This is a genomic window from Oceanobacillus sp. M60 (assembly GCF_053839645.1).
The window spans coordinates 461,142-576,484 of sequence record NZ_JBSSNH010000002.1 but is presented as its reverse complement, the minus strand read 5'-3'; the positions used below and the strand labels follow the sequence as shown (position 1 = coordinate 576,484).

Sequence of the window (115,343 nt, the reverse complement as noted above, 5' to 3'; positions counted from 1 at the left end):
ACGGTAGACTTGATGTTTTTGTTCATTCTATCGTAATATATTAGAAGGTAATGAAACAGCCAGCATGAAATTATAAAAAGATAACAATCGAAATGAGGAGTGCCAATATGTTACAAGTAGATGAAATTAGAGAAATTATTCAAATGGTCGATAAATCATCATTAACCGAATTTTCTTATGAGGCGAACGGTGCAGTCATAGCTATGAAAAAAAATACAGGGTCTGTTACTACTACCGTTCAATCACAGTCTCAAGCCGCAGCAGAACCTCAAGCTCCGGCAGTTCAAGAACCAGAGCCTGAAGTAAACACACAGCCAAATATAAAAGCAGAGGAAATGCCGCAGGCTTCAGCGGATTATGATTATGAGATTGTTTCCCCGATGGTCGGGACATTTTATACTTCTTCTTCTCCAGACAGCGATCCTTTTGTGACAAAAGGAAGCACAGTAGATACAAATACAGTCGTATGTATTGTGGAAGCGATGAAATTATTTAATGAGATTGAAGCGGAAACCAATGGAGAGATTGTGGAAGTTTTAGCTGAAAATGGCGAGCTTGTAGAATATGGTCAGCCATTATTTAGAGTAAAGAAGAAGTAAGGGGATGGAATAATTGATTAAAAAGCTATTAGTTGCCAATCGTGGAGAAATAGCTGTCCGAATTATCCGTGCCTGCAAGGAGATGGGCATAGAGACAGTTGCAATATATTCTGAAGCGGATGAAGAGTCATTACATGTGGAGCTGGCGGATGAAGCATATTGCGTTGGACCAAAACTGAGTAAAGACAGTTATTTAAACATAACTAATATTATGAGTGTTGCATTGTCGACAGAGGCTGATGCGATACACCCGGGGTATGGATTTTTAGCAGAGAATGCTGACTTTGCAGAGATTTGCAGAGCATGCAATGTAATCTTCGTCGGTCCGACACCAGAAGCCATTCAAAAAATGGGAATTAAGGATGTCGCCAAGGAAACAATGAAATCTGCTGATGTACCGGTTGTACCTGGTTCAGAAGGAATTGTTGAAGGGGTAGAGCATGCAAAAGAAATTGCTTTGGAAATAGGCTATCCTGTTATCATTAAAGCAACTGCCGGGGGCGGCGGAAAAGGAATCCGCGTGGCCCGCTCCGAAGAAGAGCTAATAAAAGGAATGGAATTAACACAAAAGGAAGCGGAAACCGCCTTTGGAAATCCAGGTGTCTATATTGAAAAATATATCGAAGACTTTAGACATGTAGAAATTCAAATACTGGCTGATACGCATGGAAATGTTGTTCATCTTGGAGAAAGAGATTGCTCCATCCAGCGCCGTCTGCAGAAATTAGTGGAGGAATCACCTTCCCCTGCAATCAATGAAACACTGAGAGAACGGATGGGAGATGCTTCTGTAAAAGCTGCTCAAGCCGTGGATTATGTCGGTGCAGGAACGATTGAATACATTTTTGACAGACAATCGGAAGCATTTTACTTTATGGAGATGAATACCCGTATTCAAGTAGAGCATCCTGTAACAGAAATGGTTACCGGAGTGGATCTGATTAAAGAACAAATTCGAATTGCAGACGGTCAGGAGCTTGCGTTTACCCAAGAAGATATTACATTTGAGGGACATGCAATCGAATGCCGTATTAATGCGGAAAATCCATATAAGAATTTTATGCCTTCCGCAGGGGAGATTGAAATGTATCTGCCGCCTGGTGGACTTGGAGTTCGTGTGGACTCCGGCGCCTACAGCGGATATAGAATTCCACCATATTACGATTCCATGATCGCGAAGCTTATCGTTTATGCTTCCACCAGAAATGAAGCCGTAGAACGTATGAAGCGTGCTTTGGAAGAGTTTGTTGTTGAAGGAGTGCATACAACCATTCCATTCCAATATCAAATCATGAGCCATCCTGTGTTTAAAGAGGGAGACTTCAATACGAATTTCTTAACTGAATATCCAATCATCGAAGAAAAGGAAGATGAGGATAGCAAATAAGGAGTGAAGGCAATGAGTGATCAACTATTATTAGAGATACTTGAAGATGATAGCTTAGGCAGTGTACAGATTGTACCGGAAGTCCTTGAAGTTATCGCAGGACTTGCTGCAACGGAAGTAGATGGGGTAAAATCAATGCACGGCAGCTTTGCAACGGGTGTTGCGGAGAAATTTGGCAAAAAATCCCACGGTAAAGGGGTCCGCGTAGAATTAACGGATAATGGTGCTATTATTGATATTTATGTAATCCTTAAATTTGGAAAATCGATTCCAAAGGTTGCTGCCAAGCTGCAGACGAATATTAAGCATAATATTCAAACCATGACTTCTATCCAGGTGGAAGAAGTTAATGTTCATGTAGCAGGTATTCAAATGGATAATCAGGAAATTGTATAAATACAAGTACAATAAATGTTCAAATGAGAAGCGGAAAGATTTAGTTATTTTTTGAACATACCTTATGACTCATGCCTCAAAAAATAAAAATAAAGACAGATGTATGAATATACGTTTTAAAACAAAGAGAAGCACAGGCAAATGACCTGTGTTTTTCTTTTTGATAAATTGGCAAAAAAGGCTTCAGCTTTGTAAATTCTTTTTTATTTTTCTTAAAAAAGCGGGCATACGGTATCCTAGCCAAAAATAAGGGAAACGTGTTATGATTTTAACAGTAAATGAAAGAATGTAGAAGGAGACGTGTGATGAATCGACATAAAGCTAGAGAAAAAGCGTTTCAGACGCTTTTTCAGTTAGATATGAATGAAGATGAGGTAAGTTTAGCAATGGAATCATTGAAGGAAGAAGAGCGGAAAGACGTATTTCTGTCTATGTTGATTGAAGGCGTAATTACGTATAAAGAAACAATTGATTTAAAAATATCGGAGAACCTGGAAAAATGGTCGCTCGAGCGAGTTGCATCTGTAGAACGCACTATTTTAAGACTTGCTGTTTATGAATTATTATACATGGAGGATATCCCCCAAAATGTAACTATCAATGAAGCGGTAGAGCTGGCGCATACATTTGGAGATGAACAATCCGGTAAATTCATTAATGGTGTCTTATCAAAGGTTATTTCATAAGGAGGGAATTGATCATGACTGCAGAGTTATTAAACGGAAGAGAGCTGTCAGATGAGTTAAAAGAAGAAATGAAACATGAAGTAGAGATTTTAAAGCAACAGAATATCCACCCGCATTTAACGGTTATTCTGGTAGGAGATAATCCTGCGTCTAAATCTTATGTGAAAGGGAAAGAAAAAGCATGTGATTTCACGGGGATCTCGTCCAACTTAATTGAGCTGCCGGAATCGGTTTCCGAGCAGGAGCTGTTACAAGTGATTGAAGGGCAGAATAATGATAAGGATGTACATGGTATTCTTGTTCAATTGCCATTGCCTGATCATATTGACGAACAAAAGGTCATCCACGCTATTTCTCCTTTAAAAGACGTAGATGGTTTTCACCCGGTCAACATTGGAAAGCTTGTAAATGGAGAAGAAACCTTTTTGCCTTGTACTCCTTATGGGATTCTGACGATGCTTGAATCTAAAAATATTGAAATAGAAGGGAAGCGCGCTGTGATTATCGGACGCAGCAATATTGTCGGAAAACCGATGGGATTATTGCTGTTAGAGAGAAATGCGACAGTTACATATTGTCATTCCCGTACGCAGAACCTTCGTGAACTTGCGTTGGAAGCAGATATTTTAGTAGTTGCCATGGGCAGAGAGCATGCTGTTGACGGAAGCTATGTGAAAGAAGGAGCAGTAGTTATCGATGTTGGTATTAACCGCATGGACAATGGCAAGCTGACTGGTGACGTGGAATTTGAAAGTGCGAAGGAAAAAGCATCTTATATTACACCAGTTCCCCGCGGTGTCGGTCCGATGACGATTACAATGCTTTTAAAAAATACCATCAAGGCTGCTAAAGGACTGTCTGAAAAGTGAAAGATAATTATCTGACGGTTACTGCACTAACCAGGTATGTGAAGCGTAAGATAGATACAGACCCCCATCTGCGACAGGTTTGGCTGCGAGGGGAAATATCTAACTTTAAACACCATAGCCGCGGACACATGTATATGACCATTAAGGATGATAATGCCCGTATCCAGGCAGTGATGTTCTCTTCGAATAACAGCAGGCTTGTTTTTCGTCCGGAAAATGGCATGAGTGTGCTTATTCGGGGAGAGGTAAGTGTCTATGAAGCAAGCGGGCAATATCAGCTTTATATCCGTGACATGGAGCCAGACGGCATCGGGGCGTTGTATCAGGCTTTTGAGCAATTGAAAGAAAAATTGCAAACAGAAGGCTTATTTCTTGATGACCAGAAAAAAAAGATTCCTGCTTACCCGAATCATGTCGGCGTCATTACATCTCCAACCGGGGCAGCTGTCCGTGATATTGTGACAACGATTGAAAGAAGAGCACCTTCTGTGAAGATTACAGTGCTGCCGGTATCTGTGCAGGGTCCGCAGGCGACCAGTTCCATTGTGAAAAAGATTCAATATGCGAATGCTTTTCCAGAGGAGTATGACGTTTTGATTGTCGGCCGCGGTGGCGGGTCGATTGAGGAGTTGTGGAGCTTTAACGAAGAAGCAGTGGCACGAGCGATTTATGCATCGGAGATTCCTGTTATTTCTGCTGTGGGGCATGAAACAGATACAACAATTGCTGATTTTGTATCTGATTTACGTGCGCCGACGCCGACAGGAGCAGCTGAGTTAGCTGTCCCTTCGCAAAAGGAACAGCTTGATAAAGTATCGTATTTAGCGCAGCGTCTGTCACAGGTGATGCGTACAGATATACAAATGCATCGTAAACGATTGGAATCATTAAGCCAAACCTATGCATTTAAATACCCGAAACAGCTGATTGCCCAAAAAGAACAAGAACTGGATTCGATGCTGGATTCATTAAACAAGTCGTTAAAAGCAAGAATGGAACAGAAGCAGCTTCGTTACACGCATCTTAAACAGAGGCTGGATACACAGCATCCGGAGCAGGAAATAAAAACAGCAGCAGATAAAAATAGTAAATTGCTGGCGGAGTTAAACCGATCCATGAAACAGCTGTTTGCAAAATCAGAAAGCGACTTACAGACTTCTATCAACAAATTAACACTGGTTAACCCGCTTGCTGTTATGGCACGAGGTTATGGGATCAGCTATAGTCAAGATGGTGATGTGATTAAATCCATCAAGGATGTGAACGAAGGAGATCCAATCGATGTACGGCTGCAGGACGGATATCTGCATGCAAACGTACAAAAGATAAAGGAGGTAGATCAGAGTGGCGGAAGAAAAGAAATATGATGAATTAACCTTTGAGCAAGCGATGGAAAAGCTCGAAGTTATTGTCAATAAACTGGAGGAAGGCGATGTTCCTCTTGAAAAAGCGATTGAGTATTATCATGATGGGATGAAGCTCTCTAAGCTATGCAATAAAAAATTAACCAATGTACAGGAAAAAATGGTTCATATTTTAAATGAGCAGGGTGAACTGGAGCCGTTTGAAGTAGAGGAGGACAAATAAGATGGCGCATAAACGATTACAGGCATATTTAACGTATTATCAGGAGGAGCTCGAAAAAGCGTATACAAGCTGTTTTAACAAGCTGGAAATACCGGGTAATTTAAAACAGTCCATGCTTTATTCCTTAGATGCCGGAGGAAAGAGATTGCGTCCTATTTTATTATTTGCCAGCTATGAAGCATACGGCCAGGATGTTCAAAAAGCGATGTCATCGGCGATTGCTCTTGAGATGATACATACCTATTCACTCATTCATGATGATTTGCCGGCCATGGATGATGATGATTACCGGCGCGGTATGTTAACGAATCATAAAAAATTTGATGAAGCTACAGCCATTCTTGCGGGCGATGCCTTGTTGACCTACAGCTTTGAATTAATTCTAAATGATCCATTGCTTACTGCAGATGAAAAGGTGACGCTCACCAGAGAATTAACTGCCTGCAGCGGTCCGAAAGGGATGGTCGGCGGACAGATTCTTGATATGGAAGCAGAGAAACAATCTGTTTCGTTAGAAGCCATGGAAGAAATTCATGCCTTGAAAACAGGAGAACTGATTCGTTTCGCTATTTTTGCAGGAGCGTATTTAGCAAATGCAACAGAAGAGCAGGTACGTTATTTAGAGAAATATGCTTATTATTTAGGGCTTATTTTTCAGGTGCAGGATGATATCCTGGATGTTTCCGGCGAGGAAGAAAAGCTGGGAAAACGGGTAGGCAGCGATGAATTAAACGAAAAAAGCACGTACCCTAAATTATTAGGCCTGGAAGGTGCAATTGCGCAAAAAGAAAAATACGTTCAACAAGCATATGAGAACTTGAAATTAGCCGGCGCAGAAGATTCTCTTTTAAAAGCGTTGACGGATTACTTTAGTGAAAGAGACCACTAAAAGCGTGTGTTGACACATTATATTATGTAAAGGAAACGGGTTATGAAAAAAAAGAAAAAAATTGCTGAGCTATTAGTAGAAAGAGAATTGGCGGAAGATATGGAAAAAGCGAAACGTGCGGTGATGGCGGGACTGGTTTATTCAGGAGAAGAGCGTGTGGATAAGCCGGGAAGCCTTGTTCCTGTCAATAAGCCGCTCCGAATCAAAGATAAACGTTTAAAATATGTAGGCCGCGGCGGCTATAAGCTTGAAAAAGCTCTTCAATTATTTTCAGTGTCTATTTCAGATAAAATTTTTATGGACATCGGCTCGTCGACAGGTGGTTTTACAGATTGTGCTTTAAAAAATGGCGCTAAAAAATGCTATGCCATTGATGTCGGCTATAATCAATTAGATTGGAAGCTCCGGAACGACCCTCGTGTGATTGAGATGGAACGGACAAACTTCAGACATGTTACACCAGAGACGCTCGAGTATGGTTTGCCTGAAGTTGCTTCTATTGATGTTTCTTTTATTTCGCTGAAGCATATATTCCCTGTTCTGGCGACATTACTGCATGAAAAGAATGATGTTATTGCGTTAATAAAGCCGCAATTTGAGGCTTTAAGAGACCAGGTTGGTGAAAAAGGGATTGTCAGAGATCCGGCAATTCATCTGGAGGTTCTCGAAAAAGTGGTAAATTATGCAGCGATGGCTTCATTTACTTTAGTAGATATAACATACTCTCCTATTAAAGGAACAGAAGGCAATATTGAATTTCTGGCACATTTCAAATGGAGAAATGAAGAAACGCCAAAAGAAATCGGATTAGAAGAAGTTGTCAGGGAAGCACAGCAGGCATTGACTCAATAATTCTGGAACACATGACATATCACATTATAAGAAGATGTATGCACTATAAGGAGGGTTTATACGTGAGTAAAATACAACGCCATATTAAAATTCGTGAACTGATCACAGAAAACATTATTGAAACACAAGATGAGCTTGTCGATTCATTAAAAAATCTTGGCTATAACGTCACACAGGCTACCGTATCACGGGATATTAAAGAACTGCAATTGGTAAAGGTACCGACGAATACAGGTCAATATAAGTATAGCCTGCCTGCAGATCAGCGTTTTAATCCGCTGCAAAAACTGCAGCGGTTGATTGTGGATACGTTTGTCAAAATAGAGAATGCAAGTCATTTTATTATTTTAAAAACACTCCCTGGAAATGCCCACGCAGTCGGCGTCTTGATCGACAATTTGGATTGGGAAGAAATCATGGGAACCATCTGCGGGGACGATACTTGTTTAATTATATGCAGGACACCTGAACATGCGGAGGATATCAAAAATCGATTAATTGGAATGCTTTAAAATTATTTAGTCGGGGTGAGGCAGCATGTTAACTGAATTATCTATAAAAAACTTTGCGATTATTGAAGAATTATCCTTAAACTTTCAAGAAGGCCTTACTGTTTTGACGGGGGAGACTGGTGCAGGAAAATCGATTATCATTGATGCTATCCAATTATTAGCCGGAGCAAGAGGTTCTGTAGACTTTGTTCGACATGAATCGAATAAAGCGGAGATTGAAGGATTATTTTTCATCGATCACGAAAAGCACCCTATTTACCAAGTAGGAAAAGCATATGGGATTGAAATCAGTGATGAACAAATTGTACTTCAGCGGACCATAACCTCCTCTGGAAAAAGCATCTGCCGTGTAAATAGTAAATTAGTGACACTGGCTATTCTCCGGGAATTTGGAAAAACATTGATTGATATCCATAGTCAGCACGAGACGCAATCGCTGATGGATAATGAGCAGCATATTGATTTTTTAGATCTCTATCTTGGAGATGACATGAAGGAAGCAAAAAAGGATTATCAGGATATTTATAACCGTCTGGAAAATCTGAAGAAAAAGTACCGCAGCCTGAATGACAATGAGCAGGAGATGGCACAGCGCCTGGATCTGCTCCAATTCCAACAGCAGGAATTAACAGAAGCACAGCTTATCCCGAATGAGGATACGGCGCTTGAAGAAGAGCGCAATCAGCTTGCAAATTATGAAAGGATACATCAATCTCTTTCGGATGCTTATTTTTCTTTATATGGAGAGCAGCATGGATTAGAATTAGTCAGCCACGCACAATCAGCTTTACAGGACGGAGCAGATTTAGATCCTTTTATTGCTGAAAAATTGGACAGTATATCTAATCATTATTATATGCTGGAAGAACTCACGTATGATATTCGCAATTATCTTGACCAGCTGCAATTTAATCCGGAGCGCCTGAATGAGATTGAACAGCGGATGGATGAATTGAACAGATTAAAGCGTAAATACGGTCCAACGGTGGAAGAAATGTTAGACTACTTAGGACGCGTTGAAGAAGAAATCGAACAGATTACAAATCGGGAAACGCATTTAAATACACTTGTAACAGAAATTGATGAGGTTGAAAAGGATGCTTTATTAGAAGCAGATCAGCTTCATCACTTACGAAAACAAGCCGCGGAAACATTAACGAACGATATCCACCGGGAATTAAAAGACCTCTATTTAGAAAAGACGACCTTTTCCATTGATTTTGAGGATTCAACGCAGCGGAAGCTGAAATCAAACGGCTATGATAAAATACTTTTCCGCATTTCCACCAATGTCGGCGAGCCTTTAAAAGACCTCACAAAAATAGCTTCAGGAGGAGAATTATCAAGAATCATGCTTGCTTTGAAGAAGATTTTCTCAAAGCATCAGGGCATTACGAGTGTTATTTTTGATGAAGTGGACACCGGAGTCAGCGGAAGAGTCGCACAGGCAATTGCTGAAAAAATCCATGAAATATCGCTGGAATCACAGGTTCTGTGTATTACACATCTTCCGCAGGTCGCTGCTATGGCAGATACGCATAAATTTATTCAGAAAAAGGAAAAGGAAAATCGCACTTTTACTTCTGTTATTGAATTAAATAATACGGAACTGATTGAGGAATTAAGCCGGATGATTACTGGAACAAAATTAACAGATACAGCAAAAGAACATGCGAAAGAAATGTTAACATTGGCAGATCGTTTTAAAAAATCAAATTAAAGGGATAAAAACGTTAAAAAAATCGGACAATAACTGTACCGGTTTTTTCTTTTTCCTGTACTTACAAATTTCGTTAATCACATGTCCTTTTGCATCTTAAGAATAACAACACTATACGTCCGTTTATCTATATTTTTAGAGGAAAAGATACACATATCACATAGGTTGTTCCAGTTTAAACTGCCCTCCAACTGCAAAAAGTATATGTACAGAAAGATAATATTTTTTGTATGAGGAGGAGACGATTTATGAGCAAAACAAACAAAATCAGATGGACATATAAAATCAGCTCGCTATTATCGCTTGCTTTTATATTGTTTTTTATTTCCCCTTCCTTTATCCACGCAGATACTTCCATGCAAGGGTATAAAGAGGTTTTTCAAGACTATCCTATCCTTCCTTTTTTCAATAATGAAGAGCATACGAATAAAGAGGATAATCAGGGGCAGCATCAACGTCTGGAGGATGTAAGAGTAGTACCGGGAGGACAATCCATTGGAGTGCAGTTAGAAACGAAAGGTGTACTGGTTGTCGGTCATCATCAAGTGAAAATGTCTGAAGGAGTAAAGTCTCCGGGAGAAGCCGCTAAAATAAATATTGGTGATACAATTGTTGAAATAAATGGTCAAAAGATCAATCATATGACAGACATTAAACCGATTGTTGATCACAGCGGTAAGGAAAATAAAAAAATGCAAATCAAGCTGAAACGCGGAGATAAGTATATTGAAACAAACCTGCAGCCGATTTTCGACAAAAAAGAAAATGCTTACAAAATTGGTTTATATATCAGAGATACAGCAGCAGGTATTGGAACAATGACATTTTACGAGCCGGAAACAGGGAAATATGGCGCGTTAGGACATGTTATTTCGGATATGGATACGAAGAAACCGATTGACATCAAGCAGGGATCCATTATCCATTCTTCTGTAACTGCAATTGAAAAGGGTGATAATGGTTTACCGGGAGAAAAACAAGCTTCCTTTCAAACGCAAGAAAAAAGAATTGGTAATATCACGAAAAATACGGATTATGGAATATTTGGGGTATTAGAAAAGGAGGTAAATCATGAAAAATATGATGAAACCTTTCCTGTCGCACTATCCCATGAAGTCAAAGAAGGGCCTGCAAAAATTCTTACTGTAGTGGATGGAGAGAAGATTGAAGAATTTGACATTGAAATTATCAGCAGTGTTCCTCAAAAATCAGCATCTACAAAGGGAATGGTTATTCAAATTACCGATCCGCGATTATTAGAATTAACTGGCGGAATTGTTCAGGGAATGAGCGGAAGCCCTATTATTCAAAATGACAAGGTTATCGGTGCAGTAACACATGTGTTTGTAAATGATCCTACCTCGGGATACGGTGTTCATATCGAATGGATGCTTGAAGATGCAGATATTATTCAATCTGATTTGAATGAAGCTGCAGCGTAGCAGCTGCTGTCATTCCGGTTAAGCTTTCTTTTCCCTAACAGAATAAAATAATAAATCAATAATTAAAAATGTCTGTAGTAGCGTTTGCTATTATAGACATTTTTTAGTTTTTAAATAATCATTAAAATATAGTATGTTTATTGGAAATATGCATTTTATTTCCAACTACTATCTGATATAATGAAAACGGATACAATAATACGTTGAAAATTGTGTCGAAAGTTGGTGAAAAAAAGAGAAAAACGAAGAATACTTGAGAAAATCGAAATAAATCAAAAGTTTTTTGATTTTAAAGAGGATATTTATGTTTTTTGTAGAATATGATATAGGTGCATAAAAAGCAAAAGGAGGATTTTTTAGTGAGTAAAATATCTGTGTGTTTTGTTGATGATAATCGTGAGTTAATACAATTAATGGAGGACTTTTTTGGGGAACAGGAAGAAATTGAAATTGTCGGAACAGCATTAAACGGAAGGGACTGCCTCCCGTTGATTGAAGAGAAAACACCGGATGTGCTGGTATTAGATATTATTATGCCGCATATGGATGGAATAGCTGTTTTAAATGAAATTAAAAAAATGGAATTAACTAAAAAACCACATATTATTATGTTGACTGCATTTGGTCAGGAAGAAGTGATGAAGAAGGCAGTTGATTTAGGAGCTTCTTATTTTATCCTGAAGCCGTTTGACATACAGAATCTGGCTGATCAAATTCTGCAGGTTCAGGGAAGTGCGGTTTCCAGAGTATCAAATGTGACGAAAACAAATATTGAAAGTAAGAAAAAGCAGGACCTGGAAGCGAATATAACCAATATTATTCATGAAATAGGCGTGCCTGCGCATATTAAAGGATATATGTACTTAAGAGAAGCAATTACTATGGTTTATAATGATATTGACCTTTTGGGGTCCATCACAAAAGTGCTTTATCCGGATATCGCCAAAAAATTCAATACAACTGCTTCCCGTGTAGAAAGAGCAATTCGCCATGCAATAGAGGTAGCTTGGAGCAGAGGGAATATTGATTCCATTTCAGCATTATTTGGTTACACCATCAATATTTCTAAAGCAAAACCGACGAATTCTGAATTTATTGCGATGGTAGCTGACCGATTACGATTGGAGCATAAGGTATCGTAATATGGCCTGCAAGTATTGACAAAAAGCTTTAAATAACTAGCAACCCGTATTGTCACAGAAGGAAATTATATAAAACCTGCCGATGCATCCAATAAACAGGAAGCAGTACAGCCATTTATGAAGAAAAGAGTTGTACAATTTTATTTGTTATAAGTAAATTGCAAAATTTGTGTTTTTAATAAATATTCTAAAAAGTTGGGACATTACTTATTTTTTGATTAGAACGGTTTTCTTTTTATAAAATGAAAGGCTGTGTATATGCTTTATTCACTTATCCAAGAATAAAAACAGCAACCTGGTACCAAAGTGCAAGAGCAATAATCACAAGAGCAGAAATGATTTTTATCAAATTCTTTTTGGAAAAATAGTTCTTGTCCGGGTAAACTTCTAAAAAAGTGACAATGATGAGAAGAGCTGATAAAAATGGCAGTGTTAAATAATCTGCAACCTTTGTTAAATAGATAATTCCCAGAATAAAGCTGATAATGGTGATTGGAAGATAAAGCCAGCGTTTCTTTTTTAACGTTTCAGTCAATTTTATACACTCCTTATACTTGTACTTTATATTAAGCATATTATGAATGGATTAATTTTATACTAGAAAAAAGGTTAACAGGCACATCTGACAAATGTGCCCGTTAACCTTTTTTGACTGGCCGATAAAATCACCTATAGAGGATGTTCTAACGTTTCTGCTATGTGCAGCTTATACTGCCCGCATGCTCCTGCTCTAAAGCACATTCCTTTTAGTGGATATGACGGTATAAGCCGATTACCTTGCCGAGAATAGATACGTTTTCGTAATAGAGAGGTTCCATCGTTGCATTTTCGGGCTGGAGGCGGAAACGGGTCTTTTCTTTAAAAAAACGTTTGACAGTCGCTTCATTTTCATCCGTCATTGCTACAACGATATCTCCATTATCCGCAGAGCTTTGCTGTTTTACGATAACCATATCTTTGTCGAGGATGCCTGCTTCAATCATACTGTCTCCATCAATGACAAGTACAAACAGATTATCCTCCGGTCCGGCAGAAGAGCTGGGAACGGGAATAAACTCTTCCACATTTTCAATCGCAGTAATCGGGATTCCGGCTGTTACCTTCCCTATTACAGGTACATAAATGGCCTTATCCTTAGGCGCATCATTCTCATTATTATATATGATCTCGATGGCACGAGGTTTGGTCGGGTCTCTCCGAATATATCCTTTGTTTTCTAATCTTTCTAAATGACCGTGAACAGTAGAGCTTGAAGCTAACCCGACAGCTACTGCAATTTCACGTACGGAAGGCGGATAGCCCTTCTGCTCTACTTGATCTTTAATAAAGTCAAAAATCATCTGCTGTCTTTTTGATAGTTTTGTCATGACTTACTCCCCTCTAGCATAGGTATTTGTTATTCATAGTATAGCATTGAATGAATCAATTTACAAACAAATGTTCTAAAAAAGTATTGACAGGAACAGTTGTTCTGAATATACTATAGTAAGAACAACTGTTCCGGAACCAGATAAAATATCGAAGGGGAGTTTTAATATGTTTGAAAAACTGATGAAGTCTGATGCTTTTTATATTGTAGCTTTTATTATTGCGTTAATATTTTTATATACGATGATGGTTACAATTTAAGTGATTGACCAGACGACTGATTTCCTTGCTTATTTTGTAGAGAGCAAATATGCTGGTAAGACAGATTCTGTAAAGAATTGTCACCGAAAAGTTGAAAAAGAGCGGTTTATTATTGGAGGATAAAACATTGAGAACGATTATTTATTGTCGGGTAAGTACAGAAAAAGAAACACAAGAAACATCACTTCAAAGACAATATGAAGAGTTATCTGCGCTGGCCGATAAATTAAATTTTACGGTTGTGGATTGTATTCAGGAGAAGGCCAGCGGCTATGACATTGATAGAGATGGCATATTTAAGCTTCTTGCTTATTTTTCTCATCAAGAAGCTGATTGTCTTTGTATTCAAGATGAAACAAGGCTTGGAAGAGGAAATACAAAAATTGCTTTATTTCATCAGCTCCGGAAAATTAATATCCCCATTTACACGGTTACCCATGAAGGAGAACTTGAGCTGAATGAAGCGGATTCGATGGTGTTGAACATCGTCGGTATAGTGGAAGAATATCAGCGTAAACTACATAATATGAAAATAAAAAGGGGAATGCGACGTGCTGTATCAAATGGGTATAACCCTCAAGAAAATTTACATCATATCAATCAATCCCCGGGAAGAGAACGCGCTGAAATTCCGATGGAAGAGATTGTGCGGCTGCGGCAGAATAAATTAACGTTTCAAGAAATCACAACAGTTTTAAAAGGACTTGGATTTCATGCATCAAAGGCAACCATCCATCGCCGCTACCAGGAATATATCAATTCCTTGAATGAAAGTGAATCGTGACGTAAGATAAAGAAACAGGAAGGTTATTTTAACTCCTGTTTTTTTAATCGAAGGAGGGACAAGCTATGTTGTCTAAAGATAAATTAAATAGAATAAATATGTTAGCTAATAAAGCGAAAAGTGAAGGCTTAACAGAAGAAGAAAAAACAGAACAGCAAAATCTTCGAAAAGAATACCTGGCAAATGTACGGGGTTCTTTTAAAAATCATCTAAAAGGGATGACAGTCATTGACCCGGCCGGGAATGATGTGACCCCGCAAAAGCTTCGTGATTACCAGGAACGTAATAAGAAACACTGATACATCATATTAACTTAGCTTGTATCGTATCGGATTTCATTATAAAATAGAGGAAGAAACAGAATATGTTTTGAAGTGGAAGGAGAAAAACAATGACACAACAAGTTGAGGAACTATCCATCAATACCATTCGCACGCTCTCCATCGATGCAATTGAAAAAGCAAACTCCGGGCATCCGGGATTACCGATGGGTGCGGCACCGATGGCGTATACACTCTGGACAGATTTTATGAATCACAATCCAAAGCATTCCAAATGGTTCAATCGTGACCGTTTTGTATTGTCTGCAGGTCATGGTTCCATGCTGCTGTACAGTCTGTTACACTTATCAGGCTATAATGTATCTATCGATGATTTAAAAGGATTCCGCCAATGGGATTCGAAAACACCGGGACATCCGGAAGTGCATCATACGGATGGTGTAGAAGCAACAACGGGTCCATTGGGACAAGGCATTGCGATGTCAGTAGGAATGGCAATGGCGGAAGCACACTTAGGTGCTGTGTATAATAAAGAAAAGTATAATGTGGTCGATCATTATACATACGCGATTGTCAGTGACGGAGACTTAATGGAAGGAATCTCGCATGAAGCTGCATCGTTAGCCGGCCATATGGGCTTAGGTAAACTGATTGCTTTGTATGATTCCAATGATATTTCATTAGACGGCGATTTAGACCGTTCTTTCTCTGAGAATACGGAACAACGCTTTAAAGCATATGGCTGGCAGGTATTGCGGGTGGAAGACGGCAATGATGTCAACGCCATTCGCCAGGCAATCAAAGAAGCACAGCAAAACCAGGACCAGCCGACATTGATTGAAGTAAAAACAGTTATCGGTTATGGTTCTCCAAATAAATCTGCTTCCAGTGCTTCCCATGGCGCACCGCTTGGGGCAGATGAAGTGAAACTGACTAAAGAAGCCTATAAATGGACGCATGAAGATTTCTATGTGCCGGAGGAAGTATATGCTGACTTTAAAGAAAAAATCGTGAATGACGGTTCCGAAAAAGAAGCAGCATGGGACGAGCTGGTTGCTGCTTATCAAGAAGCCTATCCGGAATTAGGAAAACAGTTCGAGCTTGCTTTAAAAGGAGAGCTTCCTGAAAACTGGCATGAAAATCTTCCTGTATTTGAAGAAGGATCTAAATTTGCTACACGTGCGTCCTCCGGGGAAGTATTAAACGCTGTAGCTAAATCCGTTCCGAATTTCTTTGGCGGAAGTGCCGACCTTGCCGGTTCGAACAAAACAACAATCAATGACGAAGCGGACTTTACCAAGGCAGATTATGCCGGACGTAATATCTGGTTTGGTGTACGTGAACATGCAATGGGTGCTGCTTTAAATGGAATGGCGCTTCACGGAGGACTTCATGTCTTCGGTGGAACCTTCTTTGTCTTCAGTGACTATTTACGTCCATCCATTCGTCTGGCGTCGATTATGAATATGCCGGTAACGTATGTGTTTACGCATGATTCGATTGCAGTCGGGGAAGACGGTCCGACCCATGAGCCTGTGGAGCAATTAGCTGCTTTACGTGCGATGCCTCATCTTTCATTAATCCGTCCAGCGGATGCGAATGAGGTACAGGCAGCATGGCGCTTAGCTTTGGAATCAACAGATCAGCCGACAGCGCTTGTATTGACACGTCAAAACCTGCCTACCTTAGCAAATACCGCAGAATTAGCCTATGAAGGGGTTAAAAAAGGTGCGTACATTGTAAGTAAATCCGAAAAAGAAACACCGGATGCGCTTCTTTTAGCTACCGGTTCCGAGGTTCAACTGGCAGTTGCAGCACAGGAAGCATTGAAGGAAAAAGGTGTCGATGCACAGGTAGTAAGTATGCCTTCATGGGATCGCTTTGAAGCGCAGGATGAAGCATATAAAAACGAAGTACTTCCAAAAGAAGTCACAGCCAGAGTCGGGATTGAAATGGCTGCGTCATTCGGATGGGACCGTTATGTAGGCTTTGAAGGAAAAACACTCACAATTGACCGTTTTGGTGCTTCTGCGAATGGCGATTTATTGATTGAGAAATTTGGTTTTACAGTAGATAACGTTGTTCAATTAGTAGAAGAAGTGACGAAATAAGGAATATTTAAATATTTTATGTCATGAGGAAGAGAGATGCTAGCATCTCTCTTCTTTCGTATCTATTATAATTGTTGCTCGATAAAATGGATGATTTCTTTCCGTTCTTGTTCGGTGCAGGAAAACTGTTGCTCTATAGTTTCCAAATATTTTCCAGCCTTTTTCAGCTCTGCAACGCTTTTTTTCATATAGGATTTATAATGGTTATTTATTTTGTTAATTTCACCAGCATATTTCTCATCTGTTCCAGGCGTGACGGTTTCTTCGTATAAATCAATAACTACTTCCCCTTCTCTAGTTGGGAAAAATTCATGGGGATCAGTACTGTCAAATATACAAAAATCCAAATCTGGAACTAATACCATATCAATACTATTTGGATCAAAACTACAATGATAAATTTCAGTATCATAACCATATTCAATACAAGCACTCGCTACTTTTTTCATAAATGTTGACTTGCCTGTTCCAGCTCTCCCTTTTACATAAAAAACGCAGGATAGTTTTTCTGTAATATGAGGGACGACATTGACCGGACCATCTACAGTTGTGGTACCAAAAAGGCGGTGATACTCGTGGCCATCTTGATCCTTCCTCGATTGTCCTTCTAAGACTTCTTGAATAAACGTATCGGCAATTTCATTCGCCCGCTTAAAGTTCATTTCTTTAATATAGATCTCTTCCAGATCATCATGTATGCGTAACCCTGTTTCCAAATGTTTATATGCTTTTTCTGTGTAGTGAATGAATTTTTCTTCTAGTTTCTCTTTTCTTACCGAAATGTCTTGTGTAAATCGATTTAAATCCAGTTCGATTCCTTCACGCATATCATCTGGTATAATGGAATCATTTAAAAAAGCGAGTCTCTTTTCAGGTATAACCACACCATCCAAATAATGTTCACCCAACGCACTTTTTAACACTTCTACTTCATAGGTAGCTTCATATTTTGTGATTATATCTTTTAAAATTTTTGCTTTCACCGTTTGAGAAGAGTGTTTTAAACGAAAGATTTGCTGTATACGTTCTAAATTGGAAGGCAGTAAATTCACAAATCCCACCGCTGTATTTGCCGTAACATAATAATAATTTCTCAAGAAGACACTTCCTTTTTGATTTGAAATTTTGGGCTTTTGTTTAATTAATTTATGCTGCTTCCCATTTTTGGTGAATGTAATTGGTTGTTTGATAGTGGATCAATACCAAAATCAATGGTTGACAGACAGTAGTTAAATTGATAGTGGTAACCGCTACGGAAAAATACTGCGCTAATTAGTCTCTTTACTGATATCTATTCATTAATATCAACCATTGATTTTGGTGAAGAGCCTTGATAGTATAACATAATTATTTGATATGATAATTGTATCAATGATGATATGGAAAAAATGTTTCAAAAGAAATTCAAGTAGGGGAAAGCAGAAATCAAAAATCAGCAGATTGACAGACTTCTCTTAAATTCCTGAAAGAGAAAAGTAGACGCCAAGTTTTCTTTATTGTTTCGACAAAAGAAGTTGTTCTTTGCACACTATTATGACAACTTTCGGAAATAGATTCCTCTATAATGATAGTCAAAGGGGGAATACGTGATGAATGAATACGCAATTTATTGGATAGAAGAAAATGTAGCAAAAAATTATTATCATAAAAGTGATTTATTACATCGTTTCTTTTTAGAATGTGCTGAAAAAGAGGACGAAGTAATAATTAGAAAGCAATTTCGATTTATCACTCGAAAAATCCATTTTTACAAGTTTGCTATGCATTTAAAGACGTTTTCTTCGCCGGATATTTATGTGAAACGAATTGGAAATAGAGTGCTTGTAAAAAAAGGAGAAGAATCACTCTGCTTATATATTGAAAATGGGGAATTGATTTTAAGGTGTCGCCATTTAGCCGTTGCGGTATCACTGCTTTTTCCTATATTAGAAGATATTCATCCTTATTTCTTTGTCCAAGGAAAAGATACACCACAATATGGATGGATTTCTCCTAAATCTATAAAAGAGCTCAATGATGAAAGTCAAGTGTTGTATAATTTCCTCTAATCTAATATACTGTATTAGAGACAACACGAAGGAGGAAATTTTGTAACATGAGTACGATATGGGTAGTATTAATTGCAATTGCAGCTTTAATTGCTGGTGTTGCTCTTGGATTTTTCATTGCTAGAAAATATATGATGAACTACTTGAAAAAGAATCCGCCAATAAATGAGCAAATGCTTCGTACATTGATGATGCAAATGGGCCAGAAGCCGTCACAGAAGAAAATTAATCAAATGATGCGGGCGATGAATAATCAGAATCAGTCTGGGAAATAATTGATAATTATTTTATGGACAAGCACTAAAACCACTTTTTAGAAGGTGGTTTTTCTTATTGGTCAAAATTTTTTTCAGCATAGTAAAAATTTAAATTGTGCAGGATCAAAGTGCTCGGGTTTAGAAGCGCTTTGTCAGTATACATAGGATGTGCGGACACGTTGGAATCAGTATATGGTCATCCAGGTAAAGCTTAACGAAGGGGAGTTTTTCAAAAAAAATAGTCATTCGCCTTCCCAATTTGAATGAAGCTGCATAAGTTAAAGTAGTTCGAATAGAGGAGGTTATATACACATGGGTAGAGAAGAATGTTGTGATAATCGTCAAAGCTTTGGCTCAGCGGGCTTTGCGTTATTAGTTGTGTTATTTATTTTGTTGATTATTATTGGAACAGCATACTCCGGCGGCAACCAGTGCTACACGGGTGGCTACTACTGTTAATGATTAAAAAACCTGGTATTCGTGAAAGGGATTTCGATAAGCGGGCTTCTGCTTTCAAAAATCTCTTATGCACTGGCGCCCAAGCCTTTGCTCGAATGCCCTATTTGCTGAAAAACAAGAAGACGTCCTGGCGGATGAATTGCCAGGGCGTCTTTTTTCAATTAGTTTCCCAGGTTTTGCAATGTTTTTAACGATACTTTTTTACGTAAATAAATGTGTGCTATATCGGTAACAATGAACGTGGAAAGCAGTAAAATAAGCATAATCAGATAAACATTCGTTATATTCATATTCCAAAGAATAATCGTTATCATCCCGAAAAGAGCAATTTGTCCAAGCGAAATAAAGAAAGGGATGAATCTCCCTTTAAATAATTCCTGTTCGTCTGTCCAGTGAAGCTTTGGATGATAGACATCAATAAAGAAGTTAATCACGACGGCTAACCAATTATACAGCAAGGTAATTCCTATCCAGCCAATGAATATATGAATTGGAATGTTTACATAAATGCCGACACCAATAAGCAATAAAAACGGCAGCATAGACATAAGATAGGCAACATATAATTTTGCGTTTATCAAATGCTGAAATGGTATTGGCAAAAATAAATTTAATTTTATGCTTGCTCCTTCTCTGGAAATAGCAGTGGAGGCTGTAACATTGGTACTTAATAAAAAAATCGATATCATAAATAAGGTCAGAAAAAGATTTTTTTCTGGTGCAGCAGAGACAAGTGCTGCCAGATCATTTCCCATATCCAAAAATAGAATCACCGTTATAAATACCGGGAAAAATAATGCCTGAATGACACACTGCATTAGAAAAGCAGGGGTGCGAAAAATCATTTTAAATTCCTTCAGCAGATATGTTTTTAAAATTGAACGCTGCTGTGTTAATTTTTGAGATGCTTTAGCTGATAAATTTCCTTTGCTTCCCGAACTCATTCCCCGGACACCCTTCAAATAAAATCGCTGTCCAGCCCAAATAAATAAGAGAACACAAAGGATAAACACAGCCAGAAGTGCAAGCAGGAAAAGAAGACCGGACCAATCAGCCGCAAAATGGAGACTGCCTGCTCCGAAATAAGCCGGTGGAAAGATCATGGTTATCATTCGCAGTAAACCTTCTTGCTCCTGCATATAGGTCGTAAACGTATCAAGCATTGCCGCATCGTCCATGTTGAGACGAACAAGTACGTTAACGAGAATAACAAATAGTAAGGAACCGATACCCATAAAGATTTTGGAGCGATCCTTGTTTTTGGCGATATTGACATAACGCATGATAAACATCAGGATAACCGCTACAAGACTAAATGGAATAATTGGAAAAATGATAAACAAAATGAAGCCATAGACATAAAATAGAATAGGCGCACTGCTGATACTTCCATACATAAATAAAAATGGCAGAAATAAAAGTGCTGCAATGCCATAATTATAAATTAGCGGATTTGCTGCTTTGCCAACCAATAATTGATAAGGATGTACCGGCAGTGGAATATAAGCTGTAATATCATCAGAAAAATAAAAAGCAGATAAAATCATAATAAATGAAAGAAAAAACAGGATAGCTGCAATAAAAAGCAATGCCAAACCGAGTAGCATACTTTCCTGGTTTACTTCAGCCAGCATGTGATAAGCATGTGTAACCATAGAATGTATTCCTTGCATAAGCATAATAAAAAATGGAATAAGAATCAGGGAAACAATAATATAAATCCATGTATTACTTTGTTTGCCTGCTGAAGAATACTGCATTCTTAACATTATTTTTGTAATTGTCCATGTATTACGCATCATTGGTTAGCTCCAAAAATACATTTTCCAGAGATTGGTCGGTTTGATATTCTGCCTGCAGTTCATCAATTGTTCCATAAAATAAAAGCTCTCCGTGATTAATAATTGCCACTTCATCACAGAGCTGTTCTACGACCTCCAGGCCATGGCTGGAGAAGAAAACCGTATTTCCTTTATCAGCGTGCTCCCGCATCATTTGTTTTAAAGCATAGGACGATTTTGGATCCAGACCAGTTAATGGTTCGTCTAAAATCCAAATATCCGGATCGTGCAGCAGTACAGAAGTAACCATTATTTTTTGCCGCATTCCATGAGAGTAACTCTGAATATAATTTCCCAAGGCATGGTCGATTGAAAATTGTTTTGTATAATAGGCTATCTTTTCCTGCCGCACGTCCTCAGGAACCTGATAAATATCAGCAATAAAATTAAGGTATTCCAAGCCTTTTAGCCTCAGAAAAATATCAGAACGGTCTGGAACAAATCCAAAAATCTCTTTTGCCTTTAAGGGCTCTTTATCAATATCAATGCCATTTAAAGTAATTGTTCCTTTATCGATGGGTAAGATACCGGTCATCATATTGATTGTGGTAGATTTCCCAGCGCCATTTGGTCCAAGAAAGCCGACGATTTTTCCATCTGGGATGGTCAATGATAAATCTTGGATAATATGATGATGTCCATCAAAGCTTTTATTGATTCGAGAAATTTCTATCATCCAAAAACCTCCATTTCTACACTTATATTAGAAATTGTATTGTCAGGTAAATATAAACTTATCGTAACATGCGGCTGCATTTTCACAAAATTAATTTCCCATCTTTAAGAAATAAAAGGCATTTTCTTTTCGAAGGTGATTGGATTTATCACCTTGCAAATAATAGCCAGCAGTATGGTTTCTTTTTAAAAAATGAGCAATGCTCATACAAGCAAAGGTAAGATACTGTTCGTTTCAGAAAGGTTGTGTTAGAATTTACAATGGACTCTGGGTATGAAACCTCATTTAATATTTAATGGATTTCTTATAAAGTATCGTGTATATAGAAGACAGAAAGGAAGAAGAATGAATGATAACAAGAAAAAGTAAGCGGGAAGTTCAGCAAATGCAGGAAGCAGCTGATTTGCTGGTAGCCACACATAAAGAAATCGCAAAACGGATTAAACCGGGCGTAACAACACTCGAATTGGACGCATTTGTAGAAAGATTTTTAGAAGAGCATGGAGCAACGCCGGAGCAAAAAGGCTATAATGGCTATCCTTATGCGATTTGCGCTTCTTTAAATGATGAAATTTGTCATGGCTTTCCAACAGATAGACCCTTAGAAGACGGAGATATTGTAACTATTGATATGGTTGTTAATTTAAATGGAGGCTTGGCTGATTCTGCGTGGACATATGCTGTCGGCAATGTAGACGAAAAAGGACAGAAGCTGATTGAAGTAACGAAGGAAGCATTGTACAAAGGTCTTGCTCAGGCAAAGCACGGCAATCGTTTGGGTGACATAGGCCACGCGATTCAATCGTATGCGGAGGCGGAAGGTTTTTCTGTTGTGCGAGATTTTACCGGCCATGGAATCGGACCGACGATTCATGAAGATCCGCATGTACCACATTACGGACTGCCAAATAAAGGCATTCGTTTAAAAGAGGGAATGGTTATTACGATTGAGCCAATGATCAATGAAGGCGACTGGCGCAGCAAGATGGATGATAATGGCTGGACTGCAAGAACGGTTGATAAAGGACGCTCCGCCCAGTTTGAGCATCAAATCGTTGTTACAAAGGAAGAGCCGATTATTTTAACAGAGCAGGATAAATAATAAAAATACTCCCTAATGTGTGAGCATGAAATTTCGCATTAGGGAGTATTTTTTCGATTATTTTTTCGCTGTTCGGGCTCCAAATAAAATAGTAATCACGGGACTTAACAGGCAGAAAAATGCAAACGGCAGGTAGGTCAGTACAGGAATGCCTAAGACATCTGCGATAAACACTCCGCATACGCTCCAGGGAACAAGCGGATTAATTACTGTTCCTGCATCTTCCAACGTACGGGATAATGCTTTTTTCGTTAGCCCGGCTCTTTCATAAATTTGCTGAAATGTTTCGCCGGTTAACAGAATTGATAAATACTGCTCCCCGATAAAAACATTCACCCCAATTGCCGTCCCTGCAGTGGAAGCGATGATGGACCTTGTTCTTTTAAGTCGTTTTTGCAGTGCTTCTAAAATGGCCGGCAAAATACCAGTAACAAACAATAATCCGCCAAAGCTTAAAGCGAGAAGTACAAGGGCGATCGTGAAGAACATGCTTTCCAGACCGCCTCTTGTAATTAATTCATTAACAGGATCAAAATCAGAATTTCCAGTATAGCCGCCAAACCAGATAGCAGGAATAGCGCTTAAAGGAAATTTATTAACAGCAATCGCAATGATACTGGCAACGACACTGCTTATAGATAAAGATAAGAAAGCAGACAATTTAAAAATTGTACAGCCAATCAATACTATCAATGGGATCCAGGAACTCCAATGTATCAATCCTGTTCCTTGTAATGCCTCCTGATACTGTGCAATATTATTGCTGGCATGGGAGCCACTTGGTGATAGTATTGCAAAAGCAATAAACGAAATAATAAATGCAGGAATCGTTGTTAAACTAATATGTTTAATATGTTCAAATAAATCGACACCGACGATCGTTGAAGCAAGGTTGGTTGTATCAGATAATGGAGACATTTTATCACCAAAGAAAGCTCCGGAAACAATTGCTCCTGCTGTAATCGCCAAAGAAGCGTCCATCGCCCCGGCCATTCCTATCAGAGCAACGCCGACAGTTGCAGTAGTAGTCAGGGAGCTTCCTAAAGAGATACCAATAATACCGGTAATAGCAAAAACAACCGCATAAAACCATGTAGTTGAGATAAGAGATAAACCAGTTGTCATCAAGACAGGAATGGTTCCGCTTATCATCCAGCTGCTGATTAGAATACCAATTACAAAGAATAAGAATACCGCTCCCATTGCAGAACCGGCTCCTAAGCCCATCGCCTTTTGCAGAGATTGGTAAGTGATTTTATTCCATAATCCATAACCAACCAAAATAAATATAGCGATAAGGATAGGTATATGCGGCGCGGCTTCCAGTCCAATCATAAAAAAGCTGATAATCCCCACAAGCAGGATGAGGAAAACGACGGAAACAAGTAATGAAGGGTGATGTTTTGCTTTAATTGAATTCATTTTTAATTACCTCCTTGGCTTTGCATATGTATAAGATATGCCTATTTTTCTATAAGAAATGTAAAAAGCTGCAGCATGATCGTTTTAAACCAATAAAAAAACTCCGCCCCTATAGAAAGGGACGAAGTAAATCTCCGCGTTACCACCCTAGTTGATGCACATTAAGTACATCCGCTTGATTTCAGTGACAGGTTTTAAAATAAAGCCTGTAATTCAACTATTATATACCAAGGTTTGCACCAGCCACCTTGTCTCTAAATAACTGTCATATAATAATCTACTGCGGACTTTTACTGTCAAAACGATTGAATTGTTAATAATGACTATACAATTAATTTACTTGAATTGTCAATAAGAGATTCAAATAATTGCTATTTACGTATCTATTTTTTGAGAACAATAAGTGTACATAATGCCTTTTTCAAAAGTTGACTTAGCTTTCTCTTTTCGCAGACAAATTCACAAGAATTCCGGCACAAACCATCATTATAATAATGGAAGAGCCTCCATAGCTGACGAATGGTAATGTTACTCCCGTTATCGGTAACATACCAGAAATCGCTCCTAAATTAATCACTGCCTGAATCATAATCAGAAAAGTGATTCCTATTGCCAGTAATTGATAAAAGGAATTGGACAGCTGTTTGGCGATGAAGATACCTCTAAACAGGATAATCATATAGCAGGCAAGAACTATCAGTAAGCCTGCTGCTCCGAGCTCTTCTATCGTAATTGCCATAATAAAATCGGTATGTGCTTCTGGGAGATAGCCGAGCTTTTGTGTACTGTTACCTATTCCGTTTCCCATTAATCCGCCGCTATTGATTGCAAGCAAAGAATTTGCAAGCTGGTAGCCATTCTCTGAAAACTCCTCAAACGGCTGCCTGAAGGAAGTCAAACGATTCAAACGATAGGCTGAGCTTAGGGCGAAGTAAACCGTACCTACAGCAGCAACACTTCCCAATAAAAAAATATGCCGTTTTTTTACACCACTGCATGTAACAATAATTCCGCAAGCGGCCAAAATAATTCCGGCTGCTCCTAAATCAGGCTGTGATAAAATGAATAAAAAAACAAGCAGCAAGATGATGACCGGAGGCAGGACGCCATGTACGAAATGGTTGATATACGACTGTTTTTTTGCATAAATCGAGGCAAAGTAAATGACCATGGATATCTTCACCACTTCTGACGGCTGAAATAAAAATCCGCCAATCGCAATCCAGCGCTGGGAGAAGTTGCGTTCTACTCCTATATTTGGTATTAAAACAGCTATTAGCAGAATTAACGAGAGCATTACAAGCGCGGGACTCCATCTGGCATATAGTGCAGGGTTTATTAACGCAGCCAAGGTAAAGAAGGCTATGCCGATTAAGAGCCATTGCAGCTGTTTTACAAAAAAGTAATTTCCGCTATCATAGTACATTTGTCCAATTGGAAAGCTTGCACTGTATACCATCAACAGTCCAAAAATTGATAAAATACCTACCGCAGCAATTAACAAAAAGTCCATTTTCTTCACTTTTGCCCAAAGCATATTCTCATCCTAACTATATAAAAATCATGCATGAATGCTCTTTTTTGAGAACAGTTCATGTTTGCCTCCCATAATTGAATATTGCCGGCCAGGCTGATTATTATTGAAATACTTAAAAATCATGGTTTTCGGTAATTCCTATTAAATATACTAGGGGTGTTGACAATTCGTCAAATTACGCAGCGTTTTTCTCCTGGATTGTAATAAATAGAGTACGTGAAAGGAGGTTGAAAATACTTGTTCGTGATATGAGGACTTTACTTGAACTAGAAGGAGGATTCATAATTAGTTAGTATTCACTGTCAGGGGTAGAAGGGGGAAGAAGAGGTAAAAAACGAATGATAACTTTGACGACAGGAACAACAGAGAAATTTTCCTGCTATCGACATTGGACGAAATTATTTTGACAGAGGAGCAAATGTAGCTTCATTTTATAAAAAAGGAAAATACAAATATTAAAATGAACCATTCTCTAAGGATATAGAAAATGGTTCATCTTGTTTCTGAAGTTTACTTTTTATTTTCTTCATAAGGTTCAATATGAATCAATGCGTGATTTATTCCGTATTCTTTGTAAAGATACTCCTCAATATGCTCTGTGATAGCATGGCTGTCAACAACATTTAAGGTGGGATCCACTAAAATAGTTATATCTAAAAGCTCTTGATTGCCGTGAATACGGCCTTTAATATCAACAACCTCCCGTACATTTTTAAAGGTGCGGATAGCTTCCTTCATTTCATCTAATTTCTTATAATCAAATCCATCTGTCAGCGTAACCGTAGAATCTTTAAAAATATCCCATGCTGTTTTGCAGATGATTAATCCGACCAATATCGCTACAATCGGATCTAACCAAAATAGTCCGAATTGGGCTCCGATAATGCCGATAAATACGCCAATACTTACAAAAGCGTCTGAACGATTATCCATTGCTGCGGCATAAAGTGCACTGCTTCCGATTTTTTTGGACAGTTTTAAATTATAACGGAAGACACCCAGCATAACGAATGCAGCGAATATAGCTACCCAGGCTGTCAGCATATCAGGCTGTTCATAATCGGATGCATAAAGTGTCCGGCCTGCAGTAAATATGACTTGAAGGCCGATAAACATCATAATAAAAGCGGCAAATAGAGAAGCGATACTTTCTGCACGGTAATGGCCGTAGCGGTGGACGGAATCTGCAGGTTTGACCGCTATTTTTAATCCGACTAATACAGCAACGGAAGCAATAATATCGGTAAAGTTATTTAAACCGTCAGCGCGCAGCCCTTCTGAATTTCCGATGGAGGCAATATAAAGCTTCAAAATGGCTAAAAAGATATAAGCGATGATGCTGAGCCAAGCTCCTTTTTCCCCGGTTTTTAAGTTTTCATTATGATTATTCATCTTTAATCCCACCATATTCTAAAATTAACTAGATATCTCCATACCATATTCAAGTTAGCTTATATAGTCTATCAAATCACTTACTGGTGGGTCTAGAGAAAAATAACAGACCACAGGAAGAGTTATTGAGAATTGTAAGCATATTTTCCTTTGGGAAACAATCATTGCTATGGCAGTATTTATTGTTTCTTTTTATATATAAAATGATTCAGAAAATAAGGCGCTTGCATAGATGAAAATAAATAAGAAAAAAATGGATAATATTTATAAGTTGAAATTTATTGAAAGTTTGTGCATAATGGGTAAAAGGCTTTAAGGGGGAAACTTCCATGAAACAAGAAAAAGTCGTATACCGTTTTTTTCAGTATGTAGGAGAACCGTTAACAGCACGAAAAGAAATGGCATTTGAAGAGAAGCTTGCTGCTCAATTATTATTGGACGAACTTGTATTTAAATGGAACAAATCTCATTTAGAAGAAGAAATAAATCAAGCCATTGAAACAAATAATTATGTAGATTTTAAAAAATATAGTGAAGCTTATAAACAATATGTGTGGGAAGATTAACTATAAAGGTATAGGTGCCTGAGACCAAGTGCGCCTATACCTTTTTTTAGGAATAAGAAACCTTATAAAAGTTGAAGGCAGTCGATTCAATGGGTTTCATGGGGTGAGTAATCTTAGGCCCCGAGAGTAAAAAAAGAAGTTTGCTTTTTTCTGCGAGGTCTTCCCGCTGGGACTGGGACTGCGATTACTCGTCCCACCGAAAACCATTGCGATTGCTCGCCCCATCAAAATCGTCGCTAGAATTAGCTTTATTTCTTTATAAGAAAGCTAATGAAACATATTTATTCTTAGATGGGAGCGGAGGGAAGTTGACTACTGCGGGAAAAGCAACAGGTGAAGACCCCGGAGGAAGCGGTTTTGTTCCGAGGAGGCTGAGCCGTTGCCCACGGAAAGCGACTTCCCGTAGCGGACATCTCTTCGACAAGGACACCGATGTTTTAAAGACCAAGCGGTATTCTTGTTTTTTTATTTGGAGTATGGCAGTTATCTTTTGCACGCTCCAAGTAAATAGCAGTTGTGAGAACATTCATGTCAGCATATACTGCATGCAGAAAAGACGGAATATAGGTTTTTTTAAGAAATAATATTAAATTAAAAAAATAGATAGGATTAACCAAATAAATCCATTATAATGCAAGTAAAGGAGGGGGATAAAGTGGACGCAAAATCGAGAAAGAAAATACAGCGCAGCTGGATGATGTACGATTTCGGGAATTCAGCTTTTGCAACAACGATGATGGCTGCAGTACTACCCGTTTATTATTCAACAGTTGCTGCATCTGGTCTGGATGATCATTTAGCAACAAGCTATTGGGGATATTCACAATCTATCTCTGTGCTGATTGTAGCTATTCTTGCACCGATACTTGGTGCCATCAGTGATTTTTCAGCAGCAAAGAAAAAATTTCTTCGTTTTTTCGCATTTATGGGGATTATTGCAAGTATTTTAATGATCTTCATCAGTGAGGGAGATTATTTATTGGCCTCTTTATTATTCATTATTGGTTCGATTGGATTTTCGGGCGGTAATATTTTTTATGATGGATTTTTACCGGAGATTGTTGAAAAAGAAGAGATGGACAAAGTATCATCAGGCGGTTTTGCCTATGGATATATTGGAGGCGGTATTTTATTAGCTGTTAATGTGATGATGATATTAAACCCATCCTGGTTCGGGATTCCTGATACAGAATGGGCAACCAGAATTTCGCTTGCTTCTGTAGGTATCTGGTGGCTGATTTTTACGATTCCGCTCCTGAAAAATATAAAAGAAGAGAAAAAAGAGAAAGTAAAGCGGGAAAAATCATATATAGCCATTGGTTTTTCCAGAGTCGGAAACACCTTCCGGGAGATAAAGCAATTTAAACAGCTGGCTATTTTTCTGATTGCATTTTGGCTTTATAATGATGGAATTTCTACCATCATCCGAATGGCAACTGTTTATGGAAGTGAGATTGGGATTGGTCAGAATGATTTGATTATTGCGTTATTGATTACCCAATTTGTCGGCATACCATTTACCTTCTTTTTCGGTTGGCTGGCAACAAAGATTACAGCAAAGAAAGCATTATTTATCACATTGTACATCTATTTAGGAATAGTCATTATTGGTTATTTTATGAGCACTGCTCTTCATTTTTATATGCTGGCAATTATTGTAGGAATGGTTCAAGGAGGAGCACAATCATTGAGCCGCTCCATTTTTGGACGTATGATACCAACTGGAAAGCATGCGGAGTTTTTTGGATTTTATGGTATTTCATCCAAGTTCGCGGCAGTAGTCGGCCCATTTATATTTGCGCTTATTGGACAATTGACGGGAAACAGCCGCTTAGGCATTTTATCGCTTATTTTCTTCTTTATTATCGGAATCATTCTCTTGAAATTCGTGGATATTGATAAAGGAATAGAAGAGGCAAGGAGAGCTTCGAATAAAAAAGAGGAAGTCAACGTACGCCCGCAATAAAGATAAGCACATGCTGAGAGGAGTCTTGAACCAAAGAGCATGTGCTTCTTTTTCTTATATAATTGGTACACTAAAGCGGTTTATATCATGATTCGCTACAGGTGTGCCGGTATCATATGAAATATTGCCGATACGGCGGATAAGCTGCGCTTTTACTGATTCTCCGCCTTCATTCCAATAATCCGTAACCAAAGGAAGCAGGCTGACAGCATCATTTAATGCATCCGTATATAACTCTGCAAAGCTTTCCTCCCGTTTTTCTCCAGTAGCTGCATGCACCCACAGCTTATTTTCTTCATTAAGATAATCGATATTTTCATGGATGGGCTGATGAGAATAAGAACTGATAAAAGCTTTTAAGATTTTATTTTTCCAGCCGCCCGAGTCTGCAAAAAGTTTTTGAGCAGTAATCATATCCTGGTAAGCAATCTGAATATCCTTCGTCTGAAAAGATAATTCGGGGTGAAACCTGCGGATAGCATCATCTAATATGTATAAAATGGATACAGGCAATGTGTCACCAACATTGATTTCTGCATATGCCGCATGCTTCCACAGTTCCATTTTACGTGTGTCTAAAGCCATTTTCGTATCAATAAGGGTTTCCAGCTTTTGGTGTTTACTGCCCTGATACCCGGCCCGGTAATGGATATAAGGGTGTGTATGACGGTCCAGCAGATGGTGGGTGATAAAACCTGCCACATAGGCTTTTACTTCATCAGACCCTTCCTGAGCCTGTTCAATCAGGTATATTAGAAAAGGGCCGCATTCTTTTGTGTGCAATGTGTTGCCGATTTCCTGTCCGGTCTTTTGACTGGAAAGCCATGGCCAGAATCGGTAATAAAAGAAAGGGTCAGGTCCTTGAGCGCCTAGAAAGAGAGCATGTCTGGAAGGGGAATGGTGGATATCCCAGGATAATGCATTGCAAGCATCTTCTGCGAAAAAAATATGTGTCCAGATATTCGGCATGATTTATTCTTCCTTTCTTCAATTCAATTGGTATACGTAAAAATAGCTGATATTCTCTGGAAATATGCTTATTCTTATCATATCATGAAAAAGAAATCGAAAAAAATCAAAAAATTTGATACACTAGATATGATTCGAGGAAAAGTTCAAGGAGGAATTAGGATGGATTATCGTGTTGAAAAAGATACTATCGGGGAAATTAAGGTGCCGGCCGACAAATATTGGGGAGCGCAGACACAACGCAGTAAACAGAATTTCCCGATTGGTCAGGAAACTATGCCTGTCGAAATCATTAAAGCGTTTGCAATTTTAAAAAGAAGTACAGCTGTTGCCAACTTTGAACTGGGGTTAATGGAGGAAGAAAAAGCGGAAGCAATAAAATATGCTGCAGACCAAGTATTAGCAGATAAATTAAATGACCATTTTCCATTAGTAGTATGGCAAACAGGAAGCGGAACACAGTCAAATATGAATGTAAATGAAGTATTGGCGTATGTTGGTAATCAATGGCTTCAAGAGCAGGGGAGCGAGTTAAAACTTCATCCGAATGATGATGTAAATAAATCACAAAGTTCAAATGATACATACCCTACAGCGATGCATGTAGCAGCTGTATTGAAATTGGAAGATACCGTACTTCCTGCCGTGAAGCAACTCAAGGACACACTGGAAGAAAAACAAAATAAATTTACGGACATTGTAAAAATAGGGCGGACCCACTTGCAGGATGCAACACCATTGACGTTAGGCCAGGAAATCAGCGGCTGGCACCGGATGTTAGAAAAATCATACACCATGATTAAAGAGAGTAATGAACATCTGCGGGAGCTGGCTATCGGTGGAACAGCTGTCGGAACGGGTTTAAATGCACATCCGGATTTTTCAGAAAAGGTTTGTAAAGCTATTTCAGCATATACTGATAAAACATTTATTTCTGCTAAAAACAAATTCCATGCATTAACGAGCCATGATGAGACGGTTTATGCGCATGGGGCGTTAAAAGGTCTTGCTGCAGATATGATGAAAATTGCCAATGATGTACGCTGGTTAGCGAGCGGACCGCGTTGTGGTATTGGAGAAATTACGATACCGGCAAATGAGCCTGGAAGCTCGATCATGCCAGGAAAAGTAAATCCGACACAAAGTGAAGCCGTAACGATGGTAGCGACACAGGTGATGGGAAATGATGCGGCAATCGGATTTGCTGCCAGTCAAGGGAATTTTGAACTAAACGTCTTTAAACCGGTGATTGCCTATAACTTCCTGCAATCCAGCCAATTGCTGGCAGATAGCATTCTTTCCTTTGATGAGCGCTGTGCGGTCGGAATTGAAGCGGACCTGGAGCAAATTGAGAAAAACCTGCATGGATCATTAATGCTGGTAACTGCTTTAAACCCGCATATCGGTTATGAAAATGCTGCAAAAATCGCCAAAACAGCATTTGCAGATAATGCAACATTAAAAGAGACAGCAGTTAGGCTTGGTTTATTGACTGCTGAACAATTTGATGAGTATGTAAGACCAGAGGAAATGACACATCCCAAATAAGCTTAGAAAGCAGTACTTTTGAATACGAACATGAAGCAATCAAAAAGCTGAATCCATGCATAGGGTTCAGCTTTTTTAATTTCCAAAAATTAGCTATCATAAGTTGGACGAAACTGCAGAAGATACTTGTACAGGAGGTGATAATCATGGCAAACAACAATTCAAACCAATTAGTAGTGCCTGGAGTACAACAAGCTCTTGATCAAATGAAATATGAAATCGCTCAAGAATTTGGTGTAAACCTTGGTGCAGATTCAACTTCTCGTGCAAACGGTTCTGTAGGTGGAGAAATCACAAAACGCCTAGTGCAGACTGCTCAACAACAAATGCATGGTAAATAATTTTATTAAATAAAATATTACTGGCTAAAAAGGGGAACTTATAATGAGTTCCCCTTTACCAATATCTTCTGTCTTAACGTATCCGCTGTTCACTCTCATTATCAAAGAAGTGGACCTTATTCATATCAAAGGAAAGCTCTAATTCATCCCCGCCTTGAATATCTGCACGAGAATCGACGCGCGCAACAAATTCTTGATTATCGATACTGGAATAAAGAATAGATTCTGCTCCCATCAATTCCGCAACCTCAATTTTGGCTGTCAATTTAGACTCAGGAGAGGATTCTAAGAAGACTAATTCATCATGAATATCTTCCGGACGAACACCGATAGTCAGCTCTTTTCCTTCATAGCCCTGTTCTTTCAGCGGTGCAAGCTTTGGCTGCGGAATTAGGAAGGAATGGTCACCGATTTGGAACTTGTCTCCCTGCAATGTGCCAGTAAAGAAATTCATAGATGGAGATCCGATAAACCCGCCTACAAAAATGTTTTCCGGTAAGTCATACACATCCTTAGGAGCACCAACCTGCTGAATAACACCATCTTTCATTACAACGAGTCTTGTTGCCATTGTCATTGCTTCGGTCTGGTCGTGAGTCACATAGATAGTTGTGGTTTGCAGTCGCTGGTGCAGCTTTTGGATCTCTGCACGCATTTGCACACGCAATTTTGCATCCAGGTTAGATAAAGGTTCGTCCATCAGGAATACCTTGGCATCCCGGACAATCGCACGTCCTAAAGCAACACGCTGTCTTTGTCCGCCGGATAATGCTTTTGGTTTTCTGTCTAAGTATGCTTCTAATCCTAAAATTTTAGCCGCTTGATCAACACGTTTTTTGATTTCTTCTTTTTTAAATTTGCGAAGCTTAAGTCCGAATGCCATATTATCATATACATTCATATGAGGGTATAAGGCATAGTTTTGGAATACCATTGCGATATCGCGATCTTTTGGTGAAACATCATTCATTAATTTCTCATCAATATACAGTTCCCCGTCAGATATTTCTTCCAAGCCGGCAATCATGCGCAATGTAGTTGATTTCCCGCACCCGGATGGCCCGACAAATACAATAAATTCCTTATCTTGAATATGTAAGTTGAAATCTTTTACCGCTAATACATCCTTATCGTATTTCTTTTGAATATGATTTAATTTTAATTCTGCCATGATGACATCTCCTTAAAATGATTTAGTGTTAAAATAAAATGAAAGCGTTTTTCTTATGTTTTTAATTTTACTGAAAAAGCTGTAAAAACAATATGGAGATGTTGCACAAAATTATGACTGGATATTGTGCATATTTGCTAAAATGGCTAAATAAACGGTAAATGCATTATCAAACTGCTTGATATCAATGCCTGTACTTTCATAAAATTTATCGAGTCGATACTGCAGGCTGTTCCTGTGGATATATAAATTCTTTGCTGTTTCAGATACATTTAAATTACATTGAATAAACATTCGAATCGTTTCTAAAGCCTCCGGGTCTGTTAAAAACTCTTTCAAAACCCATTCACTTAATTGCTGCCGTTGCTTATGGGAAAGAATTTCAATAAGAAACGAAGGGTATACCTCGGTATAATCAATCACAGCTGTGTCCATTTTTCGAAAGCTTCTCTCTGCCATGGTGGTAATTTGCTCTATGCAGTCTGCCAAGTCTTTATCATTTTCTAAGTAGGGGCCGATGAAAAACATGATTTTCACATATAATTCACCTGTTAATGTATCGGCGATCTGGTGATAAGTGATGCCCTCCTCTAAAAAACTGGCCGGTTCCTCGATAATAAACCCTTCATTTGTATGATTCCATAATATAGATAAATCTCCTGAAAAAAATTCCTGTAACGTTTTTCTGAATACATTTGTATCAATCTGTCCTTGTTCGATTCGAAAAAAAATAAAACGGTAGCGCCCGGCTTTACCAAGGTTTGCGTCTTTTTGCCGGTGAATCCGTGCTTCCCACTGTTTTTCTTTAGGTGTTTGAATGGGAAACTGAACATGGTAAGAAGTAAGAAAAGTGCCCAGAAGGATTTTATCTCTGTCTGTTAATTCTTTATTATCAATACCGATAACGGTATTTTCCAGTTGGTACCACTTAAAATCAGGGTTTACTTCTTTCTGGTTTTTGGGAAGCTCTGTCAAACTGGGGTAAAGCTTCTTCAATCGTTGTAAATGCAATCGTATTCCTCCTTTTAAACTGAGATAGCAGTTCTATTGCATGCTGCTTTTATTATACTATGAAAATGCAGGATTTATTTTTTAATCCATTAAATAGATATGGCTATACATACGTTAACAGCTTTGTTATAGTAGCAAGAGACGATGAAGGAGGAGTTATATTAATGTCAAATTTACAAGAACAAGCAAATCAATTAGAACAAGCACTTCGTGAAAGCAAAGAATTTCAGGATTTAAAACAAGCTTATGAAGCAGTAATGTCTGACGAAATTGCAAAGCAAATGTTTGAAAACTTCCGTGAAACACAATTAAACCTGCAGGAAAAGCATATGCAAGGTCAAGATATTTCTGAAGAAGAAATTGAAAAAGCAAGACAAATCGTTGAGACGGTTCAACAGCATGATGCCATCTCAAAATTAATGGAAGAAGAGCAGAAACTAAACAATGTGATTAATGAAATCTCTCAAACCATTACAAAACCATTAGAAGAACTTTATGGTGCAGCTGAATAAAAAATGAACGGATACATCCCTGCCGCTGCTTTACCTTTTGCAGCAGCAGGGATTTTAACTTTTTAACGATGAAAGAGCACCAGCTTAGCATTTGGGCTGACACATCGATGTGTATGTTCAGCGTACCCCTCTTTATCCAGCTTTTCCTTTCCAATTTCCTTTGCTTCTGCATGCGTGGAAGCATCAAATTGTGTATCAAGCAGTTTTTCTCCTGATTGTGAAAATACCGTTAAATAATATGTCCCCATCGAATGACCCCCTCCAAAATGTAATCGCTTTACTCTAAATTATAAAACAGATGAAATACTTCTTGCAATAGTTATGAATTGGTATTCATTTTTTCTTGAAGAATAAGAAGTATATAAAAAATGCTGAATATAGCCGCTCCAACGGGTTTCATGGGGTGAGTAATCTTAGGCCCCAGAAATAAACTCCACTTTCCATGGGCCCGAGCTCATCTCCTCTAAAGAAGACTTAGCAATTGGCAAGCCGACAGGCGCAGACAGAGCTAAAGTCGCACTTATGCCCCGAGGGTGAAAAGAAGACTTAGCAATTGGCAAGCCGACAGGCGCAGACAGAGCTAAAGTCGCACTTATGCTCTGAGGGTAGAAAAAAAGAAATTCACTTTTTTCCTGCGGGGTCTTCACCCTGCGCATTCCCACAGGAGTCTCCGTGTATTTCTTCTGGGACTGCGATTACTCGTCCCATCAAAAAGCGTCGCTAGAATTAGCTTCATTTCTTTGAAAGAAAGCAAATAAAACATAATTCTTCTTAGATGGGAGCGGAGGGAAGCCGACTCCTGCGGGAAAAGCAACAGGTGAAGACCCCGCAGGAAGTGATTTTCTTCCGAGGAGGCTGATCCGTTGCCCGCGGAAAGCGACTTCCCGCAGCGGACATCGCTTCGGCGAGGACACTGGTGATTTAAAGACCAAGTGGTGCTCTTGGTTTTCTAATCATAATGATTTAGATAGAAGCGCCGGGGAGGTAATGATAGTAAACAGGATAGATATAATAAAAAAATGAAACGAATGGATATGTTTGTACGTATAACAAGTGGATGAATAAAAATTTGAAAAGTTATATGAACCTTTTGATTCGTTCAATTGTATAGTCAACAGAAGGGAGAGAAGTATGTGCTAAAGCTATCAAATGTCACAAAACGGTTTGGAAATCATACTGCAGTAAACAATTTATCTCTGGAAATTCCTGAAAGAGAAATGTTTGGGTTTTTAGGCGGAAACGGGGCAGGCAAAACAACAACATTTCGTATGATTCTCGGCCTGCTGGATAAAACATCCGGCGATATTACCTGGGACGGCGGCCCGATTTCTTATAATGAGAGTCATTTAATTGGGTATTTGCCGGAAGAAAGAGGGCTGTATCCGAAATTAACGGTGAAAGAGCAAATTATTTATTTAGGACGGCTGCGGGGAATGAAAAAACAAGAGGTTCTTAAAAAGCTGGATGAATGGCTGGAACGGTTTAAAGTACCGGAGTACTTAGATAAAAAAGTGCAGGAGCTGTCTAAAGGGAATCAACAGAAAATACAGTTTATTTCTGCCGTGATTCATGAGCCTAAACTGTTAATATTAGATGAGCCATTTTCTGGATTAGATCCAGTCAATGTAGAAATGCTGAAAAATGCTGTCAAAGATTTAAAAAATCAGGGGACGTCGATTGTTTTCTCTTCTCACCAGATGGAGCATGTCGAGGAAATGTGCCAGCATATCTGTATTCTGCAAAAAGGAACGCCAGTTGTTCATGGCTCCTTACGCGAAATCAAACACAGCTTTGGAAAGAAAAATCTTGATATCCGCGGTGATTTTTCAACAGAATTTTTAAAGAATTATCAAGGTGTGGCTTCTTATAAAGAACTGCCGGATGGATGTGCATTGCAGATTGAGGATGAACAAATTGCACAAGATATATTTTCAGAGCTGCAAGGGAAAGGCTTTGTCCGGAAATTTGAAATTGAAGAGCCTTCTTTAAATGATATCTTTATTGAAAAGGTAGGTGCTTCCTATGAATAAATTCTGGACGATTGTTGGTCATACGTATCTTTCGCGGGTAAAATCGAAATCATTTATTATTACCACGGCAATTACATTAGCTATCATTATTGGTTTTGCAAATATATCCTCTATTATTGATATGTTTTCAGGTGATGAAGAATCGGATCAAGTGCTTGTCATCGATGAATCCGGAATATACGGTGATTATTTGCAGGGGGAAGGGATAAGTGAAGGCGCCGGAATTGCCTTTGAGAATTTTGAAGGAACAGAGGAAGAAGCGAAGGATGCAGTCTCTGCTGAAGAATATGATGGCTTGCTTGTCATTGCTGCCGATGAAAATAATCTGCCCGAAGGAGACTATTATGCGAACCGTATTTCGGAAACGGGCGAACAGGTAGAAATTGAGCAGATTTTGCAGCAGCTGAAGGTGGTTGTTGGAACGCAGGAGGCGGGAATTGACCAGCAAACGTTAGATATGATTTATGCCCCGGTGAGCCTGCAGACAGAGCAGCTGGATGACAGTGCCAGAACAGCAGAAGAAATGAATCAATCTCGAGGTCTGGTATATGTCATGCTGTTTGTTCTGTATATGACCGTTCTTCTATACGGTCAGATGATTGCTACAGATGTTGCAACAGAAAAATCATCCCGCGTCATGGAGCTTCTTATCTCCAGTGCTCCGCCTATGATGCATATGTTTGGAAAGATTGTCGGGATTGCTTTGTTAGGATTGACACAAATGATTATCCTGCTGGGCGGAGGTTACTTTGCCATTCAAGCAAATCAAGATTCTGCAGCAGGGGAATTTTTTGAAGTAATGGGAATTATGGATAATGATCCGGTTATTTACATTTATGCAATTGTCTTTTTCCTATTAGGCTATTTCCTCTATGCAACTCTGGCGGCCATGCTCGGATCGTTAGTCAGCCGGATTGAGGATGTTAATCAATTGATTATGCCGATGACGATGCTGATTGTCATTGCCTTTGTCATTGCAATGACAGGTCTGGGTATGCCTGAATCAACATTGATTACGGTGACATCCTATATCCCATTCTTTACGCCGATGATAATGTTTTTACGTATCGGTATGCTCAATATCCCATTTTGGGAAATTGGTTTGTCTATCGGGATTATGATTGTAACGATTGCTTTGTTTGCTGCATTGGCAGCCCGCGTATACAAAGGCGGGGTACTGATGTATGGCAAATCAGGATCGTTAAAAGATTTTAAACGTGCCATCAATTTATCAAAAAAAGAATAGCTGTATGATTGATTTTAAAATAACCGCTTTGCCTGTGTGGCATATGAAGCGGTTATTTTAAAGGAGTAACGGGAAAGATAATGATGGTTGAACCGGAAGAAATTATCAGCAGGATGATTTATACAAACCTATAGAAACAGACTCTAAAAATAACTCCTGTTCAGGATACGTTTTATTTTGATTAATGATATAATGGACTTTTAAGCAGAAGTCTTCTGCATTGACATATATACGGTAGGGTGGTATATTAAAAGAGAAGATTAAAGGAGGGATACGATGGATTCCTTACATGAGCATACATTGAAACCAAGAACAGATGCCGAGAAAAAAGCAGTGACAAATCGTTTAAAACGAATTGAAGGTCAGGTCCGCGGTATTCAAAAGATGATTGATGAAGATAGATACTGTGTAGATATTCTTGTTCAAATCAGTGCGATTAATTCCGCGTTAAAGCGTGTTGGATTTGAAGTTGCTGAACGTCACATCAAGCATTGTGTCAGCGATGCTGTGAAATCTGGAGAAGGCGATGAAGCAATTGACGAACTGATGGATGTGCTGAATCAGTTTACAAAATAATAAATAAATCATGATAAAAGTCTACACGTACGGTAGGCTTTTTTTATTGTGCTGGAGAATAATCAGCGGATAGAACGTGCATTCTGTTATTGCCTCTGTTAAAATAAGGATATCATAAAACTGGGAGTGGAGACAGTGAATGCAGCAGTTACTTTTATTCATGCAGCTGATTTACATTTAGACAGCTTATTTAAAGGCCTGAGGCATGTGCCTGCCAATCTATTTAAAGAAATTCAAGAAAGCACATTTACTGCTTTGAATCACCTGGTTGATGAAGCGATAAACAATAAGGTAGATTTTGTTTTATTAACAGGTGATCTGTACGATCAAGAATCACAAAGCTTAAAAGCGCAAATAAGACTGCGACGCGCATTTGAAAGGCTGGCCGATGAAAATATTGCAGTATTTTTATCTTATGGAAACCATGATTTCAGAAAAGGGGATGCCTTTGTCGTGGAATACCCCGATAATGTATATATCTTTCCTGATGAATCCGTAACATCTATTCCTTTTTATAAGAATGGAGAAGCGGCTGCGTCTATATACGGATTCAGCTATGAAAATAGAGCTGTATATGAAAATAAATCTTCAGAATATGAACGGACAGAGGATGAATTTCCACTTCATATCGCTATGCTGCATGGCAGCGTGGCAACAAATACAGAGCACGACTCTTATGCGCCATTCCAGCTGAAAGACCTGTTAAACAAACGCATGGATTATTGGGCATTGGGCCATATACATAAACGGCAGCAGCTCCATACAGATCCTCCGGTTATTTATCCGGGCAATATACAAGGGAGGCACCGAAAGGAGACGGGAGAAAAAGGCTGTTATCTGGTTAACTTAAGCAGACATCAGGTAAAGCAAACCTTCCTGCCGCTTCAGGCAATCCGTTATGAAGAAGCACAGGTGGACATTCGGGATTGTCTCACTCCTTCTCAAGCAGAAAAAGCCATTATGAGGCAATTGCCGGAACACAGTGTTCCAAGCTTATTGTATTTGAACATAACTGCAAGAGAAAATGATGCATTTTCCCCGGATGATATCCTTGTTCAAGAGTTAGTTGAAGTGATAAATGAATCTTTGACAGAAGCTTTTCCATGGCAGTATATTTACCGTTATCAGCTTGTTTTGGAGGAAGAACCAGCTCAGCTGAAAGACGCTTTTTTAGAAGATATATTAGAAGAAGCTGATATGGCATTTATTCAGGAAGGATTAAATGAAATTTATCATCACAAGGATGCGCGAAAGTTTTTATCCCCTCTGTCGGAGGAAGAGGAACAGACGATTAAATCGGATGCTTATAAGCTGCTGAATACGCTATTGCGGAAGGAGAGAGCAAAGTGAGGATAAAGGAAATTACGATTTACGGCTTTGGCAGATGGGTCGACCAGTCTTTCTCCTTCTCTGGTTCTAATTTGATAACGCTCTTAGGCGATAATGAAGCCGGGAAGACAACCCTGCATCAATTTATTTTATATATGCTTTTTGGAATGTCCAAAAAGCAATGTGATTTTTATCGTCCCAAAACCAGCAGTAAATTAGGAGGAAGGATGATATTAGAGCATCCTGCGGAAGGAAATATAATGATTGAACGGTTGGATGCGTCTGAGGTCAGATGCTTTGATAACGTTGGAGCGGAAAGAGACATGACCTGGTTCGGAGCTTTTTTGGGAAATATGAATCTGGAAACCTTTCAATCGATTTATTCCTTTTCTAATCAAGATTTAACCGTGATGCAGGATATGAATGAATCGGATATCAGTGAGCTTCTATTAAGTGTCGGTTTAACAGGTTCAACAGCGATTTATAAAGTGGAAAAGAAGCTGCAGGCAGAGCTGCAGAAGCAATTTAAGCCTTCTGGCACCAAGCCGGTTATCAATGAAAAACTAAGTGCGTTACGAATCAAAGATAAACAGACTGGAGAAAGCAAGCAGCTGGAAAAATCATATAAAGAACAAATAGAAAAAATGCGTGCATTGGAAAATAAACATAGGTTGAAAAAAGAGCAGATTGCAGAGAAAAATGAACAGCTGGAAAGAGAAAAGCAGCTGGAAAAAATACTGCCTATACGAAAAGAAATGCTTCGTGTTTCCGAAGAATTGCAAAAACTGGCGGATGTCCGTGATTTTTCATTAGATTATCAGAAGCAAATAGAGACAATCCATGCAGATATGAATCAGGCAGACAGAGAAATCAGCTCCCATCAGGCTACCTTAGACACGTATATGGAGAAAAAACAAGATTTAGAAACGATTTCCCTGCAGGACGGAGAAAAAGAAAAATTAAATCATTTCCTGAATCAAAAAGCAGAAATAACCTTTATGATAGAACGAAAGAAAACGTTGGAAGAGGATTATCAGTATAAAGCCCGTGAAATTACAGAGATGATTCAGGAAAAGCAGATTCGTATAACCGCTGAAGATTTAGAACAGCTGGAATTACCGTTTTATCTTGAAAAGGAATGGGCGGCATTACGTGAAGAGCTGGGAAATGTACAAAAAAGCATCGCTGATAATCAACAGCAGAAAGACCATTTGGCCCAGGAAAAAGCACGAATGGAGGAGGAGCAGAAGCAAGCAGAAAAAGAACTGCTTGCTGACGTGCACGTAGATGAATTAAAACAGCGGATCCAAGCTTATCACCAGACCAATCAACGCAGCGAAACACAGCAACAGTATATGCATCAAATGCTTGGTCAAATGATAGAAGAGAAGCAGAAGCAAACAAAAAGATTTACAGCTGTTGGAATAGGGATTTCCTTGGCAGCAGCCTTTATTGGATATGCAAGAAGCATGCCGTGGCTTTTTTTATTAAGCCTGGCAGGTGGAATTGGTATATATTATTTCCGGCATGTACAACAGCAGGATATCCAAAAATTAAAACAGCAGCAGGAAAGCTGGCAGACCGCCCCCTCTGAACAGGAAATGGACGTGACAGAAGCAGAATATCTGGAAGCACAGGAAATTTTGGAAAAGCAGCAAATATTGCGCAGTAAGCTCTCTGCTTTAAATGAGACGTTACGAGAAACGATTCATCAGCTAAAAGTGAAGGGTACGGCTGAATCTAACCTAATCAAGCAGCAAAATAAATTAGAAGAGGGCAGACGGAAGCAGCAAAATCAGTTTCCATTTTTACAATCCATCGATGTCTTTTATTGGCAGGATATTTACCATTTATTACAAAAGCTGCTTCAGCTGACGAATGAAAAGCAGCATATCTATACAGGATTAGTCAGAGTAAAAGAACGGATAGAGCAGTTTTCAGACCAGGCCAAGAGTTGGCTGAAGCATAAAGGGCTGGCGGAGCAGACTCATATGGATGAAATAATGCATGCCCTTGAAGAAATAGAACAGCAAGAACAGCAGCGCCAGCATGAGCTTCAGCAGCTGAATCAATTTATAAAGGACACCAGCAATAAACAGGCAGCTTTCATCCAAAAAAGAAACCATGATAAGAAAGAAATAGATAAACTGTTAAATATGGCAGAAGTGGAGTCTGTAGAAGTTTATTTTGAAAAGAAGACAAGAAAAGAACAATATAATAAACTGTACGCCAGACAAGAAGAACTGAGAGAAAGAATCCACATCCTGCTTCCGGAGAAATGGCAGCAGGAATGGATAAATGTTTCCATAGAGGGTGCTGACCATTATAAAAAGAAAAAAGAATTAGAGCTGGCTTTAGCGGATGAGGAAGAAGCGTTAGAACAACTAAAGAGTCAGCAGGCAGAATTGAAATTACGTATTGAACAGCTGGAAAGAGCGGAGGATATATCTCTGCAAATGCACCAGCTGGCAATGGAGAAGGAAGAACTGGAGGACTTGGTCAGAACCTGGGCTGTACAAAAAACAGCTTTACGGATGCTGGCTGCTGCGAAAAGCCAATACAAGGATAAATACTTGTCGCTTGTAATTGAAACCGCCCAAATCTATTTTAAAGAGATTACTAGAAATCAATATGATACAATATATTCACCTGCAGCAGAGCAGCCTTTTCAAGTAGAAAACAGCAGGGAAAAACGGCGGTTTCGCGTGGAGGAGCTTTCTCAGGGAACAAGAGATCAGCTTTATATTTCCCTGCGCCTTGCGATTAATGAGGTGATGGCAAAAGCGAGCGGTCTGCCATTTCTGATGGACGATGTTTTAGTGCATTTTGACGGGAAACGTTCAGAACGTATGCAACAGGTACTGGAGCGGATGGCGGAAAATCAGCAGGTTATTGTATTTACATGCCATAGAGAGCTGGCTGAAGCTGCAAATGGAGAAATCATTCATCTTAATGCTAGGGATGCTTGATTTGGAGGGAGGAAAAAAATGAAAAAAGGAATCGCAAATTTAACAGTCGGTGATAAATTTGAAGGATTTTTATTGATCAATGATGCTACGAAGGGTACGACCAGCAACGGAAAACCATTTTTAACGTTAATGCTTCGAGATGAATCTGGCGAGATAGAATCGAAGCTGTGGGATGCTACCAAAGAAGATGAAGAGAACCTGGTTGGCGAGCAGATTATCCATGTAACGGGAGATATTAATCAATTTCGGGGGAAAAATCAACTACGCATTCATTCCATCCGCTTATCTCAGGAAACAGATCAGGTTCAGGTCAGTGACTTTGTCGGTAAGGCTCCCGTAGGCAAAGAAGAGCTGGGAGAAAAGCTGACAGAAGCTATTTTTGAAATGAAGAACCCAACGTTGCAGCGTATTGTGCGGGGGTTTGTAAAAAAATATCAGCATGAATTACTCATTTATCCGGCTGCTGCGAAAAATCATCATGATGTCGCATCAGGGCTCGCCTATCATATTGTCAGCATGGTGGGGGTTGCCCGTCAGCTTCATGAACTGTATCCCTCCATCAATAAAGATTTATTATATGCAGGTATTATCCTGCATGATATCGGAAAAATAAAGGAATTATCTGGTGTCGTGTCAACAACATATACGCTGGAAGGAAAATTGCTTGGACATATTACCATTATGGTAGAAGAGATAGCAGAAATGGCGAAGGAGCTGCAAGTAGAGGATAAGGAAGAGGTGCTTATTTTACAGCACTTGATTTTAAGTCATCATGGAAAAGCAGAATGGGGCAGTCCGAAGCCTCCAATGGTCAAGGAAGCTGAACTGTTGCATTTAATTGATTTGATTGATGCAAAAATGAATATGCTGGATAAAGCACTGGATAAGGTGCAGCCGGGCGAATTTACAGAGCGGCTTTTTGCAATGGACAATCGCTCTTTCTACAAGCCTTCCTTTGAGTAGCTCTTAAAAAATATTGAATCCATCGGATTGCTGTGAAGATTATGTCATTTTCTATTTACTTGTTCATATATATTTATTAAGGAGTGGACAAGGAGGATTTAAGATGAGCTCGATTCCAATTTGGGTCTTTGCAGTGATTCTGTTAATTTTATTCAGCGGATATATGGCAGTGCGTGCGTTTTTAGCTGAAAGAAAGCTGGATCGGCAGTTTATTGAACGAGAAGGTAAGATATATATGGAACGTATTCAAAAGGAACGATTGAAAAAAAGAGAGCAGTAATAAAATGAAAAAATCGCTACCCATTTTCAAAATGGATAGCGATTTTTTTATTGTTCAGATTCCGTGTCTTCTGCAGGCTGCTCTTCTTCAGAAGGCTGTTCAAATAAATCTTCAAGTCCTTCAGCAGAGATATCTACATTCGCATCTTCAATTAAATTTTGAAGTTTTGCTTGAATATCTTCCTGATTTGCTTGTTGAAGAACGAGTTCGCTTCTTAATTCATCTTTTAATTCTTCAAAATCGCCAATGGATTCTTCTTTTTCACGTACATCATTTACTTTGATGATATGGAAACCAAATTGAGATTGCACAGGGTCGCTGATTTCACCTGGTTCCATAGAGAATGCAACTTCTTCAAACTCAGGAATCATATCGCCGGCAGAGAAGTAACCAAGATTACCGCCGTCTTCTGCACTGCCATCTGTTGAGTATTCTGAAGCAAGGTCTTCAAACTCTTCCCCATCATCTAATTTTTCTTTTACTTCATTTGCTGTTTCTTCATCCTGCACAAGAATATGCTGTGCATCTACTTCTGAATTCTTTCTGTCATAGTAATCCTTCAGCTCTTCATCCGTAATTTCCATATCTTCAGAAATAGCGGCTTCCTGAAGCATTCCTACATAGACTAAATCTCTAAGTTCTTCTTCATCACCGAATTGCTGAGCCACCATGGAATCAAATTCATCTTCGCCAAGTTCATTTTTCATGGTATCGATTTCTTCATCTACTTGCTCGTCAGTCACTTCGTATTGGTCTTCTAACACTTTTATGGTAACAAGCTCTTCAAGAACAGCTTCTCCATTACGTTCTTTTAATTCATCATAAAACTCTTCTTTTGTGACGTCGCCTGCGTCTGTAGTCGCGACCACTTCATCATCGGAAGAATTACATGCAGCCAATGCAAGCACACTGGCAGATATTGTTGCTGCTAATGTCCATTTTTTCATGTCTGATACACACCTCTACTCTTTTCTCATCTTACTTTTATTGTTTACCATGATTAATATATCATACTTTTCCAGTTTAAATAATTATTTTCAACTTTTTACTAAAAAATCACATTAAACTGTCACATTTAAAACACGCAGATAAGAACAAACTAGCATAGCTACCAATATCATATTCGTAACCCGATCCATTCTTTCTGATTTTTGCTTGGAAAGCTCCATTTTTGTACTTAAAGCACTAATCATCACATTAAAAATAAGTAATATAAAAAAACCAAAAATGATATAAAAAATAGCCATGTTCTATGTACGCCCCTTTACAATAATGCTACTTCTCTAACTCTATCAAAAACAAATCGCATTGAACAGTCATAAAGCGCAACTTAATAGAGTAAATCACGTTTTTTCTCTTCCTGTAAAACCATATTTTTATGATTGCGATAGAGAGGCTGCGGACACGCATGCTGTAATAAAGTAAAAAAAGCTTTTACCAGCGGAATTTTGCCAGCAAAAGCTTTCTTTCTATGAATTGGCATTTGTGTTTTTAAGTTTTTCTTCTAATTCACGGATACTTGATTCAATTTGTTCCAGTGACTGGTGAATATTATCCTGCTGAGGTTCTACAGCGTTTTTCCAGTCTTCAACGGATTTTCGCATTTCTTCCGTCAATTCTTTGACTAAAACAGCACCTTCTTTAGAAGTTCGAAGCAGCTGCTCTTTGATTCGAATGCTGTCTTCTTTTAAATTCATCAATAGTTCTTTTAATTCTAAGGATTGATTTTTGACTCTTACACGAACATCCTTGCCTGATTCAGGTGTGCTTAATAGTGCAATGCCAGCACTGACAGATGCTCCAACGATAAAACCCAGGGTTAATGATTTTTTCTTAGACATAATAGGAAATGCACTCCTTTCTTCTTTCACATATACCTTTTCCTTTTACGATATGTACTTAAACATCTTCCTGCAAAATAAATGCAATATACATATTATAGGAAAAAGAATCAATTTCTGCTAGTATGAATGTTTTTTTACTATCTTTATTTTAACACAAAATAGATAAGATATGATAAATATACTTTTTTAGAATGGAAAAAGCATTCGCTCCAATTTAAAATGGAACGAATGCTTCGGAAGACAAAGAAGAGCTGAAAGTATTTTTAACTCTCTGATCTCCTTTACGAAACCGCAGCTACTTTACTTCGCTTCATAATTCCCTCTACAATTGGATAAACAACCAGCATGATAACGGTATTCATTACTGCTGCTGGAAGAACAACAGCTGCAAATAAAGCAAGAAAACCGCCTTCTAAGAATCCTAAGAAGAAAAGCGCAACAGATAAAAAGATACTGCCGCTGATCAGTGTCCCGGCAAATGTTAATACAGAAGCTGTTACTTTTGTATTCATCTGCTTTCTTACCAGCAAAAATAACAGAAAGAAAGCAACTGCTGTCAACGGTTTATCAATCAGGTTGGCAATTTGCCCTCCCGGAGCCGCTGTGGTCAATGCGGAAATAGCACCTGTTGCAAATGCAAGCAGAATAACATAATTCCATTTAGGGAATAAAATAATACCTAAAAACATCATTGCCAGCATCATATCAGGCTTTACACCAAATAATAGCGGGGGCATTACAAAATGCAGTACGGTTCCGATACTTACCAAAAGGGCAAGAATGGTTAAAATTTTTGTCTTCATTACTTAACTCTCCTCTACTTTTCTATACTCTGCTTTCCGGTTGTGCGCTCATCGCCAGCCGCGAAAGGTTATAGTCAGTATATCAAATGCTGTTGAAAATAAAAAGAACGAAATGGATTGTTTCTAGTGTTTGATTTGCTCATTGATTGCTTTTGCAACCGCCTGTAAATCATCTGATGTGTAATCCTCTGTATGCGTTATCCAATTTGGTGTGTACCCATCTCCATTGCCGTAGCGCGGAATTAAATGAACGTGCAGATGGAAGACTGACTGCTCAGCAACCGGTTCGTTATTATTAAGCAGATTGATTCCTAATGGCTGATAGGCATCGCGAATAGCGTTAGCAATAACGGGTATTCTACTGAATAATTCTTTTGCTGTTTCTGGCGGTGTTTCATAAATATTCTTAGTGTGTTCTTTAGGAATAACAAGTGTATGCCCTTTGGTTACTTGACTGATATCGAGGAAAGCATAAACCTTATCATCCTCGTAAACTTTGGCAGAGGGAATGTCTCCATCGATAATTTTGCAAAAAATACAATCTTCATGTGCCATCTTTTGTTCCTCCCTATCTAATTTAAAATGTAATCTTTTATCTATTGTATAGAGTTGGACCGGGTAAAGTAAAGGGTTCTGTATTAAACTTGTTAAAGGATGTCTAAAAAACTTCCCGTAATTTGTAGAACGGTTCATTTTGGAATCTTCTTCGAATGATGATAAAATCAGATTAGTGAACAAAGGGGGTTAACAAGGTGAGTTCCTTATTACATATTGAAAACTTGTATGGAGGCTATACCCATAAAAATGTACTGCACGATATATCATTTGATTTAAATAAAGGAGAAATCGTCGGGCTGATTGGATTAAACGGTGCTGGAAAAAGTACAACCATTAAGCACATTATCGGTCTGATGCAGCCAAAAAAAGGGGAGGTACAGGTAGAGGGGAAAAGCTTTCAGGATGATCCTGAAGGGTATCGTAACCAGATGGCATACATTCCGGAGATGCCTATCCTGTACGATGAGCTGACTTTATATGAACATCTCAGGCTGACAGCCATGGCCTACGGAATTGAAGAAGAGGTGTTTGAGCAGAGGCTGCCTAAGCTTTTAAAAGAGTTTCGGTTAGAAAAGAAATTGAATTGGTTCCCGGTCCATTTCTCAAAAGGAATGCGGCAGAAGGTTATGATTATGTGTGCTTTTCTGATTGAACCGCCGCTTTATATTGTGGATGAGCCATTTGTTGGTCTGGATCCATTAGGTATCCAGTCTTATCTGCAGATGATGGACTCGATGAAAAAGCAGGGGGCAGGCGTCTTAATGTCCACGCATATTCTGGCAACAGCGGAGAGATACTGTGACCGTTTTCTTATTTTACATGATGGGAAATTACGTGCGGAAGGAACATTAGAGGAGCTTCGCATGCAATTCCAGATGCCAGGGGCGACTTTGGATGATTTATATGTACAGCTGACAAAGGAAGATGATCATGTTTGATTCGCACGCACTTTATAAAAAACGTTTATCTTCCCATGTCAAAAATTTAAGCAGATATTTAAAATATATGTTCAACGGACATATTGCATTTGCCATGTTTTTTTTCATTGCTGCAACTGCTTATTATTATCAGCAGTGGCTGGAACAATTACCGGAGAATTTTCCGACTGGAATCATCATGGGAATTGTTTTAGGATTGCTGATCAGCTATAATCCAATCCGCACATTATTGCAGGAGCCGGATTTGGTGTTTCTTATTGCTGCTGAGCAGCAGATGGGATCGTATTTCCGTAATAGCTTGATTTACAGCTTTGCGATCCAGACGTACCTCATTGTACTTGCAGCGGCTGCATTCAGTCCGCTTTATTTCGCCAGTTTCAGCGGACGGGCAGGAAGCATATACCTTGTTACGCTTCTGTTATTTCTGGTTTTTAAAGGCATGAATATGCTGGCAAACTGGAATATGCTGAAGGTAAGAGAGAAGAGTTTGCGAACCATTGATTTAACAGCACGTACACTGCTTAATATTGTAACAGCCTACTTTGTGATTGAAGGACAGGCATTATACGCTGTGATAACGATCGTATTGCTGCTTCTTGTAATTGTATATGATTTTATTGTGGCAGCAAAACAGCCGGGCATTATTTGGGAATTGTTAATAGAAAAGGACCAAATCCGCCTGCAATCCTTTTACCGGATTGCGAATTTATTTGCGGATGTTCCGCATTTGAAGAATAAAGTAAAAAGAAGAGAATGGCTGACAAAGACCTTTATCAGCAGAATCCCATTCGAGCGTTCAGCTGCCTATGATTACTTGTATCAGATTTCTTTTCTCCGCAGCGGAGATTATTTAGGGATGTATCTCCGGCTTGTGGTAATCGGCGGTATTTTCATCTGGGTCATTCCTAATGTCTGGATAAAGCTATTATTTGCTATTCTGTTTATTTATTTGAGTGTTTTTCAGATGATGGCTCTATATCACCATCATCGTACGCAAATGTGGCTGGATCTGTATCCGCTGAAGCCCGGATTAAAACTGGATGCAGTGATTAAAATTATTCGCAAGCTCGGCTATATGCAGGCATTTGCTTTTACCTTCTTATTTATTTTTCAGCTTGAGTGGCTGGGGAGTATTATTGTATTAATTGGCGGTCTTGCTTTTGTCTGGGCATACGTAACATTCTACGTGCAACCTAAACTGGATAAGGTATAAAAAACAAGCTGACGAGAGAATAGCCTCGTCAGCTTGTTTTATTTGGCTTGTTCCTGATAGGTCAAATAAATATTTGCAAAAGCTTTTGCAGCTATAAGCATTGCTTTTTCATCAATATCAAACCTCGGATGATGATGCGGATAATCATTTCCCTTCAGATTCGCACCTGTCAGGAAGAAAGCACCTGGTTTTTCTAATAAATAATAAGCGAAATCTTCTCCGACCATTAACGGATCTGTAATCGCGGCAATGTCTACACCGTCAATTTCCTTTGTTGTCTGAAGGACAAGATCTGTCTGCTCTGGATGATTGATAACCGGCGGATATCCTTTAACATAGTCAAACGTATAGGAAGCGCCGAAAGAATCGCAAACCCCTTTTAGAATCTGCTCCATTTCTTGAATGATTTTTTCTTGCACTGCTGTATCGAAATGTCTGACGGTTCCGACCAATTTAGACTGGTCGGCAATGATGTTAAAGGCATTCCCTGCTTCAAAAATACCAATTGAGATAACGGCAGATGATAATGGGCTTAATCGTCTGCTCACAATTTGCTGGAGTTGGGAAACTGCCTCAGCACCAATCACGATGGCATCCTTTGTATCTTGCGGAATAGCGCCGTGACCGCCCTTTCCCTGAATCGTAATTTCAAACCGGTCCGTACCTGCCATGATTGCCTGATGTGTAGAATAAATACTTCCAAGCGGCAGGGTTGCCCATAAGTGTGTGCCAAATACAGCATCTACATCTTTCAGAGCACCAGCTTCAACAATCGGTTTCGCCCCGCCGGGAGCATATTCTTCTGCATGCTGATGAATAAAGACAATACTTCCTTCCAAGTCATTTTGAAACTGCTGCATTACTTTTGCAAAGGTAAGCAGGGTAGCAGTATGCCCGTCATGACCGCAAGCATGCATAACACCCGGAATCTGGGATTTATAGGGAACATCCTTCTCATCCTGTATCGGCAGTGCATCAAAGTCAGCTCGGAAAGCAACGGTTTTGCCCGGCTTTGCCCCTTTTAATGTTGCTACAATACCGTTACCGCCAACATTTTTTTCATATGGAATACCTAATTTTTCATAATAGTTTGCGATGTATTTAGCAGTTTCTGTTTCTTGAAATGACAGCTCAGGATGCTGATGCAAATATCTGCGGATGTCTACCATTTCTTCATATGTGTTATCAAGGAGTGAATGAATTGCTGATAACATGTTAATCACCTCTTTCAATTGATAGCCTTGTGACTCAACTTTCGCACCTAAGAATAAGCATATATATCATGCTATTCCAGAATGAACATGTTTTCGATTACCATGCTTGCTTTTTGGTTAAATATCCGGCCTTTTTGGAGATTAACTCCTGTTTCTATGGAAATAAAGTTACTTTTTAATGTGCGAAAGTTGAGCTTACGAAAAATAGAGAAAAGCCTTCTAATTTCAATCTCTTTCATTATATCACTAATCCATGCAGCTGTAGAACAAATATTTCGAGGATAAAAATACTTGCTTATGTCTGCAATATAAAAACCATGAAGCAGTAATCGCTTCATGGTCAGGAAGAAGTTCATATCAATTGTTCTTAATGGATACGCGGGTCTTCTAATAGTCTCTCTATTTCTTCTTTATGATGTGTTTCATCAGAGATCAAGTCCTCTAATTTCACAACCAGCTCTGTCAGCCCCAGTTCCTCAGCCTGTGCTTTTCTTTTTTCATAGCGCTTGATCGTATCTGTCTCAGATTGAAGGGAAGCCTTCAATAAATCTACAACTTGGGAAGGCTGCGGTACAGAAGCTGCTTCTGTAGTCGGAGTGCCGCCAAGTGATTTGATTTTTTCGGATAAATAAAGTGCATGTCCTAATTCGTCTGTTATTTCTGATTCAAAAAATGGTTTCAGCGCGGACCTGTATAAACCTGAGACAACGGATGCGCTGTACGTATACTGGATAGCTGCAGCGTATTCATTCGATAAATCTTCATTTAATCCGTCAATTAATTCTTGTAATTTTGCATCCATACTTTATCACCCTTCTTTATGATTTTTACTTCTTTATATATATTTCCCATTGTTATTTTTGTCAAACCTGTTTAGCATAAAAAAAGAGAACAGAAAAGGAGAGATTATATGAAAAATAAAACAGCAGCAGTTTTGTTCAGCGCATGGATGGCTGCTTGTTTACTTAGTATTGTCTGGATAATACAAATAAAACGTGATATTTTGCCATATACCGATCAATGGACCAGAGGAATCGTTCCTCATGTGCATGGAACAGGTTTATTTGATTTTTTTAGAGTGATTACGGAGTTAGGCTCTTCGCATGTGCTTATCCCGATAGCCATTGCTGCAGCGGCAGGACTTATGCTGTTGTATAAGCATTGGTATCCGGCGCTGCTGCTTTTAGGAGGAACGTTATTTGCGCATTTACTTAATACATGGATAAAGCAGCTTGTAGCCAGAGAAAGGCCGAGTGTCTCTGTTACTTTAAATGCTGAAGGATTTAGTTTTCCATCGGGACACAGTATGATTTCCATGGTTTTTTACGGGCTGCTGGCTTATTTACTATGTAAAAAAATACATTCAGAGAAAGGAAAGCTGACGGTGCAGATTCTATCAGGAATGCTCGTTTGTTTAATCGGAATCAGCCGCTATTTTATTAATGTACATTATATAACAGATATTATCGCCGGATTTACAATTGGTTTTGCGCTGCTTTATATTTATATTCGTATAGATAAAAACGTCTCAGACTTAAGACGGAGAAGAGAACCTGCTTAAGCTGGTTCTCTTTTAATCCTATTCTGAAGTAAAATAGAGTCATAGAGAAAGGGGTTGATGAAACACATGAGGAGAGTTTTTTCTTATTTTATAGCAATTTGCTTCATTTGGATTGGAATCATGTTAATTGTAAACAGTTTAAATATAGATGGTTTTGAATTAAATTTTGGCTGGACATATATTTATCCATTATTCTTTGTGGTTGCCGGAGCTGTGCTGCTGGGAAGTGCTGTAATCAGAAAAGGCGGCAGGTGGATGATAGGCACGTTCTTGCTCATTTTTGGAGGACTCTTGTTAGCAGATCGGTTTGGGCTGGTTGATTTTACATTTTGGAATGTGTTTAAGCTCTGGCCGCTGATTCTGATTTTTATAGGAATCAGTCTATTTCGCGGACTTCATTTTTTGACTGTGTACAGCGGCAGTTCGAAAAAACAAAAAAAAGATCGCTGGTATGCCTTCTCTGAACCTAAAAAGAATGATGCAACATTCACGATAGGTGATATGGAGAAGAAGGGAAACTGGAATTTGGAGCCGATGAATATTAGCACCATGGTAGGCAATTTTTATTTAGACCTGACTGATGCGTATATCCCGGATGAAGAAACAGAAATAAATATTCGTTCGCTGGCGGGCGATGTCACTATCCTGATTCCCGGAGAAGTGGAATTTCAAGCCAAAGCAGCAGCTAAGGCTGGAGATATCAATATTTTGGATGAGGAATCGACAGGAATCAATACATCCTTGTTTTATAAAACGGATCAGTTTGAAACTGCTACCAAAAAATTATTTATCGACATTCGCTTAAAGGCAGGCTCTATTCGGGTAGATCGAGTATAAGATGGGAGGGGGGAGAAAATGAAACGTTGGGGAAAAAGTATCCGATTCAGCTTTATAAAATCTCATCTTTATGTTTTATTTTTAACAACATGCATCCTGCTGGCTATTATTCTATCCTTATTTGTTATTTTGGAGCCGGACTGGCTAACGGCACAAAGTATCTTTTTATTTATCGGCTTATATATTATCATTGGATTTATTTTGTCCCTGCAGGCCGGATTTACACAAATCGGTAATTTATTAAAAATTCGTTTAGATGCTATCTCCATCCAAATTAAGCAATTTGCCAACGGAAATTATACTTCTAAAATCACGAATGTTCATGAGGATGTGGATGAAACAGATCGAATTATTGCTGAGCTGAATGATTTAGGAGATAAATTGCAACGGCAAGTGGAGTCCTTACAGCGGATGGCCGATGAGAAATCAGATTATGCGAAATCAGCACATAAAGCAGCAGTTATTGAAGAACGGCAGCGGATTGCCCGGGACCTTCATGATGCTGTCAGCCAGGAGCTTTTTGGGCTGGCAATGCTATCAGAGACAGCATTAAAGCTATTTGATAAAAATCCTGCTACAGCGAAAGAACAAATGGAGGAAGTCGTACATTCTGCGCATCAGGCACAGGCGGAAATGCGTGCATTATTGCTTCATTTACGGCCGGTTTATCTTACCGGCGGAGAAACGTTAGAAGAAGGCATTCAGAAATTAATCGATGCTTTAGAACAAAAAAGCAATCTGACATTCCAAATCGATATGGATGAAGGCTTAGATTTAAAAGAAGTAGTCGAGGAGCACATTTTTCGAATTATTCAGGAATCCTTATCGAACATCCTGCGGCATGCGAATGCAAATATGGTTCAGGTAGAAATAAAACAGAGGCAAGAAGAGCTTTATGTCCGTATTGAAGATGATGGCATCGGCTTTGAATCAGATGATCAGCAGAATAATAAAGCTTCTTATGGTCTGAAAACAATGAAGGAACGCAGCGAAGAATTAGGTGGAACATTTACCATTCGTTCCAAAGAAGGGCAGGGTACATATATTTATATTCGAATTCCCAATCAGGGGAATTAAAAAGGGGAGAATGTATTATGATTCGTGTAGTTGTCATTGATGATCATGATGTAGTGCGTAAAGGAATTATTTCTTTTTTACAGACGGAGGATGATATTGAAATTGCAGGGCAGGCGGACAGCGGATTTAAAGGAGCTGAGCTTGTTATCCAGGAGAAGCCCGAAGTCGTGCTGATGGATTTAATTATGGAAAATGGAAATGGTATCGAAGCAACCAGACAGATCATGACTTCTTATCCAGAATGCAAGGTGATTATTTTGACATCCTATTATGATAATGAACAGGTAATCCCTGCCTTGGAAGCAGGAGCATTCAGCTATTTGCTGAAAACCTCTAATGCACAGGAAATTGCAGAAGCTGTACGAAAAGCAGCCAAAGATGAAAATGTGATTGAACCAAAGGTTGCTAACACAATGATGAACCGTTTTCGCACCCCTGCGAAAAAACCCCATGAAGATTTGACCGAACGGGAATTAGAAGTGCTGCTGTGTATTGGGGATGGAATGACCAATCAAGAAATCAGTGAAAAACTCTATATCGGAATTAAAACGGTGAAAACACATGTAAGCAATATTTTAAGTAAGCTGGAAGTGAATGACAGAACCCAGGCTGCTGTTTACGTACACAGGAATCAATTATTTAAAACAGCAGGAGATTGATTCGCTTCACATGAAGATACGCCACCAACAAAAAAGGTTGTCCGCAGGGGAACAACTTTTTTTAGAATAAGAAAGTATAAAATGTTAAGGATAGCCGCTCCAGAAATACATTACACTTTCCGTGGGCTTGAGCTCAGCCTCCTCTAAAGAAGACTTAGCAATTGGCAAGCCGACAGGCGCAGACAGAGCTAAAGTCGCACTTATGCCCTGAGGGTAGAAAAAAAAGGAGTTCACTTTTTTCCTGCTTAGGTCTTCACCCTGCGCATTCCCACAGGAGTCTCCGTGTATTTCTTCTGGGACTGGGACTGCGATTACTCGTCCCATCAAAAAGCGTCGCTAGAATCAGCTTCTTTTCTTTGAAAGAAAGCAAATGAAACATATTTCTTCAAAGATGGGAGCGGAGGGAAACCGACTCCTGCGGGAAAAGCAACAGGTGGAGACCTAAGCAGGAAGCGGTTTTCTTACCGTGCGGCTGAACGTTGCCCGCGGAAAACGACTTCCCGTAGCGGACATCTCTTTGGCGAGAACACCGATGTTTTAAAAACAAAGCGGTATTCTTGGTTTTTCTTGATGAAACGATTATTAAAGGGAATTGTCCGAAAACAACCTGCTGCATAGATGTTCGTTTTCTGTATTTATTCTTCCTTCTCATGCATATGTCCTGAAATAACAAACGGACGCTCCATAAAGTAACTCGGCTGTTTTGCCTGCTGCGAATCATGAGCTTTTTTAAATTGATCGGAGTTTTTCCAGTTCTCAAAATCAGCAAACGATTTCCACTGTGTTAAAACCACATATTTACTTGATTTTTCCTGACGTAAAAAACGCCATGCTTGAAAGCCTTCCATTTTTTCAATGCCGCTGTCACTATGCTTCATACGATATTCAAAGGCGGGGCTGCTGTCTTCTGAGATAGGGAGATGATTCATAACCACATACCCTTCCTTAGATAATTCGCCAACCGATTTTAATACATCAAAGGCTTGACCGGCTGAAAAAATATTTTTAGAGCTGTTTTCATAATAGGCGATACCGCCATCATTACTGGCGATAAAGTAAAAGTCAATATGCTTATGTTTTTTCTCCAATGTTTCTAAAAAATGAATCGTTCCTCTGGACATAAATGCTTTCATAAAATTCCTCCTTCAATTGTCGACCTTCTTTGAATATCTACTTATAATTAAATTGTACACAAATACAAATAATATTGAAAATAATACCCTTTTGTCGAATGTACTTGTAATTTAAGGATGTCCATTCTTTATCAAAAGATGAGAATAACGTATAATGAATGCGTATATGCTACTTGAGGTGAACTTATGAGAAGCGAGCGAAGAAATGAAAAAAGAAACGAACGCAAAAAACAGCAGAAGAATGTTTTTCGACAAAAAATCAAATGGCTGGGAATAGCCGTCGCTGCTGTTTTTCTTTTATTATTAAGCGGCTATGGTCTGCTCATTTTAGGCGGGAAAATGATTGCCAATGAGGAAGATTTACAGCTTGATTTGACGACCACTATCCGCACAGAGGATGGAGAAGTTATCCGGACATTATACAACGAGAACAGAGAGTATGTTTCAACAGACCATATACCAGACCATGTTCTGGAAGCATTTGTTGCAGTGGAAGATCGCCGGTTTTATGAGCATCAGGGAATTGATCTGCAGTCGATCAGCAGAGCTGTTTACCGTGATATTTTAGCGAGAAGCAAAGTAGAGGGCGGAAGCACCATCACACAGCAATTATCTAAAAATCTTTTTTTGTCAAATGATAAATCCTGGACAAGAAAAATAAAAGAAATGATGGCGTCACTTTATCTGGAGCGCAGACTCAGCAAGGACGAGATATTAGAGTTATATGTGAACCAGGTTTACTTTGGAGAGGGAGTATATGGCCTGCAGAAGGCTTCAGAATATTTCTTTTCAAAAGATGTTGATGAGTTAACGATATCTGAGGGAGCACTGCTTGCCGGGTTAATGAAGGCACCCAATGGATATTCGCCTTTAAATCATCCTGATAAAGCAGCAGAGCGCAGAAATGTTGTTTTAATGACCATGGAATCAGCCGGCTTTATAGATGAAGAAACAATGGCTGCAGAGCAGGAAAAAGGATTAGGAATCAATCTGAAAGAAGAAGAAAGAGGAACGAATCCCTGGGTCGACAGCTATGTTGATATTGCTATAAAAGAGGCTGCGGAAGCGCATGACTTAAGCTTTGCCGAATTGCAAAGCGGAGGCTATGATATTACTGTCTATATGAATGAAGATTTTCAGCAGGTTGCTTATCAGAACTTTCAAGAGGATGCTTTCTTCCCTGGGAATACAGAGGGGACAGAGGGAGCCTTTGTTATGCTGGATAAGAATAACGGACATATTGTCTCGGCTATCGGCGGACGGGATTATAGCTTTGGTGATTTAAACCGGACAAATGTACAGCGGCAGCCGGGGTCAACCTTTAAACCAGTTGCTGTGTATGGACCTGCGTTGATGCAGGAAGACGAGTATAATCCTTATACAATTATCCCTGATCAATATATGGATATAGACGGGTATGAAGCAACCAATGTTAGTGGAGAATATAAGAATAACATAACGATTTATCAAGCGATTGTTGAATCAACAAATACCTCTGCAGTCTGGCTGCTTAACGAAATTGGAATAGACAATTCGAAATCCTATCTGGAGAAAATGGGGATGCCAATCGAGGATAAAGGATTGTCGATTGCACTGGGAGGTTTAAATAAAGGGGTCACGCCGCTGCAAATGGCTCAAAGCTTCCAGACCTTTGCAAATAATGGAGAAATGTCGAAAGCGACAGCAATAGCGGAGATAAAAGACCGTAACGGGGAAATTATTTATCAGTCGGAGTCAAGCAGCGAAGAAGTATTTACCCCGCAGGTTGCCTGGGATATGACAGAAATGCTTAAAGAAACCGTCCGGACAGGGACAGCAAGCTCCGGCTACTATGGTAAGGAGCTTGCTGGGAAAACAGGAACAACACAGCATCCAGCTGTTGACGGAGCGTCAAAGGATGCCTGGTTTGTAGGCTATACACCCGATTATGTTACGGCTATGTGGATGGGCTATGATCGGTCTGATGCAGAGCATTATTTGACAGGAGGAAGTTCTTACCCGACGTCCTTGACCAAAAAAATATTGACCGATATCGATAACCAGACGGGTTCTGGATTAACAGCGTCCTTTGAGATGCCAGAAGGTGTAGAAGCTTTGCCGGAGCCGATTGATTTACCAGTCATCGAGCATGTAGATGCAAGCTATACCTTTGGCGGATTTGCTTTATTGAAAGGAAAGCTTAGCTGGGAAGGCTCCACAGATGATCGAGTCGTCTACCGTATTTATAAAGAAGAAGAAGGTACAGATGAGCTGGTCGGAGAAGTGGAAGGAGAAACAGAATTTATCGTTGATGATGTTTGGTTCCGCAACGAAACGTATTATGTCGTTCCGGTTGATCCCATTACCAATATGGAAGGTTCTCATTCCACATCCGTATCCTTTTTCTAATATCTTGCCGGTTCTTTTTATCACGGAGAACCGTCCGTAAAATCTCGCCTCAAAATAAAGCGTAAAGATAAATTTATTTATGCGGGAGATAACGGACGCTAACTCCCTGAATCACTTAGGCTAACCCAGTGGGAGAAGAACAAAACTCCTACTGAGTGAAGTTTCGTTTTATAAGAAATATCTTTTTAGAATGATTATAAAATGAGACAATTTGATGACAAACAAATCGTAACCCTATACAGAAATGCGATAAATAGATATAGTTAGAGATGGAAAAAGAATATAAAGGATGAACGTTGCATGGCAAAAGTAAAAAATACAACTATTTTAGACGCATATCGCGGAAAGAAAACAGACTACACGCCAGCTTGGTTTATGCGCCAGGCTGGAAGGTCCCAACCAGAATACCGGGCATTAAAAGAAAAATATTCCCTGTTTGAAATTACTCATCAGCCGGAGCTTTGTGCTTATGTTACAAGACTTCCGGTAGAAAATTACGGAGTGGATGCGGCGATTCTTTATAAGGATATTATGACGCCTCTGCCGGCTATCGGGGTAGATGTAGAAATCAAAAGCGGAATTGGACCAGTGATCGACCAGCCAATCCGGAGTATGCAGGATATAGAAAAGCTTGGTGAGATCAATCCGGAAAGTGATGTTCCTTATGTGCTGGATACCATACGCCTGCTGACAGAGGAACAGCTTGATGTACCATTGATCGGCTTTTCCGGAGCGCCGTTTACATTAGCGAGCTATATGATTGAAGGCGGACCTTCAAAAAACTATACGAAAACAAAAGCGTTAATGTATCGTGAACCACAGACTTGGTTTGCATTAATGGATAAATTGTCAAAAATGATTATTCGTTATGCAGAAGCGCAAATTAAAGCTGGTGCAAGTGCGATTCAAATCTTTGATTCTTGGGTCGGCGCATTAAACGTGGAAGATTACCGTTATTTTATGAAACCAGTCATGATGGATATTTTTTCAGCGTTAAAAAAATATGATGTACCGCTGATTACCTTTGGTGTAGGAGCAAGACATCTTCTGCTCGAGTGGAATGACCTGCCTGTCGATGTCATTGGCCTGGATTGGCGCACTTCCGTGGAAGAAGCGAGAAGCTTAGGTGTAACGAAAGCACTACAAGGAAATCTGGACCCTGCAATTTTACTTAGTAATTGGGAGACAATTGAAAAAAGAACGAAAGCGATTCTTGATCAAGGAATGAACACAGAAGGCTATGTCTTTAACCTTGGTCATGGTGTTACTCCTGATATTAAGCCGGAAACCTTAAAACGGCTGACAGATTTTATTCACAGCTATTCCAACCAAAATTGAGGAACAAACCCGGGCTAATGAAGCCCGGGTCAAACAGTTAAATCCTATCTGTCAAACAGATGTATAAAATGGTATAGTTTCTAACTACGGAATAACAAAATGTAACGAGGTGTATTGGAAATGGAAAAAAAGAAATTAGGATTATTAGTAATGGCATACGGTACGCCATATAAAGAAGAAGATATTGAACCTTACTACACACATATTCGTCACGGCAGAAAACCTGATCCAGAAGCCTTACAGGATTTAAAGGATCGTTATGAAGCAATTGGCGGCATTTCCCCTTTAGCAAAAATAACAAAGGAACAAACAAATGCTTTAGAAAACAAGCTGAATGAAGTACAGGATGAATTTGAATTTAGAGCATATATCGGTTTAAAGCATATTGCTCCATTTATTGAGGATGCCGTAGAGGAAATGGCAAAAGACGGTATTGAAGAAGCAGTTTCCATTGTTTTAGCGCCACATTATTCTACATTCAGCGTGAAATCATATAACGAACGGGCGAATAGTACTGCTGAAAAACATGGTATAAACATTGAATCTGTACAGGATTGGTATACGGAACCAGGGTTTATTGACTTCTGGGCAAAAGGTGTGCAAAATACCTTTGCAGAAATGCCTGCCGAAGAAAAAAAGAATGCGGTATTAATCGTATCTGCCCATAGTTTGCCGGAGAAAATTCTTCAAAATGGCGATCCGTACAAACAGCAGTTAGAGGAAACAGCACAATTAATAGCAGAGGCTGCTAATGTGAAAAATTATGAAGTAGGCTGGCAAAGTGAAGGGAACACACCAGATCCTTGGCTTGGTCCAGATGTACAGGATTTAACTCGTGAATTGTATAACAAAGAAGGGTACAAAGCATTTATATATACACCTGTCGGATTTGTAGCAGATCATCTTGAGGTGCTATACGATAATGATTATGAATGTAAAGTAGTCTGTGATGAGATTGGAGCAAGCTACTACCGTCCGGAGATGCCAAACGCTCACCCAGCATTTATTGAAACATTAGCAAATGTTGTATTAAAGAAAGTAAAGTGTGCTTCCTGATGGATAGAAAAAAAGTAGTAATTGTCGGCGGCGGGATGACAGGTTTATCAGCCGCCTATCACTTGCAAAAACAAGTGAAATCAGCAAACCTTCCAATTGATATTACATTAGTGGAAGGTTCTAACCGGCTGGGAGGACGCATTCATACGATAAAAAGAGACGGGTTTACGATTGAGAAAGGACCAGACTCACTTTTAGCACGTAAACCGGCTGCAATGAATTTGGCAGAGGAATTGGGTATACTTAATCAAACAAGACGTAATTCTACCGGGCAGTCCTTTATGCTGATTAAAAATCGGCTGCATAAAATGCCAAAGGGTGCATTTATGGGTGTGCCAAAAGAAGTTGGACCGCTTCTGCGTTCAAATTCCTTTACGTTGACAGGTAAAATCCGTGGATTAATGGATCTGATTATACCAAGAAAAAAACGGTCCGGGGACGAATCATTAGGACATTTTATGCGTCGCCGTTTTGGGGACCAAGTGGTAGATAATCAAATTGATCCGCTGCTTTCCGGAATTCATTCTGGTGATATTGATCAAATGAGTCTGGAGGCAATATACCCTGTTTTTGGAAAAATGGAGCAGGAATATGGCAGTGTTATGAAAGGTCTCCGTAAGACCATGTCGAAACCGGCAAAAAACAGTAAGCCTGCCCAAGGACAGTTTTTCTCTTTTACAAACGGTTTACAGAAGCTTGTTGATGCGCTTGAAGCAAAGCTGGATACGGTGAAAATTCTCCGTGAAAATAAAGTGAATCATATAGAGAAGAAGGAAACAGGGTATCATCTTCTATTAGATTCAGGAGAGGTGTTAGCAGCAGATTTTGTTTTAGCAGCAGTTCCGCATACTCAGGTTCCCGGAATGCTGAGTAAGCATGCTCCGCTGCAGGAATTATATGCTATTCCGGCGACATCCACAGCAAATGTCGTACTTGCTTTTGATGAAAAACAAATTAAGCGTGATTTAGATGGAACCGGGTTTTTGGTTACTAGAAATAGTAATTACCGCTTCACTGCATGCACGTGGACCCATCGTAAATGGGAAGGAACTGCACCTGCAGGGAAAGCTTTATTGCGCTGTTATGTCGGAAAACCTGATGATCAGGAGATTGTAAAAGAATCAGACGAGACGCTTGTGGATATTGTCTTGAAGGATTTAAATAAAGTAATGAAAGTAAAGGGAAAGCCTTTATTTTATGAGATTACTAGATTTATTGAGGCAAGACCACAGTACCACACAGGGCATTTAGAGCTTGTCAGCAGGGTCCGCGATTATGTAGCCAGCCAGCTTCCAAACCTGGAGCTGATTGGCAGCTCCTATGACGGTACAGGACTTCCGGATTGTATTGAGCACGGACAAAAGGGTGCAGAATTGGCAATAGAAGCATTGACTCAAAATAAATAAGTTGGATATATGATTTAAAACAGCTATGGAATATTTGTTTCTGTAGCTGTTTTTCTTATGGACAGAAGTAAATAACTTGTTTTAAAAAAAGGCATTCGTTTATCATGAAAAAACGTGAAGCTTAAACGCGAATGAACGAGAAGGAGGAGGGGGAGCAGCTGCTATATAATCAAGTCAATCCAGAGATCATGATTTCGTTGCTGGAAGAAAACGATGCAGAAAACTTATTTGATTTAGTCAGCGCCAACAAAGATTTTTTAAGCAACTGGTTATCCTTTCCGTCTGTAACCAATCAGATGGAGGATTCCAAAAGTTTTATTAAAAGGTCCTTATTTCGTTTCGTAAATAAAGAGGGCTTTTGGGCCGGGATATGGTATAAGGAAAAATTAGCCGGGTCCATCGGTTTCTTATATTTTGATTGGAAAGTAAAGAAAACGGAAATTGGATACTGGCTTGGAGAAGCATATACAAATAAAGGAATCATGACACTTACCTGTGCTGCAATGGTGAATTATGCATTTCACGAATTGGAATTAAATAAAGTGGAGATTAAAACAGCCGTAAAGAATAAAAAAAGTGCGGCGGTCCCTGAAAGACTGGGTTTTAAACATGAAGGAACCATACGGGCGGATGAAGTGATAGGGGATACGATTCATGACCGTGAAGTATATGGGATATTGCGAGCCGAGTGGGACAGGTGAGGCGCAGCTTTTCCAAAAATACCAAAAAGCCAGACTGGCATAATACCTGTCTGGCTTTTTGGCGGAGCTGGGACTGCTATTACGATTGTTGTCAAGTTAGATAGAAAGCATTAAAATTTAAAACAAATTATTCCGAATAGCTTTCGATTAACTTATCGATTAATGAACCGACATAATCCACCGCAATCTCGATATTTTTTGGATTGGACATATCAATGCCTGCATCGTTAATTAACTCAAGCGGGCGCTTGGTACCGCCTGATTTTAAGACGTTTAACCAGTCATCCACAGCAGGCTGTCCTTCCTCACGAATCCGCTTAGCCATGGTTGTTGAGACGGTTAAACCGGCAGAGTAGGTATATGGATACAGACCCATATAGTAATGCTGCTGGCGCATCCATGTTAAGCCTGCACCATTATCAAAAGTGACGGTGTCTCCCCAGAAGGATTCTAATACTTGACGTTTCTCTCTGCATAAAACATCAGCTGTTAACGGAGTACCTTTTTCAGCCAAATCATAAACCTTACGCTGGAATGCGCCTTCTAATAGATGTGTAATAAAGTTATGATAATAGGTCCCCAATAATTGGGTAATCACCCAGCGTTTCATCCGCGGATTATCTTTGTTTGCGTGCATTAAATGATCAGCAAGCAGCAGTTCATTTAATGTAGAAGGTGCTTCAATAAAATAAGTTGACGGTCGTGTATTAAAAAGCGTCTGATTTTTACCGGCTAAATAGAAGTGACCGGCATGCCCTAATTCATGTGCAAGAATAAAGGCGTTGCGCATTTTATCGGCCCAGGTCACCAGAATATATGGATGTGCTCCGTATGGGCTCGAACAGAATGCGCCGCTTGCCTTACCAACATTTTCAGCACGGTCTACCCAACGGTCTGATAATGCTTTTTTCATTCCTTCGATATATTCCGGCCCCATGATATCGAGTGCGTTTAAAATGGTCTCGGAAGCCTCTTCATAGGATGTACTCGGATTAAACGCAGGGTCCAGCGGAGCTTTTAAATCACAGAATCGCAATTCTTCCAGCCCGAGCTTTTCTTTTAGTAATTTCGCGTACTTCTGCATGTGCGGAGCTAATTTTTCCTGGATAACATCTAATTGATTATGATACATTTCCGTGGTTGCCTGCTGTGGTGCTAAAAGCATATCCGTGACAGAATCATATTTTCTTAACTTGGAAAGCTGTACCTGTTTTGTAATCTCTGTCTGATAGGCAGCAGCATACGTATTTTTATATTGTTCCAATGTTTCTATAAAGGACTCATAGGCGTTCCTTCTCAATACAGTATCCTCTGAATACTCATAACTTTCTTCGTATAACGGTTCACTCATTGGCTGTGTTTTTCCCTGACTGTCTGTTACACTTTTGAACTGTATATCGGACTGTTTGCTTCGTGAAAAGATATTGTGTGGAGCTTCTAAAACTTCACCCAGCGCAGATAAAGCCTCCTCTAATTCAGGTGAGAGAATATGCTCCTTCTGCTCTAAAATATCAAACAAATATTTCCGGTATGTTTCAAGTCCAGGCTCATCTTCTATAAACTGCTCGATTTCAGATGAAGTCAGGTTAAGAAGCTCTGTTTCAAAGAAAGAAATCTTGGAGCGGATTGCAGCAAGTGCAGCCCCGCTCTTTGCAGCAGCCCCCTGATTCACAGGATCGCTCCCGTCTGCACTTACTAATAAATTTGCATAAACGGCAACATGAATAACCTTCTGCTGGTAAGCTTCTACAGAGTTAATAGCTTGTAATAAAGTGTTTGCATTTTCAGAAAGCTTTCCTTTAAAAGTGGTAATTTGATCAGCTTCTTCGACAATGTCCTTCAATGCTTTCTCCCAGCTTTTTTTGTCAGGAAAAAGATCTGTTAAATCCCATGTCTGTTCAACAGGCACATCTTTTCGATATCTTCTGCTTTCTTCTATCATTGTCATTCCTCCCAAATGCTTGAAATATTACTGTCTATCAAAGAAAATATAGATACAGCAATATGTTAGCCATTAATTCGATTACCTAATTAATTATAGTACACAGAAGGGGAAATTTATAGCGTTTTATCACAGAAGCAATAAATGTGCAAAAAAAAGAGAATAGCCGAGTACAGGCTATTCAGGAGAAGGATATAACTTATGGGAATTCTTCATATTAAACAGAGCGAGAATAACAGTAATGCCTTACTAATCGTTTTACTGGTAACATCTATTAACGCCCTGGATAATCGCAATCGTCACAAATGTTGCCATAACAATCTGCCTTTTCATTTACCATTGCATTTCCACATTTTGCACATTTCTTCTTTGGCAGATTTTTAAAAAATTCGATAATTCCAGTCATTTCGATTCCTCCTAATGTTTTAAATGATTTAAAAGTATTGTACTATAACAGAATATTGATGTCAACACTGTATTGCTACAATTTTTAAAAATTTTAAGGAGCTGTTTTTAAGATGCAATTAACTATTATCGGCTTTTGGGGCGGCTATCCAAATAAAGATGGCGCTACTTCAAGCTATTTATTAGAAAAAGACGATTATAAATTGGTGCTGGATATGGGGAGCGGAGCCCTGTCCAAGCTGCAGAAATTCACATCTGTACCTGAACTGGATGCAGTGATTTTATCGCATTATCACCATGATCATGTAGCAGATATCGGTGTACTCCAATATGGAAAACTGATTGATTATTATGTGCATAATAATGAAAAAAAACTAAAAATATATGGACATACAGAAGATGAAGAAGGCTTCTCGTCCTTGTCCCACCAGTATACAGAGGGGGTTGCTTATAACCCGGAGGAAGAATTGAAAATAGGGCCTTTTTCCATTACATTTCTAAGAACAGCGCATCCAGTTCCATGCTTTGGCATGCGTATTACGGACGGGAAAAAGACGATTGTATATACTGCAGACAGCAGCTACACAGAAGCGTGGATTCCATTCGCAAAAGATGCGGATGTACTTATAACAGATTGCAATTATTTTAAAGAACAGGATGGAACAGCAGCCGGACACATGAATAGTGAGGAAGCTGCCGGCATTGCGCAGGCTGCAAATGTGGGAAAATTAGTGCTTAGCCACCTGCCTCAGTTTGGTGTACTAGAACAGTTGAAGGAGGAAGCTGAACAAATATATACAGGTCCGGTTATATTAGCAGAGGAAGGGTATGTTTGGAAGTAACTTATAAGAGGTGTTCAGTAAAGCTGTTATAGGTTTTCAAGGTGACGAGTTATCATCGGGCTTTTTAAACGCCTATTTGCAGGTAGAAGTTTTGATTTGCAATAATTTATACGTTAGAATAAAAATAGTGAAAATAAAGGGAGGAATAGTAAGTTGAAATTTATTGATAATAAAGGAATCACAGACCCTCAAATTAATCTGGCTATTGAAGAATATATTCTTGAAAATTTTGGTGAGAAAGATACATACCTCTTATTTTATGTAAACAGTCCTTCTATTATTATCGGACGAAATCAAAATACAATTGAAGAGATTAATACGGATTATGTGGATGAACAAGGAATTAAAGTTGTTCGACGTCTTTCCGGCGGCGGCGCAGTTTACCATGATGAACAAAATTTAAATTTCAGCTTTATTACGAAGGATGATGGCAACAGCTTTCAGAATTTCGCTAAATTTACACAGCCAGTTGTCGATGCTTTGAATAACATCGGTGTGCCGGTTGAATTGCAAGGAAGAAATGATTTAGCTGTAGAGGGAAGAAAAATATCTGGCAATGCGATGTTCTCTACCCGCGGCCGTATGTTCAGCCATGGAACGTTAATGCTGGATTCCCAATTAGAAGAGTTAACTAAAGCGTTAAAGGTGAAAAAGATTAAAATTGAATCAAAAGGAATTAAATCAATTCGCAGCCGCGTGGCAAATATTGCTGAATATCTGGACAGCCCAATATCTATGGATGAATTTAAGGAATTGATTTTACGCTATATTTTTGATGTGGAAGACGTTAACGATGTACCGCAATATGTATTAACCGATGAAGACTGGGCAAAAATTCATGAGATTTCCGAAAAACGTTATCAGCAATGGGAATGGAACTATGGAAAATCTCCTTCATTTAACTATCAGGAGTCTAAAAAATTCCCAGGCGGGCTTGTTGATGTTCGTTTAGATGTGAAGAAAGGCATCATTGAAAATTGTACCATCTTTGGCGATTTCTTTGGCTTGGGCGATGTAAAAGTATTAGAAGATGCACTGACCGGTATCCGCCATAACCGCGATGCTGTCAAAGAAGCTGTAGATCAGGTTGATGTCTCCCATTATCTTGGCAGAATTTCTAAAGAAGAATTTCTAGAATTGCTTTACTAAAATTTCTAGCAGAATACGAATCATTTAATAAAACTTCATTCTGAAGCGTTAAGAGCTCTGCGCAGAATGAAGTTTTTTGTCGATATTAATTCTAGAATTTAACACCTGAATTTTCTTTGTTTTTTAAAATAATGCAAAATTTTAAAAATAATTATTTCTTTTTCCTCAGTTTGGTGCTATAATACTTTTAACTCATCCATATCACTAGGGAATAAGGAGGAAAAATAAAATGCAAATGAGAGAAATCACCCCTTATACGATGGCAATATTGTCGGATAAGGACGAAAATGGAAAGAATATCACCCGTATTTTAGAAGATGAAGTAGAGTATGTATTAAAAGGCAGGCCGACTAAAGTGATTGAATACGCATGCGCATATTTTGGATCTGATTTAAAAGGCCGGCAAAATGGCATCAAAAGTATATCCCACATTACACATAAAACTCCAATTCCGATTGATCCAAGAAATAAAATGTATTTCTTTCCTACAAAATCTCCATCCCATGAGAGCTGTTCCTGGATATCACATACTCATATTGAAGATGTTAAAAGAATAGATAGTAAATCGACGGAAATTTTATTTAAAAATGGACGAAGCATCACATTGGATATTTCTCACGGCATCGTTATTAATCAAATACAGCGTACCGCTCATATACGCTATCTTATGGATGAGCGGGGCAGTGCATTTTAGTAACCCTGCAGTACAGGATTTCAAATGGGATTAAGAGATAATAAATGATTAGAAGAGTTGTTACTTTATCTTCGTTTTTCTGCTTTTTCCTCAGTCTCCTCTCAAAATCACCTCAGCCAACTTCAGTCATAATAATATAAAGCTACCTAGAATAAAAGCCGGTATTTTGGCAGGCCTCTGCATAAAATAATGTTATTGCTTAAGAATATGATTATAAAACCTTCTCTGCTTCCATTCATGATGATAATAAATATAATTATAATAGGGTACCCTGGTGATAGATTGAGTTTCATTGGGCAGAGAAGTTTATACTTTTCAAAAAAACTGCAGTAGCATATAATCATCAATAAGATTGTTGGAATTTTGAGGGAGACTGACCGTATGTACGTAATGAATATTACATTTTCAAATTGGCAGACATTTCTAAAAGAAGAAGGCTGGGAGGAATTTATCCGCCAGCTGTTGGAGCAATATGAAGGGCTCGGTCCGTTGCCTGGTATTGCGCTTCCTTTTTTTGAAGCTTTTTTACCATTTTTGCCGCTTATTGTATTTGTACTCGGAAATGCTGCTGCTTACGGCTTGTTTGAGGGTTTTCTCTATTCTTGGCTTGGTGCCAGTTTAGGTGCTGTTCTAGTGTTCCTTGTTATCCGGCGTTTAGGAAATACAAGACTCTTAAAACGGATACGCTATAACAAGCAGGTGTCCAGGATTACGAATTGGGTAGAACGGCATGGCTTTGGACCTTTGTTTTTATTATTATGTTTCCCATTTTCTCCATCATCTGTTATTAATGTGGTGGCCGGGCTGTCAAAAATCAGTTTCTACCCATTTTTATTAGCGGTGCTGTTAGGGAAGACCGTGATGATTTTTTCTATTTCTTATATTGGCTCCAGTATTATGGAATTTGCACAAAATCCGGTACGGACCATTTTAGTGGGAATAGGTATTATCATTTTTTGGGTGTTCGGCAAGTATTTAGAGAAAAGACTTCAAAAAAAGGTGGACAAGCATCAAGTATAGTAACAGAAGTCAAATCAGCTAGTATAACAAAAAGAATAAAAAGACGTTCATATATTTTTTAAAATTAAACGAATACTGTCTGTCTGCGGATAAAAGGTTAAAGTTCTTTGCTTTGGGGTATGATATTAATAATTAAACTAAAGCGAAGGAAGAATAACAGTGAAAAAATATAACTATGTAAGAGTTTCTATTGTCGCTGTTTTGTTAATCGCTGTGTTTTTACTTATCCGGACATTTTTATTCGAAAACTATGTGGTTAACGGAAAATCCATGGAACCCACACTGTATGACGGAAATTTAATGATGGTTAATACGTTTACAAGTGATATTTCAGATATTTACCGTTTTGATGTGATTGTATTTCATGCCTCGGAAGAAAATGATTATGTAAAACGGGTTGTCGGGCTTCCGGGAGAAAAAGTAGAATACAAGGATGACCAATTATATGTAAATGGCGAGTATATCCCTGAGGATTTTCTGCAGGAAGAAAAAGAAAAGACGGAAGCGACACCTTTGACAGAAGACTTTACACTTTTGCAGGTGACTGGGGAACAAACGGTGCCGGAAGATGAACTGTTTGTATTAGGGGATAACCGCAGAGACAGCTTAGACAGCAGATCAATCGGCTTCGTCCCTGTAGAGGAAGTAGTTGGCAAGGTGGATGTGACGTATTGGCCGATAACACAGTTATTTAAGCAGCCGCACTAAGACGGATGGAAAGCAGGTATATGTTCGTGTAAGATGTATGAACAATCCTAGCATTCACCATTTTAGTGCAGGCATGAAACAGATGAAAATAAAGTGAAACTTCCTTCAACGGGGGTGCTCCGTCCCCCCACTGAAGGACTAAAGGAACAAAGGTTAAGTTCGCGACGTCCTGGGTCTGCGATTACTCACCCCATCAAAAAGCGTTGTCGCAACCCCTTTGTGACCTACATCCTGTAGGCCGGAACGAATTGGACCGTTACTGGCTGTTGGATCTCCCGCTTAGCAATAACATGTATTCGTCATTTCTGGAAGCAGAAGTCTTACAAAAGCCCTTCGGTGGGGCTAGCAATCGTAGCAATGTTGTCAGTCAGGTTAATTAATTTTCTTAAATTTAAAACAGATAGCAATAAAACTATCTAGCGGAGGAAAAATACGTAGACTCCTATGGGAAAGCGCAATGGTTTTCGGTGGGGCGAGTAATCGCAGTCCCAGTGTGAAGACCCCGCAGAAAAAAAGTGAACTTCTTTTTTTCGAGGAGGCTGAGCGCAAGCCCATGGAAAGCGTAGTGTTTTTCCGCGGCGGTCGCGTTAACCTGTCAACATTGGTAATCGCCGTCCCAGTCTCAGCCAGTTACACTGCGATAAATTACTTTTATTAGGAACAAGCTTCTATCTTTGATAAAATAAGGATAGAAGCTTTTGTTTTGAGGCAAGTAAGGTATAATGTGAAACAAACAATAACGAAACTGCTTTCTGCGGGAAATTTGCAGAAGGTTATCCGTAATCCATACATATACCACTAAAAAGGAGTGTGTATCAGATTGACTGTGCGATTTATTTTAGGCAGGTCCGGTACAGATAAAAGCGAGTGGATGATGAAGGATATTGAACATCGTCTGCAAAAGGAGCCGATTGGTCCGGCTATTTTTTATATTGTACCGGATCAAATGACCTTTCAATTAGAAACAGCTTTATTCAGCCGGGAGCATTTAAATGGGAGTATCCGGGCGCAGGTTGCCAGTTTTTCACGGCTTGCATGGCGGATTTTACAGGAAACAGGGGGCGGATTAAAGCCTTTTATCAGTTCGGTTGGAACCCAAATGATGCTTCGGAAAATCATTGCTGAAAAAAGCGGAGATTGGATGGCTTTTCAAAAAGCAATCAAAAAACAAGGATTTTTGGACCAGTTAGAATCTGTTATTCAAGAATTTAAGCGATATGAAATTACACCTGATGCACTTCGGTTACAGCAGGAGCAATTCAATAAATTTGTGCATCAATCTCCCTCGGAAACAGGGTTAGTCCGAAAATTGGATGATTTCATTTACATTTATGAACAACTTCTTAACCAGCTGCAGCATATGTATATGGACAGTGAAGACAGACTGCAGATATTAATGGAAAAAATTCCGCAGGCAAGCACGCTGGAAGGAGCACATATTTATATTGACGGCTTCCACCGCTTTACGCCGCAGGAGCTGTCCGTAATCACGGAATTAATGAAGAAATGTGCGCAGGTTCATATTGGTTTGACATTAGATCCGACAGCCACAGAGAATCTGGAGGAACTGGATATCTTCTACCAGACGAATCAAACCTATCACCAATTAACAGCTGCAGCGGAAGAGAACGGTATTTCGCTGGAACAGTCTGTTTATTTAGATCCGGCAAAGGATCAGTTTAAAGAGCGTGCCTACTTTGCTCACTTAGAACAGAATTTTGACGTACGGCCTTTACCGGAATACAAAGGGGAGGCTCCGATTCAAATAGCTGAAGCAGTGCATCCGCGTGCAGAAGTAGAGGGTGTTGCGGGAGAAATTCTTTCCCTTGTCAGAGACGAAGAATACCGCTATCGGGATATTTCCATTTTAGTAAGACAGCCGGATGTATATGATGATTTAATAGAAACGATTTTTGGCGATTATGATATTCCTGTTTTTATTGACCAGAAGCGTTCGATGCTGCATCACCCATTGATTGAACTGATTCGTTCGATGCTGGAGGCAATTGAAAATGGCTGGCGTTCCGATGCCATTTTCCGGGTTTTAAAAACCGGCTTTATCCCTGCCAGTGATGAGGAGTTTCCTTTAACCAGTGACGCCATTGATCAATTAGAGAACTATACGATAGAATATGGTATTCGTTACCGGAAGCAGTGGTTAGATGATAAACCTTGGAAATATCAACGTTTCCGCGGCTTTGAACAGGCTGCGCAGACAAACACGGAAAGGGAGATGCAGGACAAAATCAATCGTTATCGCAACCAAATAACGCATGCACTCCGTCCTTTTGATGAAAGCTTTCGTGCAGCAGGAAGTGTAAAAGAGCGCTGTGAAGCTATTTTTATTTGGCTGGAATCGCTAGGCGCACCCGAAAAGCTGGAAGAAATGCGTGCATCCTTCGATGAACAGGGCATTCCTGAAAGAGGAAGGGAGCAGCAGCAGGTCTGGGATGCAGTGCTCCAATTAATGGATGAAATGGTAGAAATAGCTGGTGACGAAGAAATGGATATGACTACTTTCAATGCTTCCATCAATGCCGGCGCAGAAGCTTTGGAATTTTCACATGTGCCCCCGACCATGGATCATGTGTTAGTAGGAACGATTGACAGGTCAAGAATGTCTGATGTCCGTTGCATGTTTTTACTTGGTGTGAATGAAGGAATATGGCCAATGAAGCCGACAATTGATGGCATGATTGACGATGAAGAAAGAGATTTGCTGGAGCAAAATGGCTTGAAGCTTGCGGATAATGGAAAACGACAGCTGCTGGATGATTGGTTTTATATCTATTTATCTTTAACTGTAGCAAAGGATAAGCTGATGATTAGTTATCCAATTAGTGATGAGGAAGGAAAAGCGAAGGTCCCTTCTCAGGTTGTTCATCGAATAGAAGGCCTGTTTCCGGCAACGCAGGAGCATGTATTATTTCAAGATGTGGAGGATACTGCGGATACAACGCGATTTATTACGACCAAAACGAAAACAAGAGCAGCTCTGACAACGCAATTTGCAAGATTGCAGCGCGGCTATGAAATAGATCATGCCTGGTTTGCTGTATATAATTGGTATGTAAAAAATCAGCCGAAATACCGTATGACCTATCGCATATTACAAGGCTTATTTTATAAAAACCAGCCGGAGCATTTAAAAAAGGAAACAGCGGAAGAACTTTATCCAAAACAAATCAAGGCAAGCGTCAGCCGTCTGGAATCTTATTACAGATGTTCGTACCAGCATTTTGCCCGTTACAGCTTGAATTTGAAAGAAAGAGAAACATATAAATTGGATGCTCCGGATATCGGACAATTATTCCACGAAGCATTACGCCTCATTACAGAGTGGGTTCAAAATGAAAAAACAGACTTTAAGCAGCTTACCAGGGAGACATCGGCAAATTATGCACACCGGGCAATCCAGAAATTATCTCCCGTACTGCAGCATCAAATCTTGCACAGCTCGAACCGTTACACATTTATTCAGCAAAAGCTGGAGGAGATTATTGCCAGGGCAGCATTTATATTAAGTGAGCAGGCAAGACAGACAGATTTCAGCCCAATTGGTCTTGAACTCAGCTTTGGAGAGAAGGATAGCCCGCTGCCTCCGCTTATTTTGCCGCTTGAAAATGGGTATGAACTGCTGCTGCGCGGAAGAATTGACCGGGTAGATAAAGCACAGCTTCATCAGGATTTATATTTACGGATTATCGACTATAAATCAAGCTCCCGTGCGCTGGATTTATTGGAAGTTTACTATGGACTTGCCCTGCAAATGCTGACGTATTTAGATGTTGTACTGACTCATTCCGAAAAATGGCTCGGTCAGCAGGCGAGCCCGGCAGGCGTTCTTTATTTCCATGTGCATAATCCAATGATCAATATGGATAAAGAGAAATTAGACAGCGATATCGAGGAGCAAATCTTTAAGTCTTATAAAATGAGAGGACTGCTCTTATCTGATGAGGACATCGCCAGAATGATGGATGAGTCATTAGAATCTGGGAACAGTCATATTATTCCTGCCGGACTGAAAAAAGATGGTACATTCAACAGCAATTCGAAAATTGCGGATGAAGATACATTTGAACAATTGAAAAATCATATCCATGGTTTACTGAAGCAGGCAGGACTGGATATGACTTCAGGCGGAGTAGAAATTAATCCGTTTCTGAAAAAAGAGACCGAAGCATGTACGTATTGTCCTTTTCATGCAGTTTGTCAGTTCGATCCTGCGTTAGAAGGAAATAATTATAGAAAAATAGCAAATATGAAAGAAAAAGAAGTGATTGAACGGCTAAAGGGAGGGGAAATCCGTGGTTAAATGGACACAGGAACAGGAACGGGCAATTTATCAAAGCGGCACGGATATCCTTGTAGCCGCAGCAGCTGGTTCCGGAAAAACAGCTGTCCTTGTAGAACGTATTATTCAGAAGTTATTAAAGGAAGAAGATGCAATTAATATCGATGAATTACTCGTCGTTACGTTTACAAATGCTGCTGCCCAGGAAATGCGGGCGAGAGTTGGAGCAGCGTTAGAAAAGGCTCTGGCTGAAAAGCCTGGATCACTTCATTTAAAAAAGCAGCTGTCCATATTACAGAGAGCTTCTATTTCGACATTACACTCTTTTTGTTTAGATATTGTACGAAAAAATGCCTATATGATCGAGCTGGATCCTTCTTTCCGGATTGCCGATGAGGTAGAGATGGATATGATCAAACGGGAGGTTCTGGATGAGCTGCTGGAGGGCTGGTATGATGATTCGAATACGGAGCAGGAAACGTTCTTTGAAGTGGTGAACCGCTTTTCTAATGACCGAAGTGACAGAGATGTGGAAGAGTTAATTTTACGGACGGCAAATTTTGCAGTCCAGCATCCATCACCCAAAGCATGGCTGCACCAGCTGACGGCTAATTATGAAATAGATGAGAATTGGACGGAAGAGACCATCCCCTGGATTCAGGAGGTGAAGGAAGAAATATCGGGTCAATTAGAAGCGATGAAGCAGGAGAATGCATTAGCTATTGCTGTGGCAAGAGAGCCGGATGGACCGTATCATTATCTGGATGCTTTGGAAAAGGATACGGCGATACTGGATACAGCGATGGAAAAAATAACGCATTGGGAGGCATTACACCAATTTGTCCAAGATGCAAAGTTTGCTGCTTTATCCAGAAAAAAAGCAGACGATAATCCAGAGAAACGGGAGCAAGTGAAGGATTTTCGGAAAAAAGTCAAGGACAGATGGGACAAGATGAAGGAAAAATGGTTTGTCCGCAGCTTGCCTGCTCATATTCAGGATATGCAGGAAATGGCACCTGTTTTGAAACAAATGACCTTGATGGTAGAAGACTATATGGATAAGTTTCAAAATCGAAAAAAAGAACAGGCTATCGTTGATTTTAATGATTTGGAGCATTATTGTCTGGACATTTTAACAGAGACAAATCCAGAGGATAACAGCAGACAGGCTTCTTCGATTGCTTTCCAGCTGCAAAAGCAGTTTAAAGAGGTACTCGTTGATGAATATCAGGATACGAACCTGGTGCAGGAAAGTATTCTGCAATTAGTCCGCAACCCGGAAGATAATGGGAATATGTTTATGGTTGGCGATGTGAAGCAAAGTATCTATGGGTTTCGTCATGCAGAGCCTTCCCTGTTTATCGAAAAATATAAACAATTTGCCGCAAACGATGATCCCGCAGAAAGAATTGATCTTAACCGGAATTTCCGGAGCCGGGGAGAAGTGTTGATTGGTGCAAACTATTTATTCCGTCAGCTGTTCGATGAATCGGTCGGGGATATTGCCTATGATGAGGATGCTGAATTGATTTATGGTAACCGCATGTACGATGAATTTCCATTCGACTCTAATCCGGAATTGCTGCTGATTGATTCTCCACAGGGACAGAAATCCGATGGAGGAGAAGAAACAGAGGAAGATTTAGAAAAGGCGCAAATTGAAGCGCGCGCCTATGCTAAAAAAATACAGGAATGGATTGGTACCGGAGAAAATGGAACACCGATGCAGGTGGTGGATAAAGGAAAAGGGCAGCACCGTAATTTGATGTACCGGGATATTGTTATTTTAATGCGTTCAATGACATGGGCCCCGGTAATTATGGACGAGCTGAAAAAACAAGGTATACCTGTCTATGCTGAACTGACCTCTGGCTATTTTGAAGCGATTGAAATCAGAGTCATGATCAGTTTATTAAAGACTGTTGATAATCCGCGTCAGGATATTCCGCTGGCTGCAGTACTGCGGTCGCCTATCGTCGGGCTGCAGGAAAATGATTTAGCGGCTATCCGCTTAGCTGATCGTCACGGTAATTTTTATGATGCTCTCTTAGCATACATGGCAAAAGAAGATAACAGCGTAACTGAGCAATTAAAGGAGTTTCAAGAGCTGCTGGATAATTTAAGGTTATCTGCCCAGCAGGGAGCGCTCTCGGAATTGATTTGGCAGATTTACCGGGAGACCGGCTACTATGATTTTGTCGGCGGTATCCCTGGAGGGAAGCAGCGTCAGGCAAATTTACGGGCGCTGTATGACCGGGCAAGAAGCTATGAAGAAACGTCCTTTCGCGGTTTATACCGTTTCTTGCGATTCATTGAAAGAATGGAAGAAGAGCAAAAGGACTTAGGTGCTGCCCGTGCACTCAGTGAGCAGGAAGATGTTGTCCGGATAATGACGATTCATAAAAGTAAAGGACTGGAATTCCCGGTCGTTATCCTCGGCGGCATTGGCAAATCGTTTAATATGATGGATTTAAATCAAAAGTATCTGCTTCATAAGGATTTGGGCTTTGCCAGTAAATTTATTGATCCCGAGAAACGAATTCAATATTCTACGTTGTTTTATCATGCGATGCGGGAAAAAATCAGGAGAGAACAATTATCTGAAGAAATTCGTCTATTGTATGTTGCCTTGACACGTGCGGAAGAGAAGCTGTTTATGGTAGGGACAGTGGATTCGGCGGAGAAGCGGAAAGCAGCATGGTCCTGGATTGCACACCATCCAGACTGGGTGCTGCCGGCTTATTTCCGGGTTGGAGCAAAGGCTTATCTGGATTGGATTGTCCCTGCGCTTATCCGTCATCCGCAGGGACAAGTCCTGCGGGAAGAGGAGATAGGTAATCAGGTTTTATCTGCGATTACGCAGGATGCGTCCAAGTGGGAGGCAAATATTTATCCACGTCAGGATATCGTTGCCTTTGAAAATCGGGTACAGGAGAAACAGGATGCCTTAAAAACGCATATCAGAAATTGGGATCCGATTGAACAGAAAGATAAAGCGTTAGATGCTTGGGTGGATCACCGTCTTTCTTATCAGTATCCTTATCAGGAAGCTGCTCATTCACGTGCGAAGCAATCTGTAACCGAGTTGAAACGTCAGCAGGAGCAGAAGGATACGTATAGTGATGAAAAAATGCTTCCTGCAGCGACGAAGGCTCCAATTACGAAAAGACCAAGATTTATGCAAGCGGAAAAGAAATTAACACCGGCCGAAAAAGGGACCGCACTTCATACCGTGATGCAGCATCTTCCTCTAAAAGGCATGCTTGCAAATGAAGAAGTAGAGGAATTTATTGAAAAACTGGTGCAGGAGGAGAAAATGACAGCTGCAGAAGCAGAAAGTGTATCCACTTCGGATATTATCGCATTTTTAGAATCCGCTATTGCACAAAAGATTTTTGATAAGAAAAAGTTGTATAAGGAAGTGCCATTCAGTTTAATGCTGCCGGCCGAAAAGGTATATGCTGACTGGCAGGGGGCCTCCTCAGAAAAAGTGTTGATCCAGGGAGTTATTGACTGTATTATCCCTTCAGAAAACGGCTGGATTATTCTTGATTATAAAACAGACCGGATTACAGAAGAAATGTCAGAGAAATTGGAAGAAAAATTGAAAAAACGATATAAGACCCAGCTTGAGCTTTATCGATACGCTATAGAAGAAATCTGGAAGCAGCCTGTGGAGGAAACCTATCTCTATTTCTTTTCAAAAGGACTGCTTATCAAAGGGGAGTAGCCGGTGCAACCTTATCAGGGAAACAAACGATTAGAATGGATAGATGCAGCAAGAGGCTTTGCGATTTTTGGAATATTTATGGTCAATATAGGAGCATTTTCTGCTCCTTATTTTCTCTATGGCGGAGCAGAGGATGCCTGGACGGCTAAAATAGATCAGTACAGCTTGTTTTTTATTGATATTTTCTTTCAAGCGAGCTTTTACACGCTGTTTTCGATTCTTTTTGGTTTTGGGATTCAAATTCAAAAGGACAGCTTAGATAAAAAGGATATTTCTCCATACGGCTTTTTTGGACGCAGGCTGGGAGTGTTGATTATTTTTGGAATCATTCACGCCTTTGCGATATGGAGCGGAGATATTCTTCTGACTTATGGAACAATGGGATTTTTGCTATTATTCTTCTTATACAGCGGGGAGAAGGTTTTAATGGGCTGGGCGATTGGTTTATTAGGTGCATCTACCCTTGCCTTGACAGGTCTGCAGTATGCGGCAAGGAATTTTATTGATATAAGTTATACAGCGGAAATAAACCAAGCTTTTCAAAGCTATCAATCCAATGATTTTTCCATTATTCTGGCGCAGAATTTTCAGGATTGGCAGTTATCAAACGGGATTTTCAGCTTTTTCCTGTTTCCTTTTATTTTCCTGCCGCTGTTTTTATTTGGGATGTACTTAGCAAGAAAGAGATGGTTTCATGAGCCGCTTGTCCATAAGGGAATATTGAAAAAGGTTTGGGTTATTTCTCTAGTTGTGTTCATCGTATTTAAGATAGGACCGTATACATTTGGCAACCCGCTCTGGTTTAGTCTAGTTCAGGATAATATTGGCGGGACGGCATCGGCCGTCTTCTACCTGACGTCGATTACATTATTATGGGAGAAGGATAGGGCGCAGAAGGTACTTGGTGTCCTGAAGCCGATCGGAAAAATGGCATTATCTAATTACTTGCTGCAATCGATTATCTCTTTTTGGCTTTTCTATGGCATCGGTTTTGGATTATACGGGGAAATCCGGCCCGTTCATCAAATCGGTCTCGTGATTGTGATTTTCTGCTTACAGATTATCGGAAGTATGATCTGGCTTCGATATTTTCGGTTTGGTCCCGTGGAATGGGCATGGCGATCCATTACGTATAAAAAATTACAGCCAATGAAACGCTAATCATGGCAATTTGTTGACAAAGATACGTTTAAATGTCATCTTAGGGAAGAAAATGGTATCATTATAAACGAATTATTAGTCATTTTTGTGAAATATGACAGATGATGATGACATGTATTTATAAAATTGAAGGAGGGAACATGAATGACGCATATGCATATTACATCGTGGGCGCTGGGTCTGATTCTATTTTTAGTAGCTTTAGCCCTTTACAAGAAAAACAGTAACAAGCCTGCAACCATTGTTCATATGATTTTACGACTTGTGTATTTGTTTATCATCGTTACCGGTGGATTATTAACTTGGGACTATATTCAAGGCTATGGCATGCCGCTTCTTGGGGAAGCTATTGTAAAAGCACTTGCCGGTCTTTGGATTGTTGTGGTAATGGAAGGAATTCTGGTTTCTACGAAAAAAGGAAAAGCAGTAACCGGCAAATGGATTCAATTCTTTATCGCACTGATTATTGTTATTGTTTTAGGCTTTTTCCGTCTTCCAATGGGTTTTTATTTCTAAAATAAGAGGATGACGAACACTCCTGTGAGGATAGTGTAATACATTCTCGACGAACAGGATGAGACAAAGTGCCTTGGTCCATTGCCGAGGCACTTTATTTTAAAATAAGAATGTTTATAAAAATAGCTGGAAATAGCCGCTACGGAAAAAATACTCCGCTAGAATCAGCTTCATTTCTTTGAAAGAAAGCAAATAAAACATATCTTTTCAAAGATGGGAGCGGATGTTGTCGACTCCTTCGGGAAAAGCAACAGGTAGACCTGAACAGGAAGCGATTTTCTTACCGTGCGGCTGAGCCGTTGCCCGCGGAAAGCGACTTCCTGGGGCTGGGACTGGGACTGCGATTACTCGTCCCACCGAAAACCATTGCGATTACTCGCCCCATCGAAAACCGTCGTAGCGGACATCTCCTTGGCGAGAACACCAATGTTTTAAAGATAGTGGTGTTCTTGTTTTTTCTGTTTAATTGTGAACGCTTTTTTACATCATTCCAATCAAGGTATGATTTTTTTAGAAAATAAGTGATAATAAAACAAGGGTGGAATCGTAATTACAGTTTTATTATCATTGGGGGAAAATCTATGATTAAAAAAATAAGTATTGGATTTGCTGCTGTTATCAGTATGTTTATCATGCAAATACCGGTACATGCACAGGACGAAGATATACATAATGAAGTATTTTATCAGGTATTGATTGACCGCTTTAATAATGGGGATACGGAAATTGAAGGAGAATTAGATATTAACGATCCTTATCATTACCATGGAGGGGACTTTCAGGGAATTATAAATAAATTAGATGATTTGCAGGATATTGGAATTACCACGATTTCCCTGAGTCCGATTACGGAAAATAAAGAAAGAGGATATCATGGTTATTGGATCAATGATTTTTATGAGATCAATCCGCAATTTGGAACAATGGAAGATTTTGAGCGTCTTGTATCCGAAGTGCATAATCGTGATATGAAAATAATGATTGATTTTGTATTTAATTATGCTGCGGATACCAATCCGTTAACAGATGATGCGGACAAGGAAGATTGGTGGCTTGGAGCACCTGAATCAGATGACGAATGGCTGTCAGAAACAGTTCAATTTGATTTAACAAATCCGGAGGCTGCGGAATATGTATTAGATGCTGCGAGATATTGGCAGGAAGAAACCGAAGTGGATGGATTTAAGCTTCATGATGCAGACATGGCGCCGCAGCCATTTGTCGAAGAGCTGACAGCAGCTTTGAAAGAAAACCATCCTGATTTTTATCTGATTGGTGATACAAGTGCTGCAACGATTGTTGAAGCAGCTTCGTTAATGGAAAATACATCCCTCGATCTCATCAATTATCCGGGTTTCAATCAAGTATTAAGCGAAACATTTGCAGATAGCGATCAGGATATTTCAGCCATTTTTGATGCGTGGGAAGAACAAAGGCTGACCGATTTTTATAAGCAAATCGACGGCCTTCAACAAGAACGTTTTACAAATATCTTTTCAGAGAATCAACGTAATGCTGTCACTGCTTGGACGCTTGCCTTGACCTATATGTATACTACACCGGGGGCAACAATGGTAACGCAGGGGACAGAGCTTCCCATGTACGGAATGGATGCGGAAGAATCGCAGCGGCTTGTTCCTTTTAATAGCGGAGATGAAGATTTAAGGGAGTTTCATAAGCGTATTGCAGCGCTGCACAATGAATTTCCGGCATTAAGGTTGGGAGATTTTGAATATGTCGGCTCCGAAGCATCCATGCTGGTTTTCCGCCGCAGCTATGAAGACGAAATGATGTATGTCGCTATTAATAACGGAAGTGAATCAGCATATATTGATGAAACTAATTTAGAATCTGGTATGCAGCTGACCGGTATTTTAGAGGATAATTTAGTCCGTGAAAATGAAGAGGGCAATTATCGGATTGGAATACCGAGAGAATCTGTAGAAGTCTATCTTTTAGAAGAAGATAAAGGCTTTAATTGGTTATTTATCGGCTTTATTATTTCTGTTCTTTTATTATTTGTGATTGCTGTTGTACTATTAAAAAGAAAGCAGAAGCAAAGAGAGCATGCAGACAATTAATACTGTTAATTACCTTGGTGAATTTGAAATATAACTGCATAAAAAACATGTGTCTGATTTATTACTGACGCATGTTTTTTATGATTGTACGTTTGGAACATCCTTTCTTAGGGACTTTACTCACCCCTATGTATAGAATAATTTTAGAATATATAAATATATATCGTTCCATTCTCCTGCTTATATTGTATAATAAAAGAAGAGAGTATTTGTTTAAAGGAGGTGCCCAGTATGGAGCGGAGCGCAATAAAGAAAGAATTCTATTTGCTTTGCAGAATTATTCTTTTTGTTGTTATCGGATTATTTATTGTTAAAAATTTCCTTTTAGCTCCTTCGGTCGTATGGGGTGAATCGATGCAGCCCACTTTTTTCGATCAGGATAAAATCATTGTTAATAAAGTAGCTTCAATAGACCGGTTTGATGTGATTGTATTCCAGGCCCCTGACTCTGACAATTATTACGTGAAACGGGTTATTGGTGTACCAGGCGATCATATCGAATATAAAAGTAATACGTTATATTTAAATGGAGAAGCAGTGGAGGAATCCTACTTAATAAATGATGACAGTCCGGCGAAAATGGGTTTTCAAACTGGTAATTTTACATTAGAAGAATTAACAGGCTATTCCATTGTTCCGGAGAATACCTATTTTGTTTTAGGCGATAATCGCGGAAACAGTAATGACAGCCGCTTCTTCGGCTTTCTGAATGAAGAGGCAATTATTGGGGAAGTAACATTCCGATTCTACCCATTTAATAATATCGGCAGGCCTGAATAAACCTGTATCTAAAAAGGAACTTCCTGATTTAGATGCGGGTTTTTTTATTTTATTCGTCTTTGCTATTTAAGAAAGGCAGAAAGCGGTTTTTTCAAAATTAATCCAGCTTATATATCTATCCTAATTCAATTGCAGCTTTATTTGACATTTTGTCAACATCCCTCGTATAGTAGAATTAAAAGGAAAAGATAACTGAAAATAGAAGGGTTTGTATAACGAATGAGCCAAAATATAGGAGATTACTTAAAAGAGCAGCTAAAGGAAAAACATATTTCTATGCGTGAACTAAGTAAACAGACGAATATTAATGTTTCGACGATATCCCGAATTATCAACCATAAGCGTAAACCGACAAATCAGCATTTAGTGGAAATTTCAAAAGCACTGGATGTTCCTTTTGATGAATTACTTCAGAGAACCGGACTGCCGGTCAAATCTTCAGAGAATCATACTAATGATATACAGACATCTATTGTAATGATAGATCAATTTTTAGAGCAATCAGATGATCATTATGATTCTTTTTCAATGGAAAAATTAAAAAAACAACTGGATTGTTACGAAAAAGATGCAGAAACGGAAGAAGGGCGCCGTCTCATTCTGGATACATTTCATCAGAAAAAAGAAGATGCAGGAGCCCGCGGGGCCTATATGAAAAAACTTTCCACTTTTTTTCATCGGATTTGTCATAAAAAAGGAACAAGGAAAGAATTAATTTTAATGGGTGCAGCACTAATTTATTTCATCAGTACAGCTGATGTTATTCCGGATTATCTTTTTCCTGTTGGTTATTTAGATGATGCTGTAGCAGTTCAAGTGGTAATGAATGCACTTGCTAATAAAACGTAATTAATGAGGGTTTGGATATGAATCGGAAGAAATACAATTTGGATTACAGTATAATCACTATTTTGTTCTTGTTATTATTAATTAGTTTAATTGCAATTTATAGCGGTTCGGGACAATATGCGCAATCACAGCCTTACTATTTTGTGATTCGCCAAGGTATTTGGTATTTTTTTGGTGCGTTGATAATGCTGGCAGTGATTTTCTTTGACTATGAGCTCTTAAAAAAACAGGCATTTAAGTTGTATGCGATTGGCGTGTTCCTTTTATTAGGCGTTCATTTTTTTGGGGTTTTTCGCAACGGTTCTCAACGTTGGCTGAATTTAGGAATCTTTGAGATACAGCCATCTGAATTTATAAAAATATTTCTTATCATCTACTTAGCTGTTTTATTAGAGAAGTATGGCAATCGAAAGCTGCCCTTAAAAAAGAGTATTCAATTAACGCTGAAAGTAGTGGCAGTAACATTAATTCCATTTGTTTTTATATTTTTACAGCCGGATTTAGGATCTGCTTTGATTGTATTAGCCATTGCTTTTTCCATGATTATTGTTTCCAGTATCTCTGTTAAAGTTATTTTACCGGTGCTATTCACCATAGCTGCTTCTATAGGCGGTTTAATTTTTTTGTATTCTTATAATGAAGATATTTTTTCCCGGTTATTTCAATCACATCAAATGGACCGTATTTATGGGTGGTTAAATCCGGCGGAGTATGCATCTGATTACGGGTATCAGCTTCAGCAGGCAATCATGGGAATCGGTTCAGGACAATTGAGCGGCGCCGGATTTAATCAGGGGATGCAGATTCAAAATGGGAATGTTCCTGAAGCACATACAGACTTTGTTTTTACAGTAATTGGAGAAGAATATGGTTTTATCGGAGCAAGTATTCTGATTTTATTATATTTCCTGCTTCTTTATCGAATTACAAAGGTTGCCTTCGAAGCAGATAATCTATTCGGGGTCTATCTTTGCGTCGGCATCATCGGAATTCTTGCCTTTCAAGTATTTCAAAATATTGCGATGACCATTGGTTTAATGCCGATTACTGGGATTACCTTGCCTTTTATCAGTTATGGAGGAAGCTCGCTGATAACCAATCTGATTATGATGGGGCTGGTCATCAATGTGCAAATTCGTTCCTCCAATGATTATTTATTTCGAAAAAAAGCAATTAGTGAATAAAGGGGAAGCTAAAAAATCAGCCTGGGAAGATTTTTTAGCTTTCTTTAATTATTTTTTAATACATTCAGGATCCCGTATTAGGCAGAGAAGTTGAAAATTTATTATTTCTTAATAATCAGAATCACTGCTTCGGATGAATTATTGACATTAAAGTCCCCTTCCAAATGAACTCTATGATAAAATAGCGATACAGGTCAAACAAATAATGATATAAACACATAGGATATAGGAAGAATCGTAATTATGTCATTAGAGTCAATGAGGAGAGGATTGGAATGAAGAAAAAAGTTGGTATTGTTTTTGGAGGGAAATCATCAGAGCATGAAGTTTCTTTACAATCAGCCAAAAATATTGTGGACGCAATTAATTTAGATAAGTATGAAGTATATCTGCTGGGAATTGATAAGCAGGGGAATTGGCATGTCAATGACCGTTCTCACTATTTAATAAATGAAGAGGATCCAAGCCTGATTGCATTAAATAAAACAGGGAAGGGAATTGCCATTGTTCCTGGAGCGGAAGAGAATCAAATTATTGAGACCGGCTCAAGTGTAAGCATGGACCAATTAGATGTTATTTTTCCAATTGTCCATGGCACACTCGGTGAAGATGGAAGCCTGCAGGGTATGCTGAGAATGGCCAATATTCCATTTGTAGGTTCTTCTGTACTTGGTTCAGCTATCAGCATGGATAAGGATATTGCCAAGCGTCTGCTGAGCGATGCAGGCTTACATGTTGCCCGCGGATACAGCTTCCGTAAAGCCAAACAAAATCAAATCTCTTATCAGGATATTGCTGCGGAATTAGGAACACCATTATTTATTAAGCCGGCAAATCAAGGCTCTTCTGTTGGCGTACACAAGGTGGAGACGGAAGAAGCATTTAACCATGCTATTCAGGATGCATTTATGTATGATCACAAAGTTTTAGTTGAAGAGGCTGTCTCAGGAAGAGAGATAGAGTGTTCGGTTTTAGGTAATGAAAACCCGATTGCCTCTGTACCAGGCGAGATTCTTCCAACCGTCGAATTTTATTCTTATGAAGCGAAGTATATTGATGAATCTGGAGCAAGCTTAGAAATACCTGCTGTATTGGACAAAGACGTGGCAGATCGAATTAAACAGACTGCTGTTCAAGCTTTTGAGGCTTTAAATTGTGAAGGCTTAGCCAGAGTAGATGTATTTTTAAAAGAGGATAATACAATTATTATTAATGAAATTAATACATTGCCCGGATTTACGAAGATAAGTATGTATCCAAAGCTTTGGGAAGAGAGCGGCGTTTCCTATCGGGAACTGATAGAGAAATTAATTGAACTGGCAATCGAAAGACATCAAAGAGATCAGCAGCTGAAGAGCTCTATTCAAAATTAAAGACGTAAAAGGATGATTGAATGTCTAGCGACAACATAGAAAACGGCGGTATCAAAGCATATTTACAAAACAATTTGCCGGCGCTGATTTTTCACTTTTTCCTGACAGTGTTTGCCATGCTAATGGTACTTTTCACGAATCAACTGCAAATGGTATTTTTCGGAGTTTTAATCGCGTATGTATTATTTGGATTTGCATTGAAAAATCAAGGAACGCTTTTAAAAAATAGTTTGACGGTTTCCCTGGTTTTTATCATTAATCTGATAATGTACACCTTGGTCCCGCTGGCAGTATCTGAGGCACTTATGTTTTATTCCTTGCCGTATCTTTATTTAGCATTGATTAATGGACAATTGATTTTCCTGGCTATTATATTGCCATCCATTTGTATGCTGATCGGGTTATATGTGAAAATAAGCATTATAAAACTAACAAATAAGAACGAGGCATAAATTTACAAAGAGGAGCTGTCATAGGGAAAACAGTTCCTCTTTGTAAAATAGCCTGGATTTCCTGTTAACAGATGGATAAGAATGGGTATACTATCAATAGGAATTAAACGGGAAAGGAGGGAACCGCGATTCTTAATAAACGTATTCGTCATATACAACGTTATCGAGAAATACTTGTTGCATTTTCCCGTAATGGCTTTGGGTATATTGTAAAGGAATTGGGATTGCAAAAGGTTGTTTCTTTGCCGGAAAGAGTTCTTAAAGGGAAGAAGGAAATACATAGAAAAACAACAGGAGAGCGAATTCGGCTTTTCCTGGAAGAATTAGGTCCGACCTTTGTGAAGCTTGGACAAATCGCAAGCACAAGAAGTGATTTGATTCCCCAAGGTATTATTAAAGAGCTGGAGAAGCTGCAGGATCAGGTCGGGAAAGTCTCCTATACCGAAATTCAGGAAATTATCGAGAGGGAATTGGGAGAGCCGATTCATGATATATTTAAAGAGTTTAACAAAGAGCCTATCGCCGCCGCCTCCATCGGACAGGTTCATTATGCTATTTTGCAGAGCGGGGAAGAAGTAGCTGTGAAGGTACAGCGCCCGAATATTGAAAAGAAAATTCATACGGATTTAGAGATTTTAATGAATTTTGCCACCCTTGCAGAAACACGTTTAGAGTGGGCTTATCAATATAAAATCACCGAAATCATTGAAGAATTTAAAGCATCCATCCTGGCCGAATTAGATTACACTTTGGAAGGACGGAACGCGCATAAAATTGCGATGAATTTCAAAAATGATAAAGAAGGCGTGAAAGTCCCTGATGTGTATTGGAAATATACAACCGAACGTGTGCTGACAATGGAATTTGTCAAAGGGATAAAGTTAGATGAGAATGTGCAGCTTATCCGGGAAGGCTATCAGCCCAAGGTAATTGCAGAAAAATTAATTCATAATTTATTTGAACAAATATTATTAGATGGTTTTTTTCATGCAGACCCGCACCCGGGTAATGTGATGATACTCCCTGGTCATCAGCTGTTATTTATGGATTTTGGAATGGTCGGCCGGCTCACACCGTTAATGAAGGAGCATCTGACGGATATGATTATTGCGCTGGCCCGTCAAAATACGCATGCTATCGTGAAGGCTATCTATCGAATGGGTGTGGTTCCTGATGAGGTCAATGATGATATGATGCGTGCAGATATTGAAGAGCTGCGGGATAAATATTATGATGTTCCATTTAGCCAGGTTAGTCTGGGAGAAGCGGTGAATGATTTATTCAGCGTTGCTTCCAGGCATCAAATTCGTATTCCCGCAGATTTATCTTTAGTCGGGAAAACGCTGGTTACCCTGGAAGGGACCGTAGAAAGATTAGACCCGGATATCAGTATTGTTAAAATAGCGCAGCCTTTTGGAAAGAGGCTGATTAAAGAGAAATATCGACCTAAAAAAATGGCAGAGGAAGTTTACGAGCAGGTTGATGATTATAAGGATATTATTTTAGATTTACCGGAGCATGTTAATGCGGTCTATAAGCTGATTCGGAAGGGTAAGGTGCCCTTGGAAATATCCGTTTCCAGAGTGGATATGATTCTTAAGAAGCTGGACAGAATCAGTAACCGTTTATCGTTCAGTATCGTCCTGTTATCGTTCAGTATTATTATGGTTGGATTAATTGTCGGTTCAGCAATCGCGGGAGAGGTTTCTTATTTTTGGAGTCTGCCAGTTATCGAAATTGGCTTTGTTGTTGCTGTACTGATGTTTATATGGCTTATCTTTGCGATATTCAGGTCAGGAAGGTTTTAGCTTTAAACAGAGAAAAAGCTTATGTCAGAAGGGCTTGTCCCTTTCCTGACATAAGCTTTTTTAAATGCTATTTAGAATACCTTATCGCCGTTAAAGATAGAGTTTTTCACAACCACATAATCCACTGTGCGGATAGCATCTAACTGTCTGCCGCCGGCGTAAGAAATAGAGGATTGAAGATCCTGTTCCATTTCTGTCAATGTATCCTGAAGGGCACCTTTATGCTCTACGTACATTTTTTTGCCCTCTACGTTTTTCTTTTCTCCCTTTTGGAACTCTGATGCAGAACCGAAGTATTCCTTCAGCTTCTTGCCATCTTTTTCAATGGTATCTCCAGGAGATTCTTCGTGACCGGCAAATAAAGAACCGATCATGACCATGGATGCACCAAAACGTACAGATTTCGCAATATCGCCATGTGTACGGATTCCGCCGTCTGCGATAATTGGTTTACTTGCAGCTTTTGCACACCAGCGCAGTGCTGCCAGCTGCCAGCCGCCCGTTCCAAAACCAGTTTTGATTTTAGTAATACATACTTTACCAGGCCCGATTCCTACTTTTGTAGCGTCCGCGCCGGCATGCTCCAGCTCACGTACAGCTTCAGGAGTACCAACATTACCAGCAATTAAAAAGCTGTCTGGTAAATGTTTTTTAATATGCTTGATCATACGGATAACAGGTTCTGAATGACCGTGTGCAATATCAATGGTAATATATTCTGGAACTAAGTTATTTTCAGCAAGTGATTCCACAAAAGCATACTCGTCATCCTTCACTCCGACACTGATTGAAGCGAATAAATCTTGTTCTCGCATTGTTTTTATAAAATCAATACGTTTCTCAGGCTCGAAACGGTGCATAATATAGAAATAATTATTTTTAGCTAAATAAGTTGCAATATTTTCATCAATAATCGTCTGCATATTTGCAGGAACGACCGGTAATTTAAAGCTTCTTCCGCCAAACTCAATGGAGGTGTCACATTCTGACCGGCTATTTACTACACATTTTGCGGGAACTAATTGGATATCTTCATAATCAAAAACATTTTCCATTTAAAACACTCCTAAACACGAATAAAATTTGTATTGGATATTAAAAACATTCGCCTTTAGTAATTTAACCCAATCCAGGTATTTTGTCAATGTTTTATGCCTGTTTATCGACATAATAATTTGAAAAATAAGGCACTTCATGACAATCTATAGTTGGATTAATAAATATAGGGGGAAAGGTAAGGGGGGGTATTGTATACGCGACAACAACGTTTAATTAGAAAAGAACAATCATGCTATAATTGGAGGATAATCATATCAAAGTAATGAATTGGAAGGGGAATACACCATGGCCATATTTTCAAAAGATGCATTAGAAGGAAGACATGTATTAATAACCGGCGCAACTGGCGGAATAGGAAGAGAAACAGCGAAGATTGTCGCACAGATGGGGGCTAAGGTCACCATAACCGGACGGAATGCCGATAAGCTTGCAGAACTTAGACAGGAGCTGGAAGGTCTTACTGATGCTTCGAAGCTATTTGTGCAGCAGGCAGATATAACAGAGGAAGCGGAAAGAACGCAATTGGTCAGCAACGCACGGGACGCATTGGGATTTATCTCTGATTTAGTCAATGCCGCTGGAATTGCGGGAAACAAGACGGTGAATCAGCTGGAAGAAGCGGATATACAAGCCATGCTTACTGTAAATTATTTATCTGCATTCAGTCTGACCAAAGAAATTTATCAGGAGATGCAAGAGAAGCAGCAGGGGAATATCGTCAACGTGGCGTCTTTATCCGGTTTGCGGGGGACATATGGAAATAGTGCTTATGCTTCTTCTAAATTTGCGATGATCGGCTGGACACAGTCTATGGCTTTGGAAGCAATTGCATATAATATTCGTGTCAACGCAGTTTGTCCCGGTTTTGTTGATACAGAAATGGTACAAGGTTTATTTGAAGCAAAAGCGGAAAATACGAATCAATCCTATGAACAGGTAAGAAAAGCAGCAGAGGATTCGTTGCCTTCTCAAAAAATAACAGCTCCGGATGAGGTGGGCAATACGATTGCGTACCTGCTGACGGATGCTGCGCGAAATATTGTAGGGGAGTCGGTGAAAATTTCGGGCGGGGCTGTGATGCGTTAATGCACTAACCTTTTTCATTGGAAAAAGCTAATGGTTCAAATTGCACCATTAGCTTTTTTATACTTATTTTAAATTAAACTCTACTTCATGTCCTTTGGAAATATCTTCAGCATCCATATTTCTCATCGGGCCAATTTCAATTTCCATACTTTTATCTTTCCAAATTTTTTCATACATTTCTTTGTCTAACAGGAAAGTTTGCAGCAATTCTCCTTCTTCACCAGATGCGATACTACTACTATTGTCATAAGGATGAAACATTCCTTCACTTAAAAGATATTGAGATCCATCATTTACTGTGAGCCTTGAAGAAAGAGAGCTTAAGCCAATTTCTTCATCACCCTGGTTATCAATTTCAAATCTTATCGTAGCAACTACGATGTTATCAGGATCCTCATAACGAGCTGCTTCTTCGGCATTTGGAGTAAAATCAACAAATTGATAACCATCTAATGTAATTGTTACGTCTCCTAATTCGTCGCTCTCCCCAATGCCATCTTCTTGTTCAATCATTTCTTTATCGCCCATATTTTCAGCACTCAGTGCATCCTGATAAAAACCTTGGCTCTCTGTTTCCGCATTTTTTTCAGCACTGTCACCATCTAAAGGAAGGCTAAACTCGGTACCAGAACCAATACTGGAAGAATATTCATTATACTCTGTAGTTGGCGTAGGAACATCCAAAATAACATTTCCTTCTGCCAATATTGCTCCTAAATCTTCTGATCCAAAAGGATAAGCGTAATAGCCGGTCACTTCATCTCCAGCTTCCACTAAGTATTCATTATCGGGGTTTAGCATACTTGATAATTGCTCATCTAAAGGGAGAAGCTCCCGATAATTTGTATAGAATTTTGTTGCTCCAACAAAATCTAAATCTAATGAAGGCATGTAATGTAAATCCTGATCAGAATCATTTTCTACCGTATATTGAGCTAAAATAACGCCGCCATCTGTTTCGTCATTAAAAGGAATACTGAAATTGGTATGAAAATCTTCTAATTCTACTAATTGGTATGCATCCAGTGTTACAGTTAAGCCTTCCATTTCATGAGATTGAGACTCATCGTTCTCATAAAGAAGCGTAGCAGTACCTTCTGTTTCCTCTTCCATTGCAGTAATTAATGCATCAAAATCTGCATTAGAAGATTCTGCTTGAGCCTGTTCTTCCTCATCAGCATCTTCTTCGGCTTCTTGTTCTGCATCTGCTTCATCGGAAGAAGCATCTTCATTTTCTACTTCTTCTTCCATTTGTTCTGGTTCCTCAGCTTTTTCCTCTGAGTCTTCTTCTGTTTCGTTTTCTTCTTGATTTGTTTCTTGTTCTTCCGCTTCTGCTGCGTCATCTTCATCACTAGAGCCGCAAGCAGTTAAAGCGATTGCGAATACCGCTGCAAGAAGAACATAAAGCATTCTTTTTGACATCTAATACCTCCATATATTTAAAATATATATAATAGTAACATAATTTTAGGTGGAAAAATGTAAAAAGTCATAAAAAATTATTCTTTTTTGAAGAAAATTACCTGTTTTATTTGATTTTTTAAGAAATGATAGTTGATAATTGATGGGGATATGATAAGGGCAGTTAAAAAGTTAGTATCAATTGAAGAAAAATTTTATTGAAATTTTTTAGATAAAAGAGAAAGTTCATGAAGAAAATAAGCAAAAAAAATTTTATTACCTTATTGAATAAGAGGCATATTAATAACAAAAAAGTATTTCTAATTGTAAGGGGGGTTTAATTTGATAGAAAATAAAATAGAGTTTTATCATTCAAAAGGGAAGCTTTTTCTCGGAATCATTTTTTCATTATTACTTGTCGTTTTTGGGACCTTAATAATGTATATTGCCTATATAGAAGAAGCTATACTAATTATCGCTTTGGCATTGTTTATTATGGTTTTATTTAGTTTCTTTACCATTGCAAATATATTGAAAATATTCCGGGGTTATCCTTATATCACGATAACAGATGAATATCTGCAATTAGATTCATATACAAAAAGTGAAGTAACCATTTATTTTACGGATATCGAATACATAAAGGTATCTAAAGTCTCATCTCAAAGCATCTTCGAGATTGTTTTATATAACGAAGGTGATTATTTTGCTCAATTATCCTTTCATAATAAAGTGAGATTATGTATGAATCGAGTAACTGGTTATTCTCCATTTACGATTAACCCAAAAGCTACACGAAAACAAGATCGCTCTCGATTACTAGAGACGTTAAATCTGATTATGCAACAATAAGTAAACAACGAAACTTCAATCTTTGAAACAGCACAAAAACAAAATGAAGAAACGGACTTTGTGTGAAAATATGATCTTACCCCGCCAATCACCCAAGCTTTCATTAGAAATTGGTGAAAAAAATCTAAACAAAAAATCAATAATTTGCATGTTAAAATCCGATTAAAAGAAATTGCGGAAAGAGAGTAAATCATGTAGAGGATGTAGAAATATGAAACACAATGCATTAAAAAAAATTAAGAATTTAAAAAAAGATATCTGGCGTTTAATTGTACTATTTGTTTGGATATTAATAATTGGTACTTTTGAAATTGAACTCACTTTTTGGACTACTTTCATTGTTGTTATGTCAACTATTATAATAGGTACCATGTTAAAACGTATTGTCGATAAGTGTGGAGATAATAATGAATTATCCTAATTTGTTCCTCGATAGGGAGCAAATGATGATAAAAAAGTTTACATAGGTGGCGGTCCAAAAAGTTAAAGTTTTTATTATACTTTTGAATGGCTGGATTTAATTCGATATTAGACTGGACTTCATTTGGCTAATTTTCTTTTATAATATACACCGGTAAATATATTTTTCAATTTGTCTTATTGATGTTTCATAGCTTGCTAATACTTTTATAAAAGAATTTTTGATTTAAAATTTCAAGTGAAACTAGAACATAATGGAAACCACCGTTAGAGTGGTGAGATTTCTTATATGCCTGTAAAACGAACAATACGCCGCTCCTATATTTTAAAAAATTATAACCTGCTAATAAAGCCAAATCCTTAGACATAATTGGATTTAGGCTTTATTTTATATTGCGCACTTTTGACAAATAAAATGAAGTTTTTTACTCGAAAAACCAGTTGTCTGCGAATGCTGTTCTTAATCTGGTCTGCTAACTAATATAGAATTACGGTTCAATGAATATATCAGAATATGTACCTCCAGTTTATTCATCCAGCAATGAGCGTGTACTTTCGCGTGGAATAAGGTTAGCTCCATCGATAGTCTCTCCTGGGAACTTAAGCTTTCGTTCGCTGATTGCATTTATCAGCTGGGCAACTGCTCTGGATCCCATTTCATATAAAGGCATATCGACAGTAGTCAGAGAAGGGGACAGTCCTGACGCGAAGAAAACATCATGGATACCGATAACGGAAAAATCAGCTGGTACTTGAAATCCATTATCATGGATAGCCTTGATTGCGCCCATTGCTACCATTACATTTGCTGCAAATATTGCTGTTGGAGGAGAATCCAGCTCCAGCAGTTTTTCCATGGATTGATATCCGCCCTCCATGGTGTAGTCGCTTTCCTGAACATATTTTACTTCAAATGGAATGTTTTTCTCCTGGAGCATTTCCCGGTAGCCTTGAAATCTTTTTAAAGCAGTTCCTGTATATAGCGGTCCGGTAATATGGGCAATATGACGATGCCCTAGATCAATTAAATGCTTCGTTGCTAATTTTCCGCCGCGCTCATCATCCAATATGACATAATTCTCAACATCCTGAATCATTCTGTTGACAAGCACAAAAGGTTTTTTGGTCTCATTTAAGCTGAGAATATGCTTGTTATTAATGTCTGATGTAGCGATTAAAAGCCCATCAATGCGTTCCTTGAGCAATTTAGAAAAGAAATCCTTTCCCAAGCCTTTTTGTTTCATGCTGTAGACAAGCAGGTGGTAGCCTTCCATAGCAGCATGATCTTCAGCCCCATGAATAATACTGGAATAAACAGGGTTGTTAAAGTCTGGGATTGCCATTCCAATCATTCGGGATTGATTTGTTTTTAAGCTTCTCGCAGCGGAATTCGGGCTATAATTTAATTCGTTAATGGCTTCGTTAATTCTTGTTCTTGTCTCTTCTTTGATATTTAATGTATTGTCCTTATTTAACACTCTGGAAACAACTGAGGGATGTACATTTGCCAGCTTGGCAACCTCTTTTAAAGTAGTCAATGTGCAGCAACGTCCTTTCTCTGGTAACGATTCCTCTTTCTATTCATTATAACGTATTATGGATTATTTTGTTTATAATCAAGATATTTTTGTGAATTCGGGCTCTATCAGTTTAGTAAATAGTCAATAAGTATTGAAAAGTAAAAAAAGAGTTGACAAGGAACATTTTATACCTTAGGATATTTTTAAACATATAAGAAAAACGTTTTCCTTATAATAATTATAAATAATCGTTATAGATGGTTGTTTATAATAGGATTAATGGAAACACAAAAAGAAAAACGTTTTCCTTTTATGGAAGCGATTACCTTGGAGGGATAAATAATGAAATCAAGTGTTTTGGATTCCGATTTATTGCGTGGCATTTTTGTTTCAGAAGAGATGAGAGAGGTTTTTTCAGATGATAGCCTGCTTCAGAAATGGCTGGATACTTGGATTGCGTTAGCAAAAGCAGAAGCAGATGTTGGTGTTATACCGAAATTTGCGGCGGAAGAAATTGAAAAGAAAGCAGATATTAATGATTTTGATCGGGAAATTATTCGAAAAGGGATTGTGGATACGACCCATCCTTTAATTGTTCAAATACGGGAATTTACAAAATCAGTTGGAGGGAAGGCTGGCGGTTATATTCATTGGGGAGCTACGACCCAGGATATTATGGATACCGCAGTTGTATTGCAAATAAAACAAGCACAAGAGGTGTTGGTAAAGCAATTAAAGCAATTTCTTAAGAAGCTGCTGCAATTAGCAGAAGAGCATGCAGAAACCGTGATGCCTGGAAGAACACATGGGCAGCATGCGCTTCCCATTACACTAGGTTACAAGATTGCTATTTGGGCAGATGAGATAGGTAAGCACATTGAAAGATTAGAAGCAGGCAAAGAAAGATATTTACTAGGTTCCTTTGGGGGAGCAGCCGGCACATTGGCCTCGATTCATAATGACGGGCTGGCGGTACAAAAACGTTTTTGTGAATACTTAGGTTTAGTACAGCCTACGATTACCTGGCATGTACAAAGAGATGGATTTGCAGAATTTGCAAGTATTATTGCGATGATTTCAGGAACGATAGGAAAAATAGCAAATGAAATAATTAATTTGCAAAAGTCAGAGATAGGGGAAATGGAAGAAGGATTTAAGATGGGACAAGTCGGCAGCAGTACCATGCCGCATAAGCGGAATCCTATGATTTGTGAGTATGTTGTCGGTTTAACTAGAGTAGTGCAAAGAAATGCCAGTTTAAGTTTTGATGCAATGATCCAAGAGCATGAAAGAGATATGACTTTTTGGACAACGGAATGGTCCTACCTGCCGCAAATATGTATGCTGACAAGCGGCGGATTGGAGCAGATACAAGGCGTGCTGGAACGATTTATCGTGTATCCAGATAATATGGAACGCAACTTAAATCTTTTACAAGGTCTAATCGTCTCTGAAAATTTAATGCTGTCCTTAGGTGAATTTGTGGGCCGGGGCGAGGCGCATGATATCGTTTATGAAGTCTCTATGAAAGCATTTGAAGAAAAGAAATCTTTGATAGATGTTGTTTTGACCGATGAACGAATTACGAATCATATCAGTGAGGAAGAAGCTAAAAAACTGCTGGAGCCGAAGAACTATATTGGGTTATGTAAAACGTTTATTTCGAGAGTAGAGGAAAAATGGGGAAATCAGGATACATCTATCAACTAGGAGGTATGTAAAATGAGCCCGGCGATAATTACATTACTTATTTTATTGTTAGCAACGATATTATTTTTAACTGGGGTAATACCAGTTGCACTGACCGCACTTCTAGCCACCATGCTGTTATACCTTACTGGAATTATAGATGCTGAAACCGTATTTTCTGGATTGACAAATAATGTTGTACTGCTTATTTCAGGGATGTTTATTATTGGTGCAGCATTATTTGAAACAGGTGTAGCGAGAAGAATGGGAAATTTAATTACGAGATTTGCTAAAACGGAAAAGCAGCTGCTATTTGCTGTGATGGTAATTGGAGCAGGTTTATCTGCTTTTCTGTCAAATACAAGTACAACGGCAGTAATGATGCCGATTGTTATTGCAATTGCTGCTTCTTCCGGCTTTTCCAGCTCTAAATTATTAATGCCCTTAGCCTATGCAACTGCTTTAGGCGGCATGATAACACTGGTTGGAACGAACGGCAACCTCGCCGTTCAGAGTGTGATGGAAAATGAAAATACACCTGTATTCGGATTCTTTGAATTTGCCTATATCGGAATTCCTCTAACGATTATTGGTATTATTTACATGATGACGATTGGTTATAAGCTTATTCCGAATCGGGAAACGGCTTTGGAAGAAGCTGATACGAAAAATGAAGAAGAAGCTACAAGCGAAGAAGCCACATGGAAACAAATGGTTGCCATTGGAGTTTTGCTGGCAGCAGTCGTTTTTATGATCTTTGAAGAGCAATTTGGAATTCCTTTGCATATTGTTTCTGTTATGGGGGCAATGGTTATTGTTTTAACACGTACGATGTCGGAGAAAAAAGCATACCGTTCCTTAGATTTCTCCACAATCATTTTAGTAGCCGCCATGATGCCGATGGCGACTGCTTTAGCAGAAACAGGCGCTGCACAGATGATTGCGGATTATGTACTGGAGATGGCAGGAAGCAACGCCGGACCGTATGTTATTACCGCTTTAATTTTCGGAGTAACCACTGTACTGACCTCTGTCATGTCCAATACAGCAGCGGCAGCACTTATGGCTCCGATTGGATTAGTTATCGCAGCAAGTATGGGAGTTGATCCAAAAGCAATTTTAATGACGGTTTGTGTAGGTGCATCTGCAGCCTATGCCTCTCCTGTTGGCACACCGCCTAATACAATGATTTATGGTCCGGGAAATTATACATTCCTTGATTATATTAAATGCGGTTTTCCATTTTTGGTTATTCAGCTGATTGTATGCGTTGTCATTGTGCCGTTGATTTGGCCATTTTAAAGATTAATTATAATAAATAAGCAGTGAAAAATCATGCTGGATTTTTCACTGCTTATTTTAATTAATACATCGAATTTATTGTTTCTATCCTTTCCTATATACAATGTCTCCATCAACAATCGTCATTTCAATATTGGTATCTACTAATTCGTCTGCACTCTTCATTTGAAATGGGTCGGCAGAATAAACCGTCATATCTGCCAGCTTGCCGCGGGAAATGGTTCCTTTTAGCTTTTCTTCATTTGTTGTATAAGCTGCGTATTTTGTAAATAGATAAAAAGCTTCGTGCATGCTTAATTTTTGTTCTGGGTACCAGCCGCTGTGTGTTTCACCGGGAGCTTTTCTGGTAACTGCCGCATGAATCCCGAGTAAAGGATTCAACGGTTCAACAGGTGCATCTGAGCCACCGCCGCAGATAATGCCATTATCAAGTAATGTTTTCCAGGCATAGGCATAAGGCATGCGTGCTTCGCCAAGACGCTCTGTAACCCATGGATAGTCACTTGCAAGGAAGCGAGGCTGAATATCAACGATACGATCCGGCGTTGCAAGGCGCTTTACTAGGTCTGGATTAATGACCTGCGCATGTATCAGACGGTCTCTATAGGCGGATGCCGGAAATTGGTCCAGGGTATCAAGGACATTTTCCAATGCCTGGTCGCCAATTGTATGAACAGCAACAGGCATACCCATTTCCCTTGCGCGTTTTACGATAGTGTACAATGTATCCTGCGAGAGCATTGCTTCTCCAAATTGCCCGGGCTGATCGGAGTATGCTTCCTTCAATAGTGCCGTTCTTCTGCCGAAAGCACCGTCTGCAAATATTTTTACCGCTCCGATTTGCAGCATATTATTCCCATATCCGGTGTACATTCCCGCTGTATGCAGATCCTCTAAGAAAGGATAATCAATTAATAGATTTGCCCGCAGACCCATTTTTTCTTCATTTAATAATTCCTGATAGAGCTGGTAGGTTTGCTGTAAGCCGCCTAAATAAGCCGGATCATTGGAATGCACACTGGTTACACCATATCCAGAAACGGTGGAAATGGTTTTACGAAGTGCTTTTTTCCATGTTTGATAGGATTTATCAGGGATTTTTGCTTTAAATAATACCGCTGCTGATTCAAGAATTAAACCGGTGGGTTCTCCATTTGCATCCGTTACAATCTCGCCGCTCTCTGGAACAGCAAGCGTGCTGGAATAATTAATTTCCTCAAGCGCCTTCGAGTTAACAACGGCTGCATGCTCGCATATTCTTGTCAGAAAAAGCGGGTGGTGCGGGGCAGCCGCATCAAGCTCTTCTTTCGTAGGCAGACCGCCGTCAGTGAATAGATTTTCATCCCAGCCGGCGCCAAGCAGCCATTCTCCCTTGTCCAATGTATCGGCACGCTGTTTTATTTTATTTAAAAATACTTCTTTCTTTGTGACGCCGGTCACATCTAAATCAATAAACTTCATTGCCTGCATAGAAAGGTGGAGGTGTGTATCTGTTAACCCCGGCGTAGCAGCTTTTCCACCCAGATCAATTACCGCATCACTTTTTGCGCTCCAAAAAGAAAGCATTTGTTCATTGGATCCCATATCTATGAAATGTCCATCTTTAATAACAACAGCCTGTATAACTGGCTGCGAAGTTTGAAATGTATGTATGACCCCATTGGTATATATCTTTATCATGGAAACGCTCCTTATCTAAATTATCGTATGTTTTACATCGTTCAAAACGTATATTAAAAACGGACAGAATCATTTTACAGACGATTTGTAAACCCTAAATAGGAAAGTATTCTGTAAATGGCACTATGAATATATTTTATCAAAATTGTTTCATTTTGACAGCAGGCAGGATTGACATTTTCAGAAATTTTATTATATACTTGATTCAACAAAGTTGAACAGAAGGAAACTGGATTGAATTTTATTTGTAGTATATAAAGAGGGGTAATTTGCATGAGGTTATTGTAATACCTTGCAATATCTATGCTGGCTTATTTGGCGGGTCATGCACAATCGAGGTATATTTTCATAGCTTGAATTGAAAACGCATACAAAGGAGGGGTATGAATGTGTGGATTACCAAGCAATGTTTATTTAAAGGAAGTCGGACCAAGAGACGGTCTGCAGAACGAGCAGAAATGGATTTCTACAGAGGATAAGGTTGCATGGATTAATATGCTTTCCAAAACCGGCGTCTCGGAAATTGAGTATTCATCCTTTGTTCATCCAAAAATGATTCCTGCACTGAAGGATGCAAGGGAGGTAGGCAAACGGATCGACCGTGAAAAAGGGGTCGTCTATTCTGCTTTAGTACCGAATATGAAAGGGCTGGAGCACGCTTTAGAGGCTGGTATTGACGGTGCCTCCGTGTTTATGTCGGCGAGTGAGACGCATAACCTCAAAAATATTAATAAACGAATTCCAGAGACATATCCGATATTAACTGAGGTTATCAAAGAAGCTAAAAATGCCGGGAAAATAGTAACAGGCTATGTTTCTACGGTATTTGATTGTCCATACGAGGGACGGATTGCAGTAGAGGATGTGCTCAGTGTATGTGACCAATTAATTGAGAGCGGAGTGGACTATCTTTCCCTTGGTGATACCATTGGAACAGCTGTGCCGACGCAAGTGGAGAAATTGCTCAAAGGTCTTTTTCCTTATTTTCCAAAAGATAAACTGATACTACATTTTCATGATACGAGAGGAATGGCAATAGCTAATATCATGACGGCGCTTCACATGGGAATTACCCGTTTCGACAGTACCATCGGCGGCCTGGGCGGTTGTCCTTATGCACCGGGAGCTGCAGGTAATGTTGCTACCAATGATGTGCTGTATTTGTTAAACGGGCTGGGAATTGAGACAGGAATAAATGAGAAACGTATTCAGGAAGCAAGTATATATATTCAAAATAAGCTTGGAAAAACATTGCCGAGCAGATCGGTAGCTTATTTGAAAAATGCATGAAGATAAAACAAACAGCGGAAAAGTCTTGTCGAGCAAGTGATGGCAAGGCTTTTTGGTATGTTGCTAAGTATCGTTTCCCGTAAATGATATTCGAGAATAGATTGACTCTATTGGTTTGTCTGGATTATGATTAAATATACTATAAGAGGATGTTCAAGAAATATAATAGAACACGAATGACTATTTGGCAAAGGAAGGAATGAGCAGCATCGAATTACATAAAATTGGAGAGAAAATTAAGTATGCAAGACGCCGGGAAGATAAAACACAGCAAGAAATTGCGGACGCTTCCAATATCTCTAAAAGTCTGTTATCTAAAATTGAAAATGGACAGACTGCCTCCGCAATAGCGACGTTATCCCGAATTTGTGACGCTTTACATATACAGCTGTCATGGGTGCTGGATGATAAAGAAGAGCAGGATATTGTTATCCAAAAGAAGAGTAACCGCCCGCAAAAAGTAGGGGATGAAAGCATGGGGTATTCCTATGAAATTCTTGCTAACCGCTCCCAATATAGCGGGATTGAACCGACGATTGTCCATGTTACTCCAAAGTCTCTGAATTTGCGTGATGAAAAAACGTATACGCATTCACAGGACGAATTTATCTATATATTGGAAGGGGAAATTGAATTATTATATGATGGGAAAAAGCAGCTGCTCCAAACAGGCGACAGTGCTTATTTCGCAGGGTCCAAACCACATTTATTTCTCCCGGTAGATGAACAGGAGGCAAGGGTGTTGACCTGTTTTATTGACAGAGTCTGAATAAGGAAAGGAAACATAGGTCTAATTAATCAATATAACGTTTTTTATACTGGGAGGCAGAAGAATGAATTCACCTGAATGCCCTTTTTGTTATCCTTCTTTAATAAAAAATCAGCAAATCATATTGGAAAATGAAAAAGCAATGTTTTTACAATTAGAGGAAGCAAAGGAACCAGGGAGATCACTCGAAGGAGCTGGAGTGATTGTGACCAAAGCACATCGAGTCTATCCATTTGACTTAACAGATGGAGAATGGCTGGCAATAAAAGATCTTTTACAGCGAGCCAAAAATCTGATTGATGAAAAGCATGTGCCTTCCGGATATAACATTGGCTGGAACAGCGGGGAGGCAGCTGGTCAGCATATTATGCATGCGCATCTGCATGTATTGCCGCGCTATGAAGATGAACAGATGAGAGGAAAGGGCATACGTTATCTGTTTAAGCATGCATTAAATAGACGGCAGGGGAAGAAAGAAATTAATCTGGCTGCCGCCAGAAAAAGGCTGCATAATAAAAAATAGAAAGTAAACAAAAATCTCTGCTCATTTTAAAATGAACAGAGATTTTTATCTTTTGCTGCATTTGATTTCTGGTTTTATAACAATAAAGCTGTTCCTAAATACCTCTGGTTATGATTGGACATATTATTGGGCTATGGAGCAAAGTCCATTTGGCCGGTAATTAATAAGATAAATACGATTATCCAAAATATAAAGAAAGAAGAGGAATGCATAAAAGATATAATCGGAATGGTATTTTTTTCTGTTTTCTTTCCTAATCCAATAATTGATAATATGATACCTGCTGCTGTAAGAAAAAATGTGATATAATCACCAGCTAAGTTTCCTATGTTAGCTATCCTTGTAGGGGTTATGAAAACGATGAAAAAGCAGATAACACCTATGATAAAAGCAAAATAGCTAATAAGGCCATGTTTTTTCAGCCTATCAGGTTCATTTTTCAAATTAACACCTCTTTATTCAAAGTAAAGCATGATACATCCGGATAGTCAGAGAAACAACTTTATTGCCGTGCCGCAACTATTGCTGCCTTACATTAGTTATCATTATTTTCTTCGCTTGTTTTCGCTGCAGCTACTTCTGATGCCGCTGGTGCAGGAGTTTCTTTCGATTGCGGTTTAGCATTGCCTTTCGATGCACCTGCCAGTAATTCCTTAATATCGATTCCAGAGGTTTCTTTTAGATTTTCCTGCAATGTACTGATTAAGTTGGTTGCATAGCTGGAAACTTTGTTTGCTCCGCCATTAGCGCCATTGCTTCCTGTATCGACTACTGTAATCTTATCAATATTGGATAATGGGCTTGCAACTTGTTTTGCATAATCTGGAAGCATTTTGATAACCATATCAAGAATAGCTGCTTCTCCATATTGTTCAAAGGCTTGAGCGACTTTTTCTTTCGCTTCTGCTTCCGCAAGACCTTTCAAGCGGATAACCTCTGCTTCTGATTCCCCTTGTGCACGTTCTGCATCTGCTTTCGCAAGACCGTCAACACGGATTTTTTCAGCTTCTGCACGAGCTGCTGTTTCAATACGATATTGGTTCGCATCTGCGGTAGCCATTTCTCTTGCTTTTTCAGCAATTGCAGATTGCTCCACGGAATATCTGTCCGCATCTGCTTTTTTCTTAACTTCTGAATCATATTGCTTCTCACGACGCAAAATTTCTTTTTCTTCCAATTCAATTTGCTTTTGACGCTCGATGATTTTAATTTGCATTTCTTGTTCCGTAACTTCCTGTTTGGAACGGGCTGTTTCAAAATCATAAGCTTGGTCCGCGCGTGCTTTTGCAGTATCCTGTTCACGACGGTATTCAGATGTTTTTAATTGATTTTCTTTTTCTGATTCTGCAATCTCGGTTGCCCGTTGCAATTCTGCACGTTTTGCATCTTTTGCTGCTTCCGCACGCTTGATTCTCGTTTCTTTCTCTGCTTCAGCTGTAGCGATATCTGCATCACGTTTTACTTGTGCAATACGGGGCTTACCAAGTGATTCTAAGTATCCATTTGTATCTCTTACATCTTTAATCGTAAAGGATACGATAACTAATCCCATCTTAGCTAAGTCGTTAGAAGCAACCCGCTGTACTTCCTGAGAAAACTTGTCACGGTTTTTATAGATTTCTTCAACCGTCATCGAACCAAGGATGGAACGTAGATGACCTTCCAGTACTTCTTTCGCTTCCAGCTCCCGGTCCTGTTTAGATTTTCCAAGGAATTGTTCTGCTGCTGTAGCAATTTCACTGATTGATCCGCCTATTTTAAAAATTGCTGTACCATCTGCTAAAACAGGAACACCTTGTTCTGTGTAAACTTCTGGAGTAGTTACCTCCAATTTACTAGATAAAAGACTAAGTGGTTCTGCTTGTTGAAAGACAGGAACGACGAATGTTCCGCCGCCGCGAATAATTTTAATTTTATTTCCGGCTTCATCTACGTGAACATTCTTTCCACCTAAATAACTTCCTGTAACAATGAGCGCTTCATCGGGACCGGCTGTACGGTACTTGGTTACAAATAGACCAAGCAGTGCCAAAAGAAGCGCGGCTGCTACAATAATAACAATCCACAATTCTGACATGATTTTCCTCCTCTAAGTTTTATTTTTCCGGCTGCCGGCCCCTGCGGGTAAGAGGGGAGCAGCCGGAAATACTTCACTAACATTCTCTCTATTTAAAAAGGAATGAAGCTTCAGTATATGTGAAAAGCTAATCTTTAATTAGCTAATCCAACGATTGATAGGGGCTGACATAGAAAACACCATCTTTAATTTCGATAATTAAAACACGCTCATCCTGAGAGATTGCTTCATTATCATAGCTGACAGCCGGTTTTGAGATAACTCCGCTTTTCCATTGCACCATTACTTCTCCATAACCATCTATCGGAATAGATACAATCGCAGTCCCTACACTGCCAATGAGAGCATCTTCTGAATATCCCCATGATTGTTCAGCTGATCGGATTGGAACAAGAACAAATAAATGCAGGAGAGTTACAAAAATGATACTTGATATAGAAGCAATAATTAGAATGACTAGACTTGACCAGTCCATGAACCATTCGAGAATATATCCCATGGCAGATAAAAAAATGAAAAAGGAAAGAACGAGCACCGGATGCAGGAAAGGGATGGATTCAAAAATGCCATCCAATAAATCTCCAAATAATAAAACAACAACGGTTAAAATTGCTGCTATAATCAGTATCCATAAATATAAATCTTGTATAGCGTAACCAAATAAAGTCAATATGTACCCTCCCTTTTTCCTTGTCTTACTTATATGTACGTTTATTGTTACAGTTTGGTTTCAATTTTTTGGAGAAAACGATGCGTTTTATATTATTATAATAAAACAGAGGCTCTTTTATGAAAAGAGCCTCTTTCCCTATTTAATAGTGTATTGGTTTTGTTTGTACGTTTTTATGTTAAGTATCTAAAAGAACTAGCTGATTCATTAACTCATCTAATTCTTGGCTGCAGTTAACGGTTTCTTTGGCTCCCAAGCCATTCTTTTGTGCTTGTTGTAACATTTCACTTCTTTTTTGAACAATTGATAGTACAATGGCCTCCCTGTTGTACTCATCAATCTTTACTTCTTCTTTCATATCCTTTACGATGCACCTTTCTTAGTAATATTTGGCTGCGATGAATAATGTAATAAAAGCTTATTATTAAAGTACCAAAAGAATTATCGCAAAAAGAGAAAAAAAATGAAATGCTTTCGACAAAACTAGTGGTTTTTCTTTCTCATTTTTTTAAAAAATGGTCTGAGAGTCTTACTCATAAAATAGTAGTTTAGTGATTTTACTGAATAATCGGGCATCATTATTTTCCTTTTCCTTTAAAATATATCAATACAGGCCATTATCTAGCTGGTTGTAGAGGAAGGTTTCTGTTTAATTAGCAGTGCACGAGTGTATTCCTCGGAAATATGCATTAATATTTGATTTTTCGATATATTTAGTAAAAATATGATGTTGTTCTAAAGAAGAGTGCGGTGCACTCTTACAAAGATAGTCTCCTTATTTCACAGCGGGGAGGGGAACCGTTTTTTGCAAGCACGGTAGCTATAAGGCTAACATGCATTTTTCTAAAGCTTGACTTGTTGATTAAGTAATGTTTTGCTTTTTAACCAATTAAATAAAGAGAGAAAAAAACTCTCTTTTTATTTAACTGTCTTTGATTTCATCAAAAACGACATCTGTCTGCGGATATTTTCAGATCTGGAAACAGTTTTAAACGTTAATGAAAAAGAAGGTATATCAAATGTCGAGATGGTATTTTTTAATTTTTTGATATAAGGTAACACGAGATACACCAAGCTGTTTAGCTGCCTTTGATTTATTGCCGTTACATAATTCCAATGCTTGTTCAATTGATATTTTCTCCAAATTTTCCTTCTCCAGCGGCAGTGTTTCCGTATGTGGCAAGGGAGGATTTGAAAAGGAGACCGGGAGAAAGCTTAATACATCCTGTCTGGTTAAGGTTGTTCCCTCATGCAGGATAATGATTCTTTCCATCAGGTTTCTGATTTCTCTTATATTCCCAGGCCAATGATATTGCTGCAGGGCTTCCATTGTTTCGTCAGGTATCTCTGGAATAGAAGTCTGATACTTCGCAGCAAATTGCTTTAAAAATGTTTTTGCCAGAATGCTGATATCTTTTTTTCTATCACGCAGAGGAGGCATGGTCAATTGAATAACATTTAATCGGTAAAATAGATCCGATCTGAATTTATTCTCTTGCATCAGCTTTTCTAAATCCTGATTTGTTGCAGCTACAAAGCGGACATCAATTTGTTTTCCGCCTGAGTCGCCGATACGGTAAATACGGTTTTCCTGCAGAACACGCAAAAGCTTTACCTGCATATCTAAGGGAAGCTCACCTACTTCATCTAAAAAGACTGTGCCGCCATCAGCCATTTCGATTTTCCCTGCTTTCCCTCCTTTTTCTGCACCGGTAAAGGAGCCGCTCTCATAGCCAAATAACTCACTTTCAAACAACGCCTGCGGGATGGCGCCGCAATTGACAGGAATAAAAGGGGCATTCTTTCTTTTGCTGGCATCATGAATCGCCCGGGCACATACCTCTTTCCCTGTACCGCTTTCTCCAAGAATCAAGGTGGTTGCATCGGTTCCGGCAGTTTTACTGGCGAGCCGGATCATTTGGTGGAGTGCCTGACTGTCTCCTTTTAATTTAGCAAAGGGAGAGCTGGAAGAGGCGGGAGTCATTTTTTGCTTTAGCTCCTGCAGCTCTTGGGAGGTGCTTTCTAAATTATCGTTCAGCTTCACGATGTGGGTAACATCCCGTTCAATCGAAATCACACCGATTAAAGTATTTTCCTGATTAAAGACAGGGGAGGAATTGACCACAACATGCTTATCTTTCCTTGGTCTGTGATAAGCATTTTTAACAGGCTCTTTTGTGTTTAAAACCTTCATCACCATCAGGTCATCATGCGAAAAAAAGTTTGTGATAGGCTGATTGATAATTTGTTCTTTATCGATTTGATAGGTTTGTTCGGCAGCATGGTTCCAATAGATTACTTTTTGTTCCGTGTTTACAATGGTAATGGCGTCATCTTCAGATTGTAATAATTCCTCAAAGAAAAAAAGTTCATTCATAAACTCACCTCGTAAGTGTAAAGTAATCTGTAAACCGTCTATACAATATGTGTAATTTTCCTTTACACTATTGTAAAGGTGATTTGCAATAAAAGGCAATAGAAAATCATAAAATAATGAAATCGCTTCCATTATTCGCAAGCTTTTATCAGGTGTTTTTATTAATAATGATAATACTGGCATGTTTTTTGCATATAGATTGATAGGAAAACAGAATTAAATTATCTACTAGGAGGTATGTTACATGGTGCAGCCATTTACACATGAACCATTTACAAATTTTAAGAAAGAAGAGAATAGAAAAGAGCTGGAGGGAGCATTACGTTCTGTTCGCGCGGAGCTGGGTAAAGATTATCCGCTGGTTATCAACGGAGAAAAAGTTTACACAGAGGATAAACTGGTATCCATTAACTCAGCTAATAAGGAAGAAGTGGTTGGAAACGTATCAAAAGCAACAAAGGACCATGTTGAACAGGCTTTTCAGGCAGCAGTAGAAGCTTATGAAACCTGGAGAAAAGTACCTGTGGAAGACCGTGCGCATGTTTTATTCCGTGCGGCCGCTATTGTCCGCCGCCGTAAGCATAAATTTTCTGCTTGGCTGATTCAGGATGCCGGCAAGCCTTGGGATCAGGCGGATGGCGATATTGCAGAGGGCATTGACTTTTTAGAATATTATGGGCGCCAGATGCTGGAGCTTGATCAGGGAAAACATGTAGAAGACCGTATTACGGAAAATAATAAATATTTTTATAAAGCAATGGGTCCCGGCGTTGTTATCCCACCATGGAATTTTGCATTTGCTATTGTGTGCGGAACGGTTGCTGCTCCGATTGTTGCTGGAAATCCGGTCTTATTGAAGCCTTCTGAAAATACACCAGTGATTGCATATAAGCTTGTAGAAGTATTAGAAGAAGCTGGTCTGCCTAAGGGCGTATTAAATTTTGTGCCGGGTGATCCAAAGGAAATTGGCGATTATCTGGTAGACCACAAAGATACACATTTTATTAACTTTACCGGTTCACGAGCGACTGGTGTCCGTATTTTTGAACGTGCAGCTAAAATACAAGATGGACAGCAGCATCTGAAGCGGGTTGTTGCAGAAATGGGCGGGAAGGACACAATTATTGTTGATGAAACAGCTGATTTAGATTTGGCTGCTGAGTCAATTGTTCATTCTGCATTCGGATTCTCCGGGCAAAAATGCTCTGCATGCTCCCGTGCAATCATCCATGAGGATGTCTACGATGAAGTTATCAGGAAATCAGTTGAAATTGCCAAAACATTAACTGTCGGCAATCCATCCGAAGAAAATGTGTATATGGCTTCGGTCATTAACCAGACACAATTTGATAAAATCAAAAACTATATTGAAATTGGCAAGGAAGAAGGAGAGCTTGTTTTCGGTGGAGAAACAGATGACTCTAAAGGCTTCTTTATCTATCCAACTATTTTCAAGGATCTGAACCCTAAAGCACGTATCATGCAAGAGGAAATCTTTGGACCTGTCGTTGCGTTTGCAAAGGCAAAAGACTTTGATGAGCTGTTAGAGATTGCAAACAATACGGAATATGGGTTAACAGGAGCGGTTATTTCTACAAATCGCGCTCATTTAGAACGTGCCCGGGAGGATTTCCATGTCGGCAACCTGTATTTTAACCGCGGCTGTACAGCAGCAATTGTCGGTTACCAGCCGTTTGGCGGGTTTAAAATGTCAGGAACTGATTCAAAGGCAGGAGGTCCGGATTACCTGCAGCATTTCTTAGAGGCTAAAATTGTGTCAGAACAATTTTAATAGATAGCAGCTTGCCTGTGAACAGAAGCAGAAATCGTTTTTTCTGTTCACAGGAAGCATTTAAAATGAAGAGCTTGTTTTGAAGATGGGGGGATATTGGGTTATGGCTAATTTAGCTAGAAATTTTTTTATAGGACTTTCCAATAATGACTTTTTAAATAAAAGCGCGAGAAAATTTGGAACGCGGTTTGGAGCAGAACGTTTCGTAGCCGGAACCGTTTTCGATGCCATTGTTCCTGTGATAAGAGAGTTGAATCAAAAACAGATATCTTGTACAATGGACCACCTCGGAGAGTTTGTAACAGATAGAAATGAAGCGGTGCATGCAAAAGAGAAAATCATAGCGATGCTCCGCCAAATCAAGGAAGAGCATTTGGATTGCCATATTTCTATCAAACTGACGCAGCTGGGGCTGGATATTGAAGAATCTTTTTGTATTGAAAATGTGGAGCAGATTCTAGACGTGGCTCATGCATGTGACATTTTTGTGAACATAGATATGGAGAAGTATATCCACTATGAGAAAACCCTGGAGATTCTGAAAAGTCTTCGAAAAAGCTATACCAATGTCGGTACTGTTATACAGACATACTTGCTTGATGCAGAGAAGGATTTAAGCGGTCTTGAAGATGTGCGTCTGCGCATCGTAAAGGGCGCCTATAAGGAAGACAGTACAGTTGCGTATTCCTCTAAAGAGGACATTGATAAGAATTTCCTGATGATAGCAAAGAAAAGGTTGCTTGGAAAAGCTTTTACATCTATCGCAACGCATGATCATCGTATCATTCAGGAATTAAAGGAGTTTATCGAGGAACATCATATTTCAAAAGATCGTTTTGAATTTCAAATGCTTTATGGTTTTCGAGTCGATATGCAGCATCAACTAGTAAAAGAGGGATTTCGATTCTGCACATACATCCCCTTTGGAGAGGATTGGTTCGGATATTTTATGCGCCGTTTGGCAGAGAGACCGCAGAACCTGAATCTTCTTATGAAAGATGTTTTTTATACTGAGGAGGATAAGCTGAAAAAGCAGCCGATTATTATTGGAACTGCAGCGTTAACATTGTTGCTTTTTTTGGGGAGACGGAGGAAGAAGGAGCAGAATAACTGATAACTTAAAAAGGGTTGTTTCTAATACCGTCTTTTTCAACGCCTGTCGCTAGAGATAGGATGATGATCAAAATACAAATTACAAGTTTTACACTTGTTATTATAAATTTTATCACGGAGAAGCGTCCGTAAAACTCCCGCCTCCAAATAAAGAGTAAACACAAATTTATTTAGGCGAGAGATCAGGTGAGCTAACTCCCTGAATTACTTAGGCTAATTCAGTGGGAGAAGAACCAAAATTCCCACTGAATGAAGTTTCGTTTTATTACTTACAAAGGGAGAGGGAAGGATGTCAGAAACAACCTATCAAATTATGGCGATTGTCTTGTACTTTTTAGTGATGATTGCTATTGGTTTATATTCTTATCGTAAGACATCAAATTTAGATGACTATATGCTGGGCGGAAGAAGTCTGGGGCCTGTTACATCTGCACTGAGTGCCGGTGCTTCCGATATGTCGCAATGGCTGTTAATGGGACTTCCCGGCGCAATTTATGTATTTGGTCTGGCCGAGGGATGGATGGCCATCGGTCTGGCAGCCGGGGCTTGGGTAAACTGGCTGATTATTGCTCCGAGACTGCGGACCTATACCGAGGTATCAAATAACTCCATTACGATTCCGAGTTACTTAGACAGCCGCTTTAAAAACAATACGAAGGTATTACGCATCGCATCCGGTATTGTTATATTGCTTTATTTTACGTTTTATGTCTCTTCAGGGATGGTTGCAGGAGGCGTATTTTTTCAGAGCGCTTTTGATGTAAACTATCATACTGGCTTAATGACTGTAGCAGCGGTAACAATAATTTACACGCTTGTCGGCGGTTTTCTTGCAGTCAGTTTTACCGATGTAGTGCAGGGAACGATGATGTTTCTGGCGCTGATTCTGGTACCGGCATTGACCATCGTTTCGCTTGGAGGAGTTGGCGAAACAGTAACCATCGTCCAAGACGTCAATCCCGATATATTAAGCTTTTTTGCGGCTGCATCAGCAACGGGGGTAATTTCATCCTTAGCATGGGGATTGGGTTATTTTGGACAGCCGCATATTATCGTTCGTTTTATGGCAATCAAGTCGGTAAAAGAAACCACCTCTGCCCGCCGTATCGGCATCAGCTGGATGGTCATTTCATTAGTCGGTGCTGCCGCAACAGCGATATCCGGATTTGCATTCTTTCAAGCCAATCCAGAATTGACACTTGCCGATCCGGAGGCTGTATTTATTGTTTTAGGGCAATTATTATTTCATCCATTCATAGCCGGCCTTCTGCTGGCGGCAGTACTTGCCGCAATTATGAGTACGGTGTCTTCCCAGCTGCTGGTAACTTCTTCTGCGCTGGTGGAGGATATTTTCAAGGCTGTGTTTCATGCAGATGCAAAGGATAAAACCTATGTGAATTTGGGTAGACTGGCTGTTTTAGCTGTTTCACTTATTGCTATGATATTTGCCTGGCAGCAAAACGACACCATCTTAGGGCTTGTTTCCTTTGCCTGGGCAGGCTTTGGCGCTTCTTTTGGACCGGTCGTGCTGCTGTCTCTATTTTGGAGGAAAACAACAGGATCTGGGGCGCTTTGGGGGATGATTGTCGGTGCAGTCGTTGTATTTGCATGGGGCTACTCTCCATTGTCCGGATATTTATACGAAATAGTACCCGGGTTTATCCTGAGTACAGCAGTCATTATTTTAGTCAGCCTTAAAACGTATAAGCCTAACAAAGAAATCGAAGCGGAATTTAATGAAACCATGAGCAGGCTTCAAGAGCATAAGAATAAATAAGAAATAGGGCCGGGGTGTGTAACTCCGGCTCTTTTCTTATTACTCAATTTTCGCACACTAAAAAGTAATTTCATTTCCACAGAAACAGGAGTTGATCGTTCCTTCGCTAACCCCCTTGACAAAGAATAGAAGATGAAGTGTAAAGCACGGCTGTGGCGGACCGTTTGGCTTTCCGACGTACAAATGTTTTCGATGGGGTGAGCAAACGCAGGCTGGAGGATAACCGTTTTAGCAGCAAATTGAATTTTTAAAATGCTTATGTATGTAACCTTTTTGTCGAAAATGATACAATGAACAAATGAAAGAATAGTTTTTGAAGGAAGGATGCATTCAAATGAGCAAATACTTTGGTTACGCAGGAACCTACACAAGAAAGACAAGCCAGGGAGTATATCGATTCACCCTGGATGCAGAAAAAGGACAGCTGTCTGCTTCAGAGGTAGCAGCAGAGCTTGGAAATCCAACATATCTTAATTTTAATGAAAATCAGAATTATTTATATGCTGTTGCGCAGGAAGATGATATGGGAGGGGTAAATGCTTTCCGTGTTGATAAAACGAGCGGTGAACTAACTCCGTTAAATGGTCAATTGGTAGAAGGGAACCCTCCATGTCATGTAGAGGCAGCAGAAAACCTGGTTGTAACAGGAAATTACCATAAGGGCGATATTGGTCTTCATTTTACAACTGACGATGGAGAAGTAGAGCAAGGGCAATTTACCAAGCATGAAGGAAACGGACCGCATGAAAGACAGGAAAAACCGCATGTTCATTTCACTGGATTTACTCCAGATAAGAAATTTATCGTTGTTGCAGATTTAGGAACAGATCGTTTAGTGACGTACAAGGTGGAAGATTCCTCATTACAGGAAGTGAGTACTTTTCATGCAAAGCCGGGAAGCGGACCAAGACATATTACGTTCCATCCGAATAAACCAATTGCTTATTTAATTACAGAGCTTTCTACAGAGGTGATTGTTTTAGATTACAATCAGGAGACAGGCGAATTTACGGAGAAACAGACGATTCTTGCGAAACCTGCTGACTTTGAAGAAACAAATGATGCGAGTGCGATTCATATCACTTCAGATGGAAAATTCCTTTATACAGGAAACCGTGGGCATAACAGTATTGCTTCATTCAAAGTAGATGAAAATAGCGGGGAGCTGACATTTCTTGAATTCACACCATCCGGTGGTGAATGGCCAAGAGATTTTGTATTGGATCCGACTGAAAACTTCCTTCTTGCTTCTAACCAGCATAGCGGAAATGTAGTATTGTATAAAAGAGATGCAGAAACAGGGAAATTAACGCAGACAGATCAGGTAATCGATGTTCCAGAAGTGGTTTGTGTGAAGTTTCTTTCCTAATTAGCTATAAAAAAACTTCCTTTTGCGGAGGAGTACGAAAACGCTCCGCAGAAGGAAGTTTTATTTTCTTAGCGCTGTTGTAATCTAGCAATTCGTTCATCCAGCGGCGGGTGAGAAGATAAAGCATTAAGGATACTGGATTTATTGCTGATTTTCATGGTTTGAATTGCTGTATCATTTGTGTGATCGTCTGCTTCTGCACGATTGATATAAGCTTTTAACGATTGTAGCGCATGTGTCATCTTATCACGGCCTGCTAAATCTGCACCGCCCCGGTCTGCGTGATATTCCCGATGTCTGGAATAAGCACTGACGACAAAGCTTCCTAAAATAGAAAATAAGATTTGGAAAATAATGATTGCAGCAAATTGAACAATCCATTGCAGCTCGGAACGCACAAATCTGGAAACGATCATTGCAGCGATCCGGGATAAGAAGACGACGAATGTATTGACGATTCCCTGTAATAAAGTCATTGTCACCATATCGCCATTTGCAACGTGAGCCACCTCATGTGCAATGACTCCTTCTACGGCATCATCATCCATACTGTCCAGCAGCCCTTGAGAAACAGCAACTAAAGAGCGTTTTTTACTTGGACCTGTTGCAAAAGCATTTACTTCATGTGACGGGTAAATACCAACCTCTGGTGTGTGTGAAAGTCCGGCAGCACGGGACAACCGTTCTACTTTTTCATAAACGTCACGCTCTTGCTGTGTAGTAATATTATTCGGATCAACTATTTTCACCTTCATCATGGTCTTAGCCATCCAACGGGACATTGCTAAAGAAATAAATGAACCGGTAAAACCTACAACAATACTGAATATCATGAGAGAAACATAATCAATTCCGCCATCTGAACGATAGCTTGGTCCAATATCAAATATACTTGTAAGGATGGACCAGACAATGACGATTGTCGTCATAACCAAAATATTTGTTAAAAGAAACAGTGTAATTCTTTTCCCCATACATAACCTCCTGATGAATTTTCTATACTATAAATCATATCATATTTTGCGGCTAAGACTGAACTGTTATCTAGCTGGCTATGGAAAATTATTTGGAAAGAGAATAACTGCTAATAATGTAAACGTGTTCAATTGCTGATATAATAGAAAGGAAGGTTAATAGAAAGGCGGGGGTTTTCGTGGAGGCATTTCAATGGAACAGTGCGGATGAATTACGTCAGCTCTTAAATGAGCTTGTGAGCTGGAAGAGTATCAGTCTTTCAGAAGGAGAAAAGCAATTTCCCAGAAAGCTATATGCAAAGCTTCAGGATTTAACTTATTTTCATGACCATCCTGCTTACTTAAAACTGCATGAGGCAGACCAGCGCCGGAAGCTTTTAACTGCTTTATATAAACATCCGGAAGCTACGCAGACGATTTGTTTGATCAGCCATTTTGATACGGTAAATACCGAGGAATATGGTTCACTTGAGCCGCTCGCAACACAGCCGGAGGAGCTTACGAAAGTATATCTGGAACAAAAGGATACATTTTCGAGAGAGATTCGTGCAGATATAGAATCAGGTGATTTCTTATTCGGGCGCGGCACAATGGATATGAAGATGGGGCTTGTGATGCATATGAGTCTGATTGAACAGGCCAGTATAGAGGAATGGCCAATTAACCTGCTTTTATTAACTGTGCCCGACGAAGAAGTGAATTCAGCAGGCATGCGTTATGCTATCCCTGTTCTGACGGAATTACAAAAACAGCATGATTTAACCTATACGTTATTTTTAAATAGTGAGC

General features: G+C 39.3%; 105 protein-coding genes (1 of these 105 only partly in view). 72 read left to right on the top strand and 33 right to left on the bottom strand.

Translation table 11 applies throughout. The features are described from left to right. Window positions 1-107 precede the first annotated feature (107 nt). The 13 genes from accB (at window position 108) to spo0A (ending at window position 12,081) form a co-directional block, all read left to right on the top strand. On the top strand, window positions 108-599 hold the full coding sequence (gene accB, locus ACW0TQ_RS06995; RefSeq protein ID WP_042534709.1) for an acetyl-CoA carboxylase biotin carboxyl carrier protein: 492 nt from the start codon (window positions 108-110) through the stop codon (window positions 597-599). A gap of 13 nt (window positions 600-612) precedes the next feature. Then, complete coding sequence (accC, locus tag ACW0TQ_RS06990; protein ID WP_042534708.1) at window positions 613-1,986, top strand: acetyl-CoA carboxylase biotin carboxylase subunit; 1,374 nt, start codon at window positions 613-615, stop codon at window positions 1,984-1,986. 12 nt (window positions 1,987-1,998) lie between these two features. After that, window positions 1,999-2,382: an Asp23/Gls24 family envelope stress response protein gene (locus ACW0TQ_RS06985; RefSeq protein WP_042534706.1), complete on the top strand. Its 384-nt coding sequence runs from the start codon at window positions 1,999-2,001 to the stop codon at window positions 2,380-2,382. 305 nt (window positions 2,383-2,687) lie between these two features. After that, complete coding sequence (nusB, locus tag ACW0TQ_RS06980) at window positions 2,688-3,068, top strand: transcription antitermination factor NusB (protein ID WP_042534704.1); 381 nt, start codon at window positions 2,688-2,690, stop codon at window positions 3,066-3,068. A gap of 14 nt (window positions 3,069-3,082) precedes the next feature. Then, the gene (folD, locus tag ACW0TQ_RS06975) at window positions 3,083-3,937 is read left to right on the top strand and encodes a bifunctional methylenetetrahydrofolate dehydrogenase/methenyltetrahydrofolate cyclohydrolase FolD (RefSeq protein ID WP_042534702.1); all 855 of its coding nucleotides are present in this window, start codon (window positions 3,083-3,085) and stop codon (window positions 3,935-3,937) included. Further along, on the top strand, window positions 3,934-5,304 hold the full coding sequence (gene xseA, locus ACW0TQ_RS06970; RefSeq protein WP_042534700.1) for an exodeoxyribonuclease VII large subunit: 1,371 nt from the start codon (window positions 3,934-3,936) through the stop codon (window positions 5,302-5,304). Before folD ends, xseA begins: the two co-directional genes overlap by 4 nt. Next, window positions 5,282-5,524 (top strand): exodeoxyribonuclease VII small subunit, encoded by a 243-nt coding sequence (locus tag ACW0TQ_RS06965; RefSeq protein WP_042534698.1) that lies wholly within the window; start codon window positions 5,282-5,284, stop codon window positions 5,522-5,524. The genes xseA and ACW0TQ_RS06965 overlap by 23 nt, the downstream gene beginning before the upstream one ends. Window position 5,525: 1 nt before the next feature. Continuing rightward, window positions 5,526-6,413 (top strand): polyprenyl synthetase family protein, encoded by an 888-nt coding sequence (locus ACW0TQ_RS06960; RefSeq protein WP_042534696.1) that lies wholly within the window; start codon window positions 5,526-5,528, stop codon window positions 6,411-6,413. A 42-nt stretch (window positions 6,414-6,455) separates the two neighbouring features. After that, window positions 6,456-7,265, top strand: a complete 810-nt coding sequence (locus ACW0TQ_RS06955) for a TlyA family RNA methyltransferase (protein WP_042534693.1) — start codon at window positions 6,456-6,458, stop codon at window positions 7,263-7,265. Between the two features lie 62 nt (window positions 7,266-7,327). Next, window positions 7,328-7,777 (top strand): transcriptional regulator AhrC/ArgR, encoded by a 450-nt coding sequence (ahrC, locus tag ACW0TQ_RS06950; protein WP_040985350.1) that lies wholly within the window; start codon window positions 7,328-7,330, stop codon window positions 7,775-7,777. Window positions 7,778-7,802: 25 nt separating this feature from the next. After that, complete coding sequence (gene recN, locus ACW0TQ_RS06945; protein ID WP_042534691.1) at window positions 7,803-9,497, top strand: DNA repair protein RecN; 1,695 nt, start codon at window positions 7,803-7,805, stop codon at window positions 9,495-9,497. A 248-nt stretch (window positions 9,498-9,745) separates the two neighbouring features. Next, a complete protein-coding gene (spoIVB, locus tag ACW0TQ_RS06940) occupies window positions 9,746-10,939 on the top strand; it encodes a SpoIVB peptidase (protein ID WP_139089148.1) in 1,194 nt (397 codons plus the stop codon). Between the two features lie 359 nt (window positions 10,940-11,298). Further along, window positions 11,299-12,081: a sporulation transcription factor Spo0A gene (spo0A, locus tag ACW0TQ_RS06935; protein WP_042534689.1), complete on the top strand. Its 783-nt coding sequence runs from the start codon at window positions 11,299-11,301 to the stop codon at window positions 12,079-12,081. Window positions 12,082-12,352: 271 nt separating this feature from the next. Here spo0A and ACW0TQ_RS06930 read toward each other — a convergent pair whose 3' ends face one another. Then, window positions 12,353-12,616: a hypothetical protein gene (locus ACW0TQ_RS06930; protein WP_042534688.1), complete on the bottom strand. Its 264-nt coding sequence runs from the start codon at window positions 12,614-12,616 to the stop codon at window positions 12,353-12,355. 211 nt (window positions 12,617-12,827) lie between these two features. Next, window positions 12,828-13,448 (bottom strand): transcriptional repressor LexA, encoded by a 621-nt coding sequence (gene lexA, locus ACW0TQ_RS06925; RefSeq protein ID WP_042534686.1) that lies wholly within the window; start codon window positions 13,446-13,448, stop codon window positions 12,828-12,830. A gap of 389 nt (window positions 13,449-13,837) precedes the next feature. Here lexA and ACW0TQ_RS06920 point away from each other — a divergent pair, with 389 nt between their 5' ends. From ACW0TQ_RS06920 to tkt, 3 genes are all read left to right on the top strand, one after another. Then, the gene (locus tag ACW0TQ_RS06920; protein WP_455725439.1) at window positions 13,838-14,494 is read left to right on the top strand and encodes a YneB family resolvase-like protein; all 657 of its coding nucleotides are present in this window, start codon (window positions 13,838-13,840) and stop codon (window positions 14,492-14,494) included. Between the two features lie 65 nt (window positions 14,495-14,559). Next, a complete protein-coding gene (locus ACW0TQ_RS06915) occupies window positions 14,560-14,793 on the top strand; it encodes a DUF896 domain-containing protein (RefSeq protein WP_042534684.1) in 234 nt (77 codons plus the stop codon). Between the two features lie 92 nt (window positions 14,794-14,885). After that, window positions 14,886-16,886: a transketolase gene (gene tkt, locus ACW0TQ_RS06910; RefSeq protein WP_042534683.1), complete on the top strand. Its 2,001-nt coding sequence runs from the start codon at window positions 14,886-14,888 to the stop codon at window positions 16,884-16,886. A gap of 65 nt (window positions 16,887-16,951) precedes the next feature. On the opposite strand, the gene ACW0TQ_RS06905 is transcribed toward tkt, so the two are convergent. Continuing rightward, the gene (locus ACW0TQ_RS06905) at window positions 16,952-17,983 is read right to left on the bottom strand and encodes a hypothetical protein (RefSeq protein WP_455725438.1); all 1,032 of its coding nucleotides are present in this window, start codon (window positions 17,981-17,983) and stop codon (window positions 16,952-16,954) included. 492 nt (window positions 17,984-18,475) lie between these two features. Between ACW0TQ_RS06905 and sirA the strand changes: the two genes are divergently transcribed. From sirA to ACW0TQ_RS06890, 3 genes are all read left to right on the top strand, one after another. Then, on the top strand, window positions 18,476-18,934 hold the full coding sequence (gene sirA / locus ACW0TQ_RS06900) for a sporulation inhibitor of replication protein SirA (protein WP_042534681.1): 459 nt from the start codon (window positions 18,476-18,478) through the stop codon (window positions 18,932-18,934). Window positions 18,935-18,981: 47 nt separating this feature from the next. Next, on the top strand, window positions 18,982-19,209 hold the full coding sequence (locus tag ACW0TQ_RS06895; RefSeq protein ID WP_042534680.1) for a YneF family protein: 228 nt from the start codon (window positions 18,982-18,984) through the stop codon (window positions 19,207-19,209). Between the two features lie 294 nt (window positions 19,210-19,503). Then, window positions 19,504-19,650, top strand: a complete 147-nt coding sequence (locus tag ACW0TQ_RS06890) for a YjcZ family sporulation protein (RefSeq protein WP_084612989.1) — start codon at window positions 19,504-19,506, stop codon at window positions 19,648-19,650. 161 nt (window positions 19,651-19,811) lie between these two features. Here the strand turns inward: ACW0TQ_RS06890 and ACW0TQ_RS06885 are convergent, their stop codons facing one another. Continuing rightward, entirely contained in the window at window positions 19,812-21,452 is a 1,641-nt protein-coding gene (locus tag ACW0TQ_RS06885; protein ID WP_042534679.1) for a putative ABC transporter permease subunit, read from the bottom strand. Continuing rightward, on the bottom strand, window positions 21,442-22,167 hold the full coding sequence (locus ACW0TQ_RS06880) for an ABC transporter ATP-binding protein (RefSeq protein ID WP_042534678.1): 726 nt from the start codon (window positions 22,165-22,167) through the stop codon (window positions 21,442-21,444). The genes ACW0TQ_RS06885 and ACW0TQ_RS06880 overlap by 11 nt, the downstream gene beginning before the upstream one ends. 349 nt (window positions 22,168-22,516) lie before the next feature. Here ACW0TQ_RS06880 and map point away from each other — a divergent pair, with 349 nt between their 5' ends. Continuing rightward, window positions 22,517-23,269: a type I methionyl aminopeptidase gene (map, locus tag ACW0TQ_RS06875; protein ID WP_042534677.1), complete on the top strand. Its 753-nt coding sequence runs from the start codon at window positions 22,517-22,519 to the stop codon at window positions 23,267-23,269. A gap of 57 nt (window positions 23,270-23,326) precedes the next feature. Here map and nhaC read toward each other — a convergent pair whose 3' ends face one another. From nhaC to ACW0TQ_RS06860, 3 genes are all read right to left on the bottom strand, one after another. Beyond that, entirely contained in the window at window positions 23,327-24,691 is a 1,365-nt protein-coding gene (nhaC, locus tag ACW0TQ_RS06870; RefSeq protein WP_193064755.1) for a Na+/H+ antiporter NhaC, read from the bottom strand. A gap of 433 nt (window positions 24,692-25,124) precedes the next feature. After that, entirely contained in the window at window positions 25,125-26,228 is a 1,104-nt protein-coding gene (gene ftsW, locus ACW0TQ_RS06865) for a putative lipid II flippase FtsW (RefSeq protein ID WP_193064756.1), read from the bottom strand. A 510-nt stretch (window positions 26,229-26,738) separates the two neighbouring features. After that, window positions 26,739-27,620 carry a cation diffusion facilitator family transporter gene (locus ACW0TQ_RS06860; RefSeq protein WP_455725437.1) on the bottom strand — a complete coding sequence of 294 codons (882 nt, stop codon included), beginning with the start codon at window positions 27,618-27,620 and terminating at the stop codon, window positions 26,739-26,741. 329 nt (window positions 27,621-27,949) lie between these two features. Here ACW0TQ_RS06860 and ACW0TQ_RS06855 point away from each other — a divergent pair, with 329 nt between their 5' ends. Continuing rightward, on the top strand, window positions 27,950-28,186 hold the full coding sequence (locus tag ACW0TQ_RS06855) for an IDEAL domain-containing protein (RefSeq protein WP_042534671.1): 237 nt from the start codon (window positions 27,950-27,952) through the stop codon (window positions 28,184-28,186). Window positions 28,187-28,841: 655 nt separating this feature from the next. After that, entirely contained in the window at window positions 28,842-30,152 is a 1,311-nt protein-coding gene (locus ACW0TQ_RS06850) for an MFS transporter (protein ID WP_246529051.1), read from the top strand. A gap of 54 nt (window positions 30,153-30,206) precedes the next feature. Here ACW0TQ_RS06850 and ACW0TQ_RS06845 read toward each other — a convergent pair whose 3' ends face one another. Next, window positions 30,207-31,121, bottom strand: a complete 915-nt coding sequence (locus tag ACW0TQ_RS06845) for a zinc dependent phospholipase C family protein (protein ID WP_368900662.1) — start codon at window positions 31,119-31,121, stop codon at window positions 30,207-30,209. Between the two features lie 162 nt (window positions 31,122-31,283). Here ACW0TQ_RS06845 and fumC point away from each other — a divergent pair, with 162 nt between their 5' ends. After that, window positions 31,284-32,669, top strand: a complete 1,386-nt coding sequence (gene fumC, locus ACW0TQ_RS06840; RefSeq protein WP_042534666.1) for a class II fumarate hydratase — start codon at window positions 31,284-31,286, stop codon at window positions 32,667-32,669. Between the two features lie 146 nt (window positions 32,670-32,815). Then, window positions 32,816-33,010 carry an alpha/beta-type small acid-soluble spore protein gene (locus ACW0TQ_RS06835; protein ID WP_040981996.1) on the top strand — a complete coding sequence of 65 codons (195 nt, stop codon included), beginning with the start codon at window positions 32,816-32,818 and terminating at the stop codon, window positions 33,008-33,010. 73 nt (window positions 33,011-33,083) lie between these two features. Here the strand turns inward: ACW0TQ_RS06835 and ACW0TQ_RS06830 are convergent, their stop codons facing one another. Both ACW0TQ_RS06830 and ACW0TQ_RS06825 read right to left on the bottom strand, forming a co-directional pair. Further along, window positions 33,084-34,181, bottom strand: coding sequence for an ABC transporter ATP-binding protein (locus ACW0TQ_RS06830; protein ID WP_042534664.1), 1,098 nt, complete (start codon window positions 34,179-34,181; stop codon window positions 33,084-33,086). Between the two features lie 111 nt (window positions 34,182-34,292). Next, window positions 34,293-35,192: a PucR family transcriptional regulator gene (locus ACW0TQ_RS06825; protein ID WP_455725436.1), complete on the bottom strand. Its 900-nt coding sequence runs from the start codon at window positions 35,190-35,192 to the stop codon at window positions 34,293-34,295. Between the two features lie 164 nt (window positions 35,193-35,356). Between ACW0TQ_RS06825 and ACW0TQ_RS06820 the strand changes: the two genes are divergently transcribed. Then, entirely contained in the window at window positions 35,357-35,704 is a 348-nt protein-coding gene (locus ACW0TQ_RS06820) for a YlbF/YmcA family competence regulator (protein WP_042534660.1), read from the top strand. A gap of 62 nt (window positions 35,705-35,766) precedes the next feature. Here ACW0TQ_RS06820 and ACW0TQ_RS06815 read toward each other — a convergent pair whose 3' ends face one another. Beyond that, the gene (locus tag ACW0TQ_RS06815) at window positions 35,767-35,952 is read right to left on the bottom strand and encodes a YhzD family protein (RefSeq protein ID WP_042534658.1); all 186 of its coding nucleotides are present in this window, start codon (window positions 35,950-35,952) and stop codon (window positions 35,767-35,769) included. Between the two features lie 165 nt (window positions 35,953-36,117). Beyond that, on the bottom strand, window positions 36,118-36,351 hold the full coding sequence (locus ACW0TQ_RS06810) for a hypothetical protein (protein ID WP_175297069.1): 234 nt from the start codon (window positions 36,349-36,351) through the stop codon (window positions 36,118-36,120). Window positions 36,352-36,837: 486 nt separating this feature from the next. Between ACW0TQ_RS06810 and ACW0TQ_RS06805 the strand changes: the two genes are divergently transcribed. The 7 genes from ACW0TQ_RS06805 (at window position 36,838) to ACW0TQ_RS06775 (ending at window position 45,097) form a co-directional block, all read left to right on the top strand. After that, window positions 36,838-37,734: an ABC transporter ATP-binding protein gene (locus ACW0TQ_RS06805; protein ID WP_042534654.1), complete on the top strand. Its 897-nt coding sequence runs from the start codon at window positions 36,838-36,840 to the stop codon at window positions 37,732-37,734. Then, the gene (locus tag ACW0TQ_RS06800) at window positions 37,727-38,980 is read left to right on the top strand and encodes an ABC transporter permease (protein WP_042534653.1); all 1,254 of its coding nucleotides are present in this window, start codon (window positions 37,727-37,729) and stop codon (window positions 38,978-38,980) included. The genes ACW0TQ_RS06805 and ACW0TQ_RS06800 overlap by 8 nt, the downstream gene beginning before the upstream one ends. A gap of 276 nt (window positions 38,981-39,256) precedes the next feature. Continuing rightward, the gene (locus ACW0TQ_RS06795) at window positions 39,257-39,556 is read left to right on the top strand and encodes a metal-sensing transcriptional repressor (protein WP_042534650.1); all 300 of its coding nucleotides are present in this window, start codon (window positions 39,257-39,259) and stop codon (window positions 39,554-39,556) included. Window positions 39,557-39,691: 135 nt separating this feature from the next. Then, entirely contained in the window at window positions 39,692-40,906 is a 1,215-nt protein-coding gene (locus tag ACW0TQ_RS06790) for a metallophosphoesterase family protein (protein WP_455725435.1), read from the top strand. Continuing rightward, window positions 40,903-43,854 (top strand): AAA family ATPase, encoded by a 2,952-nt coding sequence (locus ACW0TQ_RS06785; protein ID WP_455725434.1) that lies wholly within the window; start codon window positions 40,903-40,905, stop codon window positions 43,852-43,854. The genes ACW0TQ_RS06790 and ACW0TQ_RS06785 overlap by 4 nt, the downstream gene beginning before the upstream one ends. 18 nt (window positions 43,855-43,872) lie before the next feature. Beyond that, the gene (yhaM, locus tag ACW0TQ_RS06780; RefSeq protein ID WP_042534644.1) at window positions 43,873-44,817 is read left to right on the top strand and encodes a 3'-5' exoribonuclease YhaM; all 945 of its coding nucleotides are present in this window, start codon (window positions 43,873-43,875) and stop codon (window positions 44,815-44,817) included. Window positions 44,818-44,920: 103 nt separating this feature from the next. After that, entirely contained in the window at window positions 44,921-45,097 is a 177-nt protein-coding gene (locus tag ACW0TQ_RS06775) for a sporulation YhaL family protein (RefSeq protein ID WP_042534641.1), read from the top strand. 47 nt (window positions 45,098-45,144) lie between these two features. Here ACW0TQ_RS06775 and ACW0TQ_RS06770 read toward each other — a convergent pair whose 3' ends face one another. The 5 genes from ACW0TQ_RS06770 to ACW0TQ_RS06750 form a co-directional block, all read right to left on the bottom strand. Beyond that, window positions 45,145-46,044, bottom strand: a complete 900-nt coding sequence (locus tag ACW0TQ_RS06770) for a peptidylprolyl isomerase (protein WP_042534639.1) — start codon at window positions 46,042-46,044, stop codon at window positions 45,145-45,147. Window positions 46,045-46,158: 114 nt separating this feature from the next. Continuing rightward, window positions 46,159-46,344 carry a hypothetical protein gene (locus ACW0TQ_RS06765; protein ID WP_042534637.1) on the bottom strand — a complete coding sequence of 62 codons (186 nt, stop codon included), beginning with the start codon at window positions 46,342-46,344 and terminating at the stop codon, window positions 46,159-46,161. Window positions 46,345-46,566: 222 nt separating this feature from the next. Next, window positions 46,567-46,938 (bottom strand): YtxH domain-containing protein, encoded by a 372-nt coding sequence (locus ACW0TQ_RS06760; RefSeq protein ID WP_042536304.1) that lies wholly within the window; start codon window positions 46,936-46,938, stop codon window positions 46,567-46,569. Between the two features lie 284 nt (window positions 46,939-47,222). Then, window positions 47,223-47,744: a tryptophan transporter gene (locus tag ACW0TQ_RS06755; protein ID WP_042534635.1), complete on the bottom strand. Its 522-nt coding sequence runs from the start codon at window positions 47,742-47,744 to the stop codon at window positions 47,223-47,225. Window positions 47,745-47,867: 123 nt separating this feature from the next. Then, on the bottom strand, window positions 47,868-48,299 hold the full coding sequence (locus ACW0TQ_RS06750; RefSeq protein ID WP_487247467.1) for an HIT family protein: 432 nt from the start codon (window positions 48,297-48,299) through the stop codon (window positions 47,868-47,870). A 197-nt stretch (window positions 48,300-48,496) separates the two neighbouring features. On the opposite strand from ACW0TQ_RS06750, the gene ACW0TQ_RS06745 reads away from it, so the two are divergent. Together ACW0TQ_RS06745 and ACW0TQ_RS06740 are read left to right on the top strand one after the other, a co-directional pair. Beyond that, window positions 48,497-49,240: an ABC transporter ATP-binding protein gene (locus ACW0TQ_RS06745; RefSeq protein ID WP_042534631.1), complete on the top strand. Its 744-nt coding sequence runs from the start codon at window positions 48,497-48,499 to the stop codon at window positions 49,238-49,240. Further along, window positions 49,233-50,453 carry an ABC transporter permease gene (locus ACW0TQ_RS06740; RefSeq protein WP_042534629.1) on the top strand — a complete coding sequence of 407 codons (1,221 nt, stop codon included), beginning with the start codon at window positions 49,233-49,235 and terminating at the stop codon, window positions 50,451-50,453. The genes ACW0TQ_RS06745 and ACW0TQ_RS06740 overlap by 8 nt, the downstream gene beginning before the upstream one ends. Before the next feature lie 38 nt (window positions 50,454-50,491). Here the strand turns inward: ACW0TQ_RS06740 and ACW0TQ_RS06735 are convergent, their stop codons facing one another. Further along, window positions 50,492-51,667 carry a M20 family metallopeptidase gene (locus tag ACW0TQ_RS06735; protein WP_455725432.1) on the bottom strand — a complete coding sequence of 392 codons (1,176 nt, stop codon included), beginning with the start codon at window positions 51,665-51,667 and terminating at the stop codon, window positions 50,492-50,494. A gap of 367 nt (window positions 51,668-52,034) precedes the next feature. Beyond that, window positions 52,035-52,469, bottom strand: coding sequence for a ferritin-like domain-containing protein (locus tag ACW0TQ_RS06730; RefSeq protein WP_042534623.1), 435 nt, complete (start codon window positions 52,467-52,469; stop codon window positions 52,035-52,037). Between the two features lie 108 nt (window positions 52,470-52,577). Here ACW0TQ_RS06730 and ACW0TQ_RS06725 point away from each other — a divergent pair, with 108 nt between their 5' ends. Genes ACW0TQ_RS06725 through ACW0TQ_RS06710 form a run of 4 tightly spaced genes read left to right on the top strand, consistent with a single transcriptional unit; the run spans window position 52,578 to window position 55,801 of the window. Then, window positions 52,578-53,228, top strand: a complete 651-nt coding sequence (locus tag ACW0TQ_RS06725) for a phosphatase PAP2 family protein (RefSeq protein ID WP_455725431.1) — start codon at window positions 52,578-52,580, stop codon at window positions 53,226-53,228. Window positions 53,229-53,285: 57 nt separating this feature from the next. Next, complete coding sequence (liaF, locus tag ACW0TQ_RS06720; RefSeq protein ID WP_084612986.1) at window positions 53,286-54,065, top strand: cell wall-active antibiotics response protein LiaF; 780 nt, start codon at window positions 53,286-53,288, stop codon at window positions 54,063-54,065. Window positions 54,066-54,083: 18 nt separating this feature from the next. Then, window positions 54,084-55,142 carry a sensor histidine kinase gene (locus ACW0TQ_RS06715; RefSeq protein WP_042534619.1) on the top strand — a complete coding sequence of 353 codons (1,059 nt, stop codon included), beginning with the start codon at window positions 54,084-54,086 and terminating at the stop codon, window positions 55,140-55,142. A 17-nt stretch (window positions 55,143-55,159) separates the two neighbouring features. Beyond that, complete coding sequence (locus ACW0TQ_RS06710) at window positions 55,160-55,801, top strand: response regulator (RefSeq protein ID WP_042534618.1); 642 nt, start codon at window positions 55,160-55,162, stop codon at window positions 55,799-55,801. A gap of 635 nt (window positions 55,802-56,436) precedes the next feature. On the opposite strand, the gene ACW0TQ_RS06705 is transcribed toward ACW0TQ_RS06710, so the two are convergent. Then, entirely contained in the window at window positions 56,437-56,934 is a 498-nt protein-coding gene (locus tag ACW0TQ_RS06705) for an antibiotic biosynthesis monooxygenase family protein (protein WP_455725430.1), read from the bottom strand. Window positions 56,935-57,120: 186 nt separating this feature from the next. Between ACW0TQ_RS06705 and ACW0TQ_RS06700 the strand changes: the two genes are divergently transcribed. The 5 genes from ACW0TQ_RS06700 to ACW0TQ_RS06680 all read left to right on the top strand — a co-directional run bounded on the left by ACW0TQ_RS06700 (window position 57,121) and on the right by ACW0TQ_RS06680 (window position 63,823). Beyond that, the gene (locus tag ACW0TQ_RS06700) at window positions 57,121-59,322 is read left to right on the top strand and encodes a transglycosylase domain-containing protein (RefSeq protein WP_256704791.1); all 2,202 of its coding nucleotides are present in this window, start codon (window positions 57,121-57,123) and stop codon (window positions 59,320-59,322) included. Window positions 59,323-59,622: 300 nt separating this feature from the next. Then, the gene (hemE, locus tag ACW0TQ_RS06695) at window positions 59,623-60,660 is read left to right on the top strand and encodes a uroporphyrinogen decarboxylase (protein ID WP_042534614.1); all 1,038 of its coding nucleotides are present in this window, start codon (window positions 59,623-59,625) and stop codon (window positions 60,658-60,660) included. 120 nt (window positions 60,661-60,780) lie between these two features. Next, complete coding sequence (gene hemH / locus ACW0TQ_RS06690; RefSeq protein ID WP_455725429.1) at window positions 60,781-61,716, top strand: ferrochelatase; 936 nt, start codon at window positions 60,781-60,783, stop codon at window positions 61,714-61,716. Continuing rightward, window positions 61,716-63,122, top strand: coding sequence for a protoporphyrinogen oxidase (hemY, locus tag ACW0TQ_RS06685; protein WP_338112836.1), 1,407 nt, complete (start codon window positions 61,716-61,718; stop codon window positions 63,120-63,122). Before hemH ends, hemY begins: the two co-directional genes overlap by 1 nt. 131 nt (window positions 63,123-63,253) lie before the next feature. Further along, window positions 63,254-63,823, top strand: a complete 570-nt coding sequence (locus tag ACW0TQ_RS06680; RefSeq protein ID WP_042534609.1) for a GNAT family N-acetyltransferase — start codon at window positions 63,254-63,256, stop codon at window positions 63,821-63,823. A 127-nt stretch (window positions 63,824-63,950) separates the two neighbouring features. Here ACW0TQ_RS06680 and pepF read toward each other — a convergent pair whose 3' ends face one another. Next, window positions 63,951-65,771, bottom strand: a complete 1,821-nt coding sequence (gene pepF, locus ACW0TQ_RS06675) for an oligoendopeptidase F (RefSeq protein ID WP_042534608.1) — start codon at window positions 65,769-65,771, stop codon at window positions 63,951-63,953. A 268-nt stretch (window positions 65,772-66,039) separates the two neighbouring features. Continuing rightward, window positions 66,040-66,171, bottom strand: coding sequence for a protein YhfH (gene yhfH, locus ACW0TQ_RS06670; RefSeq protein WP_084612985.1), 132 nt, complete (start codon window positions 66,169-66,171; stop codon window positions 66,040-66,042). A 112-nt stretch (window positions 66,172-66,283) separates the two neighbouring features. Between yhfH and ACW0TQ_RS06665 the strand changes: the two genes are divergently transcribed. The 16 genes from ACW0TQ_RS06665 to ACW0TQ_RS06590 all read left to right on the top strand — a co-directional run bounded on the left by ACW0TQ_RS06665 (window position 66,284) and on the right by ACW0TQ_RS06590 (window position 88,814). Further along, window positions 66,284-67,012, top strand: coding sequence for an MBL fold metallo-hydrolase (locus ACW0TQ_RS06665; protein ID WP_193064769.1), 729 nt, complete (start codon window positions 66,284-66,286; stop codon window positions 67,010-67,012). 153 nt (window positions 67,013-67,165) lie between these two features. After that, window positions 67,166-68,161 carry a lipoate--protein ligase gene (gene lplA, locus ACW0TQ_RS06660; RefSeq protein ID WP_042534606.1) on the top strand — a complete coding sequence of 332 codons (996 nt, stop codon included), beginning with the start codon at window positions 67,166-67,168 and terminating at the stop codon, window positions 68,159-68,161. Between the two features lie 229 nt (window positions 68,162-68,390). Beyond that, window positions 68,391-68,855 (top strand): competence protein ComK, encoded by a 465-nt coding sequence (locus ACW0TQ_RS06655; protein WP_042534605.1) that lies wholly within the window; start codon window positions 68,391-68,393, stop codon window positions 68,853-68,855. 381 nt (window positions 68,856-69,236) lie between these two features. Then, window positions 69,237-69,875 carry a TVP38/TMEM64 family protein gene (locus ACW0TQ_RS06650; protein ID WP_455725428.1) on the top strand — a complete coding sequence of 213 codons (639 nt, stop codon included), beginning with the start codon at window positions 69,237-69,239 and terminating at the stop codon, window positions 69,873-69,875. 159 nt (window positions 69,876-70,034) lie between these two features. After that, window positions 70,035-70,583 (top strand): signal peptidase I, encoded by a 549-nt coding sequence (gene lepB, locus ACW0TQ_RS06645; protein WP_042534603.1) that lies wholly within the window; start codon window positions 70,035-70,037, stop codon window positions 70,581-70,583. 820 nt (window positions 70,584-71,403) lie between these two features. Next, on the top strand, window positions 71,404-74,901 hold the full coding sequence (addB, locus tag ACW0TQ_RS06640; protein WP_256704787.1) for a helicase-exonuclease AddAB subunit AddB: 3,498 nt from the start codon (window positions 71,404-71,406) through the stop codon (window positions 74,899-74,901). After that, window positions 74,894-78,610 carry a helicase-exonuclease AddAB subunit AddA gene (gene addA / locus ACW0TQ_RS06635; RefSeq protein ID WP_455725427.1) on the top strand — a complete coding sequence of 1,239 codons (3,717 nt, stop codon included), beginning with the start codon at window positions 74,894-74,896 and terminating at the stop codon, window positions 78,608-78,610. The genes addB and addA overlap by 8 nt, the downstream gene beginning before the upstream one ends. Window positions 78,611-78,613: 3 nt before the next feature. Next, the gene (locus ACW0TQ_RS06630; RefSeq protein ID WP_042534598.1) at window positions 78,614-79,771 is read left to right on the top strand and encodes a DUF418 domain-containing protein; all 1,158 of its coding nucleotides are present in this window, start codon (window positions 78,614-78,616) and stop codon (window positions 79,769-79,771) included. A gap of 144 nt (window positions 79,772-79,915) precedes the next feature. Continuing rightward, complete coding sequence (locus tag ACW0TQ_RS06625) at window positions 79,916-80,287, top strand: YisL family protein (protein ID WP_042534597.1); 372 nt, start codon at window positions 79,916-79,918, stop codon at window positions 80,285-80,287. Between the two features lie 581 nt (window positions 80,288-80,868). Continuing rightward, the gene (locus ACW0TQ_RS06620) at window positions 80,869-82,368 is read left to right on the top strand and encodes an alpha-amylase family glycosyl hydrolase (protein ID WP_455725426.1); all 1,500 of its coding nucleotides are present in this window, start codon (window positions 80,869-80,871) and stop codon (window positions 82,366-82,368) included. A 231-nt stretch (window positions 82,369-82,599) separates the two neighbouring features. Continuing rightward, window positions 82,600-83,148 (top strand): signal peptidase I, encoded by a 549-nt coding sequence (gene lepB, locus ACW0TQ_RS06615; protein WP_042534594.1) that lies wholly within the window; start codon window positions 82,600-82,602, stop codon window positions 83,146-83,148. Between the two features lie 219 nt (window positions 83,149-83,367). After that, complete coding sequence (locus ACW0TQ_RS06610) at window positions 83,368-83,997, top strand: helix-turn-helix domain-containing protein (RefSeq protein ID WP_455725425.1); 630 nt, start codon at window positions 83,368-83,370, stop codon at window positions 83,995-83,997. 17 nt (window positions 83,998-84,014) lie between these two features. Beyond that, complete coding sequence (rodA, locus tag ACW0TQ_RS06605) at window positions 84,015-85,181, top strand: rod shape-determining protein RodA (protein ID WP_042534590.1); 1,167 nt, start codon at window positions 84,015-84,017, stop codon at window positions 85,179-85,181. Window positions 85,182-85,456: 275 nt separating this feature from the next. Further along, window positions 85,457-86,554, top strand: a complete 1,098-nt coding sequence (gene ddlA / locus ACW0TQ_RS06600; protein WP_042534588.1) for a D-alanine--D-alanine ligase — start codon at window positions 85,457-85,459, stop codon at window positions 86,552-86,554. Between the two features lie 20 nt (window positions 86,555-86,574). Next, entirely contained in the window at window positions 86,575-87,006 is a 432-nt protein-coding gene (locus ACW0TQ_RS06595) for a hypothetical protein (protein ID WP_042534586.1), read from the top strand. A gap of 128 nt (window positions 87,007-87,134) precedes the next feature. Further along, window positions 87,135-88,814, top strand: a complete 1,680-nt coding sequence (locus ACW0TQ_RS06590) for an ABC1 kinase family protein (RefSeq protein ID WP_175297094.1) — start codon at window positions 87,135-87,137, stop codon at window positions 88,812-88,814. A gap of 71 nt (window positions 88,815-88,885) precedes the next feature. Here ACW0TQ_RS06590 and guaC read toward each other — a convergent pair whose 3' ends face one another. Next, a complete protein-coding gene (gene guaC, locus ACW0TQ_RS06585) occupies window positions 88,886-89,869 on the bottom strand; it encodes a GMP reductase (RefSeq protein WP_042534582.1) in 984 nt (327 codons plus the stop codon). A gap of 289 nt (window positions 89,870-90,158) precedes the next feature. Here guaC and ACW0TQ_RS06580 point away from each other — a divergent pair, with 289 nt between their 5' ends. Then, entirely contained in the window at window positions 90,159-90,959 is an 801-nt protein-coding gene (locus tag ACW0TQ_RS06580; RefSeq protein WP_042534580.1) for an SDR family NAD(P)-dependent oxidoreductase, read from the top strand. A 63-nt stretch (window positions 90,960-91,022) separates the two neighbouring features. Here ACW0TQ_RS06580 and ACW0TQ_RS06575 read toward each other — a convergent pair whose 3' ends face one another. Beyond that, the gene (locus ACW0TQ_RS06575) at window positions 91,023-92,381 is read right to left on the bottom strand and encodes a DUF5068 domain-containing protein (RefSeq protein WP_042534578.1); all 1,359 of its coding nucleotides are present in this window, start codon (window positions 92,379-92,381) and stop codon (window positions 91,023-91,025) included. Between the two features lie 321 nt (window positions 92,382-92,702). Here ACW0TQ_RS06575 and ACW0TQ_RS06570 point away from each other — a divergent pair, with 321 nt between their 5' ends. Continuing rightward, entirely contained in the window at window positions 92,703-93,212 is a 510-nt protein-coding gene (locus tag ACW0TQ_RS06570; protein ID WP_042534576.1) for an STM3941 family protein, read from the top strand. 211 nt (window positions 93,213-93,423) lie between these two features. Beyond that, window positions 93,424-93,633 (top strand): hypothetical protein, encoded by a 210-nt coding sequence (locus ACW0TQ_RS06565; protein WP_042534574.1) that lies wholly within the window; start codon window positions 93,424-93,426, stop codon window positions 93,631-93,633. A gap of 526 nt (window positions 93,634-94,159) precedes the next feature. Here the strand turns inward: ACW0TQ_RS06565 and ACW0TQ_RS06560 are convergent. After that, on the bottom strand, window positions 94,160-95,170 hold the full coding sequence (locus ACW0TQ_RS06560) for a LacI family DNA-binding transcriptional regulator (RefSeq protein WP_042534572.1): 1,011 nt from the start codon (window positions 95,168-95,170) through the stop codon (window positions 94,160-94,162). 324 nt (window positions 95,171-95,494) lie between these two features. Between ACW0TQ_RS06560 and purB the strand changes: the two genes are divergently transcribed. Beyond that, window positions 95,495-96,862, top strand: a complete 1,368-nt coding sequence (gene purB, locus ACW0TQ_RS06555; protein WP_042534569.1) for an adenylosuccinate lyase — start codon at window positions 95,495-95,497, stop codon at window positions 96,860-96,862. Between the two features lie 12 nt (window positions 96,863-96,874). Beyond that, complete coding sequence (locus ACW0TQ_RS06550) at window positions 96,875-98,143, top strand: SLC13 family permease (protein WP_042534567.1); 1,269 nt, start codon at window positions 96,875-96,877, stop codon at window positions 98,141-98,143. An 84-nt stretch (window positions 98,144-98,227) separates the two neighbouring features. Here ACW0TQ_RS06550 and ACW0TQ_RS06545 read toward each other — a convergent pair whose 3' ends face one another. Further along, window positions 98,228-99,823 carry an amidohydrolase family protein gene (locus ACW0TQ_RS06545; protein WP_368900668.1) on the bottom strand — a complete coding sequence of 532 codons (1,596 nt, stop codon included), beginning with the start codon at window positions 99,821-99,823 and terminating at the stop codon, window positions 98,228-98,230. A gap of 387 nt (window positions 99,824-100,210) precedes the next feature. On the opposite strand from ACW0TQ_RS06545, the gene ACW0TQ_RS06540 reads away from it, so the two are divergent. From ACW0TQ_RS06540 to ACW0TQ_RS06530, 3 genes are all read left to right on the top strand, one after another. Further along, window positions 100,211-101,113 carry a hydroxymethylglutaryl-CoA lyase gene (locus ACW0TQ_RS06540; protein WP_455725424.1) on the top strand — a complete coding sequence of 301 codons (903 nt, stop codon included), beginning with the start codon at window positions 100,211-100,213 and terminating at the stop codon, window positions 101,111-101,113. Between the two features lie 199 nt (window positions 101,114-101,312). Continuing rightward, the gene (locus ACW0TQ_RS06535; protein ID WP_042536301.1) at window positions 101,313-101,882 is read left to right on the top strand and encodes a helix-turn-helix domain-containing protein; all 570 of its coding nucleotides are present in this window, start codon (window positions 101,313-101,315) and stop codon (window positions 101,880-101,882) included. A gap of 64 nt (window positions 101,883-101,946) precedes the next feature. Then, window positions 101,947-102,405: an HIT family protein gene (locus tag ACW0TQ_RS06530; RefSeq protein WP_042534561.1), complete on the top strand. Its 459-nt coding sequence runs from the start codon at window positions 101,947-101,949 to the stop codon at window positions 102,403-102,405. A gap of 131 nt (window positions 102,406-102,536) precedes the next feature. Here ACW0TQ_RS06530 and ACW0TQ_RS06525 read toward each other — a convergent pair whose 3' ends face one another. From ACW0TQ_RS06525 to ACW0TQ_RS06505, 5 genes are all read right to left on the bottom strand, one after another. After that, a complete protein-coding gene (locus ACW0TQ_RS06525) occupies window positions 102,537-102,848 on the bottom strand; it encodes a hypothetical protein (protein WP_455725423.1) in 312 nt (103 codons plus the stop codon). Window positions 102,849-102,940: 92 nt separating this feature from the next. Next, a complete protein-coding gene (floT, locus tag ACW0TQ_RS06520; protein WP_042534557.1) occupies window positions 102,941-104,482 on the bottom strand; it encodes a flotillin lipid rafts scaffold protein FloT in 1,542 nt (513 codons plus the stop codon). 142 nt (window positions 104,483-104,624) lie between these two features. Continuing rightward, complete coding sequence (locus ACW0TQ_RS06515; RefSeq protein WP_042534555.1) at window positions 104,625-105,152, bottom strand: NfeD family membrane protein; 528 nt, start codon at window positions 105,150-105,152, stop codon at window positions 104,625-104,627. A gap of 178 nt (window positions 105,153-105,330) precedes the next feature. After that, a complete protein-coding gene (locus ACW0TQ_RS06510) occupies window positions 105,331-105,510 on the bottom strand; it encodes an aspartyl-phosphate phosphatase Spo0E family protein (protein ID WP_042534554.1) in 180 nt (59 codons plus the stop codon). A gap of 657 nt (window positions 105,511-106,167) precedes the next feature. Continuing rightward, the gene (locus ACW0TQ_RS06505) at window positions 106,168-107,529 is read right to left on the bottom strand and encodes a sigma-54 interaction domain-containing protein (protein ID WP_455725422.1); all 1,362 of its coding nucleotides are present in this window, start codon (window positions 107,527-107,529) and stop codon (window positions 106,168-106,170) included. 244 nt (window positions 107,530-107,773) lie between these two features. On the opposite strand from ACW0TQ_RS06505, the gene pruA reads away from it, so the two are divergent. The 4 genes from pruA to ACW0TQ_RS06485 all read left to right on the top strand — a co-directional run bounded on the left by pruA (window position 107,774) and on the right by ACW0TQ_RS06485 (window position 113,580). Further along, entirely contained in the window at window positions 107,774-109,321 is a 1,548-nt protein-coding gene (gene pruA, locus ACW0TQ_RS06500; RefSeq protein WP_042534550.1) for an L-glutamate gamma-semialdehyde dehydrogenase, read from the top strand. 103 nt (window positions 109,322-109,424) lie between these two features. Next, window positions 109,425-110,435, top strand: coding sequence for a proline dehydrogenase family protein (locus ACW0TQ_RS06495; protein ID WP_042534548.1), 1,011 nt, complete (start codon window positions 109,425-109,427; stop codon window positions 110,433-110,435). A 288-nt stretch (window positions 110,436-110,723) separates the two neighbouring features. Beyond that, window positions 110,724-112,211, top strand: coding sequence for a sodium/proline symporter PutP (putP, locus tag ACW0TQ_RS06490; RefSeq protein ID WP_042534547.1), 1,488 nt, complete (start codon window positions 110,724-110,726; stop codon window positions 112,209-112,211). Between the two features lie 334 nt (window positions 112,212-112,545). Then, window positions 112,546-113,580, top strand: coding sequence for a lactonase family protein (locus ACW0TQ_RS06485; RefSeq protein ID WP_042534545.1), 1,035 nt, complete (start codon window positions 112,546-112,548; stop codon window positions 113,578-113,580). A 68-nt stretch (window positions 113,581-113,648) separates the two neighbouring features. Here the strand turns inward: ACW0TQ_RS06485 and htpX are convergent, their stop codons facing one another. After that, window positions 113,649-114,554, bottom strand: coding sequence for a protease HtpX (gene htpX / locus ACW0TQ_RS06480; RefSeq protein ID WP_042534543.1), 906 nt, complete (start codon window positions 114,552-114,554; stop codon window positions 113,649-113,651). 179 nt (window positions 114,555-114,733) lie between these two features. Between htpX and ACW0TQ_RS06475 the strand changes: the two genes are divergently transcribed. After that, window positions 114,734-115,343, top strand: the start of a protein-coding gene (locus ACW0TQ_RS06475) for a M20/M25/M40 family metallo-hydrolase (RefSeq protein ID WP_042534541.1). The gene runs 1,013 nt beyond the window's last position; only the first 610 of its 1,623 coding nucleotides appear in the window; its start codon is at window positions 114,734-114,736; its stop codon lies beyond the right edge, outside the window.

Coding starts and splice junctions, on each gene's coding strand:
- accB (WP_042534709.1), top strand. CDS start 108: ATGTTACAAGTAGATGAAATTAGAGAAATTATTCAAATGGTCGATAAA.
- ACW0TQ_RS06985 (WP_042534706.1), top strand. CDS start 1,999: ATGAGTGATCAACTATTATTAGAGATACTTGAAGATGATAGCTTAGGC.
- nusB (WP_042534704.1), top strand. CDS start 2,688: ATGAATCGACATAAAGCTAGAGAAAAAGCGTTTCAGACGCTTTTTCAG.
- folD (WP_042534702.1), top strand. CDS start 3,083: ATGACTGCAGAGTTATTAAACGGAAGAGAGCTGTCAGATGAGTTAAAA.
- ACW0TQ_RS06960 (WP_042534696.1), top strand. CDS start 5,526: ATGGCGCATAAACGATTACAGGCATATTTAACGTATTATCAGGAGGAG.
- ACW0TQ_RS06955 (WP_042534693.1), top strand. CDS start 6,456: ATGAAAAAAAAGAAAAAAATTGCTGAGCTATTAGTAGAAAGAGAATTG.
- recN (WP_042534691.1), top strand. CDS start 7,803: ATGTTAACTGAATTATCTATAAAAAACTTTGCGATTATTGAAGAATTA.
- spoIVB (WP_139089148.1), top strand. CDS start 9,746: ATGAGCAAAACAAACAAAATCAGATGGACATATAAAATCAGCTCGCTA.
- lexA (WP_042534686.1), bottom strand. CDS start 13,448: ATGACAAAACTATCAAAAAGACAGCAGATGATTTTTGACTTTATTAAA.
- ACW0TQ_RS06915 (WP_042534684.1), top strand. CDS start 14,560: ATGTTGTCTAAAGATAAATTAAATAGAATAAATATGTTAGCTAATAAA.
- tkt (WP_042534683.1), top strand. CDS start 14,886: ATGACACAACAAGTTGAGGAACTATCCATCAATACCATTCGCACGCTC.
- sirA (WP_042534681.1), top strand. CDS start 18,476: ATGAATGAATACGCAATTTATTGGATAGAAGAAAATGTAGCAAAAAAT.
- ACW0TQ_RS06895 (WP_042534680.1), top strand. CDS start 18,982: ATGAGTACGATATGGGTAGTATTAATTGCAATTGCAGCTTTAATTGCT.
- ACW0TQ_RS06890 (WP_084612989.1), top strand. CDS start 19,504: ATGGGTAGAGAAGAATGTTGTGATAATCGTCAAAGCTTTGGCTCAGCG.
- ACW0TQ_RS06885 (WP_042534679.1), bottom strand. CDS start 21,452: ATGATGCGTAATACATGGACAATTACAAAAATAATGTTAAGAATGCAG.
- ACW0TQ_RS06880 (WP_042534678.1), bottom strand. CDS start 22,167: ATGATAGAAATTTCTCGAATCAATAAAAGCTTTGATGGACATCATCAT.
- map (WP_042534677.1), top strand. CDS start 22,517: ATGATAACAAGAAAAAGTAAGCGGGAAGTTCAGCAAATGCAGGAAGCA.
- nhaC (WP_193064755.1), bottom strand. CDS start 24,691: ATGAATTCAATTAAAGCAAAACATCACCCTTCATTACTTGTTTCCGTC.
- ftsW (WP_193064756.1), bottom strand. CDS start 26,228: ATGCTTTGGGCAAAAGTGAAGAAAATGGACTTTTTGTTAATTGCTGCG.
- ACW0TQ_RS06860 (WP_455725437.1), bottom strand. CDS start 27,620: ATGAATAATCATAATGAAAACTTAAAAACCGGGGAAAAAGGAGCTTGG.
- ACW0TQ_RS06855 (WP_042534671.1), top strand. CDS start 27,950: ATGAAACAAGAAAAAGTCGTATACCGTTTTTTTCAGTATGTAGGAGAA.
- ACW0TQ_RS06845 (WP_368900662.1), bottom strand. CDS start 31,121: ATGCCGAATATCTGGACACATATTTTTTTCGCAGAAGATGCTTGCAAT.
- fumC (WP_042534666.1), top strand. CDS start 31,284: ATGGATTATCGTGTTGAAAAAGATACTATCGGGGAAATTAAGGTGCCG.
- ACW0TQ_RS06835 (WP_040981996.1), top strand. CDS start 32,816: ATGGCAAACAACAATTCAAACCAATTAGTAGTGCCTGGAGTACAACAA.
- ACW0TQ_RS06830 (WP_042534664.1), bottom strand. CDS start 34,181: ATGGCAGAATTAAAATTAAATCATATTCAAAAGAAATACGATAAGGAT.
- ACW0TQ_RS06820 (WP_042534660.1), top strand. CDS start 35,357: ATGTCAAATTTACAAGAACAAGCAAATCAATTAGAACAAGCACTTCGT.
- ACW0TQ_RS06815 (WP_042534658.1), bottom strand. CDS start 35,952: ATGGGGACATATTATTTAACGGTATTTTCACAATCAGGAGAAAAACTG.
- ACW0TQ_RS06800 (WP_042534653.1), top strand. CDS start 37,727: ATGAATAAATTCTGGACGATTGTTGGTCATACGTATCTTTCGCGGGTA.
- ACW0TQ_RS06795 (WP_042534650.1), top strand. CDS start 39,257: ATGGATTCCTTACATGAGCATACATTGAAACCAAGAACAGATGCCGAG.
- yhaM (WP_042534644.1), top strand. CDS start 43,873: ATGAAAAAAGGAATCGCAAATTTAACAGTCGGTGATAAATTTGAAGGA.
- ACW0TQ_RS06775 (WP_042534641.1), top strand. CDS start 44,921: ATGAGCTCGATTCCAATTTGGGTCTTTGCAGTGATTCTGTTAATTTTA.
- ACW0TQ_RS06770 (WP_042534639.1), bottom strand. CDS start 46,044: ATGAAAAAATGGACATTAGCAGCAACAATATCTGCCAGTGTGCTTGCA.
- ACW0TQ_RS06765 (WP_042534637.1), bottom strand. CDS start 46,344: ATGGCTATTTTTTATATCATTTTTGGTTTTTTTATATTACTTATTTTT.
- ACW0TQ_RS06760 (WP_042536304.1), bottom strand. CDS start 46,938: ATGTCTAAGAAAAAATCATTAACCCTGGGTTTTATCGTTGGAGCATCT.
- ACW0TQ_RS06755 (WP_042534635.1), bottom strand. CDS start 47,744: ATGAAGACAAAAATTTTAACCATTCTTGCCCTTTTGGTAAGTATCGGA.
- ACW0TQ_RS06750 (WP_487247467.1), bottom strand. CDS start 48,299: ATGGCACATGAAGATTGTATTTTTTGCAAAATTATCGATGGAGACATT.
- ACW0TQ_RS06740 (WP_042534629.1), top strand. CDS start 49,233: ATGTTTGATTCGCACGCACTTTATAAAAAACGTTTATCTTCCCATGTC.
- ACW0TQ_RS06735 (WP_455725432.1), bottom strand. CDS start 51,667: ATGTTATCAGCAATTCATTCACTCCTTGATAACACATATGAAGAAATG.
- ACW0TQ_RS06730 (WP_042534623.1), bottom strand. CDS start 52,469: ATGGATGCAAAATTACAAGAATTAATTGACGGATTAAATGAAGATTTA.
- ACW0TQ_RS06725 (WP_455725431.1), top strand. CDS start 52,578: ATGAAAAATAAAACAGCAGCAGTTTTGTTCAGCGCATGGATGGCTGCT.
- liaF (WP_084612986.1), top strand. CDS start 53,286: ATGAAACACATGAGGAGAGTTTTTTCTTATTTTATAGCAATTTGCTTC.
- ACW0TQ_RS06715 (WP_042534619.1), top strand. CDS start 54,084: ATGAAACGTTGGGGAAAAAGTATCCGATTCAGCTTTATAAAATCTCAT.
- ACW0TQ_RS06710 (WP_042534618.1), top strand. CDS start 55,160: ATGATTCGTGTAGTTGTCATTGATGATCATGATGTAGTGCGTAAAGGA.
- ACW0TQ_RS06705 (WP_455725430.1), bottom strand. CDS start 56,934: ATGAAAGCATTTATGTCCAGAGGAACGATTCATTTTTTAGAAACATTG.
- ACW0TQ_RS06700 (WP_256704791.1), top strand. CDS start 57,121: ATGAGAAGCGAGCGAAGAAATGAAAAAAGAAACGAACGCAAAAAACAG.
- hemE (WP_042534614.1), top strand. CDS start 59,623: ATGGCAAAAGTAAAAAATACAACTATTTTAGACGCATATCGCGGAAAG.
- hemH (WP_455725429.1), top strand. CDS start 60,781: ATGGAAAAAAAGAAATTAGGATTATTAGTAATGGCATACGGTACGCCA.
- hemY (WP_338112836.1), top strand. CDS start 61,716: ATGGATAGAAAAAAAGTAGTAATTGTCGGCGGCGGGATGACAGGTTTA.
- ACW0TQ_RS06680 (WP_042534609.1), top strand. CDS start 63,254: ATGAACGAGAAGGAGGAGGGGGAGCAGCTGCTATATAATCAAGTCAAT.
- pepF (WP_042534608.1), bottom strand. CDS start 65,771: ATGACAATGATAGAAGAAAGCAGAAGATATCGAAAAGATGTGCCTGTT.
- yhfH (WP_084612985.1), bottom strand. CDS start 66,171: ATGACTGGAATTATCGAATTTTTTAAAAATCTGCCAAAGAAGAAATGT.
- ACW0TQ_RS06665 (WP_193064769.1), top strand. CDS start 66,284: ATGCAATTAACTATTATCGGCTTTTGGGGCGGCTATCCAAATAAAGAT.
- ACW0TQ_RS06655 (WP_042534605.1), top strand. CDS start 68,391: ATGCAAATGAGAGAAATCACCCCTTATACGATGGCAATATTGTCGGAT.
- ACW0TQ_RS06650 (WP_455725428.1), top strand. CDS start 69,237: ATGTACGTAATGAATATTACATTTTCAAATTGGCAGACATTTCTAAAA.
- ACW0TQ_RS06625 (WP_042534597.1), top strand. CDS start 79,916: ATGACGCATATGCATATTACATCGTGGGCGCTGGGTCTGATTCTATTT.
- ACW0TQ_RS06620 (WP_455725426.1), top strand. CDS start 80,869: ATGATTAAAAAAATAAGTATTGGATTTGCTGCTGTTATCAGTATGTTT.
- lepB (WP_042534594.1), top strand. CDS start 82,600: ATGGAGCGGAGCGCAATAAAGAAAGAATTCTATTTGCTTTGCAGAATT.
- ACW0TQ_RS06610 (WP_455725425.1), top strand. CDS start 83,368: ATGAGCCAAAATATAGGAGATTACTTAAAAGAGCAGCTAAAGGAAAAA.
- rodA (WP_042534590.1), top strand. CDS start 84,015: ATGAATCGGAAGAAATACAATTTGGATTACAGTATAATCACTATTTTG.
- ddlA (WP_042534588.1), top strand. CDS start 85,457: ATGAAGAAAAAAGTTGGTATTGTTTTTGGAGGGAAATCATCAGAGCAT.
- ACW0TQ_RS06595 (WP_042534586.1), top strand. CDS start 86,575: ATGTCTAGCGACAACATAGAAAACGGCGGTATCAAAGCATATTTACAA.
- guaC (WP_042534582.1), bottom strand. CDS start 89,869: ATGGAAAATGTTTTTGATTATGAAGATATCCAATTAGTTCCCGCAAAA.
- ACW0TQ_RS06580 (WP_042534580.1), top strand. CDS start 90,159: ATGGCCATATTTTCAAAAGATGCATTAGAAGGAAGACATGTATTAATA.
- ACW0TQ_RS06575 (WP_042534578.1), bottom strand. CDS start 92,381: ATGTCAAAAAGAATGCTTTATGTTCTTCTTGCAGCGGTATTCGCAATC.
- ACW0TQ_RS06565 (WP_042534574.1), top strand. CDS start 93,424: ATGAAACACAATGCATTAAAAAAAATTAAGAATTTAAAAAAAGATATC.
- purB (WP_042534569.1), top strand. CDS start 95,495: ATGAAATCAAGTGTTTTGGATTCCGATTTATTGCGTGGCATTTTTGTT.
- ACW0TQ_RS06550 (WP_042534567.1), top strand. CDS start 96,875: ATGAGCCCGGCGATAATTACATTACTTATTTTATTGTTAGCAACGATA.
- ACW0TQ_RS06545 (WP_368900668.1), bottom strand. CDS start 99,823: ATGATAAAGATATATACCAATGGGGTCATACATACATTTCAAACTTCG.
- ACW0TQ_RS06540 (WP_455725424.1), top strand. CDS start 100,211: ATGTGTGGATTACCAAGCAATGTTTATTTAAAGGAAGTCGGACCAAGA.
- ACW0TQ_RS06535 (WP_042536301.1), top strand. CDS start 101,313: ATGAGCAGCATCGAATTACATAAAATTGGAGAGAAAATTAAGTATGCA.
- ACW0TQ_RS06530 (WP_042534561.1), top strand. CDS start 101,947: ATGAATTCACCTGAATGCCCTTTTTGTTATCCTTCTTTAATAAAAAAT.
- floT (WP_042534557.1), bottom strand. CDS start 104,482: ATGTCAGAATTGTGGATTGTTATTATTGTAGCAGCCGCGCTTCTTTTG.
- ACW0TQ_RS06510 (WP_042534554.1), bottom strand. CDS start 105,510: ATGAAAGAAGAAGTAAAGATTGATGAGTACAACAGGGAGGCCATTGTA.
- ACW0TQ_RS06505 (WP_455725422.1), bottom strand. CDS start 107,529: ATGAATGAACTTTTTTTCTTTGAGGAATTATTACAATCTGAAGATGAC.
- pruA (WP_042534550.1), top strand. CDS start 107,774: ATGGTGCAGCCATTTACACATGAACCATTTACAAATTTTAAGAAAGAA.
- ACW0TQ_RS06495 (WP_042534548.1), top strand. CDS start 109,425: ATGGCTAATTTAGCTAGAAATTTTTTTATAGGACTTTCCAATAATGAC.
- putP (WP_042534547.1), top strand. CDS start 110,724: ATGTCAGAAACAACCTATCAAATTATGGCGATTGTCTTGTACTTTTTA.
- ACW0TQ_RS06485 (WP_042534545.1), top strand. CDS start 112,546: ATGAGCAAATACTTTGGTTACGCAGGAACCTACACAAGAAAGACAAGC.
- htpX (WP_042534543.1), bottom strand. CDS start 114,554: ATGGGGAAAAGAATTACACTGTTTCTTTTAACAAATATTTTGGTTATG.